This is a genomic window from Pseudomonas sp. GW822-FHT04H02, from assembly GCF_058800645.1.
Genome location: NZ_JBXAMM010000001.1, coordinates 1062528 through 1177870, shown reverse-complemented (window position 1 = coordinate 1177870; position 115343 = coordinate 1062528). Strand labels below are relative to the sequence as shown.

At 62.7% G+C, this 115343-nt stretch carries 81 protein-coding genes, 1 pseudogene and 1 riboswitch (1 of these 83 only partly in view); of the genes and pseudogenes, 34 read left to right on the top strand and 48 right to left on the bottom strand.

The genetic code is table 11. The features are described 5' to 3' along the window. The 6 genes from AC1RMG_RS05335 to AC1RMG_RS05310 all read right to left on the bottom strand — a co-directional run. A protein-coding gene (locus tag AC1RMG_RS05335) for an OLD family protein (protein WP_493168611.1) crosses the window boundary here: on the bottom strand, positions 1–890 show its 5' portion. 736 nt of this gene lie to the left of the window's left edge; the window shows 890 of its 1626 coding nt (coding positions 1–890); it begins with the start codon at positions 888–890; the stop codon falls past the left edge of the window. 228 nt (positions 891–1118) lie between these two features. Further along, on the bottom strand, positions 1119–1598 hold the full coding sequence (locus AC1RMG_RS05330) for a copper chaperone PCu(A)C (protein WP_015635622.1): 480 nt from the start codon (positions 1596–1598) through the stop codon (positions 1119–1121). Next, entirely contained in the window at positions 1598–2203 is a 606-nt protein-coding gene (locus AC1RMG_RS05325; protein WP_011061312.1) for an SCO family protein, read from the bottom strand. The genes AC1RMG_RS05330 and AC1RMG_RS05325 overlap by 1 nt, the downstream gene beginning before the upstream one ends. A 135-nt stretch (positions 2204–2338) precedes the next feature. Continuing rightward, entirely contained in the window at positions 2339–2755 is a 417-nt protein-coding gene (locus AC1RMG_RS05320) for an NUDIX hydrolase (RefSeq protein ID WP_015635620.1), read from the bottom strand. Positions 2756–2913: 158 nt separating this feature from the next. Beyond that, entirely contained in the window at positions 2914–3549 is a 636-nt protein-coding gene (locus AC1RMG_RS05315; RefSeq protein ID WP_493168768.1) for a LysE family translocator, read from the bottom strand. Positions 3550–3633: 84 nt separating this feature from the next. Next, positions 3634–4440, bottom strand: coding sequence for an AraC family transcriptional regulator (locus AC1RMG_RS05310; protein ID WP_123397364.1), 807 nt, complete (start codon positions 4438–4440; stop codon positions 3634–3636). A gap of 329 nt (positions 4441–4769) precedes the next feature. On the opposite strand from AC1RMG_RS05310, the gene praB reads away from it, so the two are divergent. Then, a complete protein-coding gene (gene praB, locus AC1RMG_RS05305; protein ID WP_015635617.1) occupies positions 4770–5267 on the top strand; it encodes an alkane oxidation protein activator PraB in 498 nt (165 codons plus the stop codon). An 80-nt stretch (positions 5268–5347) separates the two neighbouring features. Here praB and AC1RMG_RS05300 read toward each other — a convergent pair whose 3' ends face one another. Continuing rightward, entirely contained in the window at positions 5348–6430 is a 1083-nt protein-coding gene (locus AC1RMG_RS05300; RefSeq protein ID WP_373940460.1) for a linear amide C-N hydrolase, read from the bottom strand. Between the two features lie 178 nt (positions 6431–6608). Here AC1RMG_RS05300 and AC1RMG_RS05295 point away from each other — a divergent pair, with 178 nt between their 5' ends. Then, a complete protein-coding gene (locus tag AC1RMG_RS05295) occupies positions 6609–7442 on the top strand; it encodes an enoyl-CoA hydratase/isomerase family protein (RefSeq protein WP_493168607.1) in 834 nt (277 codons plus the stop codon). A 48-nt stretch (positions 7443–7490) separates the two neighbouring features. Here AC1RMG_RS05295 and AC1RMG_RS05290 read toward each other — a convergent pair whose 3' ends face one another. Beyond that, the gene (locus AC1RMG_RS05290) at positions 7491–8090 is read right to left on the bottom strand and encodes an MliC family protein (protein WP_493168605.1); all 600 of its coding nucleotides are present in this window, start codon (positions 8088–8090) and stop codon (positions 7491–7493) included. 181 nt (positions 8091–8271) lie between these two features. Between AC1RMG_RS05290 and AC1RMG_RS05285 the strand changes: the two genes are divergently transcribed. Further along, entirely contained in the window at positions 8272–8847 is a 576-nt protein-coding gene (locus AC1RMG_RS05285; protein WP_194237757.1) for a hypothetical protein, read from the top strand. Between the two features lie 656 nt (positions 8848–9503). On the opposite strand, the gene AC1RMG_RS05280 is transcribed toward AC1RMG_RS05285, so the two are convergent. The 4 genes from AC1RMG_RS05280 to AC1RMG_RS05265 all read right to left on the bottom strand — a co-directional run bounded on the left by AC1RMG_RS05280 (position 9504) and on the right by AC1RMG_RS05265 (position 12647). Further along, complete coding sequence (locus tag AC1RMG_RS05280; RefSeq protein WP_228102342.1) at positions 9504–10016, bottom strand: Imm15 family immunity protein; 513 nt, start codon at positions 10014–10016, stop codon at positions 9504–9506. Between the two features lie 104 nt (positions 10017–10120). After that, the gene (locus tag AC1RMG_RS05275; protein WP_174394713.1) at positions 10121–10519 is read right to left on the bottom strand and encodes a hypothetical protein; all 399 of its coding nucleotides are present in this window, start codon (positions 10517–10519) and stop codon (positions 10121–10123) included. A gap of 107 nt (positions 10520–10626) precedes the next feature. Then, positions 10627–11772, bottom strand: coding sequence for an AAA family ATPase (locus tag AC1RMG_RS05270; RefSeq protein ID WP_125063237.1), 1146 nt, complete (start codon positions 11770–11772; stop codon positions 10627–10629). A 14-nt stretch (positions 11773–11786) separates the two neighbouring features. After that, on the bottom strand, positions 11787–12647 hold the full coding sequence (locus tag AC1RMG_RS05265) for an RNA ligase family protein (RefSeq protein ID WP_493168601.1): 861 nt from the start codon (positions 12645–12647) through the stop codon (positions 11787–11789). 338 nt (positions 12648–12985) lie between these two features. On the opposite strand from AC1RMG_RS05265, the gene AC1RMG_RS05260 reads away from it, so the two are divergent. Continuing rightward, positions 12986–13645, top strand: a complete 660-nt coding sequence (locus AC1RMG_RS05260; protein WP_011061294.1) for a hypothetical protein — start codon at positions 12986–12988, stop codon at positions 13643–13645. Between the two features lie 72 nt (positions 13646–13717). Here the strand turns inward: AC1RMG_RS05260 and AC1RMG_RS05255 are convergent, their stop codons facing one another. After that, positions 13718–15409, bottom strand: coding sequence for a SulP family inorganic anion transporter (locus AC1RMG_RS05255; protein ID WP_011061293.1), 1692 nt, complete (start codon positions 15407–15409; stop codon positions 13718–13720). Between the two features lie 609 nt (positions 15410–16018). Between AC1RMG_RS05255 and AC1RMG_RS05250 the strand changes: the two genes are divergently transcribed. The 9 genes from AC1RMG_RS05250 (at position 16019) to AC1RMG_RS05210 (ending at position 26204) form a co-directional block, all read left to right on the top strand. After that, positions 16019–18268, top strand: a complete 2250-nt coding sequence (locus AC1RMG_RS05250) for a type VI secretion system Vgr family protein (RefSeq protein ID WP_015635608.1) — start codon at positions 16019–16021, stop codon at positions 18266–18268. 11 nt (positions 18269–18279) lie between these two features. Beyond that, entirely contained in the window at positions 18280–18726 is a 447-nt protein-coding gene (locus tag AC1RMG_RS05245) for a DUF6484 domain-containing protein (protein WP_401332711.1), read from the top strand. A 14-nt stretch (positions 18727–18740) separates the two neighbouring features. After that, entirely contained in the window at positions 18741–19853 is a 1113-nt protein-coding gene (locus tag AC1RMG_RS05240; RefSeq protein WP_103290206.1) for a DUF2169 family type VI secretion system accessory protein, read from the top strand. Next, on the top strand, positions 19850–20890 hold the full coding sequence (locus AC1RMG_RS05235) for a 3-oxoacyl-ACP synthase (RefSeq protein WP_092137439.1): 1041 nt from the start codon (positions 19850–19852) through the stop codon (positions 20888–20890). The genes AC1RMG_RS05240 and AC1RMG_RS05235 overlap by 4 nt, the downstream gene beginning before the upstream one ends. Next, complete coding sequence (locus AC1RMG_RS05230) at positions 20890–22002, top strand: PAAR-like domain-containing protein (protein ID WP_493168598.1); 1113 nt, start codon at positions 20890–20892, stop codon at positions 22000–22002. Before AC1RMG_RS05235 ends, AC1RMG_RS05230 begins: the two co-directional genes overlap by 1 nt. A 27-nt stretch (positions 22003–22029) precedes the next feature. After that, a complete protein-coding gene (locus AC1RMG_RS05225) occupies positions 22030–22911 on the top strand; it encodes a hypothetical protein (protein ID WP_093403208.1) in 882 nt (293 codons plus the stop codon). A gap of 24 nt (positions 22912–22935) precedes the next feature. Beyond that, positions 22936–24186: a TIGR02270 family protein gene (locus AC1RMG_RS05220; RefSeq protein WP_492576000.1), complete on the top strand. Its 1251-nt coding sequence runs from the start codon at positions 22936–22938 to the stop codon at positions 24184–24186. 99 nt (positions 24187–24285) lie between these two features. Next, positions 24286–25266, top strand: a complete 981-nt coding sequence (locus tag AC1RMG_RS05215) for a response regulator (protein WP_493168595.1) — start codon at positions 24286–24288, stop codon at positions 25264–25266. 20 nt (positions 25267–25286) lie between these two features. Then, on the top strand, positions 25287–26204 hold the full coding sequence (locus AC1RMG_RS05210; protein ID WP_015635601.1) for a LysR family transcriptional regulator: 918 nt from the start codon (positions 25287–25289) through the stop codon (positions 26202–26204). Here AC1RMG_RS05210 and AC1RMG_RS05205 read toward each other — a convergent pair. From AC1RMG_RS05205 to AC1RMG_RS05180, 6 genes and pseudogenes are all read right to left on the bottom strand, one after another. Next, a pseudogene (locus AC1RMG_RS05205) lies at positions 26201–29380 on the bottom strand (ATP-binding protein). The gene AC1RMG_RS05210 and the pseudogene AC1RMG_RS05205 sit on opposite strands and share 4 nt — an antisense overlap. A 128-nt stretch (positions 29381–29508) precedes the next feature. After that, on the bottom strand, positions 29509–30978 hold the full coding sequence (locus AC1RMG_RS05200; protein ID WP_493168593.1) for a TolC family outer membrane protein: 1470 nt from the start codon (positions 30976–30978) through the stop codon (positions 29509–29511). Positions 30979–31056: 78 nt separating this feature from the next. Beyond that, entirely contained in the window at positions 31057–40068 is a 9012-nt protein-coding gene (locus AC1RMG_RS05195; protein WP_493168591.1) for a TcdA/TcdB pore-forming domain-containing protein, read from the bottom strand. Between the two features lie 121 nt (positions 40069–40189). Next, positions 40190–42349: a type I secretion system permease/ATPase gene (locus tag AC1RMG_RS05190; RefSeq protein ID WP_493168589.1), complete on the bottom strand. Its 2160-nt coding sequence runs from the start codon at positions 42347–42349 to the stop codon at positions 40190–40192. Positions 42350–42351: 2 nt separating this feature from the next. Then, the gene (locus AC1RMG_RS05185) at positions 42352–43740 is read right to left on the bottom strand and encodes an HlyD family type I secretion periplasmic adaptor subunit (RefSeq protein WP_053151654.1); all 1389 of its coding nucleotides are present in this window, start codon (positions 43738–43740) and stop codon (positions 42352–42354) included. Continuing rightward, positions 43737–45878, bottom strand: coding sequence for a type I secretion system permease/ATPase (locus AC1RMG_RS05180; RefSeq protein WP_401400057.1), 2142 nt, complete (start codon positions 45876–45878; stop codon positions 43737–43739). Before AC1RMG_RS05180 ends, AC1RMG_RS05185 begins: the two co-directional genes overlap by 4 nt. A 458-nt stretch (positions 45879–46336) precedes the next feature. On the opposite strand from AC1RMG_RS05180, the gene AC1RMG_RS05175 reads away from it, so the two are divergent. Then, positions 46337–47104 carry a substrate-binding periplasmic protein gene (locus AC1RMG_RS05175; protein WP_125063096.1) on the top strand — a complete coding sequence of 256 codons (768 nt, stop codon included), beginning with the start codon at positions 46337–46339 and terminating at the stop codon, positions 47102–47104. Positions 47105–47217: 113 nt separating this feature from the next. Here the strand turns inward: AC1RMG_RS05175 and pelG are convergent, their stop codons facing one another. The 8 genes from pelG to AC1RMG_RS05135 form a co-directional block, all read right to left on the bottom strand. Beyond that, positions 47218–48588 (bottom strand): exopolysaccharide Pel transporter PelG, encoded by a 1371-nt coding sequence (pelG, locus tag AC1RMG_RS05170; protein WP_011061266.1) that lies wholly within the window; start codon positions 48586–48588, stop codon positions 47218–47220. Next, entirely contained in the window at positions 48589–50121 is a 1533-nt protein-coding gene (gene pelF, locus AC1RMG_RS05165) for a GT4 family glycosyltransferase PelF (RefSeq protein WP_161466819.1), read from the bottom strand. After that, positions 50118–51107, bottom strand: coding sequence for a HEAT repeat domain-containing protein (locus AC1RMG_RS05160; RefSeq protein ID WP_041752244.1), 990 nt, complete (start codon positions 51105–51107; stop codon positions 50118–50120). Before AC1RMG_RS05160 ends, pelF begins: the two co-directional genes overlap by 4 nt. Further along, positions 51085–52455 (bottom strand): PelD GGDEF domain-containing protein, encoded by a 1371-nt coding sequence (locus tag AC1RMG_RS05155; protein WP_015635591.1) that lies wholly within the window; start codon positions 52453–52455, stop codon positions 51085–51087. Before AC1RMG_RS05155 ends, AC1RMG_RS05160 begins: the two co-directional genes overlap by 23 nt. A 5-nt stretch (positions 52456–52460) precedes the next feature. After that, the gene (locus AC1RMG_RS05150) at positions 52461–52982 is read right to left on the bottom strand and encodes a transporter (protein ID WP_053151645.1); all 522 of its coding nucleotides are present in this window, start codon (positions 52980–52982) and stop codon (positions 52461–52463) included. Between the two features lie 28 nt (positions 52983–53010). Then, positions 53011–56607, bottom strand: a complete 3597-nt coding sequence (locus AC1RMG_RS05145; RefSeq protein WP_493168578.1) for a tetratricopeptide repeat protein — start codon at positions 56605–56607, stop codon at positions 53011–53013. Beyond that, entirely contained in the window at positions 56585–59395 is a 2811-nt protein-coding gene (locus AC1RMG_RS05140) for a bifunctional glycoside hydrolase/polysaccharide deacetylase family protein (RefSeq protein WP_015635589.1), read from the bottom strand. Before AC1RMG_RS05140 ends, AC1RMG_RS05145 begins: the two co-directional genes overlap by 23 nt. Positions 59396–59473: 78 nt before the next feature. After that, positions 59474–60406 (bottom strand): NAD-dependent epimerase/dehydratase family protein, encoded by a 933-nt coding sequence (locus AC1RMG_RS05135; RefSeq protein WP_011061259.1) that lies wholly within the window; start codon positions 60404–60406, stop codon positions 59474–59476. 361 nt (positions 60407–60767) lie between these two features. Beyond that, positions 60768–60972, top strand: a riboswitch (cobalamin riboswitch). Between the two features lie 110 nt (positions 60973–61082). Between AC1RMG_RS05135 and AC1RMG_RS05130 the strand changes: the two genes are divergently transcribed. After that, on the top strand, positions 61083–63233 hold the full coding sequence (locus AC1RMG_RS05130; protein ID WP_125063100.1) for a TonB-dependent siderophore receptor: 2151 nt from the start codon (positions 61083–61085) through the stop codon (positions 63231–63233). 170 nt (positions 63234–63403) lie between these two features. Further along, a complete protein-coding gene (locus tag AC1RMG_RS05125; protein WP_015635587.1) occupies positions 63404–63703 on the top strand; it encodes a DUF7693 family protein in 300 nt (99 codons plus the stop codon). 9 nt (positions 63704–63712) lie between these two features. Here the strand turns inward: AC1RMG_RS05125 and AC1RMG_RS05120 are convergent, their stop codons facing one another. Beyond that, a complete protein-coding gene (locus AC1RMG_RS05120) occupies positions 63713–64054 on the bottom strand; it encodes a lipoprotein (protein WP_015635586.1) in 342 nt (113 codons plus the stop codon). A 217-nt stretch (positions 64055–64271) separates the two neighbouring features. Here AC1RMG_RS05120 and AC1RMG_RS05115 point away from each other — a divergent pair, with 217 nt between their 5' ends. From AC1RMG_RS05115 to AC1RMG_RS05100, 4 genes are all read left to right on the top strand, one after another. Beyond that, entirely contained in the window at positions 64272–64517 is a 246-nt protein-coding gene (locus tag AC1RMG_RS05115; RefSeq protein WP_015635585.1) for a hypothetical protein, read from the top strand. 105 nt (positions 64518–64622) lie between these two features. Next, positions 64623–65261 (top strand): GIY-YIG nuclease family protein, encoded by a 639-nt coding sequence (locus AC1RMG_RS05110; RefSeq protein ID WP_493168575.1) that lies wholly within the window; start codon positions 64623–64625, stop codon positions 65259–65261. Between the two features lie 82 nt (positions 65262–65343). Continuing rightward, positions 65344–65724, top strand: coding sequence for a RidA family protein (locus AC1RMG_RS05105; protein WP_015635583.1), 381 nt, complete (start codon positions 65344–65346; stop codon positions 65722–65724). A 123-nt stretch (positions 65725–65847) separates the two neighbouring features. Further along, complete coding sequence (locus tag AC1RMG_RS05100) at positions 65848–67848, top strand: peptidase U32 family protein (RefSeq protein WP_011061249.1); 2001 nt, start codon at positions 65848–65850, stop codon at positions 67846–67848. A 115-nt stretch (positions 67849–67963) separates the two neighbouring features. On the opposite strand, the gene AC1RMG_RS05095 is transcribed toward AC1RMG_RS05100, so the two are convergent. After that, positions 67964–68500 carry a hypothetical protein gene (locus AC1RMG_RS05095; protein WP_011061248.1) on the bottom strand — a complete coding sequence of 179 codons (537 nt, stop codon included), beginning with the start codon at positions 68498–68500 and terminating at the stop codon, positions 67964–67966. A gap of 37 nt (positions 68501–68537) precedes the next feature. Continuing rightward, complete coding sequence (locus AC1RMG_RS05090) at positions 68538–68756, bottom strand: PLDc N-terminal domain-containing protein (protein WP_015635581.1); 219 nt, start codon at positions 68754–68756, stop codon at positions 68538–68540. 246 nt (positions 68757–69002) lie between these two features. Here AC1RMG_RS05090 and AC1RMG_RS05085 point away from each other — a divergent pair, with 246 nt between their 5' ends. From AC1RMG_RS05085 to AC1RMG_RS05065, 5 genes are all read left to right on the top strand, one after another. Then, the gene (locus AC1RMG_RS05085) at positions 69003–69698 is read left to right on the top strand and encodes a peptidoglycan DD-metalloendopeptidase family protein (protein ID WP_026020258.1); all 696 of its coding nucleotides are present in this window, start codon (positions 69003–69005) and stop codon (positions 69696–69698) included. A 324-nt stretch (positions 69699–70022) separates the two neighbouring features. Further along, entirely contained in the window at positions 70023–71249 is a 1227-nt protein-coding gene (locus AC1RMG_RS05080) for an MFS transporter (protein ID WP_493168573.1), read from the top strand. Positions 71250–71310: 61 nt separating this feature from the next. After that, a complete protein-coding gene (locus AC1RMG_RS05075) occupies positions 71311–72432 on the top strand; it encodes an efflux RND transporter periplasmic adaptor subunit (RefSeq protein ID WP_493168571.1) in 1122 nt (373 codons plus the stop codon). An 18-nt stretch (positions 72433–72450) separates the two neighbouring features. Next, positions 72451–75552 (top strand): MexW/MexI family multidrug efflux RND transporter permease subunit, encoded by a 3102-nt coding sequence (locus AC1RMG_RS05070; RefSeq protein WP_072450366.1) that lies wholly within the window; start codon positions 72451–72453, stop codon positions 75550–75552. A 10-nt stretch (positions 75553–75562) separates the two neighbouring features. After that, on the top strand, positions 75563–77014 hold the full coding sequence (locus AC1RMG_RS05065; protein WP_493168569.1) for an efflux transporter outer membrane subunit: 1452 nt from the start codon (positions 75563–75565) through the stop codon (positions 77012–77014). On the opposite strand, the gene AC1RMG_RS05060 is transcribed toward AC1RMG_RS05065, so the two are convergent. Further along, positions 77011–78105, bottom strand: a complete 1095-nt coding sequence (locus AC1RMG_RS05060; protein WP_065364036.1) for a polyamine ABC transporter substrate-binding protein — start codon at positions 78103–78105, stop codon at positions 77011–77013. The two genes, AC1RMG_RS05065 and AC1RMG_RS05060, sit on opposite strands and share 4 nt — an antisense overlap. A gap of 99 nt (positions 78106–78204) precedes the next feature. After that, positions 78205–79020 (bottom strand): carbon-nitrogen hydrolase family protein, encoded by an 816-nt coding sequence (locus AC1RMG_RS05055; protein WP_065364035.1) that lies wholly within the window; start codon positions 79018–79020, stop codon positions 78205–78207. Positions 79021–79136: 116 nt separating this feature from the next. On the opposite strand from AC1RMG_RS05055, the gene AC1RMG_RS05050 reads away from it, so the two are divergent. Then, a complete protein-coding gene (locus tag AC1RMG_RS05050; protein ID WP_065364034.1) occupies positions 79137–79934 on the top strand; it encodes a LuxR C-terminal-related transcriptional regulator in 798 nt (265 codons plus the stop codon). Between the two features lie 61 nt (positions 79935–79995). Here the strand turns inward: AC1RMG_RS05050 and AC1RMG_RS05045 are convergent, their stop codons facing one another. The 4 genes from AC1RMG_RS05045 to AC1RMG_RS05030 all read right to left on the bottom strand — a co-directional run bounded on the left by AC1RMG_RS05045 (position 79996) and on the right by AC1RMG_RS05030 (position 88267). Further along, the gene (locus AC1RMG_RS05045) at positions 79996–81792 is read right to left on the bottom strand and encodes a two-partner secretion domain-containing protein (protein WP_368994489.1); all 1797 of its coding nucleotides are present in this window, start codon (positions 81790–81792) and stop codon (positions 79996–79998) included. Positions 81793–81922: 130 nt separating this feature from the next. Next, complete coding sequence (locus AC1RMG_RS05040; RefSeq protein WP_493168566.1) at positions 81923–83608, bottom strand: ShlB/FhaC/HecB family hemolysin secretion/activation protein; 1686 nt, start codon at positions 83606–83608, stop codon at positions 81923–81925. 202 nt (positions 83609–83810) lie between these two features. Beyond that, positions 83811–84917, bottom strand: a complete 1107-nt coding sequence (locus AC1RMG_RS05035; protein ID WP_072450373.1) for a DmpA family aminopeptidase — start codon at positions 84915–84917, stop codon at positions 83811–83813. A 101-nt stretch (positions 84918–85018) separates the two neighbouring features. Beyond that, entirely contained in the window at positions 85019–88267 is a 3249-nt protein-coding gene (locus AC1RMG_RS05030) for an ATP-binding protein (RefSeq protein WP_368994491.1), read from the bottom strand. Positions 88268–88479: 212 nt separating this feature from the next. Here AC1RMG_RS05030 and AC1RMG_RS05025 point away from each other — a divergent pair, with 212 nt between their 5' ends. Both AC1RMG_RS05025 and AC1RMG_RS05020 read left to right on the top strand, forming a co-directional pair. Next, positions 88480–89391 carry an EAL domain-containing protein gene (locus AC1RMG_RS05025; protein ID WP_368994492.1) on the top strand — a complete coding sequence of 304 codons (912 nt, stop codon included), beginning with the start codon at positions 88480–88482 and terminating at the stop codon, positions 89389–89391. A 94-nt stretch (positions 89392–89485) separates the two neighbouring features. Then, the gene (locus tag AC1RMG_RS05020) at positions 89486–93127 is read left to right on the top strand and encodes a transporter substrate-binding domain-containing protein (RefSeq protein WP_493168563.1); all 3642 of its coding nucleotides are present in this window, start codon (positions 89486–89488) and stop codon (positions 93125–93127) included. A gap of 54 nt (positions 93128–93181) precedes the next feature. On the opposite strand, the gene AC1RMG_RS05015 is transcribed toward AC1RMG_RS05020, so the two are convergent. From AC1RMG_RS05015 to AC1RMG_RS04990, 6 genes are all read right to left on the bottom strand, one after another. Next, positions 93182–93811, bottom strand: a complete 630-nt coding sequence (locus tag AC1RMG_RS05015) for a response regulator transcription factor (protein WP_065364027.1) — start codon at positions 93809–93811, stop codon at positions 93182–93184. Between the two features lie 99 nt (positions 93812–93910). Further along, complete coding sequence (locus tag AC1RMG_RS05010; protein ID WP_370059112.1) at positions 93911–94777, bottom strand: fimbrial protein; 867 nt, start codon at positions 94775–94777, stop codon at positions 93911–93913. Positions 94778–94939: 162 nt separating this feature from the next. Further along, on the bottom strand, positions 94940–97411 hold the full coding sequence (locus tag AC1RMG_RS05005) for a fimbria/pilus outer membrane usher protein (RefSeq protein ID WP_493168561.1): 2472 nt from the start codon (positions 97409–97411) through the stop codon (positions 94940–94942). A 144-nt stretch (positions 97412–97555) separates the two neighbouring features. Next, complete coding sequence (locus AC1RMG_RS05000; protein ID WP_493168559.1) at positions 97556–98305, bottom strand: fimbrial biogenesis chaperone; 750 nt, start codon at positions 98303–98305, stop codon at positions 97556–97558. A 23-nt stretch (positions 98306–98328) separates the two neighbouring features. Beyond that, positions 98329–98916 carry a fimbrial protein gene (locus tag AC1RMG_RS04995; RefSeq protein ID WP_125063112.1) on the bottom strand — a complete coding sequence of 196 codons (588 nt, stop codon included), beginning with the start codon at positions 98914–98916 and terminating at the stop codon, positions 98329–98331. 225 nt (positions 98917–99141) lie between these two features. Further along, positions 99142–100614 (bottom strand): aldehyde dehydrogenase family protein, encoded by a 1473-nt coding sequence (locus tag AC1RMG_RS04990; protein ID WP_065364025.1) that lies wholly within the window; start codon positions 100612–100614, stop codon positions 99142–99144. A 130-nt stretch (positions 100615–100744) separates the two neighbouring features. Here AC1RMG_RS04990 and AC1RMG_RS04985 point away from each other — a divergent pair, with 130 nt between their 5' ends. Next, entirely contained in the window at positions 100745–101662 is a 918-nt protein-coding gene (locus AC1RMG_RS04985; RefSeq protein WP_065364024.1) for an AraC family transcriptional regulator, read from the top strand. Positions 101663–101665: 3 nt separating this feature from the next. On the opposite strand, the gene AC1RMG_RS04980 is transcribed toward AC1RMG_RS04985, so the two are convergent. The 3 genes from AC1RMG_RS04980 to AC1RMG_RS04970 all read right to left on the bottom strand — a co-directional run bounded on the left by AC1RMG_RS04980 (position 101666) and on the right by AC1RMG_RS04970 (position 103962). Then, complete coding sequence (locus AC1RMG_RS04980) at positions 101666–102415, bottom strand: SDR family NAD(P)-dependent oxidoreductase (protein WP_123473363.1); 750 nt, start codon at positions 102413–102415, stop codon at positions 101666–101668. A gap of 164 nt (positions 102416–102579) precedes the next feature. Beyond that, on the bottom strand, positions 102580–103314 hold the full coding sequence (locus AC1RMG_RS04975) for a response regulator transcription factor (RefSeq protein WP_077934099.1): 735 nt from the start codon (positions 103312–103314) through the stop codon (positions 102580–102582). A gap of 222 nt (positions 103315–103536) precedes the next feature. After that, a complete protein-coding gene (locus AC1RMG_RS04970; protein WP_370059109.1) occupies positions 103537–103962 on the bottom strand; it encodes a response regulator transcription factor in 426 nt (141 codons plus the stop codon). 434 nt (positions 103963–104396) lie between these two features. On the opposite strand from AC1RMG_RS04970, the gene AC1RMG_RS04965 reads away from it, so the two are divergent. Beyond that, positions 104397–105023: a response regulator transcription factor gene (locus AC1RMG_RS04965; RefSeq protein ID WP_125063114.1), complete on the top strand. Its 627-nt coding sequence runs from the start codon at positions 104397–104399 to the stop codon at positions 105021–105023. Between the two features lie 10 nt (positions 105024–105033). Further along, positions 105034–108240: an ATP-binding protein gene (locus AC1RMG_RS04960; protein WP_370059108.1), complete on the top strand. Its 3207-nt coding sequence runs from the start codon at positions 105034–105036 to the stop codon at positions 108238–108240. Between the two features lie 30 nt (positions 108241–108270). On the opposite strand, the gene AC1RMG_RS04955 is transcribed toward AC1RMG_RS04960, so the two are convergent. Beyond that, a complete protein-coding gene (locus tag AC1RMG_RS04955) occupies positions 108271–109185 on the bottom strand; it encodes a helix-turn-helix domain-containing protein (RefSeq protein ID WP_011061242.1) in 915 nt (304 codons plus the stop codon). 163 nt (positions 109186–109348) lie between these two features. On the opposite strand from AC1RMG_RS04955, the gene AC1RMG_RS04950 reads away from it, so the two are divergent. The 3 genes from AC1RMG_RS04950 to AC1RMG_RS04940 are packed head-to-tail and all read left to right on the top strand — an operon-like array spanning position 109349 to position 113153. Further along, positions 109349–110707: a glutamine synthetase family protein gene (locus tag AC1RMG_RS04950; RefSeq protein WP_493168554.1), complete on the top strand. Its 1359-nt coding sequence runs from the start codon at positions 109349–109351 to the stop codon at positions 110705–110707. A 47-nt stretch (positions 110708–110754) separates the two neighbouring features. Then, positions 110755–111843, top strand: a complete 1089-nt coding sequence (locus tag AC1RMG_RS04945) for a polyamine ABC transporter substrate-binding protein (RefSeq protein ID WP_350404886.1) — start codon at positions 110755–110757, stop codon at positions 111841–111843. Beyond that, a complete protein-coding gene (locus AC1RMG_RS04940; RefSeq protein ID WP_011061239.1) occupies positions 111840–113153 on the top strand; it encodes an NAD(P)/FAD-dependent oxidoreductase in 1314 nt (437 codons plus the stop codon). The genes AC1RMG_RS04945 and AC1RMG_RS04940 overlap by 4 nt, the downstream gene beginning before the upstream one ends. A 118-nt stretch (positions 113154–113271) precedes the next feature. Here AC1RMG_RS04940 and AC1RMG_RS04935 read toward each other — a convergent pair whose 3' ends face one another. After that, complete coding sequence (locus AC1RMG_RS04935) at positions 113272–114219, bottom strand: alpha/beta fold hydrolase (protein WP_065364020.1); 948 nt, start codon at positions 114217–114219, stop codon at positions 113272–113274. A gap of 122 nt (positions 114220–114341) precedes the next feature. Then, a complete protein-coding gene (locus AC1RMG_RS04930; protein WP_011061237.1) occupies positions 114342–115085 on the bottom strand; it encodes a TetR/AcrR family transcriptional regulator in 744 nt (247 codons plus the stop codon). Positions 115086–115343 lie beyond the last annotated feature (258 nt).

Here is a 115343-nt window from a genome sequence, read left to right as displayed (position 1 = left end):
TTCGAAAGCAGGTTGAGCTGCTCAAGGTTGGATGCAAGGTGATCATCCAACCAAGGCTGGTTTTCTCGGATCATCTTTATCAACGCATCTATCAACTCATGACGTTGATGCTCATAAAACCTGTCGGCCGCACTCAACAGGGTAAAGGACAAGATGAACCTGGTTGCGACCGAAGCGCTTCGATCCAACTCCTGCATATAGTATTTGAGCTCTGGCTGCAGAGCGCTGTACGTCCGAGTACCGCGCCTGCCGTAGGTCCTGAGCGCTTCTACCAGAGAGATCGGCTTGACCGCTATGTTGACCTGGGTCTTGGAAACGAAATCGGCTCGCCCCTTGAGGTAGGGGTAGGCGCTGAATGCTGCGATCGGATCCGATAGTCGGGCCTGCCCCGTTTGTGCGCCGAGGTCCTTGACTCCCCGGGCCTTCAAACGATTCAGTCTGACTCTTTCAAAAGGAGAGGTCGTATAGAAGGCAGTGAAAAAATCAGGCATCGCGGATCTGTCGAGCTCATTCACCCCATCACGAGCTTGCAGTTCGACGCCTTGAAGCGAGATGCCTTTTGCCAGGTGCAGGCCAGTCCGGTCCTCCCACAGCACACTGATGTTCGAGTCTCTACTCCAGTGGGCCAGCCCCTCGCACAACTCAAGTAGCATCGCGGTCTTGCCACTGCCATTTTCGCCGTAAAGCGTGGTGAATGACGCAACGCTCAATTCGCCAGGGGTTGCCGGCGTTGACCGCCGTGCAATCTGCAGGCAGTAAGAAGGCTGATCGGTTATCGGTGATGTGTTCTCAAAAGCCACCTCATAGTCATCGGTGAGCGGTAATACCAACGGTTGCCCTGGCTTATCGGCGAAAAAAAGCACATGAATCACTGTGCGGTCTGGCGACATATCGAATCCTTGATGGTAGTTGCCCAGGTCATGGCGTTCTCGATGATCGATCGGATCAACGCGGGGGAATGGCTTTTAGCCATGTTTTTGGCCAGTGGCGCGTAGAGTGGCATACGGATCGGCGTGGGGAAATAGCTCTGCGTGGTTGAAATCCAGGCAAAAAAAAGCCGCGCTTGCTGAGTCCGGCGCGGCTTGTTCCTGGCTATAGGGCCTGTGTTTCAGCTCACTTTAGTGCTTCATCATGCTGTGGTCCGGCGCATTCAGCGCTCGGGCTTGGGCTTCGACCTTGATGGTTTCCTTCTCGCCCTTGGCGTTTTCCACGGTCAGGGTCAGGGGCACTATGTCGCCGGCCTTGATCTGACCGGTGAGCTCCATGAGCATCACGTGGTAGCCGTGGGTGTCCAGGCTGACTTTCTGTCCGGCCGGCAGGGCCACGGCGTCCACTTGCTGCATGCTCATCACGTCGTTGTGCATGCTCGACTGGTGGATCTGCACGTTCTTGGCCACTGGCGATTGCACCTCAACCAGCTTGCTGTCGCTGCTGGCGGTGAGGTCCATGAAGGCGCCGCTGGCGTGCTGGCCGGCTACGGTGGCGCGGACCCAGGCGTTGTCCACTTGGGTCGCGGCGCTGGCGGTGCCGCCCAGGCCCAGCAGGGAAACCAGCAGCAGGGCAGCTTTGAGACGGGATGGGCGCTGTAGGGAATGCATTAACAAACCTCCATGACGGTGAGCAGGTCTTCCGCGCACTCTTGGGCGGTAAGGGACTGGGAAAGCCCCAGGCGCAAGGTGCCCCGGGAGTCGAAGACGAAACTGGTGGCGGTGTGGGACAGGGTGTAGGTCGAGCCGCTGGGGATCTTTTCGTAGAACACGCCGAATTCCTTGGCGGTGGCTGCGGTCTGCTCCAGGGTGCCGTACAGCGCCTCGAAGCTGGGGTCGAAGGACTTGACGTAGGCGTCCAGCACTTCGGGGGTGTCGCGCTCCGGGTCCAGGGTGATGAACACCACTTGCAGGCGGTCGCCATCACGGCCCATCAGCTTCTTGGCCTGGGCCGCGCGGGCCAGGGTGGTGGGGCACACGGCCGGGCACTGGGTGAAGCCGAAGAAAATCATCGGCATCAGGCCGCGGTAGCTGGACAGCGACTTGGTTTCGCCCTGGGAATCGGTGAGTTTGAAGGTGCGGCCAAGAATCTGATTGCTCAGGTCCTTGCCGTATTTGAAGGACAGTCGGGGACTGTTGTCGCAACCGGCGAGCAGGCCCAGGCCGAGCACTCCGGCGCTGGTGAGCAGGGTGCGGCGAGTCAGCAGAACACTCATGAAATAACGCCCTTTGAACAGCCAGACAGGCAAAAACCCGCGCATGGTAACAAACAGACGAAAGCGGCGGCGGGCTAATTAGACCAATGCCTGCGGCCATCGGTCGCAGGTCGGGAAGGGCCGGGGCGTGGCTGCTCAGCTTTCCAGGGCGGCCATCTGCACCAGGGCGCGCACGGCGCTGCGGGTGGCCTGGGTCAGGGGTTGGGGCAGGCGGTCGAGCTCGAACCAGGCCACATCGCTGTGCTTGTGCGGCTCGCAATTGCGCGCCGGCATGGCCGGGGCCGAGGCCAGGTACACCGGTGATACCCAGTGCTCCTGGCGCAGCGGGTCGATCTGGTCGACCACGCACAACAGGCTCACGCCTTGCAGGGTCAGCCCCAGTTCTTCGTGGATTTCCCGGCGCATGGCCTGTTCCACCGGCTCCAGCCAGTCGACCTTGCCTCCGGGGAGGCCCCAGCAACCGGCTTCCGGGTCGCGCAGGCGCTTGACCAGCAGCAGCTGGCCGTCCCGGACAATCGCGACACCGCACCCCAGGCGTGGCTGTTGTTGCATGGCAGGTCCTCCTTGCACTGTTTCGGCGGGGCAGATACCGGGCAATGCCCGGCAGGCCCGTTCACCGTTGCGACAATATCGGCAGCGGCGCTTTCGGCAGATTATTGCTTTGTTGTTTATTTGTAATGACAGTTGGAAGTCACTGCCCGGGGCGTGGATCAGTGACGCCACACAGTGGCGCCGATCACTAGCAGCGCCAGCAGGATCAGCACCACCCCGGTGCCCCGTTCCAGCCAGGGCAGGGCCCGGGCAAAGCGCTCGCGCACCCGGCGGTTGCCAATGGCCAGGGCCACCAGCACGTCCCACAACAGCACGGCGCTGAACATCCACAAGCCATAGACCAGCTTCCAGCCGGCACTGGTCTGGGGCCCCACCAGGGACGCCAGGCTGACATAGAACAGGGCGTTCTTGGGGTTGAGGATGCCAGAGAGAAAGCCCATGCCCAGGCCACGCCACCAGGTGGCCCGGCCCAGCGGCCGGGCTTCGTCGTTGCCGTCCACCGCGGCCAGTGAACTGGCGCCGGCATGGCGGATAAACAGCCAGCCCATATAAAGCAGGTAGCCGCACCCGGCCAACTGGATCGCCAGGAACAGCGGGCTGCCTGCCCGAAACACCGAGACCCCGGCAAACGCCAGGACGATAAAGGCACCATTGGCCAGGGCGATGCCCAGGCAGGCGCCGGTGGCCGATCGCCACCCCGCGGCCATGGACATGCGTGCTACCAGGAAGAAATCCGGGCCGGGGGAGAGCAGGGCGAGAAAGTGCGCGGCGGCGACCAGCAGGAACTGTTGAATCATGGGTAGAGCCTTCCAGTGACGTGAAAGCCTGGAAGTCTGCGGCGCCGAGAGAGCCGGGGTATTGAAGAAAATTGCGCGGCCTCAGGCCTTGTACAGGCCCGGGGTTACGCCGACATGAGCCTTGAACACTCGCTGAAAATGCGCCTGATCAGCAAAGCCCAGGCGCTGGGCCAGGGCTGCCGACGCTTCCCCGGCCTGCAGCGAAGCGCGGGCCTGGATGATCCGCTGGTTCAACTGGTAGGCATGGGGCGTCATCCCGGTGGCCGCGCGAAAGGCGCGGATCAACTGGTAGCGGCTGATTCCCGCCAGTTCCGCCAAGTGCTCCAGAGGCCCGGCCTGCTGCGGATCACACTGGAGGAAATCCACGACCCGGCGCACACCTGCGCTGGCCCGGGCCGGATCGGCCGCCAGGGCAATCACCGGTTGCTCCCGGGTGGCCAAGCCACCGATGAACTCGATCAGCGCGGCCTCCTTGTGCTGCCAGCTGGCGCTGGAAAACAACAACTGGTTGAGCCGGCAAAAAGCCTGGTAGAGGCCACTGTCGTGGCTCAGCACGACCTGGGAAAGCGCCGACCCATGCTGCTGCGCTTCTTCGCGCACAGCGTCCACCCAGCGCGGGTCCAGGTGCAGCATCTGGTAACTCCAGGCGCTGTCGGGCAGGGGATTGCAGGCATGGGCGCAATCGGCCGGGACAAATACCACGCTGCCAGCCCGGATCCGGGTCGGGCCCTGGGCGCCGCCGCTGAACACACTGACACCCCGGTCCACGGCACCGATGGACACCGTCGGATGGCTGTGGGCCTTGTAGTTGGCGCGGCTGTCACAGGCCCGGCGGCTTTCGACGTAAGGCAGGTTCGGGTCGCGCCAGAATTGGGCGGTGGAGGACATGGTGCGGTTCCGCGAAGGGCTGTAGAGACCGCGGCGACGCGGTGGGCGGGTTAGCCTAACAGGCCCCCCGGCAGGCTTGCCACAGGGTTGAAGGCCGATGGGGAGCCTTGACCGATCGGAGATTGCCAGCTATTTGATTCAAAAAAATATTTCAATGCTGTTTTTGAATTTTGCCCAGGGTGGAGGACTTTCCTTGGCGCCTTGGCCGCTCCCGTGAAATGCAACCGACCTGAAGCTTGGCTGGAAAGGGACGTCCTGCCGTTTTCATGACCTCTCGATCATGGCCATTACCCCGGCGATACACTTCGCCCTATGCGTGAGGAACAACAATGAAAAGCTTGAATAGCCTGATGATCGCAAGTGCGCTTGTCATAGGGTTGTGCTCCACGACCCTGGTGGCCGCTGCACCACACTTTTCACCCCAGGGCCCGTTCTACGGCAACAATGGCACCCTCTCGATAAAACTGCCGTCGTCGTTTCAGGCACAGGTCACCTGTGGCATCAGCCTGAGCGGTTCGATCAACACTCAGGATGAAGCCAAGATCCACAGTGTGTTCATCAGCGGTAGCGGAATCTGCAAGTCCTTGCAGGCAAAGAATCTGCCCTGGATCTTGAAACCGGAAAACGTATTTTCCTTGAAGCTGGAGGGCGTCAGCTTTGTCGTCTCCAATTTCGTACCTGCCAGCAATTGCGGGGCCAATGACATATTCGTGACCTGGAACGGTCCCCTTCAAAAGTTGAGTGCCTTCAACCAGGCCCTCACTGGCAATTGCACACTGGCCACGCTGGATATCACCCTGCAGCCGCCACTGACCCTGGTCCCGTAGCCCCCTCGCGATACCCCGAGCTCCCAGGCCTTGTGGCCTCGGGCGCTCGGGGCACATTGCCTCGGCAGCGTAGAAACCGCTCAGGCACCTTGAAACTTGAAGGCGGGGGTGACCTTGAAGTCGCCGGAGACTTCGCCGGAATAGGTGGTGGATTGGTCCTTGCCCAAGTCGAGCTTCTTCACCTGGCCCGTAGTGCTTGCGAAGTCGATCTTCTTCAGGTCGACCCAAAAGGTATTGGGGGTCAGTGCCGACTCGAAAAAGTACAGCTTGCGTTGATGGTCCACTACAGTGCGCCAGCGAGTGGAGGAGATATTCGGTTCACCCGGGGTGGAGATGCCGTAAGGCACAGAGACGTTTCTGATCACGCTGAACACGCTGGCCAGGGAGACCTGCGGGCTCTCGTCCTTGGGAATAGCGTTGACATAGAAGGAGGCCCGGGCGAAGCGATCCGCGGCGCGGTTGGTGCCCGGCAACATGACGGTGCCGCCAATGGATTTCCAGTAGGCATTGAGGGCCAGCTGTTCATCAAAGGTCGGGGAATTGGTCATGACCTGGAATTCCCGGCCATGGTGAATCACCGGCTTGCCCTTGATGTACTCGATGATCGCGCTGTCCCCCGTGGCGTCGGAAATCGACAGGTGCAGGGTCGCCAGGCGCGTGTCCCCGGGGACATTGGCCGTCACCAGGGTAAAGGGTTCTTTCTTCAGCGCATCCACGGCCTCCGCCACGGTGGCGTAGTTGTCCAGCACATACTGGGCCCAGGCGGCGATGCTGAGGCCCGGCTTGCCGTTGTCGGGCAACGGGTACTGGGACTCCACCAGCCACAGCAGGTTGGTCACCAGGCCTGCCTGGTTGACGCCGTCGGTAGTCGCGATGTCATAGCCCGAGGCAATCACACTGCCGTAGCGCGAGGTCCACTTGATCGAGTTGGCTCCCACCTCACCATTGCGCTGCATGCCCTGCGGGAAGATCCACAGATGGGTCGCCACATCGGTTTTCCAGTCCATGGAACGGGCGGTGATCACGCTCTGGTTGCTTCCCAGGTAGGTCAGCCGGGTGCAGGCCTGGGCGAGGGGCAGGGACAGGATGATACTGCTGAGGGCCAGGACTAAGGCCCTAGGCACGGCTTTCCTGGGCAGTGGCAATACCTTCATTACCTTCATGGTGCTGATTCCTGTTTTATTCGGCCGAGAAGGCGCGGGTCTCTGAATTCATACCAGTCTTTTTCCTTGTCAAGAAAGCCCGGAGTGACCTGAAAATCGCCATAACCTCACTTTTAGCACTGCCTATACTGGATTGCGCAGCCGTTTCACCGCAGGACACACATAAACAGGAGCGTTTATGACTTTCAGCGAAATAGCCTATGAGCAGTCCGGGCCCGTGGTGATCATCCGCTTCAACCGTCCCGAGCAGCGCAACTGCATCGGCCCGGTCACCCACCGCGAGCTGATCGAGGCCTGGACACGCTTTCGCGAGGATGACAACGCCTTGGTGGCAATCATCACCGGCACCGGCGACCGAGCCTTCTGCGCCGGCGGCGATCTCAAGGCGGCCGTGCAACTGGTGCCCAGCAGCGCCGAGGAAATGGCAGCCCACGACCGTGGTGAACGCCCGGGCATCATCGGCCCCAGCCGCTGGACCGAGATCTACAAGCCGATCATTGCCGCGGTCAACGGCGTGGCCTATGCCGGTGGCCTGGAGTGGGCCTGTTTTGCCGACATCCGCATCGCTGAAGAACACGCCTCGTTCGGCGTTACCTGCCGGCGCTGGAACATCGGCCTGGCGGATGGCGGCACCCAGCGCCTGCCACGGATCATCGGCATGGGCCGGGCCATGGAGCTGATTCTCACGGGCAAGGTGATCGACGCCCAGGAGGCGTACCGCATCGGCCTGGTCAACGAAATAGTGCCCAGTGGGCGCTCCCTGAAACGGGCACTGGAGCTGGCCCATGTCCTGGCCGGCCTGCCGCAACCGGCGATGCGTTCGGACAAGGAAGCGGCCGTGCGCGGCTATGGCTTGCCATTGGCGGAGGGCTTGAAGATCGAAGCGCAGTGCTTCAACCGCTCGATCCATCAACCGGAAACCCAGGAAGGGTTGCGGCGGTTCATCGAGCGCGATCATCCGGATCGGGCCAGCCAGCAGTCGCCCGGGACGCCGGGTATTGTCAGGAACTAACCCCCAGGGCTTGGCGGCCTGCACCCGATGCGGTGCAGACGGCAGGGCTCAGCCTGCTTTCTTGCAGATCATCTCTTCAGCCCCATGGCCCCAAGTGACAGCGGCCTCGCCCTGATGCTCCCGGAAGCTCTCGTTCTGCCCTAGGTAACGTGAGCCGCTGGCAGAGCTGGCCTCCAGCATCAGCGATTGCCGGCCTTTATATAAGGCGGTGAGGGAGGGCGGTTCGGTCTGGAAGAAGGTGACACTGATACGGCCATTGCTCGCGCAATCGAACATGACTGGAGCGGAGGAGGTGACCAGCCCATAACCCGTCTGCAGTTCGACGATGCGCCGACGATAGCTACCAGCCACGCAGGCTTGCTGATCATCGGTCTTCCAGCACTCGTCGCGGCCCTTGATCCAGCCACGCTGTTCGGCCTTGAGCACATTGCCACGCTTGCCGGCATTCTTCAGGGCGTCGCGATAAATAGTGGCCAACTTGCGGTCCAGTGCCGCGAGACCAGGGGTCTGGCAGATCAGTGCGGTTATCGACCCGGTCATCTTCTCACTGCAGTTGAATGAAGGACCTTGTTCGGCCGTTGCCAGAGAAGTGGCCAGCAGGGCCGATAAAGCGACACTGCCCACCATTGTTCGAAGGGGAAAGGTCATGGGTAACTCCTGATATCCAATATAACTAAACTAAATATTCATTTAGTTTAGTTATTTATAAGCGTCATATTGTAAGGGCAGGGTAGCTCATCCCGCGAGCCATTCGAAGCTATCCTCACCAGGGGCAGCAATATCGATTATTTAAAATACATATTGAACAACTGGGCAGGAGCCAAGAAACATGACAGGGGAAGATCTGGTCAAGGCAATAGAAAACAATGCAACGCTCATGGGGCTGAAGGATTGTCCTTCCGTGCCCATTCAAATGAGCTGCGCTGTCTACGGGAAGGTGCAAAATGATGTTGGAAACGATGTCATTACAAATAACGGAAGCATGAAATACCAAATCGATCAGGCTCTTTTATTTCGCGGCCTGCACTCGGAGACAGCTGTTTGGCACTTTAGTACGGGACCAGTGGTTCATCATTTTGTCGTGATCCCTTGGTACAGGCAGTCAGCCCCTCAAGGGACCGTGTATACGGTGTTTATGGCCTACGAAGGAAAGTACCTGCTGGTTAATTATGTAAAACATAACAGCCCGGCCCCTGGTGAGATTAAAGGCTACAAGACAGCCTGGACGGAAAACGACTTGAGAACCATGCTCTCTGACTTGCTCACCAAGAGTAGTGCCTGGGAAGAATACTTCGGCAATGTCGGACCGGCCCAGGCGAATATAATCCACTACTACAAATACAAAACAACAACACTAGACTCTGCAGTTTCCAACGTGAATCGATACAGAGAGCTCTGTCGGTAGATTCCTTGGTCGTCCCGGCAATTAGCCAAAGCCCACCTTCAATAGTTCGATATGCAGGTGGGCCACAGTCAGCAACCACCTGAGTTTGAAAGACACACACCACATGTTCACGCGCGGTCGGAATCCGTGGGAGTCACGCAACTGGAAGTTTTTCGGCCCAGGGCCGGTGAAGTCCTGGGTTGGCTACAAGGAGAAAAGGAATCAGGATTCGTTTGTCCAGGATGTCATTGCGAAGGCCCAGACGCGAGCGACAGCAGAGTGATCGAAGCCTGGCTTCAGAAGCTGTTCCTGAGGGTAGGAAGCGTTGCAGCTGAGCCTGGGTAATTCTTGGGTATCGTGACCCACATGAACATGTCATATCTACGCATAATGTATATTATGTTAAATATCATAACTCCAAGGCTCACAGGAGCTGTGATCAGCTATCAGGCTTGGATCACGCATCCGGGCGCTTTCGACGCTTTGAATTGGCGTACCCGAGCTGGTCATTTCCAGTTTTCGAAACCACTCACTGCTCAGATCCACCGATGGCTCGATCTGCACCTATAGGCTTCGACCAAGCCCATGAACGTGACGCAGCGAGCAATCGCATAGCTCCCACCCCATCATTGGAGTGCTTCACCATCGAATCGGATTGGCTGACGAACCCTGTACTCTCATGAAGTCCTGGGTACAGCAAAGACCCTTACAATTTCTTCAGCGCAAGCTGCGTCATAAGATCTGCTTTCATAAAAATCAAAAGCAGTTTCTGCCCCACAGCTGGAAAAATGTTTTTTCACTTCCTTCATCTCCTTCGACGCAAGCCCTCTATCATGTTCTCGTACTTTTTCCAAAAAACTGACTGAAGCTGGCTTTGCGCAAATAAAAATATTGGGTATGAGAACACCTTGCTGCGCCAGCCCTTCAAAGTCTGTAAAAGTCACGGCAAAAAAAACATCTTTACCTGTTGAAACCTTCAAGACTCTTAAAGTATTTAAAACAAACAAAGCGAGCCCTGTCAGGAAATCAGACACCCCGTCGCTGCTCATTTCATCCATCAGGTGCTTTAAGCGACCATACCTTGATACAAGCGGAATCTCTTCAAAGCTTTCATAGCTCTCGAAGAACACGTCCATATCATTGTACGGCTCTTTACTGATTACCTTGTTATAGAGATCTGTAAGCTTCATTACCAGGGGATACTCCATCCGTCGCAGGATGTTCGGGGGGGGAACGTCAGGAAGTTCAATCAACGAGGGTGCGTGCTGGCTGGAACCACTTTCACTGGTATTACCTAGCCCTCAAGCTCATAAACCTCAATATCACGACCAATAACATATAGATCCCCTTCTTCGCGCACTTGATCAATGGATGCTGGATCAGCATCCAAAGCGTAATTTCCATCAATGTCGACACACCAATACTCGTCAAACTTCAACAGCCGAACCCCCGAGCAAATTGAATTGAATTGATGACCGCTAACTTTCGCGCTCAGCTCTTCGACGCCACGGACAACCACTTTGACTTTCTTCCAAACATCCCCATCAATACGATGATCTCTGGCATGAAATACAACCTGTGCTGCGAGTCGTTCGCCTGGCGCAAAATTAAACTCGAACGACAATAGCAAGCCATCTTCAAAACGGTGAAAAGCTTGTAATACCTCACTTATTTTTTCTGCAGTTTCTGACATTTTCATTTACCTGGTGATTTCTGGCCGTGACTTTCAAGTTGGTTTTTTTCAAGAGGATAGAGTTTGAAACGCCTCATGCCTCGCGTCGCCATGTCCCCCTGGACCACTCACCCCGTCACCGCCTGATAAACAACCCGATGCGCCTCGGTGGGCAGTGGCACTTCCCACTTGAACAGCATGCGGCGGATATCATCGTTGCGCAGCGAGGTGTCGCGCTGCTGGTTGCGCCGCATGATCTCGCCCTCGGGGCGCTCCAGGTAGAGAATTTCCACCTGCGCGCCGTAGCCGTAGAGCAAGTCCAGGGTGCGGTTGCGCATCTGCGCCGACAGGTGCGTCGAGTTCCACACAAAGGGTTTGTGCTCTCGCAGCAAGGCCTTGGCCCGGTCGATGGCGTAATGCGCAGCGGCGCCTTCATTCTGTCCATGGCGCAGGCCCAGGGCCTGGCGGGCGTCGTCGAACGACACCACCGGCAGCTCCGGGTGATGCTGTGCGGTCCAGGTGTCCTTGCCGCTGGCCGGCAGGCCCGAGAGCATCACCACCGACGAACCCTGCGGCGCGTGCAACGGGTAGTCGGGATGTACCCGGGCGCCACGCAGGTACTGAATGCGTGTGTAGTCGTCGGCAAAGGCCCGCGGTCCGTGCAGGCAGCCCTCCTCCTGCGCCAGTTCGCGCCACAGTTCGATGGCGTCCAGTACATCGGCCTTGCCGGCGTAGTTGCGGCCCTGCATATCGGCCTCGGCGACGGCGCAGAGCATCCACAGCGGCAGTTCCCAGGACAGTTTGTGCAACAGGAACTCAGGGCTGCGGCCGCTGCGATCACCCTGCAGGGCGAAAAACGGCACTTGGTGCACGGCGATGATGCGGCAGACCTGCTCGCGCAGCTCGAACGGCACACCGGCGCGCCACAACAGTAGCCGCGCATCCACCGCCCCCCGGCGTGAATGACCGGGCTGGCCGATACGCCCGGTATCCTTGTCGATCACCGTGGTGTCGGGCTTGGCGATGTCGTGCAACAGGGCCGCGAAGAACAGCACAAAGCGCTGCTCGGCGCTGGCCTGCTGGTAGGCGGGTTGGGCCAGTAATGCCTCGACCACCAGGCGGGTATGAATCCATACATCGCCCTCGGCGTGGTAGATCGGGTCCTGCGGTGTGTCGGCCAGGCGCGCCAGGGCCGGAATGGCCGACAGGCAGGCGGCGGTGTCCATATCGCGCCCCGGCTCGGGGACCAGTTGGCGCAGTTGTTGAATATCCATTTCGAGATGCTCCTTCAGTAGCCGTGGCGTGGGCCCTGCCAGTCCATGGACAGGCGCGGGGCATAGAGGTCGACGCCGGCGGCCAGTTGATTGGGGATAAAGGGTTGGCTGGCATGGTGCTGGTCGGCATCGAGGATGGCCTGGACGAAGTCCTGGCGTACCCACTTGAGCCGGCCGAGGGTCTGCTGCTCGTCCTCGAGCTTCAGGTACAGGCCCTCCATGCGGCTGGAGCGGTCGCACTGGCGCCAGGCACGGGCCAGGTCGAGGCCTTCGCGGTGCACCACCTGCTCGAACACCTGGCGCCAGTGCGCGGTCTTGGCCAGCGAATCGCCCACCAGCACTAGCAGCTCGGCATGCCGCCGCGGTGCCGGGCCTTCGTACAGCACAGGCACCGACAGCACCGGCCCACCTTCTAGCAGGCGCCGGCGCGCCGTGGTGGAGAGGAACAGCCCTGTGGCGCGGTCCCACACATCGAACTCGCAGAAGTAATGTGGCAAGTGGTCGTAGAACACCGAGTGCTTCTTGTGCAGCCACTCGCCATACAGCACGAAGCGATCTTCCAGGCGTTCCAGCAACCAGTGCTCATGGGCCGAGGCCCACTGCTTGAACAGATTGAACTGGCGCTCGCGCCCACCGCCGGTGAGGTAGTGACCGCGAGATTGCAGGAGCAACTCGCCGCCTGCGCCAAAGCTGATGCCCGCGTTGGCACCATCGAGTTTTTCTTCCACCACCAGCCACTGTCCGGCCAGGGCGCCATAGCGCACCTGGCCAGTGTCAGTGTCGCCATCTTGCAGGCGCGAGCCTTGCAGGTGGGGCGTACGGGGGTATTTGAGCAGTTCCAGGTTGTGCGCGGTGGCACGAATATCCGTGTGCATGGGTTTGTCCTCGAAAACAGAGAAAAACCAACGACAGGATCAGGCAGGCATGGCAATGAAGCGCCGCCGTGCATAGGCACGGGCAGCCATCAGGCAGGATGGACCGTCGTCGGTATCAGGCGTGTTGGCTGGCGTAGGGCACTGGCTTCACCACTTGGAGAAAAGGTTGCAGAGGCTTTAGGGCGCGCATTCAACAGCAGATAGCGGCATCAGGTCAAGCCCCGAGAGGACAAAACCCCAGCGCCCCTGCTTGCGCGAAACACCCGAGCTTTTGTCATGAAAAAAACCGCCTGGGGCTCATAGGGTGCAGCCAGTCATAACCCGATAAGGAATCGATCATGAAACGTTCAAGCGTGCTGATGGCTGCAGTCATTGGCCTGGCACTTGCACCTTTGGCCCAGGCCTCGTCCATGGCTGACAGCGAAGAGAAAGCCCAGTTGCGCAAACTCTTCTGCGAGTCGAAGGGCGGCGCCGATATCACTGCGCTGGGTGAGTTGAAGAAGTCCGACGACGTCGGCGCCGTGGTGGTGTGCAAGCTCCCGCCCTCGCCCACCACCGTGGTGGAAAACCAGGCGGCATCGAGCCTTGCCGCGCTGCCATTGACGCCTGTCACGGCAACGCTTGCGCCACCGTCGGGGGTCTACAAGCTCGCCCCGGGAGCCAGCAGCGTCAACACTTCATGCTCGGCCAACCTGGCCATCGCCAAATGGGCGGGCTTTCCCAATACCAGCAACGGCAACGCCACCTTGAACTGTCGTGGATACAATGCCGGCGCAGCAGGCGGTACGCTGGGTTGCAAGATCGAATGGACCGGGCCGACCCAGGTCGCCATCGGGGTCACCCCTTACGGCGGCCAGGTCGCGGTGAACTTCAATTGCCAGGCCCTGTACTTCGGTTCCGTCGGCACGGTGATGGATTTCAGCTACGCCGACCCGACGTATCCGCGCATCCGCTATGGCTCGGTCCAGGCCACCAGCAGCATGACCATCACCCAGTGATGCCGGGCCAGCCTGGCTGAGCTTCGATCAAGCGCCGGCAGGGCTGCTCCCTGCCGGTCACCCTCCTCTGCTTCATTGCTTGCCGCGCATGCTGTTGCGCCATATGCGGTAGGTCCTGATTCCCGAACGCACCGAACCGAACAGCAACTGGCTGTCCATTTCCCGGGTCATCCCCGAACGTTCCAGCATCGCCAGGAAAGTACCGCGGGCACGGGCGATAGCGAAGTAGATGCCCTGGGCGGCCAGGGTCTCGCGGATTTCCCGCAGCACCGCGATGCCGCTGACATCGATATCGGTCACCGCCTCGGCATCGAACAGCACCACCTCGGGTTGGCTCTCGCGCTGCACAGTGTCCAGCAGGCGCATCTTGAAATAGTCGGCGTTGAAGAACAGGATCGCGTCGTCGAAGCGATACACCACCAGGCCGGGCACAGTGCGGGCTTGCGGGTACTGGCGGATGTCCACCTGGCCTTCGATGCCGGGCATCCAGCCCAGCACCGCGTCGGTGGGTTGGTAGATGCTGTACAGCAGGCGCAGGATGGCCAGGGTCACGGCGAACATGATGCCCGGCAGCACGCCCAGCCCCAGCACACTGACGGTGGTCAGCAGGCACAGCCAGAACTCGAAGCGGCTGAGTCGGTAGATTTGCTTCAGGGACTTGACGTCGAGCAAGCCCCAGCCCGCCATCAACAGCACCGCGCCCAGGGCCGGCTGCGGAATCCACGCCATGGGCGCGGTGAAAAACAACAGAATCAGCGCAATCGCCAGGGCGGCGATGATGCCCACCAGTTGGCTCTTGCCTCCGGCCATGTCATTGACCGCGGTACGCGAATCCGCACCGCTGATGGCAAAGCCCTGGGAGGCACCGGCGGCCAGGTTGCTCAGGCCCAGGGCGATGAATTCATGGTTGGCGTTGATCGCGTAGCCATGGCGCGCGGCGAAGCTGCGGGCAGTGAGCATGGCGCTGCAGAAACTCACGGTAGCGATGCCCAGCGCGTCGCGCAGCAGGCTCTTGCTTTCCTCCAGGGTGGTCTTGGGCCAGGACAACTCCGGCATCCCGGCCGGCACATGACCGAGGATCGCCACTCCGAGGCGGTCGAAGCCCAATAGCCCGGCCAGCAAGGTGAACAGCGCCACCGTCAGCAGCGCCGCAGGTACGCGCGGATAGCGTCGCGGCAGCCAGATCAAAAGGCCCAGGCTGGCCAGGCCGACGGCCAGGGTCAGGCCATGGATCTCCCCCAGGCGCTGGAGAAAGTCCGCCAGCCCCAGGATGAAGCCGTCGCCTTCGATCTTGAAGCCCACCACCTTGCCCATTTGCCCGGCGATCAGGCTCAGACCGATGCCGTTGAGGTAGCCGATGAGGATCGGCCGCGAGAAGAAGCTGGCGATAAAACCCGCCCGGGCGATCCCGGCGGCAATCAGCATCAGGCCCACCAGCACGGTGACGATCATCGACAATTCGACGGTACGCTGCAGGTCGCCCATGGCCAAAGGCGCCACGGCCCCGCCGAGCATGGCGCAAGTGGCGGCATCGGGGCCGACCATCAGTTGCCGCGAGCTGCCGATCAAGGCATAGACGATCATCGGCAGCACACAGGCGTAAAGCCCGTACTGCGGTGGCAGGCCGACAATCTGCGCATAGGCGATGGCGATCGGGATCTGGATAGCCGCCACGGACAACCCGGCCCGCAGGTCGGCGCGCAACCATTCGCGGCGGTAGTGCAACAAGTTGGACAGGCCAGATAGACAGCGGGATAACGACATGCCGGGTCCTTTCGAAATATTCCGTTTTATTCTTTGGCTGCGCGCTTGTCTGGCAAGGCGACGCGGGGCGTTATTCAAGCGAATCGGGCAACTTAGCGCCATGAGCTGGAGCAGCTTTTGCTTCGATTCACCCAGGTGATTGGCCATGGGCAACCCGCTGAGGCGCAGGTGGTGGTGAGCTTGGGCCGCTATAGATGAACAACCTCTCCCATTCATGGGACGCCAAGCCAGCTATAACGGCGAGTTGCCTTGATGACGCGCCACCTCCCGGTGCATGTCGTCGCGCTCGTAGCCGGGCAGCAAATGACCGTCGGTCACCTACCTTGAAACGGCTCGGTGTTCGCTCCATTGGTCGGAGAGTTTCTTGACTAGGATTAAACCGCGCTAAGACTTTAACCGGAATTGTTAGAGGTGATGCCCAAGTGGCTCTGGACAGAAGGTTAATCCGCAGGAGCCGGATTGACTCGTACGTTCGCTTTGACTGAGTGCCTATGAGGCCGATATGGAGATCATCTCTGTGGTGGATGTACCGCGATGGATGGACACGATTTCCCCTGACCCCGCGAGACGGACGACTGACGCCCGAACACGAGCCAGAGGAAGTCGTTTATGGCAATAACGCAAAACAACCGTTTGGTGCAGGTCGACAGTCCCCTCGGCGGCGATGTCCTGTTGCTGCAGAGCATGGAAGGCAACGAAGAGCTGGGGCGGTTGTTCCACTACGAATTGGACCTCACCTCCGAAAACCGAGCGATCACATTCGACCAGTTGCTGGGCAAGCCCATGGGCCTGACCCTGGAGCTGCACGACGGCAGCAAACGCTATTTCCACGGCGTTGTCTGCAGCTGCCGGCAAGTGAACGGCCACGGTCAGTTCGCCGGCTACCGCGTCAGCCTGCGGCCCTGGTTATGGCTGCTCACGCGCACTTCGGACTGCCGGATTTTCCAGAACAAAACGGTGCCGGAGATCATCAAGCAGGTGTTCCGCGACCTCGGTTTCTCCGATTTCGAAGACAGCCTGAGCGGCAACTACCGCGAGTGGGAATATTGCGTGCAGTACCGTGAAACCAGCTTTGACTTCGTCAGCCGGTTGATGGAGCACGAAGGCATCTATTACTACTTTCGCCATGAGCAGGCGCGTCATGTACTGGTGTTTGCCGACGCCTATGGCGCCCACTCCACGGTGGCCGACTATGACTCGGTGCCCTTCTACCCGCCCGATCGGCAAATGCGCGAGCGCGACCATTTCTACGATTGGCAACTGGAGCGGGAAGTCCAACCCGGTTCTCTGGAGCTAAACGACTACGACTTCAAGCGCCCCCGCGCCAGACTGGAGGTGCGCTCCAGTGTGTCGCGCAGTCACAGCAACGGCGACCACCCGCTCTACGACTACCCCGGTGAATACGTTCAGAGCAACGACGGCGAGCACTACGCGCGTACCCGCATCGAAGCCATTCACAGCCAGTTCGAGCGCGTGCAGCTGCGCGGCCGCGCCCGCGGGCTGGGCTGCGGCCATTTGTTCAAGCTGACCGGCTACGAGCGCGAGGACCAGAACCGCGAATACCTGGTGGTGTTCGCACGCTATCAGATCCGCCAGGAACTCTATGAAAATGCGCAGCTGGACCTGTCCGAGCAGTTCACCAGCGAGCTGGACTGCATGGATGCCAGCCAGGCCTTCCGCCCTCTTCCCCTGACCCCCATGCCCATTGTTCGCGGGCCGCAGACCGCCGTGGTGGTCGGCCCCGATGGCGAGGAGATCTGGACCGACCAGTATGGCCGGGTCAAAGTGCATTTCTACTGGGACCGCCACGACCAGTCCAATGCCAATAGCTCCTGCTGGATGCGCGTGTCCCAGGCCTGGGCCGGCAAGAACTGGGGGGCGGTGCAGATCCCGCGGATCGGTCAGGAAGTGATCGTCAGTTTCATCGAAGGCAACCCGGATCGGCCGATCATCACTGGCCGCGTCTACAACGCCGAACAGACCGTGCCCTACACGCTACCGGCCAATGCCACTCAGAGCGGGGTGAAAAGCCGTTCGAGCAAGGACGGCTCACCGGCCAACTTCAATGAAATCCGCATGGAGGACAAGAAAGGTGCGGAGCAACTGTTTATCCATGCCGAGAAGAACCAGGACATCGAGGTCGAGAACGACGAGACCCACTGGGTCGGCCACGACCGCAGCAAGACCATCGATAACGACGAGACTGTGCATGTCAAACACGACCGCACCGAAACCGTCGATCACAACGAGACCATCACCATCGGCGTCAACCGCACCGAAAGCGTGGGCAACAACGAGGACATCAGCATTGGCGTCAACCGTACCGAAAGCGTCGGCAGTAACGAGACGATCAGCATAGGCCTCAACCGCACCATCAGCGTGGGCGCCAGCGAAACCGCGACCGTGGCCCTGCAACGCACCCATGCGGTAGGTATCAACGAGACGATCGCCATCGGCGCCGCGCAGGAAGTTGTCATCGGTGCCTTTCAAACGGTGAATGTCGGGGCCTACCAAAACGTCAACGTGGGCCTCTACCAGTCGACCAATGTGGGTACCAACCGCTCGGTGGACGTCGGAGCCAATCTTTCAACGACGGTAAAAGACAACGAATCGCGCCAGGTCGGCGCAGGACGCACGACCGATATCGGCAAGGACGATGAGCTGACGGTGGGCAAGAACCTTGTCATCGATGCCGGTGACTCGGTGACCATCATGACCGGCAAAGCCAGCATCGTCATGAAGAAGGACGGCACCATCAGCATCAGCGGCAAGGACATCACCATAGACGGCTCTGGCGTGATCAACATCAAGGCCAACAAGAACGTGGTGATCAAGGGACGCAAGATCCTGCAAAACTAGGAGTAACGCGTATGACGGTTCAATACTCACTGCCCACGCAGGCCCGCATCGATGGCGTAGTCGTCGGTGTACTGCTCGACCTGCCACAGGCCAGTGCGCCCTGGGTGACCTACCCCGGCTGCCCCGAGCAACAGAGGATCGCCGCCCGCAGCACCACCCTGCTCTCCCCTGAAGACATCGGCAGCCAAGTGGCGCTGATGTTCGAAGATGGCGACCCTTCCCGCCCGCTAGTGATCGGCCGCCTGCTGAGCCAGGCCATGGCACCCGAACCGGTTGCCAGCGTGCAACTGGACGACCAGCGCCTGGAACTGCGCGCCGAACGCGAGATCGTGCTGCGTTGCGGCAAGGCCAGCATCACCCTGACCCGCGCAGGCAAAGTGATCATCCAGGGCGCCTACCTGTCCAGTCGCTCCAGCGGGGTCAACCGCATCAAGGGTGGTTCGGTGCAGATCAACTAGATAGGTAGTCGCCTATGGAATTGCTCAACGCCAGCAAACTGCTTGCTGCCTATACCCAGGGCATGGAGCCCGATGGCCGCGAATCCCTGGTGGTAGTGGTCAAAGGCACGTTTAATCTGCCGCTGGACGGCCGCGCGGCGACCCTGGCCGAGACCCAGCAACCGCTGCTGATGGCCGATACCTTCCTCGGCGAACCCGGTCTCAGCGCCCCCCTGCAGGAAATGGACTTCGCACCGGTCAAGCCGTTCTGCGACGTGCTGGTGCGCGGCAAGGCCTATGCCCCAGGCGGGCGACCCGTGAGCCAGATGGCAGCGGGCATTCGCGTCGGTCAGATGAGCAAGGCCTTTTCCGTGCTCGGCCCCCGACAATGGCAATTGGGGCTACTGGGCGTTTCTCCCGGCTTGCCGCAGCCCTTCATCGAGCAGGACATCTCTTATGCCCAGGCCTTTGGCGGCAGCCATCCGATGGCGGAAGACTCCGAATTGCGTTACAGCTACCTGGACAATCCGACCGGTTGTGGCTGGTTTCCAAGCCGCATGGGTAGTGCTGCCATCGTCGGCATGCCGATGCCGAGCACCGAGGAATTGGGCAAGGCGATCGACAGTCCCTCTGGCGACTTCCGTCCTATGGCCCTTGGCCCCATCGGCCGCAGCTGGCCGCAACGTGCTCGCTTCGCTGGCACTTACGACGATGCCTGGTTGGCCGACCGCTTTCCGTTTCTGCCGGGAGATTTCGACCGTCGCTACTTTCAGGCGGCCCCTGACGATCAGCAGATTCCTTACCTGCGTGGCGGCGAGGATGTGTTGCTGCTCAACCTCACACGCCAGGAGCGCGCGGGCTTTCGCATCCCCGAAATGGACGTGCCGGTGACCTTCTTTCTGAAAAAAGGCGGTCACGAGACTGTGCAGGCGGTGATCGATACCCTGCTGATCGACACAGACGCGCTCCAGGTGCAACTGACCTGGCGTGTCTCTCGTGTACTACGACACAACATGTTCGAGATCGCTCAGGTGCTGGTCGGCACTATGTCCACAGGCTGGTGGCGCGCCCGCGAACTGGGCAAGGATTACTACCCGTCGCTCTCCTCCCTGGTAAAAGCCAGGCACGCCCCTGAGGAGACAGACTGATGACTGCACTTTGCATCATCGGTTCCGGCATGGTCAGCGCCGTTGGCCTCAGCGCACCCGCGAGCTGCGCGGCGATTCGCTGCGCTATCGATAACTTCCAGGAAACCCGCTTCATCGACTGCGGCGGCGAATGGCTGATCGCTGCCAGCGTGCCTCTGGAGCAGCCCTGGCGTGGGCGCAGCAAACTGATCAAGATGGCCGCCTGCGCCATCGCCGAGGCGCTGCAAAGCACCCCTAACGTCGACCCGGAAAAGACCCCGCTGCTGCTGGGGGTGGCGGAAGTCGAGCGCCCCGGCCGCCTCGACGGCCTCGATAAGGGGCTGCTGCACGCCATCGAAGCCGAACTGGGCCTGCGCTTTCATCCCAGTTCCAACGTCATCGCCTATGGACGGGTCAGCGCTGCCGTGGCCCTGCTTGATGCGCGTACGCTGATCTACCAGGGCGGCCATCGCCACGTGCTGATTGCCGGCGTCGACTCCTTCTTGAATGGACCGACGCTGGCCGCTTTCGAAGCACGCGATCGCCTGCTCACTAGCCAGAACTCCAACGGATTTATCCCCGGCGAAGGCGCCGCCGCCGTGGTGCTGGCCGCCCCCGTTGCCAGCGAAGAACCGCAATTGGCCTGCCTCGGCCTGGGATTCGGCGTGGAGAAGGCCACCGTGGAGGCCGAAGGTACTCCCCTGCGTGCTGAAGGTCTGACTCAAGCCGTACGCGCTGCCCTGAGCGAGGTTGGCTGTGGGTTGGAGCAAATGGATTATCGGCTCACCGACATCTCCGGCGAGCAGTACTACTTCAAGGAAGCCTCCCTGGCCCTGAGCCGTACCCTGCGGGTGCGCAAGGAGTTCTTCCACCTCTGGCACCCGGCCGACTGCATTGGCGAAGTCGGCGCCGCCATCGGCCCGACGATGCTGGCCGTGGCCCTGGCCGCCAGCCGCAAGGGCTACGGTGACGGCCCGAATATCCTCTGCCACCTCGGCAACGACGCCGGCCAACGCGCCGCCGCCCTGCTCAGCTACCAGACCGTGAGGGCTGCCTGATGGCCAACGAGGTGTATGCCAACAATATGGAGATTTCCTGCAAGGCGGCCGATGGCAAGTCCGTCGCCTGCTTTCCGGATGTCTGCTTCACCCCGCCCGTGGCTCCGCCGACACCGATAGGGGTACCCATTCCCTACCCCAATACGGGTATGTCCAAGGACACCACCCGGGGCACACGAACGGTCAAGATCACCCGCAAAGAGGTGATGCTCAAGGACAAGAGTTACTTCAAGACAAGTTATGGGGATGAGGCTGGGAATGCGCCCAAGAAGGGGGTCATCACTAGCAAGATCAAGGGGAAGGTGTACTTCACTTCCTGGTCGATGAATGTGAAGTTCGAAGGTCAAAACGTAGTACGGCACCTTGACATGACGACGCATAACCATGCTTCACAGCCAGGTAATACCCCTCCCTGGCCTCACCTTTCCAAGATGTCGCCGAGCACCCAGGGAAAATGCAAAAGGGAGAAAAAAAGAGAAAGAAAATCCTGCCAGGAATACAAACCGTACGGTGAAAAGAATGTTTGTAAAGAGGCCGAGCTGAGCGGTGAAATGGTCAATGAAAGCGCTTGGGCCAGCAAAACAGCGACAAGAGCCAAAGCAAACAAATGCTTGTCGGCTCGCCGCTGTCAGTTAGTGCCGTACCGCCCTAAGGACGAAGCAGGTATAGCCGGATGCTGTCCAGCACAAACACCTGACCATGTCATACCCAAAAGCTCATTTTCTGTAGGAGCGTTCAGTAACAACAAGCGCCAGCCCGGCTGGGAAGAGTATTCGAAAGATACGGCGCCTTGTATGTGCGTTGAGGGCTGGGGGAACACTCATGGGAGTCATGGTGTCCGACACAGCGAGCATAAAGCTCTGGGGGTTATCGCTGGGGTCAAGAAAGGCGATATGCGCGAATTCAGTAAAGAGGCCTCCATGGCGGCCCAAAGTACTCGTGGCGCGTTTCCCGAGTCAAACTGTAGCGAACGCTGCCTCACGGCACAGTTGGCCGACGGGCATAAAAAAATGCTACCGCCAAATACGCAGCCCCCTAAAGTAAAACATTCACCAAGCGGAAGAAGTAAGCCAGCGGTATTGAACCGTACTGCGAGAAGACCCTCCCCTTGAGCCACCACCCAATAAACGGATATTCATATGGCTGACGAATGGCTGGAAGATTATTACTACGCTTATGTTGCCGCCGTAGACGCACAAAAATCTTTTTTCGCTTTTCGGGAAATCGGACTAGAAGCCCAAGACGTTTCGCACACTATTTTCCTGGAGTACAACTCTGGAAAGTGGCGAGAAGTTGGCGAGGCGACTTGGGATACCGTTGCAATGACCACCGACCGGTCACAACAGATGCTGGCAATATCCGAAGAGGGTGAAATCGGGGAAGGCTATCTCGGCTCGACCCTCAGCTTGTCGCAAATGGATCCGCCACCGCTAATGCTCAGAGGGATAAGCTCGATAGGCGAATATACCTACTTGTGCGGAGTGTCCCGAGAAGTGTATGTACGCCATGGATCTTCTGCCTGGCAGCCTATCCATGCCCCAAAGCCTACGAGTAAAGACAGTGTTTTTGGCTTCGAAGCACTGGGCGGTTTCTCCAATGATGAAATCTATGCCGCCGGCTGGAAGGGAGAAATATGGCTGCGAGAGCAAGGCAACTGGCGGCAAGTCGACAGTCCAACCAACTTTAAAATAACTGCATTGATATGCGCCTCTGATGGTTATTGTTATTTATGTGGCCGCCAAGGCACTTTGTTGCGTGGCAGAGCAGACACATGGGAAATTATCGATCTCGAAGAGTTCACCGATGATTTCTGGAGCATTGCTGAACACCAAGGAAAAATCTATTTAGCCACCTTGTTCGAAGTATACGTTCTCGATGAAAGTTCTTTGCGGCCAGTCAACTGGAATATGCCAAAGCCCAATACTTGCTACTGTCTTTCCGCTAAAAACGGGGCGCTTTGGTCTGTTGGCCAAAAGGATATCTTGGTACATGACGGGCAGAGCTGGAGGAAACTTGCTTAACTCACTATTTCTCAAGACTTTGAAATGTACTCGAACTTGATTCCGCTGATTCTGGATCAACATGTCGAAGAAGCCAGCTTCCTCGCCGTCCTGCGTGACTATGCCCTGGGCGCACCGCACTACGACTTCGACCACCTCAGCCAACTCGACGAGCGCATCGACGCCCACCTTGACGGCCTTCGCGTCGCCGGCACCTGCGGCCTGGAAACCCTGTTGGCTCAACTTGGGCCACACGCCATTGGCGAGCTGTTCGCCAGTGTGGTGCTGGCCTTCGAGGCGGGTAACGCACAGGTGTTGTCACGGCTCAGCGAGCATTTGCGAAGTGCCGTAGAAACGGAGAGCGGCTACCTGATGGCCTTGGGTTGGCTCGACTGGAAGTGGGTATCGCCCTGGATCGATCGCCTGCTCGCCTCCCCCGACCCCCTGTTTCTGCGCCTCGGCCTGGCCGCCTGTGGCATGCACCGCCACGACCCCGGCGCTGCCCTGCTTACCGGACTGTCCCACGCCGACCCAAGCGTCCTGGCACGTGCCGCCCGCACTGCCGGCGAGCTGCGCCGTCGTGACCTGATGCCGACAATTCGCACCCATCGGCAACACGAGGACACCGCCACGCGCTTTTGGGCCAATTGGGCCACCGCGCAGATGGGCGACGAGGAGGCGCTGGAGCCGCTGCGGCAGTTCGCCGAGCAACCGGGCCAGTTCCAGTACCGCGCGCTCTGTGTACTGCTGGCCTGGCAAAGGCGTGAGCACAGCATCGCCTGGATACGCCAGTTGATACAGAACCCCGAGCAACAGCGCGTCGGCATCCAGGCCGTTGGGCTGCTGGGCGACCCGGTCAGCGTGCCCTGGCTGATCCAGCAGATGAGCGACCTGCCTCATGCCCGCGTCGCCGGCGAGGCCTTCAGCCAGATTACTGGGGCAGACCTGGCGTTACTCGATCTGGAATTGCAGGACCTGCCGGATTTCGATGCAGGCCCGAACGACGACCCTGAGGATGCCAATGTCGCCATGGACCCCGATGAGAATCTACCCTGGCCCGACCCGCAGTTGATCGCAGCCTGGTGGCAGGCCCATGGAGGTGATTTCCAGGCGGGCGTGGGCTATGTGCTGGGGCTGGCGCAGCGCGAAAGCAGTTTTCAGCAAGCGCTTGTCCGGGGCCAGCAACGCCAGCGTATTGCCGCCGCCTACGGCATCGCCCGCTTCCGGCCGACCGAAGTGCTTTTTCCCACCAGCGCACCGGCCTGGCGGCAAAAGCGGTTGTTGTCCGGAGGATGAGCAGGCGATTCATTCTCTTCGACTGCGGCAGCTGGACGCTAGGTGCCCATAAACCAAATACGCTAGACTGCCGGCCTATTTTGTTCAGGCCCCCTCGTCATGCCCGCAGAGCATGTTCCCAAGCCCTATACGCTCCTGGCCATCGACGATGATCCGCAATCGTTGATCGTGCTGTCGAAAACCCTGACCGCCGAATATGAAGTGCTGCTGGCAAAGAACAGCGAACGTGGCCTGGCCCTGGCTCGCAGTGCCAGCCCCGATCTGATCATTCTCGACATCCTGATGCCGGAGATGGATGGCTTCCAGGTGCTCAGCGAGCTCAAGAGTCATCCGGCGACTGCAGCCATTCCGGTGATTTTCCTGACCTCGCGCAGCAGCGTCGAAGACGAACGCCTGGGGCTGCTGCTGGGCGCCGCCGATTACATCGCCAAGCCGATTTCGCCCCCTGTGGTACTGGCCCGGGTGGCAACGCAACTGGGCTACCGCAACAAACCCCTGCATGACCTGCAAGCAGTGGCCGGACCTTGCGCCGGCAGCGACATGCGCGACGGTTTTGTCAGTGCATTGACCCTGCAACTGGCCGGCAATCCGCAGATTCGCCTCCAGGCCCTGCTCGATACCCTGTCGATTCTGCTGCGCAGCAGCCCGAGCCGGCGCGACCCCGCGGCCTTGCGCAGCGCTGCCTGCCTGGCGCTGATGGGCCTCAATCAGCCGGGCAGCCGTATCGATCAGGCCCTGGGTCACAGCAGGCTGCTGATTGAAGAGATTCTCGCCCACGCCGAGCCGGAAGACCCGATCCTCAACCTTGCCTGGAAAATCACCCACGCCGATGCCTTGCTCAAGGGCCCTGGCGACCTGCACACCTGCGAGCAGTTGTCCCTGTCGGCACGTCTGTTCGCCCTGGCGCTGAACTACCACCTGAGCCTGCTCCAGACCAGCACCGAGGACCTCCACAGCCGGCATGCGCAAGCCATGGGCCAGATGTACCGCCAGCCCGGGTTCGAGCAGTGCATCGCCGGCGACCCGGAGCCGCTGTCGGCGGCCTTGCTGAGTTCGTCACAGAGCTTTTTCGGCCGGTGAATGGATGGTGAGCCTGGCCAATGCCTAACTTCGCAGATCTGGAGCTGTTCATTCTGATCGCCGAGCTGCAGGGCCTGTCCCCCGCCGCTCGCGTCATGTCGATCACCCCGGCTGCCGCCAGCCTGGGGCTCAAGCGCCTGGAAAACCGCCTCGGCGTGCGGCTGTTCACCCGCTCCACCCGCACCATGAAGCTCACCCCCGAAGGCGCACGCTACCTGGAAAGTGCCCAGCACGCCTTGAAGATCCTGGCCAACGGCAAGCGCTCGTTGCGCCACGATGACGGCATGCTGGAACTCACGGTGTCTTCCGACCTGGGCCGCAACCTGCTGCTGGACATGCTCGCCCGGCTCAAGCAGGAACGGCCGCGCATGTACATCAAGCTGGCGCTGAGCGACAAGGAAGAGGACCTGCTCAAGGGCCGCTTCGATGCCGCGTTGCGCTACGGCAAGAACCTGGCCCTGGATCTGGTCGAGCTACCGGTGCTCAAGCAGCATTACTTCATCGCCTGCGCCGCGCCAGATTACCTGGCCGAGCATGGCCAGCCCGAGTCGCCGGAACAGCTGAGCGAGCACGAATGCATCATCTGCCACAGCATTGGCCGCCCGGAGAGCCGCTGGCGTTTCCATGGGGCCGGCAAGGTCGAGGACGTGCCGGTGCAAGGGCATTTTTGCTGTGATGATGGCGATGCCGCACGGCGCTGGGCCGTGGCTGGCCATGGCGTGGTCAACCTGCCGCTGCTCAATGTCGTGGAGGACCTGCTCGCCGGTCGCCTGCTACCCTTGCTGCCCGGTTGGCAGTCCGACGCGGCGCCGCTGAATCTGGTGGTCTCGCACCGCTCGCAGATCACTTCGTCGTTGCGCGCCTTGCATCAATGCCTGGTCGAGCACTGCACCGACCGCATGGCCCGCTATCAGGCCCTGACCCAGGACACCCGCTAGCCCTGGAAGTCGACAAGCAGGTCATGGGCCTGCTGGAACTCCAGCCGGTAGATCCGCTCTTGAATGGCCCGCAGAGGGTCACAGGGGTATTGCTCGCACAGTTCATCGATCAGCGCCAGGGCCTGGGCATTATGGCTGCGCAGCAGCTTGGCCAAGCGCTCCAGTGCCAGCACCTGCTCAGGGTCCAGCCCCAGCTGCTGCGGTGCCAGATCCCCGTCGGCTGCCCCTGGCAGGGACGCCAGGCCGGCCAGCACCGGTTCCAGGCACCGCGCCAGCTGCTCGATCAGCGGCCCCAGCGCTGCCGGCCCGCCCGCCTGTTCCTCCAGTTTTCCAGCGGCCTCTTTGACCGCCGTGGCACCGATGTTCCCAGCGTTGCCCTGCAGGCTGTGGGCCAGAGAGCCGAGGGCGGCCAGGTCCCCTGCGGCATGGGCTTGCCACAAGCGTTCGATGACCTGCTGCTGGCTGTCACGAAAGTCGGCCAGGAGTTTGCGGTGCAGGGCCAGGTCCTGGTTCACCACCGCCAGCCCGCGCGCGGTGTCGATGCCTGCATAAGTCGAGTTCAAGACCCTTGTACCCGGAGGCGCCGGAACTTGCGCTACCGGCATGTCCGTCGCTTTGATCCAGCGCACCAGGGTCCGATAGAACGCCGCGACCTCCAGGGGCTTGCTCAGCAGATCGCTCATGCCGGCCGCCACCGCCCTGCCCTGCACATCGGCCTGGCTACTGGCGGTCACGGCGATGATCGGCAGCCACCGCAGGTGCGGATACCCGCGAATCTTGCGGGTCGTGGCGAAGCCGTCCATGACCGGCATCTGACAATCCATCAGCACAGCGTCAAAGCGCCCCTCCTCAAGCAACAGACGCAGGGCCTGCGCACCGTTCGCCGCCAGCGCCACCTGGACCCCCACGCGCTGCAGCAGGCCCTGCAACACTTCCTGGTTGAGCCCGTTGTCCTCGACCACCAGCACCCGCGTCCCCGCCAGCCAGCGTACCGGGTCATTGATCGCACCCTGCCCCGCTGCGGCACCAGTCGCCGGCGCGGCAGGCGTGGCGCAGTTTTCCTCAAGTGGTAACGGCGACAGGTTCAACTGCACGCTGAACTTGAATGTTGCGCCCTGCCCTGGCTGGCTTTTCACCCAGATATCACCTTGCATCAGTTGCACGATTTTCTTCGAGATGGTCAGCCCCAGGCCGCTGCCGCCATAACGCCGGCTGATGGACCGGTCGGCCTGGACAAAGACATTGAACAAGCGGGCCTGCTGCTCGTCGCTGATGCCCACCCCGGTGTCGGTGACGCTGAAGCACAGCAGCGCCTGATGATCCCACTGGCGCACCAGGCACACACCGATACAGACATGGCCGGCCTCGGTGAACTTGATCGCGTTGTCCACCAGGTTGGTCAGCACCTGGGCCAGACGCAGCGGATCACCCACATAACGGCGCGGCAGTGAAGCCGGAATATCCAGTTGCAGCCGCAGCGCCTTTTCTTCCGCGCGCTGGCGGACCAGCAGCAACACATCGTCCACCAGTTCCCGCAGGTCGAAGCCCACCTGCTCCATGCTCAGCTTGCCGGCTTCGATCTTCGACAGGTCGAGCACGCCGTTGATGGTGCCCACCAGGTGTTTGGCCGCACGGTCGATCTTTTCGATGTAGTCGCGCTACACCGGCTCCAGCGGCAGGTCCAGTGCCAGGTGGGCCATGCCGATGATCGCGTTCAGCGGCGTGCGGATCTCATGGGACATGCAGTCGAGAAACTCCGACTTGGCCTGGGTCGCCCGCTCGGCATCCTGTCGTGACTGTTGGATTTGCGCTTCCACCGCCTTGCGCTCGCTGATGTCTTGCAGCACCCCGGTGACCCGCGTCGGTGCTCCACTGGCGTCGCGCTGCATGATCTTGCCGATGTCCAGCACCCACAGCCATTGCCCCTCTTTGTTGCGCATGCGGTACTCAGCGCGGTATTCGCCGACTTCATCGTTCAGGTGCGCCTTGAGCCGGGCCATGACCGGCTCGTAGTCGTCCGGGTGCACCAGAGCGGTCCAGCGCTCCAGGCCATGGCCGAAAGCCTGTTCCATCTGCTGTTTGCTGTAGCCAAGAATCTGCAGCCAGACATCGTTGTTGATGACCGTCCCCAGGCTGAGGTTCCAGTCCCACAGGCCCAGGGCCCCGCTTTGCAGGGCCATGTCCAGGCGCTGTTCGCTCTGCTCGATCTGCGCCACGTCGCGCTTGTGCCGCCGGGCATCGGCCAGACGCCGCAGGCCGCCCCACAGCAACAGCAAGAACACCAGGGCACTCAGCCCCTCGATCAGCAGCACCTGTTCCCCCGGCAACAGCGTATCCAGGTCGCCCAGGGTGATCAGGGTCCAGGGACCGCTCGGGTCATTCCAGTCGAAATCCACCCGGGACAGGCTATAGCGCCGGCCGTCCAGCTGGACCACCGACTGATGGGCATCGAAGGGCAAGCGTTCGGGCACCCCGTTGGCAAACCGATAGTCGCTGAACTGGCGGCGGATCTCCCCCGTGAACCGATTCCAGGGCCAGGCGCGGTCGGACTTGAGGATAAAGGCCGGGGAACTGGCGGCCAGCACCACGCCGCTGGGGGACAGGATCATCTTCAGATCGTCGCTGTACGGCTTGCTCAGGCTGGCATCGAGCCTATCGGCATCAAAACGCGCCACCAGCACCCCGATCACCTTGTCCTGGCGCGTACGCGACTCGAAGATCGGTACCGCCATGTAGAACATGCGAGTGCCGGTGGTGGCGCTGATGGCGCCGTAGACACTGCTGCCGCCATCGAGAGCCACCTTGAAGTAGGGGCGGAAGGCCACGTTCAGCCCCAGGGGCGTCTGCCCGTGCTGGTCATGGGCCGCTACCACCACCCCTTCCCGGTTGAGAACAAACGCATGGTTGGCTTCCACCACCAGGGACAGGGTCTTGAGGGGAATGGTGGCCCGCTCCATCAGGTCCGCAGAGGGTTCGGGCTCCAGGACAATGCGCTTGAGCGAGGGGTTGTGACGCCCGAGGATCGACAGTGCGCCAATGGCAAAACCGTTGGATTTCCATTGTTCCAGGTCCTGGGCCTGCTCCCGGGTCTGCATCTGGATGCTGGCCCGGTAGACGTCTTCGACTTGCACACGGTAGTAGTTGCCCAGCGCCCCTGCGGCGCCGCCCGCGATCATCACGCCCAGGGCATAACAGCAGCGCCTGTGACTGTCGAAGAAGTCCAATAACCCGTACAACCCTGTCCCCCTTTACCTGAAAGAAATCGGTGCCCGCCAACCCTTGTCCGAGGCATTGCCTGGCCCTGTCAGCGTTTTGCCAGCCGGCGTGGAAACTCCGGAGGCAGAAAATCGCGGTCCGGATCGTAGTCGGCCTTGAGGTAATCACAAAGCGCCTTGAGGTCCTGGGGCGACAATGTCCCCACCGCCTGCTTGAGCCGCAGGGTGTCGAGAATGTAGTCATAGCGGCTGTTGTTGTACTGGTGCACGGCGTTATAGAGCTGACGCTGCGCCTCCAGCACATCGACGATATTGCGGGTTCCGACCTGAAAGCCCATCTGCGAGGCCAGCACGGCGCCCTGGTTGGAGATGATCGACTGGCGCCGCGCCTGCACCTGATCGACACCACTGTTGAGACCGCGATGCAGGTTGCGGGTCTGCTCCACTACTTGACGCCGCAAGCCGTCGTTGAGGTACTCGCGCTGGTTCATCCGCTGGTGGGCTTCGCGCACCTGGGAGCGGGTCTGGCCGCCACTGAACAGCGGAATGTTCAACTGCAGACCGACGGTGCGCTGCTCGACATTGCCACCGTAGCCATTGCCACGGATATCGCTGTTGCCGTAGCCCAGGGCGTCGTTGTCCCCGGTCTGGTAGCGCAGCACCGCGTCCAGGGTCGGCGCGTGCCCGGCCTTGCGCGCGCTCAGGGTCTGCTGCGTCGCCTCCAGGGCGAACTGGCTGGCCTGCAGGGTCAGGTTCTGGTGCACCGCCGTGTCCACCCAGCGCCGGGCGTCGTTGGGTTCGGGCAACAGCACCGGCATGTCGTGGCGCAGCCCCTGGACTGCCTGGTACTGCTGATGCGTCAGGGTGTCCAGGGCTTCGAAGGCATCGTCGGTCTGCTTCTGCGCCACGATGCGGTTGGCCCGCGCCGTGTCATGCCCGGCCTGGGCCTGCAGCACATCGGTGCGGTCCGACAGGCCCAGCTGCAAGCCGCGCTCGGCCAGTTGCTGCTGGCGCTTGAGCGCCGCTTCTTCGGCCTTGGCCGCCGCCAGGGCGTCCTGGGCCTTGAGCAGGCCGAAGTAGGCCTGGGCGCTGTCGAACATGAGTTTCTGCTCGGCGGCGGCCAACTCCAGCTGGGCCTGCTGGTCTTCAGCTTGCGCGGCCTTGAGGGTGAACCAGCGATCGGCGCGGAATATCGGCTGGTTCAGCACCGCCTGATAACTGGTGCCACTGCGCCGGGTGTCCTGCCGCGGCTGCTGCAGGGAGGTGCTGGTGGCATTGAGATCGGCACTGGCGGACAGCGTGGGCAGCAGACCGGCCCGGGCCTGGGGCACTGCCTCGGCGCGGGCCGCCTGATCGGCCTGGGCCGCCGCCAGCTCGCTGTTGTTCTGCCGGGCATCCAGGTACACCCGCCACAGGTCGCTGGGCAGTGCCTCGGGTCGGGGTTGTGACAGGTGTTGCAGGTGCTGTGAGGCCGCCTGCGCCAGGGGCGCCGCCAGCAGCGGGACGGCAAGCAGCCAGCCGGCAAGGGCTCGCTGCCGCGAATTCATGGGTTTGCTCATGGTTGGATCTAACACCGGGAAAAGAGGGCGCCGCAGACAGGAGAGGCTTTGCGCCCCTCCTGTGTTTCTCCTGCGAGGTCAGGTCAGTGAAGGCACCAGCACCGCCTGCGCGGCCTGATGGTTTTTCGGCAGTTGTTCGCGAGCACCGCCGGTGTCAGCGAAGGCCGCCATGGCCCCGCTGAGTTTTGCCAGGCTGGGGCCCCGGCCATCCGCCGCCGAGTCCGGCACATCCGCCGCCGAGCTCAGAGCGTTCGCCGCCGGCAGCGTCTCGCGCTGGCTCCAGGCCAGTTCGAACACGCTGTCCCCGGCCGATCCGCTCGGACCAAAGCCCTTGAGCAGTTGCTCGACGCTGAGCATCGACGAGTCGCCTTTGAGCTCGATCAGCAAATGCCCATGGGCGGCCGCCTGGCTGCCCAGCACCTGGCGCAGCACCAGGGCGGTGCCATTGCCCGTGTCGGTCAGCTGCACGTCCTCGCCCCGACGGCTGACGAGGATATTCTTGCCATCGGCAACCGGCAGGATCACCCGATCCAGGGCCAGGCCCGGATCATCGTTGTCGATGACCACGGAGCGGTAATGCGCCCACATCGCCGGGCTGAAACGATAGGTGTCATCCCCGGCGCCGCCGTGCAGCACCACGCTGTCGACCCCGGCAATCAACGGCGGCGCCAAGTCATCCTGAGGAGCATTGCCGCTGGCTCCCTGAAGCAGCAGCGAGGGGCCGATGCGCTCGACATTTGCGTAATGGCCCAGCTGCAGCGCCTTGGCGTCCTTGACCTGATACAGCGCCTGCGCCGTCGGGCTGTAGACATAGGCCGAGTTCGGCGTCCCGGCAGCGACGCCGATAAAGCGCAGGTCGCTGCCACCCGGGATGCCGTTGCTGGCGAACATCTGCCCACTGGCAATATCGAACCAGCCGCGGGTGTCGCCGTCCTGCAAGCTCAACACGCCTTTGGCGCCCCACTGGCCAGCCACCGTTGCCAGGGCCTGGGGCAGATTGCCCAGCCGCGCCTGTTGCCAACCCTTGTCCACGGCCACCAGTTGCACATCGCCGTTGTTGCTGCGCAGCAGCACTTCGCCTTGCACCGTGGTCAGGCGCAACCCGGCATCGACCTGGACCGCCGAACGCAGTTGCAGCTTGGGCATCCAGTCAATGGCGGCCGGCAATTGCGCCGAGGCCTCAAGCACCTCGTCGTTGCCAAACGCGGTGGCCAGTGCTTGCGCTGTCAGCGGCGGCTGCAGATAGAGCTTGCCGCTCTCGGGCTCGAACAGCCGGGCACTGGCGCTGGCACTGTCGAAGCCGAGAAACTGCAGCGGCTTGCCTTGCAGCGCGGACGATGCCACCACCACCTGACCGTTGTGGTACCACACCGGCAGCGCACTCTTGCCGTCGGCGGCCTTGACCCCGAATACCGCCAGGGTGGCATTGCTGCCGGCGACCTCGGCGAGGTTTTTCCACCAGTTACTGTGGGCCTTGAGCCAATGCTCGTTGACCGCCTCATAGCTCAGCCGTCCCGTCGCCTCGATCCGGGCCATGCGCCCGTCGTTGGTCACGGCCAGCAGATGGCCATTGAGATTGAGCACATTGGCCAGGGGCGGCGTGCTCAGCCGCAAGGCGCTTGGCTGGCCGGCATCGAGCACCTTCTGCCCCGGCCCTTCCTGGCGGAACAGCACCTGCTGCGCCTTGCTGTAGAAATAAAACACTTCCTGGCCACCGGGCTGCGCCTGGCTGCCCGCCAACACCAGGTCGGCCGGAATCTGCCAGGCGCTTTGCGCCTGCCCCGGGGCATCGGCACTCGGCGCCTGTCCGGCCGGTGGTGCCAGGTTCGGCTTGATCACGATGCCGTCGCGGCTGCGCACCCAGTAGCGGTGCGCGACTTTGGCGTTGTCCAGGCCAAACACCGTGATCAGCTCTGCCGCAGTCGGCTCCAGCACGGGCGCGCCCAGGCTGTACACCGGGGTGTCGCGCAGGGTCGCCTGAGTCTCGTAGCCCTTGAGCAGGGTATTGAGCAGGGTCTTGGCGTCCTTGCCATGCTGGCTGTTGCTTGCCGACAGTTGCAGCAACGACTCATCGCCGACCACCCCCACCAGCTCCATGCGGTCACCGAGGATACGGAAGCTCAGTTCGGCTTCCCGCTCCTTGAGCTGATAACGACGGGCCAGATACACCGCATCGCCCTCTTGCCAGAACCGGCTGATCTGGCCGGCGCTCTGGTTGAACGCAGGGGCGAACTGCGCATCGACCTTGCCGCTGGCAATATCGACCCGCCACGCGGCGGCGTTCTCGGCATCGACGAAGTAGGCGTGCTCGCCGATGACCGCCCCCAACTGGGCGTTGCGCGCCTGTTGCACATCGGTGTCGGTGAATAGCATGCGGTCCTTGGCAACGTCGTAGTACGCCCGACCGACATTGCGCTCACCGTGCTTGTAGTTCTCCACCACCACGTATTGGCCGTGCAACTGATGGGCCTGGGCCAGCTCCTTGAGGTGCTGTTCGATGCGCTGCCCGGACACCTGCCATTGGCTGGCGTCTTCCTTCACCACGTAGGTGGTCTGGCCGGCAAAATCGGCTGCCCGTACTTCGCCCTTGGCGTTGACCAGCAGCACCTGCCCGCTCTGGGCCGGATCGAGCCTGACCTTGACCCCGCCCACCAGCAGGTGGTCCTTCGCCACGGTGATGCTGTCGCTCTCCAGCTGGCTGCTGTCGATGATCCAGCGTGACGGCTGACGACCGGCCTCGTTACTGAGCCTGACCTCGGTGCCTTCGTTGAGGCCGATCAGGTATTCGCCGCCTGCGCCCTGGATGTCGTAGCGCAGGTAGCCGTACAGCTCCTTGGGCAGCTGCGGCACCACCAATTGCCGGTTGTGCCCATCGAGCAGCACTTCTACCGGCGTCTCGACGTACTCCTGGTGAATCCGCCGGATCGTCTCCTCGCTCGGGAAGATGTAGAAGTCGTAGTCGAAGCGCCGGTCCTGCTCGAGCTTGCGAATCACATCGAAGCCCGTGTCATGCCGGGTGGTGGCTCCTGGCAGGATCATGTACTCGTAGCTGATGTAGGACTTGGGCGTGCCCGGCAGGATCACCGTCCTGCTGTCGCCGTGGTCGAGTCTGGGCGGCTTGGCGCCGTGGCCAATGCCGCTGCGCACCTCGATCGCCTGGGCGCGGTCGTGGATCATCCGCGGAAAGTCCCCGACCCAGAAGAAGTAGTTGATCGCCCCGGAACCGGTGGAGCCGTGGTGAGTGCGGTAAATGTACTGGCTGTCGAAACCTACCTCGTTCGAGCGCAGGTCGAGGCGCTTGACCACCGCCCCGGCCAGGGGCACCAGCACCTGCTGTTTCTCGTCATAACGGTAGCCGTTGCCTTGGTAGGCCTTGTCCAGGGTGTCGAAGTAACGTCCCACCGCCTTGGCATCTTCGGCCACCGCGCCAAAGGCCTGGGCCAGTGCCGTGAAGCCTACCGCCAGGCCACCGAGGATCACCCCCGCGCCGCCCAGCACCGCCGCCGTTGTCGAAGCGCCGATCAGCCCGGCACCGATACCCGCCGCACCACTGACAAAACTCGCCGAATCGAACGCCAGCTGGGTGCCGAATACGGCTTTCTGCACATCGTTCTCGGCATGGGCCAGCTCATAGGCATCCAGGCCGACCATGGCCCCGCCAAACAGCACGCCTGCGCCCTCGTTGACCGTGTGCCCCAGGGTCGAGGCAAAGTCCTTGAGCGAGGACTCGGCGGCCAGGGCTTCGCCGCGCAACGCGGTTTGCACCAGCTTGGTGATGTTGGCCACATCTTGCACCGTGCCATGGCCGATCTGCGCCAGGCCCAGGTAGCTATGGATCTTCAGGGCAGTGGCCAGGTCCGGTGAAACCACGCCCTGGGCCGCATCCTTGCGGTTCTTGTCGGCAAACCACTGGATCAGCGTCTGGACCGCAAAGCCCGCGTTCAGGCCGTCCACATGCGCCGCTTCACTGACCCCGCCCCGTGGCCGGATCTGCCCGTGTTCCAGGGTGAAGTGCTCGTTGAGCACGCTCATGTGCTCATCGACGAAACGACGGAATTCGACAAAGGTGCCATCGTCGGTGCTCAGCCAGCGGGTCTGATCGGGCTGGTCACGGTTGATGAACTGCACCCGATAGCCGCCCTCCGGCTGTGGCTCGGTGTTGGCGATGATCGGTATCCACTGGCTGCTCAGTTGGTGCTCCCGGGCCAGCCGGGTGCTGGCGGCGTCGAAGCGCGCGCCCCATTGCTCGGCGTCGAACGTGGTCAGCGCCGCGCCCAGGCGCAGGTCCTGGCTGACGCGCTGCTGGGCACCCACCGCCTGCTCCACCTGGCGGCGTTGGCCGATGACACCGGCCAACTCCTCGGGACGGGACAGATCGGCAACGTTCAGCCCGCTGCCCACCGGCACCTCGGCCATCTTGTGGGTGTCGATCTCGACCAGGTTGAAGGCCGGCTGCGACTGGCTGCCGAACGAGCCGTAGTGCGCCGCCAGTTTGCGGCGCACCAGGTGTTGCTCCATGGCCTTGGCCAGGCCCTTGCTGGAGTCGAAAGCGAAGATCCCCACATTCGGGTCATAGAAGTAGTAGCGACGGCCTTCGGGGCCCTGGGTACTGCCCACCATCATCGAGTGATTCTGGGTGTTGAGGGCAAACATCGAGTCGCTGCTGCCGTTGGCCAGCCGGGCCACCACGTCGGACAACTGGAACTGCCCCAGCGCCTTGGAGGCCTGGACCGCGTCGACATTGGAATGCAGCCGGATCAGGCTGTTCTTGAGCAAGGTCGAGCTGCCCGCCTGGGGATCGGCCGAGGCCAGGAACAGCTTCTGCACCAGGCTGTTGACCCCCGCCTCGCCGCCCCTGGCCAGGGCGACGGCCATGGCCCTGACCAGCGGGTAGCAGCGGCCTCCGGAGCGGTCCCCCACCAGCGACAGGTAGAAGTCCTGGGGCGCCAACTGGCCGAAGACACTGCCGGCGCCCCGGAAGTCTTCACTGAGGGTCGCGGTCTGGCGCAGCACTTTGTCGATGTATTCGGCCTGGCTGGTCTCACTGATGCGGGCACTCAGGGCGCCACGCTGCCCAGGCGTGAGCTGGCCGTCGAGAAACAGGCGCTTCATCTCCAGGGCCGACTTCTTGTCGTCCAGCCCGGGGATCTTGATCTCGCGAAAATCCCGCACGCCGTCACTGAATGCCGTGCCCCGGGCCCCGCGCTGATAGGCCTCGGCAATGGCGTAGCGCTCGCCCACGCTGGTGCTGCGCTCATCGCCCCCGCCCTGGATCGCCGTGTCGTCGGTGCGCACCACCGCAGCAGTGCCCTGCTTGGCCTGGATCTGCTGCCAGAGCCAGGTCTTTTCCACCGAAGCGGCCTCACGCAACACCGGTTCGTACTGCGCCCGGTAGAAATCCTGGGTGAGGTTGAGCTGCTTGATCTGTTGGTCGATCAGGCTCTTGTCGCTGGCCCCGCGCCGCTGCTCCTGGAGTTGATAACGCTGGTTGCCGAGCTGTTCGATGTCGGCGCTGACCTTGGCCTGGACCGCATCGCGCAGCCGATTCCAGGCGGCAATGGCCGGGTGCTCGGGAGAAAAGTCGCCGCCGCTGTAGACGCCATCGGCCACCCCTTCAGTGGACACGCCGAACTGGTTCGCCACCTTCTTCAGGTTCTGGTGCACCTGTTCGCGGTACTCGGCGAACTGGGTCCGGTTGCGTTCCTGCACCTGGCTGTCGGCGGTCTGGATGGCAAGCGGCTCTGCACCCTCGCGCAACTTCGGCCAGACCATCTGCCCTTCGCGCTGGTACTCCTGGCGCTGGAACACCAACTGCCACTGGCCGTCGACGACCTGCATGTACGCCGCAGCCAGGCCCTCGGCGGTGCCGGCCACCTGGTAGTCCTTGTAGTCGACCGCCATCACCACGTTGTCGTACAGCAGCGAACTGTTGACCCGACCGTCGTGATAGACCCGATAGGTAGTGGCGTCCAGGCTGGTCACCACCAGCGAGCAGCCCGACAAGGTGCCGGTAAAAAGGAAGCTGCCCGCGCGCGCCTGCCGGGGAATGTCCACATAGGCCGGCGCGGCGTTCGCCTGGTTCGGCCCGTTGTAGCCGAGGAAATACGCCGGCACGCTGTCCGGGCTCCCGCTCACGGAGTTGGCGCTGTGCTCGGTGTATTCGAGCTCATACAGCCTGGGCGCGACTTCCACCAACTGCACGTTGCCCTGGGCCGGCAAGCGCCCCGCCTTGACCAGGGCCTCGGCACTGAGGGTGTGGGTCTGGGCGAACTGCACCGGGTCGGCGGCAAACTGGTGAATGTCGGCGCTGCCCTGGCGCGGTTCGAAGCCGGCTCCGAGCGATGCCAGCCCGGTCTTGAGTTGCCGGTCCTTGGCGGCCTGCCCCAACAGCGCGGGCAGCGGCCCCAGGTCGGTGAAGCGCGGTGGATGGAACTCCTCGCTCGGCGCCAGGCCTTGATTGACGATGGGCAGGACCCGGGCCATCACGGCGTCGTACAGCTCTCCATGCAAAGCCTCCCGGCGCCCTTCGGCACGGTAGCGGTCGAAGGTCTGCAGCAGGTCCTTGCCGATGCTGTCCGGCCCCTGGGGTTCATAACGGGCGGCGACATACAGGGTTTCGAAGAACGAGTGGTAGCCGTTGCGGATCATGAAGGCCGCGTTGGCCATCTGGAACTGCCAGTACTGCTTGATGCTCGGCGCGCTACCGAACAACTCCGGCAAGGCATTGCTGACGGTCTGGGTAGTCCCGGAAATGCCCCCCACGAACGGGGTGTCCAGGTCGTTCATGTAGCGTGTGGCTTCATTGTTCGGATCGGGGCGGAACTGGCTGTAGCTGCGGTACTTGTCGTCCTGGATCAGCAGCGCGGCATCGGTCCGGGCCTGCTCCGGGTGGGTATTGAGGATCAGGTAGGGGTCGGGCTGGTTCAGCCGGTTGTTGATCATGACCTTGTCGGCGCCGGTTTTTGGCGTTAGCGCGGCATGGGCATTGACCGGCACCGCGGCCTTGGAAAAACTGTCGGCCACGGGGCGCAGGGCATGGAACAACGCCTGCTTGCGCAGGCTGCGGCCCTGGTCGCCGGACAACAGCGCCTCGACCGTCGGCCGCAACGCGACGTCGGCCGGCGCCAGGCCCTGGGGGCCGCTCAACAACAGGTTCAGCAACTTGCTGTCCAGGCCGCGCTCCACCGCCACCTGATCGAAGACATGCACCTTCGGGTTGCCTGGATGCTGCCCGGCGTTGGCGCTGGCCACTCGCTGTGTTTCCATCTCGATCGCCTGGGCGCGCCACTGTTCATACAGCGGTGCCAGCAGCAATTTGGCCTGGGCAATGTCGCTCTGCAGATAACCGCCTTGCAGGACTTTGCTCAGCGCCTGGCTCTTCACCAGGTTCTGCCCCAGGCCGAACAGCAGCCCATCGTTGTCGTGGCTTTGCCAGACCGACGCGGCGAAGGCCTGTTCCCACAGCACCTTGTTCAAGTTGTTGCCCTTGATATCCCGCAGGCTCGGGCGGCTGTGTTGCGCCAGCAGCACCCCGGCCGGGGTGATGTGGTTGCGTTCGAGCAGGCGCGTCAGCTGTTGCACGAAGGTGGCGCGCTCGCTGCTGCCTGCGAACAGCCGGCTGGCCTTGAAGCCCTCGCCGCGCAATTGTTCCAGGCGCTCGAAAAACGCTGCGTTGTATTGATACAGGGTCTCGGTCTGCGCCTTGCTCAGGTGGCTGCTGCTGACCTTGTCGCCCTCGACGGTCATCACGGCAAAAGGCGTCGCCGAACGGTAAGCGTCACCCTGGGGCATTTCCAGCAGGTACTGATGCTCGGCAAAGCCGACCGAGCGTTCCAGCTCATGAATATTGACGAACAGGCCGTCGCGGTCCGGGTGGTAGCTGTTCTGCCGATAGTCTTCGACGCCCAGGGTCTGGAAGCTGGTGATGTCCGCGTTCTGGTTGATCAGTTCGCTCAAGGCGCCAGCCAGGGGCACTTCACGGGTCACGCTGGTGCCGGGCGACTGGCCCGAGACCTGGATGCCGACCTGGTTGGGCACTTTGCGATCGACGCCGGTCAACAGCAGCTTGCGGCCGTTGCTCAACACCTGGGCCTTGAAGCCTTCGCGCAGGGAGCTTTCCGACACCAGGTGGTTGGCGAAGTACTGCTCGACGAACCCGGTCTTGACCAGCACCGAGCGAATCGGTGCATAGGTCGGCGAGCGCATGGACGGTGGCTCGCTCTTGAGCCGGTACTGTTGCTGCCAGGCCAGGGAACGGGCGGCGGTGCCAAAGGAGAAATTCAGCACGCCGTCGGTGGGCACCACCAGCCGGCCGTGCTCCAGGTAGAAGTCCTTGAAGCGGCCATCGGTGCTGGCATTGACCAGCGCCACGTTCATGCGGATGTAGCCCGGGCGCTCCTCCATCATCAGCAGTGAAAGGTTCACCGGCAGCTCGTCGGAGGCCCGGGGTGCCTTAGCCAGTGCGTCCAGGCTCGCGGCCTGCTGCTGCGGGGCGGCCTTGAGCCAGGCGTTGTAGCGGGTACTCACCTCCTTGTAGGCCTGCAGCTCGGAGAACAGGGTCACGTAGGTCTGGCTGAAGGTGGAGTCGGCCACCTGCATGCTCAGGTGCTTCTCCAGGCGGTTGATCCGGCCCTTGAGCTCTTTCTGCTTGGCCGGCGCATCGGCTTGCAGGACCTCGGCCTTGGCGCCACCGGGACTGAGCAGCCGCAGGGCCTTGTTCCAGGTGCTGTCATAGTGGCTGATCGCCGTGTCCTGACGGCTGTACAACAGGATGTCACGGTCCAGTTGCTGCTTGTAGGCAATGGTGGCCGGCGTGTCGGCGATGGCCTTCATTTCTTTGCGGCGTTGTTGCAGCACCTGCAACTGATCGCCCACCGAGACCGGGTTGTCCTGCATCTGGTAGTGCTGGGCGGCCAGCACGCTCAGGGTGCTCTGCTGCATTTCCAGCAGGCGCTCGCCGACCTGGCCGATGTACGCGGCACGCTCGTCGGCGCTCATGTTGAACCATTCGGTTTGCCGCCCTGCCGTCTTGATCTGTTGGTCGATCAGGGTATTGAGCAGGCGCGTGAAGTCCTTGGACATAAAAGCCATTGCAATGATCCTTTGTCTGTTTTGAGCCAAGCCCTGCGTCTCGCGAAGGGCTGCCTATGGGTATGGAACTGCGGGGTGGGGAGACATGACGGGTGGGCGAGTCCTCCTGCCGTCGGTGGGGTCAATCCTTCATCTGCAGCGCCCACTGCCGGGCATACAACCCGTCCAGGGCGAGCAGCTGTTGGTGTGTGCCTTGTTCGAGCACCCGGCCCTGATCGATGACCAGAATCCGGTCCGCATGGCGCAGGGTATTGAGGCGATGGGCGACGCTGATCACCGTGCGGCCGTGGACGATGCCCTGCAGGTTGGCCATCACCGCCGCTTCCGACTCGTAGTCCAGGGCACTGGTGGCTTCGTCCAGCAACAGGATGCCGGGGTTGGTCAACAGGGCCCGGGCCAGGGCAATGCGTTGACGCTGGCCGCCGGAGAGCTGGCCGCCACGCTCGCCCACCTCGGTCTCGTAGCCCTGGGCCAGGGCCTCGATAAAGGGCGCCGCCCCGGCCAGACCGGCGGCGTGCCGCACCTCGGCGTCGCTGGCTTGAGGCCGGCACAGGCGGATGTTCTCGGCAACGCTGCCGGCGAACAACACGCTTTCCTGGAGCACCACGCTCATGTTGCGGCGCAGGGCCACCGGGTCGGCGATGGCCAGGTCGATGCCGTCCACCAGCACTCGGCCGTGCTGGGGCACATAGAGGCGCTGCAGCAGGCGGGTCAGGGTCGATTTGCCGGAACCGGAAGGCCCGGTGATGCCGACGAACTCGCCCGGCTGGATCTCCAGATCCAGCTGGCGCAGCACCTCCTGGCCGTCTTCCTCGTAGCGAAAACGCACCCCCTGGAAGCTCACCCCGCCCTGCAACGCTGGCACCGAGGCCAGGCCGCCGCTGCCGCTTTCACAGTCGCTGTCGAGAATGTCCCCCAGGCGGCGCAGGGAAATCAGCGTATGCTGAAAGTCCTGCCAGACCTGGGCCAGACGCAGGATCGGCTCCACCACATGCCCGGCCAGCATGTTGAAGGCCACCAGTTGGCCGGGGCTCAACTGGCCATCCAGCACCAGCATCACGCCCCACCACAGCAACAGCGCTGCGGTCAGCTTCTGGATCAGGCCGATGCCCTGCCCGGCCCAGATCCCGACGATGCGGGTGTGGAACGCCGCACGCACATAAGCCGCCAACTGGCGCTGCCACTGCTGCTGGAAGGCGCTTTCGATGGCCCCGGTCTTGATAGTCTCGATGCCGGTCACAGTCTCGGTGAGAAACGCCGTGTTGGCCGCATTCAACTCGTATTCGCGCAAGGCACGGCTGCGCAGCAAGGGGCCCACACACAGCCAGAAGAGGAAATACAGGGCCAGGGAGCCCACCACCACCCAGGTCAGCAGCGGTGCGTAGCTGTACATCACGGCGATGAACAACCCGCAGAACGCCAGGTCCAGCACCAGGGTCAAGGCCGAGCCGGTAAGAAACTGGCGGATCTGTTGCATCTCACCGACCCGGGCGATGATCTCGCCGCTCTGGCGCCGCTGGAAATAACCCAGCGGCAACTGGATCAGGTGCTGGTACAGGCGCGCGGACAGCTCGGCGTTGATCTTGCTCGCCACATTGCTGAACAGCCAGGACCGCAACAGGCCGAACAAGGGCTCGAACAGCGCCAGGGCCAGCATGGCGATCCCCAGCACTTGCAGGCTCGACAGGCCGCGACTGACCAGGACCCGGTCGATGATGTTCTCGAACAGCAGCGGCGTGACCAGCGCTACGCCTTGCAGCATCAGCGACACCAGCAGCACGCTGCGAAACTGGCGCCCATGCTTGAGGATCGACGGCAGGAACCAGGAGACGCCGAAACCACCCGTCTTCAGTTGCACATGCCGCTCGGCCAGCAACAACACCTCTCCCTGTCCCTGATCATGGCCTTGCCAGAGCGTCGCCAGCTCCTGGCGCGACAGGGTCTGGCATTGCCCCTGCAGCGGCCAGAATACCCGGACCCGGTCGCCCTCCACCGCGTCCAGCACCGCCCAGCCCCGAGTGGTGTCCAGCAGCGCCGGCAGCGGCAGGTGATGCAAGCGCTGCACCCGGCTCTGCACTGCCCGTGCGCGCAGGCCGATCCAGCCGGCACAGCGCCGCAGGTCAAGGCTGTCGGCCGGACCTTCAACCCGTCCCAGGCGGTGAGTCAGTTGCGCCACGCTGATGCTCAGGTCGAAGCGCCGGGCGGCCCAGGCCAGGGCGTGCAGGCCGGTGTCGAGCATTGTCGGTGAGGGTTCAGAAGCGGCATCGAAAGCGCGGGTCATGCTCAACGCTCCCGCAACGCTTCGGACTGATACTCGCGAATCGGGCTCAGCAGGTAATTGATCACCCGCCGCTCGCCGGTGCGAATCTCGCCGGTCACGCTCATCCCTGCCTGCAGGGGCATCCAGCCCTGCCCTGCGGCGATTGCCGCACGCTCCAGGCGAATCCGCGTGGGGAACACCAGCCCCAGCTGTTCGTCCTTGATGGCGTCACCGGAGACATGGGCCACGGTGCCGCGCAAAGTGCCGTAGCGGGTATAGGGAAACGCATCCACCTTGATCTCCACGGGCTGGCCGGCCCTGACGAAACCGACGTCCTTGTTCAGCACCATGACCTCGGCATCCAGCTCGGCCCCCTCGGGCACGATCACCAGTAACTGCTGCGCCGCTTGCACGGCGCCGCCCAGGGTATGTACCGCCAGTTGCTGGACCACACCGTCCACCGGCGCCAGCAGGGTTTGCAGGCGCTGCCGGTCGCGGCCACGGATCAGTTGCTGCTCAAGCACGGCGATCTCCTGTTGGCTGCGGTTGAGCAATTCATGCTGTTCGCGCTGGGTCCTGGCCAGGAAGCTGTCGCGCTGCTCCCGGCGGTTCTGCGCCTGGGCCTTGAGCACCTGCAGCTCGGCCTGTTGCTGGGCCAGCGAACGCTCGACGTCCAGTTGCTCCTTTTCCTGCTCAAGCAATTCCACCAGGGGCATCAGCTGTTCGGCGGCCATCGCCCGGCGTGCATGGAGCCGTTTGCGCACATTGCTGGCCAGCTTGCCCAGGGCGCTGATCTCGCTGCCCCGAGCCCTTTGATTGGCCTGGTTGATGGCGATTTCGGCGTTGAGGCTGTCCAGGTTGGCGCTGATTTCCTTCCAGGTACTGAGCAGTTGCTCCCGGGCTGCCGCGACCTGCTGTGCATCCAGGCCAGCAGGCGTCTGGTAGCTGTGCAAGGGGTCCGGGGTCAGCAGTGCACGGGCCCGGGCCAGTTCCAGACGCTTGAAGTCCAGTTGCGTGCGCAACTCGCTCAACTCGGCGTCGATGCCGATCGGGTTCAGCGCCACCAGCACCTCGCCGGCCTTGACCCGCTGCCCGTCACGCACATGGATGGCCCGAACTTCACCCGCCTCGTGCGCCTGGATCACCTTGGTGTAGCTGGAGACCATGAGGCGCCCGGCGGCACTGGCATGAATGTCGAGAAAGCCGAGGATCGCCCAGCCCAGGGCCAGCAGGATTGCCAGGATCAGCAGCAGTGCCGTGCCACGTGCCCAGGGCGCGGGTGGCCGCTCGACAATTTCCAGGTAGCCGGGTTGGAACTCGTATTCGTCGCGGCTGCGCTTGAGCAGCGTCCGCGCGTCACCCAGGCGCTGCCAGGCGCGGCGCCAGCGAGACAACAGTGCACCGGACCTCATGACGCCTCCTTGCACAGCGCCTGTTGCAGCGCCCACAGGCGCGAGTAGCAACCGCCGTTGGCCAAGAGTTGCTGGTGGCTGCCCGATTCACTGATGCGCCCCTGTTCCAGGGCGATGATGCGTTGGCAATGCCGTACCGCAGACAGGCGATGGGCAATGATGATCACCGTGCGTCCCTGGGCGATGCTCGCCATGTTGTCCTGGATCAGCGCCTGGGATTCGTCATCCAGGGCGCTGGTGGCTTCGTCGAAAATCAGGATGCGCGGGTCGCCCATCAGTGCCCGGGCTATGGCGATGCGTTGCCGCTGGCCGCCGGACAAGGAGCTGCCGGCTTCGGCCAGCACCGTGTCGTAGCCCAGGGGCAGGCGCAGGATGAAATCATGGGCACCGGCCAGGCGCGCCGCGGCGATCACGCTTTCCAGGGAGGCGGTGGGATGGCGCAGGGCGATGTTGTGGCGCACGCTGCGGTTGAACAGGTAGTTTTCCTGGAGCACCACGCCAATCTGGCTGCGCAACCAGGCCGGCTGCAACTGATCCAGGGGCAAGCCGTCGATCAGGATGCGCCCGCCATCGGGGGTGTAGAGTTTCTGCAGCAAGCGGGTCAGCGTGCTCTTGCCGGACCCGGACGGCCCGACGATGCCCAGGGTCTGCCCCGCGGCGATCTGCAAGTCCAGGCCGCGCAGCACCCACTCAAGTTCCGGGCGGTAGCGGAACACCAACTGTTCGATACGCACTTCGCCACGCAACGCCTGTGCCGGGCGCAGATCCCCCTCGGCCTGCTCCACCGGCAGGTTGAGCATGTCGCCCAGCTTGTCCACCGACACCCGCACCCGGACGAACTGCTGCCAGACCTCGATCAGCTTGGCTACGGGCTGGCTGACGTGGGACAGCATCATGTTGAAGGCAATCAACTGGCCGATGCTCATTTGCAGGTCGATGACCCGGCTAGCGCCCCAGCAGATCACCGCCACCGCGGTGACTTTCTGCAACAGCATCACGGTCTGGCTGATGGCGCTGCCCAGGGTCTGGCTGGCAAACCCGGCCTCGACCATCTGCGCCGTCTGCGACTCCCAGCGACGCTGCATGCGCGGCTCCACCGCCAGGCTCTTGATGGTTTCGCTGCTGCTGACGCTTTCATTGAGAAAGGCGGTGTTGCGCGCCGCACTGTAGAACTGGCGCTCGATGCGTTTCTCCAGCGGGCCGGTGCTGAACCAGGCCAGCAGCGCATACAGGGGCAGGGTCAGCAGCACCAGCAGGGTCAACGGCCAGGAAATCCAGGCCATGACCGCAAAAAACACCAGGGTGAAGGCCACGTCGACACACAGGGTCAGCAGCGAGCCGGTGAGGAACTCGCGGATGCTGTCCAGCTCCTGGACCCGGGTGATGATCGCCCCCACCTGGCGTTGCTTGAAGTACAGCAGCGGCAGGCCCAGCAGATGGCGCAAGAGCTTGACCCCAAGGCCGATGTCGATGCGGTTGGCGGTGTGCGCCGCCAGGTATTCGCGCAAGCCCTTGAGCAGCACCTCGAACAGGCCCACCACCACCAGGGTCATCACCAGCACGTCGAGGGTCGACAGCGCCCGGTGCACCATGACCTTGTCCATCACCGCCTGGAAGAACAACGGCGTCGCCAGGGCCAGCACCTGCAGCAACAGCGAGCACAGCAGCACTTCGCCCAGTATCCGCCGATGGCGCAGCAGCTCCGGTACGAACCAGGACAGATCGAAGCGCAAACCGCTCTGGCGCAGGCGAATCACCTCCCCGCTCCACTGCTCGGCCAACTGCTGGCGATCGAGCATGTCCGGGGTCGGCATTGAAGGTCGCTGCACCAGCGCCTGGGTGTCCGAGAGCCGCGCCAGCAGCATGAATTCGCCGCTCTGGTTGCGCCAGGCAAGGGGCAGCATCTTCGGGGTCAGTCGGGTCAGCGCCAGGCGTTCCAGGCGCAGATCGACACCGGCGTTGCGTGCATAGTCCCTGACTGCCTGGCGCAGGTCCCGCGCAGGGTCAGGGTCCAGGGGTTGCGGGGCCGCGGCTTGCGGTACGCGTTCCTGGGTCAGTTGCAGCAGCAGATGGCAGCAGGCCAAGGCTGAGTGAACGGCCGTATCGGCCGCGGATGATGGGGCAGACAGCGCCGTCATAGCGGAACATCCGCTGAGGACAGGCTGCGGGTTGTTGCAGTATTGACTGGCATAGACCGCTCGTTGCTTGCTCCAGGGAGCATGGAGGCACGAACGCAGTCTGAGTCAGCCAATTACGAATGATAATCAGCAGTTTGATTGAAGCGTTTTAACTAAAACTTAAGGCTGTCCCGCAAAAGCCCCGCATGTTCATACGGCGCATGCAGAGAGCGCTGCCCAAGGCTGTTCAACGTGAGTATCAGCGCGTACCAGTCGCTGCCCCCACCGGTTGCCCCAGCCGTGAACCGCGAGAGCAATCTCAGCGGTCAAAAAAAACCGTCAAACCCAACCGTCTCTGCGCATAACCCTCTAATCTTGGCGGCATGTTTTGCAGGTCGTTGCGGGGCGGTCTCTGCACGTGTCGAATACGCAGGGTTAATCCGAGAGCATGAAATGCCACTGTTTGTTGAGTTACTGCCATGACTCATATGATCCAATCGTTGCGCCAGCGGGGGGCGCTGATCCTGACGACGCTGCTCGTTCTGACGGCCTGGGTGCCCTCAGTGTCTGGCGCCGAGTCCCGTAGCTTCGACCTGTACATCGCCGAAGCGCCGCCTTTATCGATGCTGGACCCGTCCGGCCTGCATGGCATCCTCGGCGACGCGACGCTGGAAGCGGCGACCCGGGCCGGTTATACGCTGCACTTTATAGAAGTGCCTTGGGCACGAGCCCAGCAAAGCGTACGCAAAGGCGTCGACAAGCTGATCATTCCCCTGTCGCGCACGCCAGAAAGAGAGGCTGATTACACCTGGATCGCGCCCATCATGACCATGGACAGAGCCTTCTTCAGCCTGCACACGCGCGTCGAAACCCTGCAGCAGGCACGGGAAACCTTCGCTCGGATCGCCGTTGGCCGAGGCAGTGCCCAAGAGCAGAAGCTTCGGGCTGAAGGCTTTGGCGACAACCAGATCTATCCGTTTGAAATTGGCGAGAACCCGGCTCAACTGCTGCTGATGGGACGGGTCGACGCCTGGTTCAACGGCATTCCCGAAACCCAGAGCATCTGGCGCAAGGTGTCGACTCAGCCGTTGCAGGTCAGTCCGGTCTTTATGAGCACCGATCTGTACCTGGCCTGCTCCAGAAACTGCAATGCGACACTGGTGCACAAGCTGCGCGCGGCGGTCGAGGGGCTGCGCAAGGACGGCACGCTGGAGAGAATGCGAAAATCCTACCTCGACGCTCCCTGACCGGCCCCTGTGCTGCGCAGAACCCGGGCCGCGTTGGCATAGCCGGCGTCCCGATCCTGCAAGCCTCTGCAAAGCACCGCCGCGGGTCCGCAGCACGCGCTTGCCGATGCTCCTCAACGCGACAGCATGAACGTCTCGTACTCCAGGTCATCCAGCGCCGTCGACAGCCGCGTCAGCCCCAGCAGCACGCAGATCAGCAGCGACAGGGTAAAGCCATAGCCGAAGAAGCTCGGCCCCAGGTGCAGGCTGAGCAGGGTCAGGGCGGCATTGAGGGCCACGAACAGCAGGCACAGTTCCAGCACGATGGCGCGTTTGTCGAGGTAGAAGAACACGTTGAGAATCGCCATGAACACCACCTGGATGCTCACCCCGATCAGGTCGATGTAGAACAGCGGCAGGTAGTAGCTGGACATCCCCAGCCACTCCAGCAGGCGCGGGCCGAAGAGGAACAGCAGGACCACCGTCAGCCCCTGGACCTTGCAGATTTCCAGCAGGCCCTGGCGGATCGAGAAGGTCATCTCGGCCTTCAGCGAACCGATGTGCTGCAAGGTCTCGCCATCGCGCACGGCACGGAACAGGCGGTCGTACCACTCGGCGAAATCGGTTTCGATGCGCACCAGGAACACCGCCATCCCGGGAATGATCGCCAGGTAAGCGAGGAAGATCGGCAGGTCGTAGAGAATTGACGCGCGCATCGGCCCGATCACCTGGCTCGAAGTTTCCGGGTTGAACCAGAAGATGAACTTGTCGATCCAGATCCCCAGGTTGTAGCAAAGCCCGGTCAGCAGCAGGCTGACAAACACCTGGCGGCGGTCGAGAAAGTCGAAGGCCACCAGCTTCTCGGCCCGGTACTCGCGCAGGATGTCGTAGAGAAACAGGAACAGCAGCGTGCTGTGCCCCAGCAGCAGCGCCAGCAACAGCCCTTCCATGCCCATGTAGCGCAGGTAGAAGGCGCTGCCGACCATCAAGCCATACCCCACCAGCATCACCAGGAGGATGCGGTTATAGGCCTTCATCCCCGAGAGGAAGATGATCACCAGCCACAGGTTGCACAGCACCACGAAGTTGGCCAGGGTCAGCAGGCGGTAGATCAGCGCCTGGTCGAACAGGGTCACCAGCAGCAGGATGCCCAGCGCCCCGGAGCCCAGGGTCACCAGCAAGAGTACGCCCACCAGGTTCGGCAGGATCTGCTCGTACTTGCGCTCGAACAGGCGGTCGGACACGAAACGGGTGAAAAACAGCTGCAGGCCGCCGGTCAGGATCAGCGACGTGGCCATCAGGTAGGTGACGGTGATCAGGAACTGGCGGATCAGGACCTCCGGCACCACCAGCCCGAGGCTGATCACCCCCACCAGCATCACGCTGAGGATCGACAGCACCCAGGGCCCGGAACTGATCAGGCCGGCATAGACATAGGCGTGCAGGGTCGCCGTGTAGGAGTCGCGGGACAGAATCTTGCGCAGTTCGAAACCGATGCCGGCCATTTACACAGCCTCCTTGTGTGGGGTGCCGATGGCCGTTTGATAGAGCGTGCGATAGCGGTCGAGCATCAAGCGCTCGCTGTAGTAGCGATGTACCCGCAACAGGCCCGCCGCCTGGGCCGATTGCCAGCGTGCGGGGCTGCGCAGCAGGTCGATGATCGCCTGGGAGGTGGCCTGCGGATCGGCGATCGCCACCACTTCCCCGGCCCGCCCCAGGTCCCGGTCGGCCGCCTCGCCGCCCTCGATCAGCTCGCGGCAGGAGCCCACGTCACTGCTGACCACCGGCGTGCCGGCAGCCCAGGCTTCGAGAATCACCAGGGGCTGGGCCTCGCTGATGGAGGTCAGCACCATCAGGCCCAGTTGCGGCAGGATGTCCTGGATTTTCTGGAAGCCCAGGAACAGTACCTTCTGCTCCAGCCCCAGGCTCGCCACCAGGCTGCGGCACTCGGCGACGTACTCCGGGTCTTCCTCTTCCGGCCCGACGATCCAGCCTTCGACCTCGGGCATCACGCTGACCACCCCGCGCATGGCCCGCAGGAAGGTCTTGACGTCCTTGATCGGCACCACCCGGCCGATCAGCCCGACCACCGGCGCAATGCCTTCGGCCCGGGCCTCCAGGGCCTGGGTCCAGAGCTGCAGGTCGATGCCGTTGGGGATCACCTGGGTGCGCTCGGGGGGCGCGCCGTCCTTGATCTGGCGTTGGCGGTTGCCGTCGTACAGGGCAATGATCTGGTCGGCGCTTTCATAGACCAGATGCCCGATGCGTTCGAAGAAACGCACCCAGAGCATGCGGATATAGCCGGAGCCGGAATCCATGCTGTCGTTCAGCGCCTGGTTGCTGCTTTCGGCGATCCAGCTGGCCTGGGCCAGGTCGATCTTGCGCTCCTTGGTGTAGATCCCGTGCTCGCTGAGCAGGAACTGGCAGCCCCACAACTGCTTGAGAATGCAGCCCACCAGCCCGGCGTAGCCGGTGGAAATCGAGTGCAGCACCCGGGCCCGCGGCATGTGCCGGGCGGCATTGGCCAGCATCAGCAAGGGCGACTGCATGGTGCGCAGGGTCCAGAAGTAGTTGACGAAGGACGGATCGGCGCAGTGCTGCTCGTAGCCTTCGGTCAGCGCTTCCCAGCTGGGCCGGCTGTAGAGCACGTCGTCCAGGGTGATGCGCCCCTGGGCCAGGGATGCCAGCACTTCGATGCCCAGCTCGGCGGCGGGCTTCTGCGGGTTGTGCAGGTAGCGGTACAGGTTGCTCAGTTCCTCCAGGGACGCGCTGTGGGCCTCGCGCTTGTGCCTGGGGTTGCGCCAGGCCTCTTCCAGGTACACCTCTTCGATATGCACGACGTTGGCCGGAATCTCATAGCGGCGCTGACCATAGGCCTCGCGCTGGCCGCCAATGAACAGCACCGAAAACTGCAGCTGCGGCAGGCCGAGGATCATCTGGTGGATCCAGCTGGACACGCCACCACGCACATAGGGCCAGGTGCCCTCGAGCAGCAGGCAGACATCGGCGATGGGGGTTGAGTCGGGGGTTTTCTTCATGTCCAGGTCCTTACCAGCCCGGCAAAGGGCGGACGTTGCTGCATTTGCGCCGGCAGGCTTCGCAGCAGCCCGGGAATCTCGGCATAGCGGCCGGTTTCAAAGGCGATTTCGGCGCGGAACGGCAGGACCTTGGCCGAGTCCATGCCCGCCTCCTCGGCCTGGTGCATGTGCAGGCGCGCCTTGCCGACGTCACCGCGTTCAAGGGCGATGCGCCCGGCCAGCAACAGCAGCTCGCCGCCCTCCCCCAGCTTCAGCGCCTGTTCGGCATGTTCGCCGGCCTGGCCCAGCACGTGCTGCTGCACACTGCCCTGGGCCAGGCCCAGGTAAGCCAATTCCCAGTACCAGCGGGCCAGCGTCGCGTGCAAGGCTCCGGCCTTCTGCGGCGCCGCGCCGGGCAGTTGTTCCAGGGAGGACTGGATCCGCTGGTTGATGTCGGTTTCCTGCTTGTCGAGCATCGAATACGCCAACAGCCGCACATCGTCGCTCGGGTCACCCAGGGCCAGCTTGAGGATCGGCACCGCTTCCTTGCCCGGCATCCGCCGGGTGGCGAGCAAGGCCGCCAGGCGCTGGTCGGGGTCCGGCGCATGACGCAAGACATCCTGCAGCCCGCTGTCACCGAAGGTGGGCGAATGCAGTTGAGTCTGAGCGCGAAACGGCAGGTCTGGAATGCCCACCGCCTGCCACGTCTGCGCCTCGCGCTTGCGCGGCAGGTACAGCGCCGGAAAGATCGCGGCAATCACCCCGACGGCCCCGATCAGCGGCACAAAGAACGCCAGGCTGAAGATGAACAGCGGGCTCCATGGCAACGGCCGGCGATAACGCGCCGGCAGCAGCAGCCAGACCGCCGCGGTCAGCAGGCCACAGGCGATGCCATGGGTCATTGCATACAGCAGCGCGGTCTGCAGGTCGGGCAACTGCGCCGTCAGGCTGGCCCAGCTGCCGATCTCGAAAAACAGCGCTCCGCTAAACAGCCACTTGCTGATCATTCAGGCCACACTCGTTGTACAGGAAGTTACGCAGCCCATCGCGTTGCCGGGCCGACTCCAGGTCGTAGGGAAGTACCTTGACCCCCAGGCCGGCCAGCTCCACGCTCATGCCGAAGTGTTCGTGGACCAGCTTGCCCAGGCGTGCCAGGTAGCCCTGGGCGCCCTCGGCGCTGGTCAGCGGCAACAGCACCAGCAACAGTTCGTGCCCGCGTGCATTGGCCAGGCTCAGGTGCAGGTCCAGGCCTCGCTGGCTGCGCTCGAACAGCCGCGCCAGTTCATCATTGGGCTGGGTCAGCTCGAAGGCATAGAGGCAACCGGACAGGCCGTGGCGCTCGACATCCACCAGTGAACGCTTGAGTTGGCGGGTGAAGTGCTGGGCATCGGCGCTCTGCAGTTGCAAAACCTGCGGGTCCGGATGCAACAGATCGGCGATATGTCCGGCCAGCAGGGCCAGCAGGCTGAGAGTGCGTTCCTGGAAGGCAAAGAACGGCATCTGCCGCACCGCCAGAATCGCCAGCACCTGGCCCTGGGTGTCCACCAGCGGAACACAGGCCTGCAAGGACGACACCGAGGCCTGGGCGCCGCTATCCAGCAGCTCCTCACGCACACTCACCAGCTCCTCGCGCTCCAGGCACATACGCACCAGCAGGTCCTGGCTGTCCAGGGGCCCCATGGTGCCGATCGAGGCCAAGAGGCTCAGCTGTGGCGCCGCACTGGCGCCCTGCTCCACCCGGTACAGCCCGGCCACCCGCAGCGAGCCGTACTGGCCGAGCAGGGTCAGCACCGGCTCGGCCAGCAGGCTCAGCGGGTCGCCGCCATTGGGCGCCGCGCGCAGCCGATCACGCAGGCCCAGCAGGGAACTGCGCAAGCTCTGGTCGCTGCCCGCCAGGCGCTGCTCCAGGCGGTCATGGGAGACCCGCAGAATCTGGTGCGCCCGGGTGAAATCATCGAGCCGGTACTGGCGGTACTCGTTGGCCATCTGCAAGCGCAGCAAACGCCGCTCCCAGAGGTCGCGCACCTCGCCCACCAGCATGCCGCAGACCAGTACGCCGACAATGTAGGACGGCGCGACCTGGGCGTAGCTCGCCAGCCCCGAATGACGCAGGGCAAAGAACGCCGCTACCAGCAGGCTGGCACTGATCAGGCCGCGGACAAACCCGTAGCGCACCCCCAGCAGCAGCGGCGCCAGCACCGACCAGGGAAACTCGCCCTGCACCTGCAAGGGGTCCTCGGGGGCCAGCCACAGGCCGACGCCGATGACCAGGGCGGTCACCAGAAAGGTTTCCAGCCAGGACGCCGGACCGCTGGCGCGGGGCGCCAGCGCATAGTCCATGTGTGGAGAGTTCATGGCAGTCACTCGATCCGAAGGTCACCGACAAGTTTGTCGAGCACCTTCTGGGCGGCCCCGGCCAGGCTTTCCCGGGACCAGCCGGCGCGGGCCCCGCTATTGCTCCACAGCACCTTGCCGGTACCGGCCTCGACCACCCGCAGGCTGATGCCCACCGCCGGTTCGCCATCCAGGCCGTTCTTGTACTGCCACTCCTCGACGCTGCCGGACACCACATAGTCGAGCTTCTGCTCCCGGGCCCAGTCCATGGCCCCGGCCAGACGCTCGTTGTCGTCGAGCAGGGCCTGTTCGCCCTGCCCCGCCGTACCGGTGTAGACCTGGGGTTGCAGGCCGCGGCTGCTCAGCACGCTGAGCAGAATCTGCTCACTGCGCTCGCCGGCCTGGGGTGTCTGGGAATAGTTGACCAGCGGCAGCACGCCCCAGCGCGCACTCTTGGACAACTCGGGGCTGCTTTGCCCGGTGAAGCTGCTGCACCCGGCCATCAGCAAGGCGACCATTGCCAGACTCACGCAACGAATGGATTGCATAAGGTTTACTCCTCTTTGAATTCCATGATCAGCGTCCGAAACGCACGCTGTAGCTGACACCTGCAGTGCCCCCGGACTTGCCTGCCCCGCCTTGCGGCGCGGACTGGTAGCCAAGGGTCACTGCCAATTCGTCATCCCCTATCACCTCGGTGCCGACACCGGTACTGATGGCGTAGTTGATAGTGTTGTCGGTCCACTGCCAGCCGGTGCTGACATCCACCAGCCAGGTGTATTGCCCCCGTGTGCGGTTCAGCGCCCCCGGGAAACCGCGCCGCCAGGAACTGCCGAAGAACAGCTGGCCGTAGCGCTTCTGCAGCAGGGTCTGGCTGGTGATCTGCTCCGGATTGTCGAGATCGGCCCCGGCCAGATCGATGCCTCCGCCCAGGGTATTGGCCAGGTCGGGCAGCGAACGGTTGTTCAGGCTGTTCTGCTGGTAGTCGATACCGCTGCGCAATTCCCAGTTCGGCCCTTCGAACTGCAAGGTGTGGTCGAACTCGATCTTCAACGCCTGGCCGCTGCCCAGGTCATCGCCGCCGCGGGTCGAGAACCAGCGCTGGGCCAGGTTCCAGGACAACTGGTCACGGGCCGAATAGCGATGCCGGCCGCCCACCCAGACATCATCCTGCTGGCCGAAGGTGCGCATGTATCCGCTGTCCTCGTTCTTGCGGTGCCAGTCGGCACCGACGTCCAGCTCGTTGCCGCTGTCCAGTTGCCAGGTGCGGCTGGCACCCAGGCCGTTGCGGTCATCGTCCTTGCGCAGGCTGCTGTCGAAGATCAGCTTGTAGTTGCCGTTCTCCAGCTGGCGCTGCAAGGTCAGTTCGGTATTGGTCTCATTGCCCAGGCGCGACTCATCCAGTACATCGCCGCTGTAGCGGCCCTGCTCCAGGACCAGCTTGGCGTACCAGTTGTCGTTCAGATAGCGCGCGGCGGTCAGGCGCGGGCCGTTGAACACCAGGCCGCCGTAGTCCTGGCGCTCCCAGGCGATTTGCATACCCTGGGGCGTGCGCTCCGTCATCTCGATGGCCTGGCGGCGCAGTTGCTCGCGCAGCGCCGCCGGTTGCTCGTCACCCAGTGCCGAAAGGCCCACCGCCAGCGCTTCGCCGCTGCGACCCAGGCTGTTCAAGGCCTCGACCTGCTGCGCCGGGTCCAGGTCGCCGCTGGCCACCAGGCGCTCCAGGGCCTGGCGATTGCTGCCGCGCAGGGCTTCCTGGATCTGCTCGTAGCGGCTGACCTTCAGACCGCGGCTGCGGGCCCAGGCCAGCCACTCATCCTTTTGCGCCGACTGATTGAGGTCATCCAGGCGCGCGAGGAACTGATCGAACCACAGCTGCAGCATCGGCTTGGAACCGTCCTGCCATTGCATGGCCTTGTTCTGCGCCTTGCGTGACGAATAGCTGCTGGCCAGCAGGCGCAGCCAGGTGGCATAGCCCTGGGGCGTGGCGCGGATCTGCTCCGGGCTGACCTGGCGATCGAGCCGCAGGCGCAAGCGCTGGGCCGAGTCGGCATAACCGGCGCCCTCCAGGGCATCGGCATAGGCGGCCTGGACCATCCAGTCCCGGGGGTTGGCCTGCAAGTACAGGCGATACCAGGCCAGGGCCTCGGTATTGCGCCCGAGCAACTGGCTGGCGGCGGCGAACGGCAGCCACAGGCTGCTGTCACTGCGGGCCAGGGAGCGCCATTGCTGCAACAGCGGCTTGATCTCGCCCGTGCGGCCCAGATCGACATACAGCCACAGCAGCCGCTCACGGAAGGTGTTGTCGTCCGGGAAGCGGCTCAAGCCCTGTTGATACAGGCGCAGGGCCAGATCGGTCTGGCCCTGCTGCACCGCCAGCGCGGCGCGGGCGGCCAGCACCTGGGACTGGTCGCTGGCCCCCGGGTACTGCTCGGCCTCCTTGAGCAAATCGACCACCAGAGGCCAGTCCTGGAGTTCCTGGGCCAGTTGCAGGGCGGCCACCAGGCGCTGCGGGCTGTGGCCCTGGCGCCAGCTGTCGACGGTCAATTGCAGGGCCTTGCGCGGATCGCGGGTGCGATACAGGGCAATCAGCTCGCTTTCGTCGCCTGTATTGAGTGAGCCCTTGATCGCCAGCATCTTCTCCAGCGCCAGCTGCAGCTCGTCGTCCAGTTCCAGGTCCCAGGCCAGGGCGGCGCGGGACTGCCAGTAGTTGAAGTCCTTGATCTTGTTGCCATCCACCGCGGTGATGACTTTCCAGGCCCCCTGGCTATCGAACAGCTTGAGGTGGTTGTTGGCCCAGTCCACACGTTCGGTGCTGGTCAGCGGATAGCGCTTGGCGAACTGGTTCCAGACCACCAGGCGCTGCGGGTACTGCTCGGTGTTTTCCAGGTTCTGCAACAGACGCACCCAGGCCAGACGCTGTTTCGGGTATTTGGCGACATAGCGGCGCAGCCACTTTTCTGCCTCCTCGGGTGTCCCCCTGGACTCTTGCGCGTAGACCAGGGCATCGAGCTCGACGTTGGTCAGGGCGCGGCTGTCCATGATCCCCGCCAGCAGTGGGATGCCCCGGTCGAAGTCGTAGGTCTGCATCGCCAGGCGCCAGGTGTGCTCGAACTGCGCCGGGTCCTTGCTTAGCGTGCTCAGGCTGATCCAGTAGCCCAGGGCGGCGGCCGAGTCGCCCTGCCATTCGGCGAGATGGGCCATCTGCTCCAGCAACTGCGGGTCATCCGGCCGCTGTTCGAGCAGTTGCAGGCCCACCGCATGGGCGCCGGCCAGGTCACCGAAGGCCAGGCGCTGCTTGAATTCCTTGGCGAGGATTTCCGGGCTGTCGGGCTGTACCTTGCGCCAGGCACTGAAGAACTGTTCCGCCAGGTCCACGCGGTTGTGCGCCACGGCCACATCCACGCCGCGGTCCAGCAGCGCCGGTTCGAATGCCACGTCCGGCTGTGCGGCCAGCTCTCGGGCCAGCAGCTCCACTGCCTGATCGCCGCGATCGGCCGCCACCAGGGTGGTGAAGGCCTGTTGCAGAAACTGCCGACGCGCCTCGGGGGTCTGGCTGGCATCGAGCAACTGCACATAGAGATCGGCCGCGCGCCCCGGCTGTTCGCTGGCCTGGTACCACTTGGCGGCTTCAGGCAGCCACTGCTCGCGCCGTGTCGGGTCGCGCCGCGCCAGCTCGGCATAGGCATCCGCCGCCAGCCCCGGGGCCTGGGCGCTCAGGGCCAAAGTGGCCAGGCGCTCGAGTTGCGGCGATGGCAGCGGCTTGTAGTCAAAGGCCTTGAAACGTTCGGCCAGGGCCTGCAGGGCCGCGCTGTCGGTGCTGTTGTTCAGCGCCAGGGCATCGAGCTGCAAGCGGTAGTAGGCCTTGAGCGCCGGATCGGGCCGCTGCCACTGGGCCAGGTGTTTTTCCGCCTTGGGGTAGTCCCCCAGCTGAATCAGCAGGTCGAGCAGCTGGGTGCGCAGCTCATTGTTTTCCGGGTGTGCGGCCAGCAGCACCTCGGCGTAGCTGGCCGACACTTCGTCCGGCTGCCCGCCCTTGGGGCGGAACGCCTCTTCATTGCGAAAGGTTGCCCACAGCAGCACGCCGACGGCGATCGCCACCAGCAGCAAGGCCCAGGGGTTGAGCAGCCGCGCGCTGGGCGCCTTGGCCTTAGTTGCAGAGGAGTTGGGCATCACTCACCTGCTTCATGGGAAGTTGGAAATGCCACAGGCCCTGTTCGGACTTGCCGGCGTAGCGTTGGCCCTGGACCTCGACCCGACAGGCGCTGGCCGAACGCACCGAGAATTCCAGGTTGAACTGGCCGGCAAAGGAGAAGCTCACCTGCCGGTCATTGACATAGCGCCAGTCGCGCAGGGGAATATTGGCCAGCTCCAGTGCCGGGCGCGGATCGCGCTCGGGGCGCAGGGCCAACAGCGCATGATCGCTGCTCAAGGCTACATAGCGCCCCTGGGGCAAGTCGCGCACCCCGGCCACCCCCACCGAGCGGCCGAGGTCCGGCCAACCCAGCGCCGGGTCCAGGCGCAAGGTGCGCAGGCCGTCCATGCCGCGTACCTGCCAGTCGCCATTGGCGGTCCGCGCCAGGCTTGCCTGGTACAGGCCGTGGACCCGGTCCAGGTAGTCACTCATCCACAATGACAGCGGCTGCTGGCCACGCATGAACTGGTAGATGTCGGTCATGGCCTTGATCGACGCCTGCTTGGTGCCCGAATAGAAGTGGTAGTACAGGTGGATGCCGCGCAGGCGCCGTGGGCTATCGGTCAGCTCGAAGGTGTCGATCACATCGCGAAAGCCGTAGTACGGGCCTTTCCAGAGGTTGGTGTACATGTTCTCGTTGATCACCGGAGCGTAGTACTGCAAGCCGCCCGAGGTCGGCCGCAACAGCGGGTACAGGCCGGTGAGCGATGAGTTGGCCTTGGTCAGAATGGTCTGCCCGCCGTTGACGTTTTTCAGCCCGGCGTCGTAGGCCAGCTTGATGGTCTCGGCGCTGGGCAGCGCATCCCCCGGCCAGAAGACCAGCTTCACCGGTTTCTGCGCGGTGGTCAGGCGGCTGTTGATGTAGTCCCGCGAGCCGAGGATCTCGCGCTTGTAATCCAGGGTCTTGTACCCCGGGATATTCAGGCGCAGGCCGTATTCGGCGTGGAAATCCTCGTCCTTCTTGGCCTTCTCCGGCTGCATGTAGAACGGGTGGCTGTAGGTGTGGGTGGCCACTTCGACCTTGGGGTCGGCGAAGATCTCCTGGGCGATGGGCTCAAGCTCCCGCGCCAGGAACGGCGACATGCCCTTGGGCCCGACTTCGCCTTCGATGATCGAGACCGAGGTCAGGAACGGGTTGGGACGAATGTAGTCGTCCAGCACCTGGCGCCCGGAATACGGGGTGCCACGCACTTCGGCATGGGACGGGAAACCGTCACCGTCGATATGCACCGTGGCGATCCGCCGACCGTTCTCGGTGGTGGTGTCCGGGCGTGGCTGGGACGGCAGGCGCAGGGCCTTCTGGATAAAGGCGAACGGGTCGAGGATCCAGCGGCTGCGCTCCACATTGGCCTCCACCACATAGGGGGCCAGGGCCATGCCGCCCCAGGCGGCGGTGGCCACCGGGACGTACTTGCCGCCCTTGTCATCGCCCAGCACCAGGGCTGGTTTCGGCCCGTCGGGCAGCAGGCTCACGCGGGTCAGTTCGCGGCTGCGCGCCACCACCGGAGCCTCGAAGGCGCCGATCAGGCTCTTGTCCTGGCTCAGCACATGCAGGGCATCGCGAGCCCCCGGCGCCGCCAGGTTCAGCCCCAGGCGCTTGAGCAGCGCCCGGTCCTCGATCGGCAGGCCGGCCATGATCGCCAGGGGCACCTGCTCATCCAGGCGCTGGCCGACCCAGCTATAGAAGGCACGGCTGTCCTCGGGCGGGCCGCTGGTCATCCACAGCACCACCCCGGCGTAAAGGCCGGCGAAGCTGTAGGCAGGCAGGCTGTCGTCCACCGGGAAGTAGTCCACCCGGTAACCCAGGTATTCCAGCAGGCCACCGAGCATGCGGTGCCCGGCGTGATCGTAGAGTTCCCCTTCGCGCGGGTCATAGAGCATGGCGATGCGCCGCGGCTGGACTTCCACCGTGCTCATGCTCAGGGCGTTGAGGTCCGGGGTGGTGACCACCGGTATAAAGCCTTCCTGGCTCAATTGCCGGACCAGCTTGCGTGCCTCTTCCCGACGGTTGGCCGGCAGGTAATCGATGGCCACCAGCGGGATGTTGCGTGCGCGCAGCGGCTTGAGTTCGCCTTCAAGCCAGGTGCGGTCGGCTTCGGAAACCGGGCGGTAACGCTTGGCCGAGGCATCCCAGCCGGCGTGGATGGATTCCACCGCCACGGCCGAGGCGACGCCATCGAGCTCGCCCAGTACCTCGAAGCCCCGGTTGAAGAACAGCTTGAGGTTGGGCAGCCGGCTGTGCAGTTCCCGCAGGAACGAGGCCAGGGCCTTGCGTTGCGGTTCGCGATCGGCCTCGGGGAGCAACTGGAAACTGTCCAGGGTGTCCAGGAACAGGCCGGCGTAGCCCTGGTCCTGCAACGCCTTGGCACGCTTGAACAGGTGTTCGCGCCAGGCCGGGGTGGCGATGTCCATCACCTGGCTGTCCCAGGCCTTGTTGCGCACGGGGCTCGCGCCCTGGGCCAGGGCCTGCTTGGCCAGGGCAGCGCGGTTGCCGTCGAACTCCCCTACCGACAGGTAGGCGAACGGCTGGCTGCCGAGCTTGCGCAAGGTGGCGACATCGGCGCTGGCCATATGGCCGGGCTCGACCACTGCCCATTCGAACTGCGCCAGCTCCTGCAAGGGTGGCTGCTCGGCGTACCAGAACCCGACACTGGCGGGCGCCGCGGGCGCGGCCTGCACCAGGGTGTTGGTGGCACACAAGGCCAATGCGGTAAACAGGCGTCGAACCACTTTGCAGACATGCCCCCTGCGAAACTCGATATCCATAACTCACTCTTCAGTAGATCAATCTGCACAACATCAGGCTCTAGGGCAGCCGCCATGGCGCGCCCCTAAGGCAACGAACTAAAGGCTGCGGTAAAGCCGTTCCAGGCCCTCGGCCAGGCTGCTGGGCGTGCCCAGGTCGAAGCGCTCGCGCAAGCGGCGGTTGTCGGCCTTGGAATGGCGGATATCCCCGGAGCGGGTCGCGCCGTGGCTCACCTGCAGCGGCTTGCCGCTGATCTGCTGCAGGGCGCCAATCAGATCGTTGAGGGTGGTCACCCCGCCGAGCCCGACATTGGTGGCATCGGCTGCCGGCGCGGGGCATTCCAGGCCCTGCACCAGGATCTTCACCAGATCCGCGACATAGACGAAGTCGCGGGTCTGCCCGCCATCGCCGAACAGGGTGATGGGCCGCCCGGCCTTGGCCCGCTCGCTGAAAATGCTGATCACCCCGGAGTACGGCGATGAAGGGTCCTGGCGCGGGCCGAAGATATTGAAAAAGCGCAGGATCACCGGTTCCAGCCCATGCTGGCGGCGGTAGAAGTCCAGGTAGTACTCGCTGGCGAGCTTGTCCGCCGCGTAGGGCGTGAGGGGAGATTTGGGGGTGTCTTCGGCAATCGGCGTGCCCTCGCCGTTATTGCCATAGACCGCCGCACTGGAGGCGAACACCACGCGGCGGATACCGGCCGCGGTCATCGCCTCGCACAGGCGCAGGGTGGCGATGAAATTGCTCTGGTGGGTGGCCACCGGGTCTTCGACCGAAGCCTGGACCGACGCCACAGCAGCCAGATGCACCACGGCATCGCAGCCCTGAACGGCATCCGCCAGGAGTGCCGCATCGGCGGCATCCCCCACCAGCAGTTCCAGGCCAGCATCGCCCATGGGCAGATTGCCGACCTTGCCCGTGGAAAGGTCGTCCAGAACCCGCACCGCATAACCCTTGGCCAGCAGTGCATCCACGAGGTGAGAACCGATAAAACCAGCGCCCCCAGTAACCAGTATCCGTTCGGCAGACATAGATCATTCCAAAGAGAAATATCGCGGCTACGCCGTCTGAAGCTAGCACAGCCAACGGATCAGCCCTGGCTACTTGCCATCCTGGCCGTCATTTTTTAGTGGCTGCTCTGCGCCATAGGCTGTTTCGCCTATTTTCGGAGCAGAGTTCAGCGCTTTGGCGTCAAAAAAAACTCAAGATAATCAATCGCTCAGCGCCGACATACTGGGTCAGAAAAGCAAAATCGTCAATAATGCGTCGATATTTGTTGATTATTTAAGCGCCAGGAAAAATAGGTCAATATATTGACTTGCCTGGCATAAAGCGCTGAAACCGCCGCCGTAGCTGGCCACATGCCATTGACGCAAGGGCTCGGCAGTGCTCATATGCGCGCCAGTTTCAGGTGTCCCATGCCGCCGTGCATGGGGTTAAACGGGAAGCCGGTGCGTCATTTCGATGATCAGTCCGGCGCTGCCCCCGCAACGGTAAGCGAGCGAAGCATTCGACAGACCACTGTGCCAAGGCATGGGAAGGTGAATGCCTCATGACCCTCGCAAGCCCGGAGACCGGCCTGCAACTTCGTTTGACAACCCCGCGGTGGGCGGGCGCAGTCCGGTTTTCGTGGGCGCGGCTGCCCGCGATTCCCTATGCGTTGTTCCCTCCGGGATTCATTCATTCCTTACAAGTAGTAGGAATCGCATGTCCCGCACCTCCTTGCTGCAACACCTGGCGAGCCCCTCGCTGTGTTTCACCCTCCTGCCTTGCATGGCCTACCCGGCCCTGGCACTGGCTGACCAGAAAACCTCCCTGGTCTTGCCCGAGACCCAAGTGAGCGGAGTCTCCAGCGCCCCGCAAACCTCTCTGGACACGCCCCTGCCCGCCGGCTCGCGGCTGAACCTCACGGCCCTGGAGACTCCGGCCAGCACCAGCAGCCTGGGCAACGACGCCATCAGCAACCGCAACAACCTCACGGTGCAGGATGCCGTCACCCGCTCCCCCGGCATCACCAGCATCGCCACCCCGGGCAACGGCAATACCGCACTGTCGGCCCGCGGCTTTACCGGGCACTCCTCGGTGATGACCCTGTTCGACGGCGCGCGCCTGTACACCGGCGCCGGCAGCCAGACCTTCCCGGTGGACCCGTGGATGGTCGAGCGCATCGACGTGATCCGCGGCCCGGCCTCGGTGCTGTACGGGGAAGGCGCCACCGGCGCGGTGATCAACGTGATTGCCAAGAAGCCCTTCGACGGTGAGATCCACAACCGCCTGCGCCTGGGCTATGGCTCCCATGATCGCCAGCAACTGGGCCTGGACAGCGGCGGCTCGCTGACCGACACCCTGAGCTACCGCCTGACCCTGAACCAGCAGCAGAGCAATGGCTGGGTCGACCAGGGCCAGTCACGCAGCCTGGCACTCAGCGCGGCGCTACGCTGGCAAGCCACCGACGACCTCGGTTTCACCCTGGCCCATGAACGCGGTGAAAGCGAACCCGCCAGCTATTTCGGCACGCCGCTGATTGCCGGCCAATACCGCGACAGCCTGCGGGCCAAGAACTACAACCTGCGCAACGCCGTGCAGCGCTACAACGACGAATGGACCCGGCTCAACACCGACTGGACCCTGAGCGACAACCTCAGCGCCAGCAACCAGCTCTACTACATCAAGAGCCGCCGCCACTGGCGCAACGCCGAAGCCTACAACTGGGTCAGCTCCCGGGAGCAGTTGCTGCGCGGCGACTACCTGGAGATCAAGCACGATCAGGAGCAGATCGGCGATCGCCAGAGCTTCACCTTCAACCACTCGCTGTTCGGCCTGGACAGCAGGACCGTGGTCGGCCTGGAGTACAACAGGATTCGCTTCGGCGTGGCCAACAACTCGCCCTACAAGGATATCGGTAGCGACTATATCGACCCGTGGAACCCGGCACCGGGCTACTTCCAGAGCCGCTCGCCCTTCTCGCCCCAGACCGACAGCAGCACCCGCACTTTCGCCCTGTTTGCGGAAAACCGCCTGCAACTGTCGGAGCGCTGGTCGCTGGTGACCGGCATCCGCCGCGACCAGAACCATATCGATCGCAGTGATCTGCGCGCCGGCACCCGCACCGATCGCAGCCTCACCGGCGGCAACTGGCGCGCCGGCCTGGTGTTCGCGGTCACCGATCAACTGTCGCTGTACGGCCAGTACTCCACCAGTGAAGACGGGGTCAGCAACCTGATCAGCCTCAACCCGAGCCAGTTGCAGATGGACCTGACCGAAGCCAAGCAGACCGAGTTCGGGCTCAAGCAGCAGTTCTGGAACGGCCGTGGCGAATGGACCCTGGCGGCCTACCACATCGTCAAGAAAAAGCTCTTGACCACCGATCCGGTGACCCGCCTGGCGCAGCAGGTCGGCCAGCAATCCGCCGACGGCCTGGAAACCTCGCTGGAGCTGGCCCTGGATCACGGCTGGCAAGTCTCGGCCAACGCCTCGGTGGTGCGTGCCGAGTACGACGACTTCGATGAGGTGGTCTCTGGCAAAGCGGTGTCCCGGGCCGGCAATCGCCCCACCAACGTGCCGCGACGCACCGCCAACCTGTGGCTGAACAAGGCCCTGGCTCCGAGCCTGGAAGCCGGCATGGGCCTGCGCTACGTCGATGCGCGTTATGCCAACACCGCCAATAGCGTCGATGTACCCGGCTACACGGTGCTGGATGCCAACCTCGGCTGGCAGGCCCTGCCCGACGTGCGCCTGGGCCTGCAGGTGAACAACCTGCTGGACCGGCGTTATGCCGCGGCGCAACAGAACAGCGGCCAGCAATGGCTGATGGGTGAACCGCGCTCGTTGTTCGTCACCGCCGACTACAGCTTCTGATCGAGGGGTTGCCGCAAGGCCCAGGGCTTTGCGGCGCCATTTCAGGCGTGCAGTGAGTTCGCCAGCCACTGGCCCGGGCCAGCGTCGGACAGCGACCAATCAGCACTTGCACCCACGCAGTCGATGGATATGCTGAGCGCCTTTGTCCCTGCACTGCCCGCGAGAGCCCCATGCCCTGCCTGAATGCCCGAGATGTCTGCCAGCGCCTGCGCGATGCCGCCCTTGGCGTTTACCCCCTACGGCCCGGCGCCAGCCATTCGGGCGCTGGCCAGGTGCAGGTGGATATCGAGGGTTGGCAGTTGCTGCTGGATTTCGATGGCCGGCATCTGCATCACTGCCAGAGCTGCCGCAGCGCCGAAGGCGATGTCTGGCAGCTCGATACGCGGCAACGCTTCGGCACCGACCCGGTGAGCCTGCTCAGTACCTGGGAGCTGGCGCAGATCGAGAAGTTACTGAAAGAGGCGGTTTAACACGGCTGGCTACAGGCACTCCTGGGCCGCGCGTTCGAAGCTCGACGGGGCGAAGCTGGAGGCCAGCAAGTGCCGCTCGTAGAGGAACACCTTGCCGCCATTGGGCGCCTTGTAGGCTTCCAGTACGTTGTCTGCCGCCACCTTGCTGGCAACGACAATGCGAAAACCACGCTGGGTCTGGGAAACCGTCGGGCTCTGGGCGTTGCCTTGCAGCTTGGGCACCACGCACTCGGCATATTCAGCCGGGGTTTTCCGGGTCTGCATGACCAGGGTCGGGTCGTTGGGCGCGGTGGCGCAACCGGCCAGCAGCAAGGTGGCCAGGGTCATGGCGGGAGCAAATAGAGGGCGCATCGGTAAGTCCTGAAATGTACAGCCTGGTTCGGTGCGCAACGGTTCAGCGTCACGGGCGCTGCCGTTGCGGTCATGGTTTTGGGTCGGGGGCGATTGTCCATGGTTGGCGCCCAAAGCAGAACTTGCGTTGCTTGATTGTCACTATTACTTGAACCGATAGTTGCCCCCCGGGCAGACTGCCTGGCAGCCCGACTACAACTAAAAAAAGGAATTCCCCATGCGCACCTTTGACTTGATTCGCGACGCCGTCCTCCCGGAATTCCGTGAGCGGGTGGCGGACTACCTGGTGGAGTACGAACAGGTGCTGGGTGACAGCAGCGCCGACCCGCAAAGCCTGCGGATCGCCGCCTATCAATTGCGTGGCTACCTGCGTGGCCTGAACACCACCCGGGTCCTGGGCATGGCCGACTGGGAAGAGCTGGACCGGCGGGTGCTGGAGACATGGCTCAACCACTCGCAGTGACGTAAAGACACTCAAGGATGACATCGGCGAATACAGCCATTACCGAGTCGCTCCAGGCGTTATCGGTCCCCTGCCATTTCTACTTCAATTTGGAGCCTCGTCTTTATGAGTAGTGGATTTGTTTACATCATGATCAACCCGGCCATGCCTGGATTAGTCAAAATCGGATTAACCGAGAGAACGTCTGATGACCGGGCCAAAGATCTACGAAGTACGGGGTTGCCGACTGATTTCATTACCGTTTACGACGAGCTTGTGACTGACTGCAAAACTGTTGAAAAACGGATGCACGCGCGTTTTGACTCTTTTCGCTATCAACCGAATCGCGAGTTTTTTGAAATTCCAGTCAGGCAAGCGATACGTGGATTAATGGAGGAATCCGTCGGATATCTCGTGCCTCGGATCGGGACAAATTGTGGTGTGGAAATACTCCCTGACTTAAAGAAGAAGTACCCGGACTACCTGAAGCCGGACTTCCACTCGATTAAACTTACTCATAGCGACGGTGTTGTATATCTGGAGTCGGTGCGTTATCGCTATTCAGGTTTGAAGGACGAAATCATTGAGCGAACAGACCTGAGCTTCATCGTCAGCTCGACAAGCGAAATGTTCCCGGCCTCGAGAAGTCCAACGGACAATGCTCGCCTCTTTGTGCATCAACTCGATGAGTACTCAATGATTCATTGCACAGACCTGTTCACTCATGAAGCCTGCATGGACATAGCGCAAAGGCATGAGTCTTAAATTGAACTGTCGCCTGACAGATCTTTCCGACCAACCGTAGCGAGTGCGACCGCTGCGCCCTTACACAAATCAAGAGACCCCCATGGCCAACCAAGACCTGAGCTTCACCCCCGACCCGGACGCCGATTCCATCTCCTCCGACGTGGTCGGTTTCAACGGCATCCTGGTCTCCACCCAGATCCCTACCCGCGCCGACGGCAGCCTGGAACTGGGGGACATCACCCTGCAGAGCGAATGCACGCTGCAGGCGCTGAAAGTCGCCCTGGAGCGCGCCGGCAGTTCCATGGACCGGGTCATGCACCTGACCATCTACCTCACCGACATGGCCGATCGTGCGGCATTCAATGCGGTCTACCAGCGTTTCTTCGCCAAGCCCTGGCCGGTACGTGCCGCGGTTGGCGTGGCCGCCCTGGCGGTGGAAGGCATGCGCGTGGAAGTCACGGCAATGGCCGCAAAGGCCTGAGGCAGCGCTTCAATCGGCGGCTACGCGCAAGGCGTGGCCGCCACCTGGCAGCACACGGGTGCCGGGCAAGCGTTTCGCCGCTACAATGCGCGCCTTGACCCTGATAAGCCTGACTAAAAAAACATGTCCTTGCCCAAACATCACCTGGAACTGCTCAGCCCTGCCCGCGATGTGAGCATCGCCCGCGAAGCCATCCTGCATGGCGCCGATGCGGTGTACATCGGCGGCCCGAGCTTCGGCGCCCGCCACAACGCCAGCAACGAGGTGGGCGAGATCGCCCAGTTGGTGGAGTTCGCCCGCCGCTATCACGCCCGGGTGTTCACCACCCTCAACACCATCCTCCACGACAACGAGCTGGAACCGGCGCGCAAGCTGATCCACCAGCTGTATGACGCGGGGGTCGATGCGCTGATCGTCCAGGACCTGGGGGTGATGGAGCTGGATATTCCGCCCATCGAGCTGCACGCCAGCACCCAGACCGACATCCGCACCCTGGAGCGGGCGAAGTTCCTCGACCAGGCCGGTTTCTCCCAGCTGGTCCTGGCCCGCGAGCTGAACCTCAAGGAAATCAGTGCCATCGCCGCCGAAACCGATGCCGCCATCGAGTTCTTCATTCACGGCGCTTTGTGCGTGGCCTTCTCCGGCCAATGCAACATTTCCCACGCCCAGACCGGCCGCAGCGCCAACCGTGGCGACTGCTCCCAGGCCTGCCGCCTGCCCTACACCCTCAAGGACGAGCACGGCGGCGTGATCGCCTATGAAAAGCACCTGCTGTCGATGAAGGACAACAACCAGAGCGCCAACATCCGCGCCCTGGTGGAAGCCGGCGTGCGCTCGTTCAAGATCGAGGGGCGCTACAAGGACATGGCCTATGTGAAGAACATCACGGCCTACTACCGCCAGCGCCTGGACGCGGTTCTGGAAGATCGCCCCGACCTGGCCCGCGCCTCCAGCGGCCGTACCGCGCATTTCTTCGTGCCCGACCCGGACAAGACGTTCCACCGCGGCAGCACCGACTACTTTGTCAGCGAGCGCAAGATCGACATCGGCGCCTTCGACTCGCCGACTTTCACCGGGCTGCCGGTAGGCACCGTGGAAAAGGTCGGCAAGCGCGACCTGCAGGTGGTGACCTTCGAGCCGTTGTCCAATGGCGATGGCCTGAACCTGCTGGTCAAGCGTGAGGTGGTGGGTTTCCGCGCCAACATCGCCGAGGCCCGTGGCGAGTTCGAAGAAGATGGCGAGAAACGCTACCGCTATCGGGTCGAACCCAACGAGATGCCCGAAGCCCTGAGCCGTCTGCGGCCCAACCACCCGCTGAGCCGCAACCTCGACCACAACTGGCAGCAAGCCTTGACCCGCACTTCCGCCGAGCGGCGCATCGGCCTGTCCTGGCTGGCACGCCTGAGCGAAGCACGGCTGGAACTGACCGCCACCAGCGAGGAAGGCATCAGCGCCAGCGTCGCCCTGGATGGCCCGTTCGGTGTGGCCAACAAGCCGGAACAGGCCCTGGGGCAACTGCAGGATCTGCTGGGCCAGCTGGGCACCACCCATTACCACGCCACCAGCATCAAGCTGGACGCGCCCCAGGCTTACTTCATCCCCAACTCCCAGCTCAAGGCCCTGCGCCGGGAAGTCATCGAAGCCCTGGACGCCGCACGCATCGCTGCCCACCCACGGGGCTCGCGCAAGGCCGAAAGCAGCCCGCCGCCGGTCTACCCGGAATCGCACCTGTCATTCCTGGCCAACGTCTACAACCAGAAGGCCCGGGATTTCTACCACCGTCACGGGGTGCAACTGATCGACGCGGCCTTCGAGGCCCATGAAGAGCACGGCGACGTGCCGGTGATGATCACCAAGCACTGCCTGCGCTTCTCCTTCAACCTGTGCCCCAAGCAGGCCAAGGGCGTGACTGGCGTGCGCACCAAGGTGGCACCGATGCAACTGGTACACGGCGATGAAGTGCTGACCCTGAAATTCGACTGCAAGCCTTGCGAAATGCATGTGGTGGGCAAGATCAAGGGTCATATCCTCGACCTGCCGCTACCGGGCAGCGCCGCCGAGGCCGTGGTCGGCCATATCAGCCCCGAAGACCTGCTCAAGACCATTCCCCGCGCTCCGCACTGAGTGACCGGCGAGCGTGGCACCCAGGTGCCGCGTTCGCGTGCGCGGCACACCGGCCAGCTGGCGCCCATAGGCCGGTAGCGTTGCGTCCCGCAGCGCAGGCAGCGAGCCTGCGCCCTCAGGAGCCCGGATTGGTCACCTGGATATACACCGCCCAAATCCCCAGCAGCAGCCAGAACGCCGCGAACAACCAGGGCGAACGCATGGAAAACAGCAACGACTTGCGATAGCCCTTGTGGCTCGACTCGCTTTCGCAGAACAGCGGCGATTCGTCATAGGCCAGGCCCATCACCGGTTCGCTGTGCAGCAGGTGACTCTGCTTGAAATGCCAGTGATCGATGATCTCGTAGGCGGCCCTGATGCCAGGCCAGGCATTGAGAGAGCTGAGGATCCCCAGCAACGCCAGGAAAGGCGGCACGGACAGGGTAAACAGCTTGCCCCATTCCGGATTGAGGTTGGCCATGCACGAAGCGAAGGCGATTACCAGGAATGCCTGGGCCGTCAGGTAGGCATCGGTGCGGTTGGCCAGGATGCTGGTTTCGTATTGGATCTCCCGGCGATAGAAGTCCAGCCGTTCCTTGGGCGAGCCGAACATCTTGGCGTTGTGCTCGGTGAGCTCGGCTTCGTCCACATGGGATGTAAGAATTCTTGGCATGTCGTGATCAACCCTTCAGCGGGTTTGCCCCCCGTTTTCAGCTTCTGCCGCGCTCGGCCGGCGCGTCCCGGTTCAGGGCCTTGGGGCCGACCATCAGCCAGAGCAACAGCCCCAGCAGCGGCACGAAGATGATCACCACGATCCACAGCCCCTTGTTTTCTGCCCGCGCACCGCTGCGCAGCAGGCTTCTGATGGCCCAGATCTCGGCCAGCAGCACGATCACGGCCAGTACGATCAACAGGTATTGCACTTGCATAAGATTCCTCCCGGTCTGTACTGCGTTAGTGCGGTGCAGGCGACGAGGGTTCACAAAGATTGCCGTGGGCGTTCATGGCGCAGGAAAGATCAGCGTCCTGTGACATCCGGATTGAATTTAACCGCTGTGGCAGCGGTCTATAACGCGCCTCTTCATCGGCAAACAGGTATAGTTGCCGGCTTTATCGGCCTGGCTAACGCCGAAGTTTCGGGCCCCTTGGCCCCGTCAAGACATAGTGGATGTCGCGTGTTCGCAAGATTGCTTTTCATCGCATTGCTCCTGACCCTGTCAGCCTGCAGCTCCAGCCCTTCCAACTCCGGCCCCCTCAAGGCCGGCGAGTACCGGGTCAAGCGCGGCGACACGCTGTATTCCATTGCCAGCCGCAACGGCACCAACTGGAAGGAGGTGGCGCGGCTCAACGGCCTCAAGGCGCCTTATACCGTGGAGGTCGGCCAGGTGCTGCGGGTAGGCGGCGCGGCCAGGACCACCCGGGTGGTCAGCAGCAAGTCGCGAACCACCGCCAGCAAGGGCCGAACAGCGCCCCCGGCCCCTGCCCCCATGCCCAAGGTCACCCTCAAGGGCTGGAGCTGGCCGTTGCGCGGAGTGCTGATCGGGCGCTTCTCCCCCACCGGCAAGCTCAACCAGGGCATCCGCATCGCCACCACCCAGGGCCAGCCGATCCACGCCACCCTGGGCGGCAAGGTGGCGTTCGCCGGCTACATGCGCGGTTACGGCAACCTGATGATTCTCCAGCACGGCCCCTCCTACACCAGCACCTACGCCTACAACAGCCGGCTGCTGGTCAAGGAAGGGCAGATGGTGATCAAGGGCCAGAAGATCGCCGAAGCCGGTTCCCAGGACACCGACCGCGCCCAGCTTTACTTCGAGATCCGCGCCAACGGCGTGCCGGTGGATCCGCTGCGCTTGCTGCCGCCGGGCTGAGCGGGCGGCTCACCGCGCTGCACGTCGGCCCTCCTGCCTGGCCCCTGCGCCGTCCCCCCCCCCCATTGGACGCAGCAAGATGAACTCTGGGGTTTCAAGCATGGTAGTGATCGGCTCAATCGCTATCATTTGCTTCAGGATTTGAGCGACGCCGGTACTGCCGGCGCCACTCGATTCACAAAGCCCGAGAGCCCCTGCAACCCCCTTGAGTGACTGCCTGCGCGACAACGTGCCTGTCACTGCGCTGTAGGGCGCCGGTGCTCTCTTCGCCCCTTCCAACAACCTCAACTGCCATGCCCCCACAGTCATTGGCCTGGATAAGTCATGTCCGCGAATCCGCACGCCTGCAATAAAGCTCCATCGCGGCTGCTCCTGCTGTTTCTGGCGCTGTCATTGATGGTGTCCCTGATCAACAGCAGCGTGCCGACGCCGCTCTACCCCTTCTACAAGCAGCAACTGCAATTGAGCTCGGTGCAGTTGACGCTGATCTTCGGCGTCTATGGCGTCGGCGTACTGCTGTCGCTGCTGACCCTGGGCGGGCTTGCCGGCCGCCTGCAAGATCTTCGCAAGTTGCTGGTGCCCGCGGCAGCCCTGGTGTTCTGCGGTGCCTGGTTGTTTTCCCGGGGCGAGGCGCCCTGGCAACTGGGTGCCGGGCGCCTGATTGCCGGTATCGGCTCGGGAGCCATGACCGCCGGAGTCAACGTCGCCCTGGTGCGCTTCGGCCCCGCCGACCACGGCAAGCTGGCGGCGCTGCTGGCCACCCTGGCGATGGTCATGGGCCTGGCCCTGGGCCCGTTGCTCAGCGGTGCCGCCCTGCAACTGGACCTCTACCCCATGGCACTGCCCTTCTGGCTGATCATGGGCCTGACCCTCGTCGCCACCTGCGGCGTACTGGGCGGCTGGCCCACATCGGTACAGGTCGCCAACGCCACACCGGATGCTATGCAGGCCAAGGCCCCGGGATTGCTGCAAAGCCTCAAGGGCATTGGCATGCCCTTCCATCTTTGCGCCTGGTCGGTGTTCTTCAGTTGGTCGTTTGCCGCCTGCGTGTTCGTCATCGGCCCCGGGGCCGCCGAGCAGCTACTGGGCCTGGGTGATCGCGGGTTATTCGGCTACAGCATTTCGGCTTACCTGCTGATCGCCGGGGCCAGCCAGTTGTTCTGCCAGCGCCTGGACGCCCGGCGTGCCCTTCTGAGCGGCCTGCTGAGCCAATGCCTGGCCTTCGCGGTGTTGCTACTGGCCTTTTTCCAGGCGTCGCTGCTGCTGGCGGTGCCGGCCCTGGTCATCGGCGGCTATGCCTATGGCGCGATATTCGTCGGCAGCGCGCGGCTGATCAATCAGCTGGCCAAGGGCAAGGGCCACGGCAAGCTCATCGCCTACTTCTACATGACGGTCTACCTGTTCAACGCCGTCCCCGTACCCCTGGGGCTGCTGGTGGACGCAACGGGCATGGCCCCGGCCGTGCACGGTGCCCTGATGCTGTTTCTGCTTCTGGGGACCGGTCTGTTGCTGATGGCGTACCGAATCAGTTTTTCCCCAGCAAGGCTTTAACACCGACGCACGAGCCCATCGTCCGTCGCCCCCTGTCATTCACTTATCAGTAGTCAGGATCATGAATAGAAAACTCAAATTCTCCGCTGGCGCTGCCGTAGCGCTGGCAATGCTCGCGGTCGCCTGCAAGGTGCTGTATGCCCCCGCTCCCTCAGGTTCGGACGCCGGCAATAGCTCGCGCCCGGCCACCAAAGTGGCCGTTGCCCAGGTAATGCTCGGCAATGTGCCCAACGTACTGAGCGGTATCGGCGAGCTGGAAGCCACCCGGCAAGTCATGGTCAGCGCCGAGACCAGCGGCCTGATCAGCGCCATCGCCTTCGCCCCCGGAGACCGGGTGCGCGCCGGCCAGGTGCTGGTGCAATTGAACGCCGAGCCGCAACTGGGCGAACTGGCGCGGCTCCAGGCCCAGGCCAGCAATGCCCAGGCACAATTGCAGCGTACCCGCACGCTGCTGCCGCAACAGGCCGCCACCCAGGAGCAGTTGGACCAGGCTCACTGGGCCTATCAGCAGGTGCTGGGGGACATCCGCCGGGTCAAGGCCCTGATCGAGCAAAAGCGCATAAAGGCGCCGTTCGACGGCGTACTCGGCGTGCGCAAGGTCAACCTCGGCCAATACCTGCAAGCCGGTGAACCTGTGGTGTCCCTGACCGACGCACGCACCCTGTACGCCAACATCACCCTGCCCGAGCGCTCCCTGGGCGCACTGGCCACAGGGCAGGACATGGCCGTGGCGGTGGACGCCTATCCCCAGCGCTCGTTCAAGGGCCGGGTCGGCACCCTGGAGCCGCGCATCGATCCTGGCACCCGGACCGTACTGGTGCAGGCCGTAGTGGCCAACCCCGACCACCTGCTGACCCCGGGCATGTATGTCCATGGCCAGGTGGCACTGCCGCCGGGCCCGCCGCGCATGAGTGTCCCGGAAACAGCCGTCAGCTACAGCGCCTACGGCGACTTTGTCTACGTGGTGCAAGGCACTGATGACAGCGCCCTCAGCGTGCGCCAGGCGTACGTCAAGACCGGCGAGCGCCTGGATGGCCGCGTCGTCCTGCAAGAAGGCGTCCAGCCGGGAGACCGGGTAGTGACCTCGGGCCAGTTGCGCCTGCAGAACGGCGCCCCCGTGCAGATAGCCAACCAGGACAGCCTGGCCCTCGATGCCCCGGCTACCGCCGCCCGGGCCCAGTGAAACACCAAGGATCCCATCATGACCTTCACTGATTTATTCGTCCGGCGCCCGGTACTGGCGCTGGTGGTCAGCACCCTGATTCTGCTGATGGGGTGGCTGGCCATCGACAAGCTGCCGATCCGCCAGTACCCGCTGACCGAAAGCTCGACCCTGACCATCACCACCCAGTATCCCGGCGCCTCGCCGCAATTGATGCAGGGCTTTGTCACCCAGGCCATTGCCCAGTCGGTGGCCACGGTGGAGGACGTCGACTACATGACCTCCACCTCGACCCAAGGCCGCAGCGTGATCGCAGTGCGCATGAAGCTCAATGCCGACTCGAACAAGGCCATGACCCAGGTGATGGCCAAGGTCAACGAGGTCAAGTACCGGCTGCCCGCCGAGGCCTACGACCCGGTGATCGTGAAGTCCTCCGGGGAAGCCACGGCCGTGGCCTATGTCGGCTTTTCCAGCCCGACCCTGTCCACCGCGGCGCTGTCCGACTACGTGACCCGGGTGGTGCAGCCACAGCTGTCGTCCATCGAGGGTGTGGGCAGCATCGACTTAAACGGCGGGCAGAAAATGGCCATGCGCATCTGGCTCGACGCCAGCCGCCTGGCCGCCCACGGTGTGTCCGCCGGCGAGGTGGCCCGGGCCCTGCGCGACAACAACGTGCAGGCCGCGCCGGGCCAGGCCAAGGGGCTGTATGTGGTGTCCGACATCCAGGTCGATACCGACCTGGTGAACGTCGCCGAGTTTCGCCAGTTGGTGGTCAAGAGCACCCCTGCCGGCCTGGTGCGCCTGGAAGACGTTGCCACGGTGGAACTGGGCGCGGCCGCGACGGATACCAGTGCCCTCATGGATGGGGTCAATGCGGTGTACTTCGGTTTGAATGCCGCCCCCAATGCCAACCCTTTGGTGATAGTCGACAAGCTCGACGAGCTGCTGCCGGGGATCCGCGCCAATCTGCCACCGGACGTGAAGGTAGCGGTGCCCTTCGAGCTGGCCCGCTTCATCAGCGCCTCCATCGATGAAGTCTCCGGTACCCTGATCGAAGCGATAGTGATCGTGGTGCTGGTCATCTTCCTCAGCCTGGGTTCGGTGCGGGCGGTGCTCATCCCGGTCATCACCATCCCGCTGTCGATGCTCGGCGCCGCGGCCTTCATGGCGCTATTTGGCTTCAGTATCAACTTGCTGACCCTGCTGGCCATGGTTCTGGCCATCGGCCTGGTGGTCGATGACGCGATCATCGTGGTGGAGAACGTCCACCGGCATATCGAAGAAGGCAAGTCCCCGGCCCTCGCCGCCCTGATCGGCGCCCGGGAGGTCGCCGCGCCGGTGATCGCCATGACCCTGACCCTGGCCGCGGTCTATGCCCCCATCGGGCTGATGGGCGGCCTTACCGGGTCGCTGTTCAAGGAGTTCGCCTTCACCCTCGCCGGTTCCGTGGTGGTCTCCGGGATCATCGCCTTGACGCTGTCCCCGGTCATGAGCTCGTTCCTGCTCGATAGCCAGATGAACGAAGGCTGGATGGCGCGCCAGGCCGAACGCGCCTTCGCACGCCTGGGGGCGGCCTATGGCCGGGTGCTGAGCATGTCCCTGGAACATCGCCGGGTGATCTGCGTCATTGCCCTGCTGGTCCTGGTCAGCGTGCCGTTGCTGTACAACCAGGCCCGGCGCGAACTGGCACCGGTGGAAGACCAGTCCACGGTGCTGACGGCCATCAAGTCGCCGCAGAACGCCAACATCGACTATGTAGAGAAATTCGGCGAGAAGTGGAACCAGGTGATGGTGACCCTGCCCGAGCAGAGCAACCTGTGGCTGATCAACGGCATCAACGGTGTCTCCAACAGTATTGGCGGGGTCAACTTCGTCGACTGGGAGCAACGCCAGCGCAACGCCGACCAGATCCAGGTGGACATGCAGAATCGCGCCAATGACATCGAGGGCAGCAATGTCTTCGCCTTCCAGTTGCCCTCGCTGCCCGGCTCCACCGGCGGCCTGCCGGTGCAGATGGTAATCAAGAGTGCCGGCGACTACCGGCTGGTCTACGAGGCCATGCAGGAGCTGAAGGACGCCGCGCGCAAAAGCGGCCTGTTCATGGTGGTGGACAGCGACCTGGACTACAACAACTCGGTGATCAGGATCCGCATCGACCGGGCCAAGGCCAACAGCCTCGGGGTCACCATGAAGGACATCGGCGACACCCTGGCGGTGCTGGTGGGCGAAAACTACGTCAACCGCTTCGGCATGCAGGGCCGCTCCTACGATGTAATCCCCCAGAGCCTGCGCAATGAGCGCCTGTCTCCCGAGGCCCTGGCGCGTTTCTACGTCACCAGCGCCAGCGGCGGCCAGGTTCCGCTGGGCAATCTGGTAACCCTGTCCACCGGGGTGGAACCCAACCAGTTGACTCAGTTCGACCAGCTCAACTCGGCGGTCTTCCAGGCGATTCCCGCCCCGGGAGTGGCCATGGGCGATGCCGTGGGCTTCCTCGAACAGCAGGCACGCAACCTGCCGCCGGGCTTCACCTATGACTGGCTCTCGGACGCCCGCCAGTATCAGCAGGAAGGGGGGGCGCTGATCATGGCCTTCGTGTTCGCGATCATCGTCATCTACCTGGTATTGGCAGCCCAATACGAAAGCCTGCGGGACCCGCTGATCATCCTGATCAGTGTTCCGCTGTCGATCTTCGGCGCCCTGATCCCCCTGGCGCTGGGGCTGTCCACCATCAACATTTACACCCAGATCGGGCTGGTCACCTTGGTGGGCCTGATCAGCAAGCATGGGATCCTCATGGTGGAGTTCGCCAATGAGCTGCAGGTCAAGGAAGGCCTGGACCGCCATGAGGCGATAGTGAAGTCGGCGAAGATGCGCCTGCGGCCGATCCTGATGACCACCGCGGCCATGGTCGCCGGGCTGGTCCCCCTGCTGTTCGCCAGCGGTGCTGGTGCCCACAGCCGCCATGACCTGGGGCTGGTGATTGTGGTGGGCATGCTGGTGGGCACGCTGTTCACCCTGCTGGTGCTGCCCACCATGTACTCGATCATTGCCGTGGACCATCGCAGCGCGGCTAACACTCCCCGGGCGCGCGAACTGGCATCCCTGGATGCCGCAGCCCCCGCCATGGCCCCTCGGGTCTAAGGAGCAACTCATGCGTCACTTTGCAATCAACCCGCGGCAGCCCCTGTACTGGCTGCTGCTGTCACTGGGGCTGGGTGGCTGCACCCTGGGCCCCGATTATCAGCCACAGGTTGCGACGCCGCTGCACCTGTCCCAGCAACCGGACCCGGCGCTGTACTCCAGCGAGCAATTGCAGCGCGACTGGTGGCGGCAATTCCAGGACCCGCAACTGGACCAGTTGATGGACCAGGCCCTGAGTCGCAACCGGGACATTCACCAGGCCCAGGCCCGGTTGCTGGAAGCACGCGCCGAGCTGGACCAGCGCCAGCTCGACCGCTTGCCGACCGTGACCGCCGGCGGTGGTTATTCCCGCAGCCTGGCCCAGGACAATCCAGGGCCCGCCGGCGAACGCAACCTGGCCAAGAGCTACCGGGCGGGGTTTGACGCCCAATGGGAGATAGACCTGTTCGGCCGCTTGCAGCGCCTGTCCCAAGCTGCGGCCGCCCGTGATCAAGCCGCCGTGGCCGATCTGGCCCAGGCGCGGATAGTGGTAGCGGCCGAAGTAGCGCGCAATTACTTCGAGATGCGCGGTGCGCAACGCCAGCTGGAGGTGGCCCGGGCAGCCCTGGATAACCAGACGCACATGGAGCAGGTGGTGGCCGCCATGGTCGCAGCCGGGCGTGGCGCCGAAGACGAGTTGGCCAGTGCACGGGCCGAGCGGGCACGCCAGCAGGCCTCCCTGGCGCCCCTGTACACCCGCAGCCAACTGGCCCGCTATCGCCTGGCGGTGCTGGTGGCCGCCCAGCCCGGCGAGCTGAAAGCCCTGGATCGTCAGGATGCCCTGGTACCGCTTGCGACCCGCCTGCCGATCGGCAACCTCGCCGATCTGCTGCGTCAGCGCCCGGACATCGCCAGTGCCGAGCGCGACTTTGCCGCCTCCAGCGCCGACATCGGTGCGGTGACCGCCGAGTTGTATCCCCGGGTGGACCTGGGGGGCTTCCTCGGCTTCGTGGCCATCCGCGGCGCGGACCTGGGCGCCGGCAGCAGCCGGGCCTTCAGCTTCACCCCCGGCATCAGCTGGCCGGCCCTGCACCTGGCTAGTGTCAAGGCCCGGCAACGCCAGGCCGAGGCGCGCAGCCAAGGTGCCCAGGCTCGTTACGAGCAGGTGGTGCTGCTGGCGGTGGCGGAAGCCGAGAGCGCCCTGACCACCTACAGCCAGTCCCAGCAACGCCTGGGGGATCTGCTGGAAGCCGCCCGGCAAAGTAGCCGGGCCGCCACCCTGGCCCAGGTGCGCTACACAGCAGGTGCGGCGCCCTACCTGCTGGCGCTGCAGGCCCAGGCCAGCCGGCTGCAGGCCGAGGATGCCCTGGCCCAGGCGGATACCGCGTCCTATGTGAATGTGGTGGCGCTGTACAAGGCGCTGGGGGGCGGCTGGCGAGCGCCAGGGACAACCAGCGCCGCCGCTGTTGCCACTCGGGACTAGCTACCGCTCTTGACCTTGCTCCAGACCCGGGTACGCACCCGCTCCAGTTTCAACGGCAGCGGTTCCAGGGGGAACAGAGTGTCGAGCACCGCAGCGCTCGGGTAGACGCTGGGGTTGTCACGGATCTGCTGCTCCACCAGCGCCTTGGCCGCCAGGTTGCCATTGGGGTACTTCAGGTAGCGGGTGGTCGCGGCGATCACCTGGGGGCGCAGCATGTAGTCGATGAACTGCAAGCCCTGCTGCGGGTTGGGTGCGTCGTTGAGCAACACCAGGCTCTCCACCCAGATCGGGGCACCCTCGCGGGGAATCCGGTACTCGATCTGGCGGCCGTTGCCGGCGGCCTCCGATGCGCTCTTGGCGTCAAGCACACCGCCGGCCCAGCCCACTACCACGCAGATATTGCCATTGGCCAGGTCGGTGATGAACTTCGAGGAATCGAAGTAGCGCACATAGGGGCGCAGCTTCAGCAGCAGGGCCTCGGCCTTGCGGTAGTCCTCGGGGTTCTGGCTGTTGTAGGGCAACCCCAGGTAATGCAGGGCAATGGGGACGATCTCGCCTGGGGCATCGAGCATGGCCACACCGCACTGGCTGAGCCGGGCGAGGTTCTGCTCCTTGAAGATCAGGTCCCAGGAATCCACCGGGGCGTCCGGCCCGAGGATCGCCCGGACCTTGTCTGCGTCGTAGCCAATGCCCGTGGTGCCCCACAGGTAGGGTACGGCATAGCGATTGCCCGGGTCGTTGCCCTGCACCTTGGCCAGGATCTGCGGGTCCAGGTTGGACCAGTTGGGCAACTGGCTGCGGTCCAGTTCCTTGAGCACCCCTGCCTTGATCAGGTTCGGCAGCAGGTCGCCGGTGGCCACTACCACGTCGTAGCCGCTGCGGCCGGCCATGAGCTTGCTCTGCATCACGTCACCGTTGTCGAACACGTCGTAGGTCACGGCGACGGAGGTCTGTGCCTGGAAGTCCTTGGTGGTCTCGGGGGCAATGAAGTCGTACCAGTTGTAGATGTGCACCTTGGGTTCGGCGCTGGCGGTAAAGGCCAGGCAGAAATTCAAGGCCAGGGCCAGGGGAACGCAGTGAAGGGTTTTCATCGTCAAGCTCCATAGCGTCGGCCCCTGCTCCATGGGGAAGGTGGCCGCGCCTGCTGTTTTTGGGATTGTTGTGGCAGGAATCAGAGCAATGGGCAGGAATCAGGGAATCAGCAGCTCGCGGCGCCCGTCCGGGTGCTCCACCTGTTCACCGGGTAGGGGCAGACGACGGTCGCTGAGGTAGTGGTAGTCGCGGCGCGAGGCCTTGAGCTGGTGCAGGTCGAGGCTCACGCGCTGCTGGCACGCCTCGCGCCCGGCTTCCCACAGCACCTGCCCGAACGGGTCGATGGCAGCGCTGCCCCCGGCGAAGACCAGGCCGTCATCGCCCTCGCCCACCCGGTTGACCATGACCGCGAACAGCTGATTTTCCTGGGCTCGAGCCATGATCGCAGTGCGGTGCACCGGGCCGTAGGGGTCCATGTTGCCGTTGGTGACGATGATCAGTTCGGCCCCCAGTTGTGCCAGGGCCCGGGCCGTTTCCGGCAACTCGATGTCGTAGCAGATCAGGATGCCGACCCGCAGCCCCTTCCACAGCACCGTGGTGAAGCGGTCGCCGGGGCAGAACGCACCGCGCTCCGAGGGCCATAGGTGGGTCTTGCGGTAATGCAAGGCGATGCCCTCGGGGGTCAGCAGCAGTGAGCTGTTGTAGTAATGCTCCCCGGCCCGCTCGGCCAGGCCGATGACCACCGCGACCTGACGCTCACGGACCTGCTGCAGCACCGCCTGGACACTGGGCCCGTCCAGGGTTTCAGCGCACTCGGCCAACTGTACGGCGCTGAGGAAGCCGGTCAGGCAAGTTTCGGGGAACACCAGCAGATCGGTGTCGCCTGCGCAGGTTGCAATGGCTTCGAGCACCCGGTCCAGGTTATAAGCGGTGTCGCCGTCACGGCCGGCCAGTTGTACCAGTTCAATGTTCATTTCTAATCCTTGCACTCGTTGGCGACGCCCGGGGCTTGCGACCGCAGGTGCCGGGGACGGGCCGAGTATGGAGCGCCGCGACGCGGCAAAAAATCACTTCGATGGGGTACCCCTCAATGGGTAGTGAAACGCGCCTGACCTTGCAGGACGTGGCCTGGCACGACGCCGTGGGCCGCGTTATCGAGACCCTGGACCGGGACAATTTCTGGAGCGCCCTGGTGCGCCTGCTGCAGCACTATGTGCCGGTGGACAATTGGGTGGTGCTGGTCTTCAGCGGCGGCCGGCCCCGGTTACTGGCCGAATCCCCGGCAACGGACGGCGAAGCCGACTCCCTGTTCCAGGACTATCTCAAGGGGCTGTACCTGCTGGATCCGTTCTACATCCACGCCAGGGAACATCCGCGCAGTGGCCTGTTTCGCCTGCAGGACGTGGCCCCGGAATGCTTCGAGCAGACCGATTACTACCAGCGCTATTTCTGCCTGAACGTGCTGACCGACGAGGTGCACATCAACATCCTGCTGGACGGCGAGCGTACCCTCAGCCTGTCGCTGGGCAGCCAATCGCGTTTCAGCCCTGAGCAGACTGCCCTGCTGAGCCTGGTGCAACCCTGGATCGCGGCGCTGATGCGCCAGCGCCTGCATTTCGAGTCCGAGCCCCAAGCCACGACGCCCAGCGCGCCCAACTGGCAGAGCCGCCTGGAACAGGCCACTGCCCAGTTGAGTTCGCCCCTTTCGGCGCGGGAGTTGGATGTGGGCCAGTGGTTGCTCAGTGGCTGCTCGAACAAGGAGATTGCGCGCAAGCTGGGGATTTCCGCCGAGACGGTCAAGGTTCACCGCAAGCACATGTACAGCAAGCTGGGGATCAAGTCCCAGTCCGAGCTGTTTGCCCTGTTCCTCCAGGCCCAGGACGCCTGATGCCAGGCCGTGGGGGCGCAGCGGCCAGCGGCCAGCGCCCCGCCCCCCGCAGTTTCAGGCATTAGAAGCGCAGGTAGTTACCTCGCCCCGGCGCCTGATAGGCCATTTCCGAGAGCCCGGTCCAGACGTAGCTCGGAGCTGTCCACTGGACCTGTGCGTAGCCGTAGGAGCCATGGCCATAGGCCGAAAGCACGGCAGGAGCCGGCTTGAGCGCCACGCTGGAGACCGGAGTCGCCGCTGCGCCGGACTGGCGTGGAGGCTCGGCATGACCGCCCCCCAGTACCCCTTGATTGCGCTGGCTGCCGACCCAGTTGGTGAGCCTGCCGCGACTGGTGATGGTGCCGCTGGCAGTGTTGTCCAGGCGGCTGCCCAGGAGCGTCAGGGAGGCGCCACTGTGAATCACCTTGTCGTTGAACAGCGTGCTGTTGTTGAGGGTCATGGACTGCTCGCTGCGCAGGGTGCCGTGATTCTCCAGGGCGCCGTAGGCAGTCAGCGAAGCGCCGCTGTGGATCAGATTGTCGTTGAATACCTTGCTGGCGTTGAGAGTCATCGCCTGCCCGCTGCGCAGGGTGCCATGGTTTTCCAGGGCGCCTTGCAGCGACAGGCTGCCGTGCGCCACGAGCGACCCCTGTCGACCCTGAAGCGTATCGCCGTTGACCGAGACCCGGGCACCCGAAACCTGGCCCTGGTTGTCCAGGCCGCCGGTGATCGACAGTGCCTGCCCGGCTTCCAGGGCCCCACCAGCGGCCACCTGCACCTTGCCATCAGCGGTGACAGTGAGGTTGCCGGTCAGGGCCTTGACCTGCCCCGCCACATTGACCCCGACACCGGCGGATCGGCCCAGCATGCGGATCGAGTCCGCGTGCATGCTGCCCAGGCGTGCCACATCGATGGCGACCTCGGGAGCAACCGTCTCAGCCACCACCTCTGGCACTGAAACGCCAGCCGCCGGCACTGGCGGGCCGGAAACCACCTGGGTGTTGCCCTTGCCGAACTGGCTGCTGTTGAAGGGTTTGTCGGCAAAGTCGGAACCCGATTGCACCTGGCCATTGATGATGATCTGGTTGCCGGTAAAGCCCTGTTCCTTGCCGTTGATGATCACTCCCACCGCGGACTGTCCAGCGCTGCCGGAGCTGGCCAGGGACAAGGTGTTGCTTGCACTCACATCGCCCTTGAGTGCGGACAGGTTGAGCTTCTGCGCCTGCAGCGCCGCATTCAACTGAATGGTACGGGCTACCAGGTCCACTTCATTGGCCCCGGAACCATCCAGGCCCGCGCCGTCGATACGGATCTGGCCATTCTCGGTATGCAGGCGCGCAACTCCACCCTGCCCGTCCAGCACAGCGTTGCCGGCCACCAGGGTCACTCGATTGGCATTGATGAACCCCGCGCCCTGGGTGGAAATGCCGTTGGGGTTGGCCACGATCACCCGCGCATTGGCACCGGCGACTTCAATCACGCCGTTGAGCTGGGAGGCCATTTTCCCGGTTACCTCGTTGAGAATGACGCTTGCCGACTGGCCATTGAGCAGGCTGTTGCCGGCTATGGCGCCGCCCAGGCTGGTCTGCACACCCGTGGTGCTGTTGTTGAGGATCAGCCCGGCCTGGCCGACGTTGAACTCGGTGAACTTGTTGTGGGACAGGCCCGCACCATTGGCAGCGACGATGTTCACCAGCGGCGTGCCGTTGCTGGTCGAGAGCACCGGTCGCAGCGCCGCGGACGGGTCCACCACCAGCCCGGGCTGGGCCAGGGCGCTCTGCTCCAGGAGCGGCAGTGCCAGCAGGATGGCCAGCGCCAGGCGCTGTGCCCCGAAAGCGGGCTGTGGCAGGTGCGGGGTAGATTTATTCTTGGTTTTCATATTGATCTCGGTGGTGTTGTTGGCATAAGGCGTGCGCTTGAATCGGCGGGCACGCGGGTAACAGGTTCGGCGGTGGTGGCACCTCCTGGTTCAGGGCTGGAAGACAGGCCGCTTGGCGAAACGCTATGGCCTAGAAGCGGCTACGCAACGAGAAATCCAGGGTGGGAGTACGGCTGTTGAGGTCGTCGGGCTTTTTCAACGGCAGGCCCAGGGCAATGTCGTAGCTCAGGGCGCTGAAGCTGCCGCGCAGGCCGACGGCGCTACCGATCAGGGTGCGCTCCCCTGACCGCAGGCTGGCGCTGGGCACTACCTGGCCGGCATCCAGGGCCGTGTAGAACTGGCTGCCCCAGCCTGCCGCCACGGCCAGCTCGTTGCGCCAGGTCCAGCCACCCGGGCTGGCCAGGGTGCTGTTGCCATCGAAGCCGCGCACCGTGTAGCGGCCACCGATCTGCAGGTACTCGGTGGGCGGCACCGGCACCGGCGCGTACTGCACGAACAAACCGCTCTGGTAGCCCAGCACGCTGGCGCCCACGCCAAGGGCACCGGCCACTGCCGCCTTGCCGGTGAAGATCCGGTAACGACCGTTCCAGTACTGCTCCTCGTAGACCGCCCCCGGCGCTGCGCTCATCCCGGGCAGGCTGCCGCGCAGGCCGAGTTCGAAATCCAGGGTGCTGGCGTTCCATTTTTCCCGGTGGGCCATGCTCAGTTCATAGCCGGTGATGTCCCGGTAAAGCTGGCCCAACTCGGTGTTGCCGACCCAGGCCCGGTCCTCGCGACGCACCAACCGCCCCTGCAAGGTGCCCCGGCTGTGGGCCGAGCGGTAAGTCACCAGGCTGAGGCCGGCATCCAGACGTCGGGTCCTGGAGATGAACCCCAGGCGCTGGTCGGCGTCTTTGAACAGTTGCTGGCGGCTGCCCCACTCACTGGCGCCCAAGGACAGCGCGGTGTAGCCCAGAGGCAGGTTCCAGGCCAGGCTCCTCGACCAGGAACCCAGGCTGTGGTCGGCGAATGCGCTGTCCGTACTGGCGGTCAGCAGCAATTGGTCATACAGGGCCAGGGGCGAATCGATCGCCAGGATGGCACCCAACTGATTGCGCCCGGTGGCGTCGATGCCGGCGTTGTCCAGGGTCAGCATGCCCATCACCCGGCGTACCTCCTCGGGTTGCCGGATGACGATATCGGTGCTGCCCAGGGCCGTCCCCGGAATCAGGTCAAAGGCACTCAGGGCCTGCCCCGGCAGGCGCCGCAGGTTTTCCAGGGCCTGGTCCAGGTCGCGCACATTCAACAGTTGGCCCTGGCCGGCGGGAAACAACGGCCGGGCCCAACCGATACCCTGGGGTTGCTGTTCAATAGTGCCGATCCGCCCGGCGATCACTTGGATCAGCAGGCGTCCGCCGGCCAGGTCCTGGGCCGGAATGGCGACTTGAGTCGTAAGGTAGCCACGCAGTATCAGTTGCTCCGCCAGCCAATGGCGCAGCAAGCCCAGGCCGTTGCCGCCGACGCACTGGCCAATGATCGGCGAGGTAGCGGTCATCCAGGCAAAGGCCTCGGCGCCCTGCCACTGCACCGAGCGGATCAGCACACAGGGCGACTCGGCCGGCAGGCGCAGCGAGCTGCCGGCCACCGGGGCCTGTTCGGCAAGCATGTCCACCGGTTTCAAGGCCTGGGCCTGCAAGGCTTCCAGTTGCTGGTCCTGATGCCGCGAGCCATTGCCAAGCGAGCCCAGGGCCGGCGCGCCCAGGCCCTGTTCCAGAGGGGCAAGCAGCACCAGGGCGATCAGGCCGCGCAAGGGCCAGGGGCCTTTCCATCTCGACAACTGAGGTCTCTCCGCAGGATGACAATGCAGCCCCGTCCGATGAGGGTTGGAGGCATGTCAGGGCAATTGCGGCGAAGTCTAAGAGTGGATGTTGCGGCCCCGGAATAAGAGTGGGAGACAGCGACTCAAGGAATAATCGTCAAGACTGTGCAGATAAATCGAGCATCCGGTGCACAGTCTCAACCCCGTGTGCCTGCTCCTGTCACTGGCCCCGTGGTCGCCAGCCGACCTGCTCCAGGGCAGCCAGCAAGCGTTCGGGAGTGAGCGCAAGGGCCTGGCTGCCACAGCCCGACAGATCGCGAGCGGCCAGCATGGCGTTGAGAATGGCCTCTTCCACCGCATCGGCGGCCGCCACGAACAGCGCTGAAATGTAATCGTTGTTGACCATCTGCAAGGCGCTGGTCGGGGCACCGGGGTGGCCGTGATTGGCCACCGGCAGGTTGCGATTGCCCACCGAAAACGCCAGGAAGATGTCTCCGCTGGAATCCTCGGTGCCTCCCCCGACCCGCGCCAGGCCGATGCTGGCCCTCTGCGCCAGGCGCGTGCACTGGTGTGGCAGCAGGGGCGCGTCGGTGGCGATGGTGATCACGATCGAACCCATGCCGGCCTCACCGACCGGAGTCGGGCCCTTGAACGGTGACGCCACGTCCCCCAGTACCGTGCCCACCGGGTAGCCGGCCACCCGCAACGCTTCGCGCACTCCATAGTTGGCCTGTACCAGGACGCCCACGGTCCAGCCACCCTGCTCCTGGCTCAGGACCCGCGAAGATGTGCCGATACCGCCCTTGAATTCGTGGCAGATCATGCCGGTGCCTCCTCCGACGTTGCCCTCCGCCACCGGCCCGGAACTGGCCTGGCTCAGGGCCGCGTGGAGGTGTTCGGCCGTCACGTGCTGGCCCCAGATATCGCTGAGCACGCCGTCGTAGGTTTCCAGCACCACCGGCATGCACCAGTAAGTATGTTGCCTGGCCATTTCTCGCTCGGCCGCCACCAGGGCGTCACGCACCACGCCAACGCTATGGGTGTTGGTGTAGGCAATGGGTGTGGCCAGCAAGCCGGCCTCGCGGATCCACTCCAGGCCCGTGGCATCGCCGTTGCCATTGAGCACATGGACCCCGGCGAAGCACGGCTCCAGGTGGGCCGAACCGGCCCGCGGCTCGATCACTGTGACGCCGGTATGGATCGACGCATCGGCGGTTTCCAGGTTGAGGGTGTGATGGCCGACACGCACCCCCGGCACATCGGTAATAGCGTTGTAGATGCCGGGGGTACCGGTGCCGAGGGTGATGCCAAGGTCGCGTATACGCATGGTTGCGGTCTCCACTGTCGAACAATCAAGGGGTCGAAGTGTAAGAATCCGCACAACCGCTGACGATTACCCCGTTGCATTACCCCCGGCGGGTTAGCCGCTCAGAGCTGGCTGATCAGCCGCTCGACCCGTTCGATGAATCGCTGCAACTGGCCCTCCTCCAGCCTGGCACCATGGCCGCCCACCGAGGCTTCAAGGCTGGCGCAAACCAGGATCAGGCTCTTGGCCTTGCCCACTGCCAGGGCACCGCGAATGCGGTGCAACTGGTCCATCAGCTGCACCTTGTCGCCCCCTGCCAGCGCGGCCTTGAGCGCCTCCAGGTCCTGGCCGATGGTGAGCTGGAACAGCTCCAGCATGCGCTCGGGCACGCGCAACGGATCGTCCTGGGGTAGGCCCGTTGCCTGGACCGCGTCGGCAACCACGTGCTGCAACGGGATCTCGATGGCCGCCTTGAGACACAAGTAAAGCCCCTGGATATCAATCGGCTTGGTCAGCCAGTTGTTCATCCCGACGCGGATGCAGTGCTCCCCCTCCTCGCGCAAGGCGTTGGCAGTGACACCGATGATCGGCGTGTCCAGGTTGCGTTCGCGCACGCTCTGGGCGAAGGCATAGCCGTCCATGAGCGGCATGTTGACGTCGGTGAGGATCAGGTCGTAGGCCTGCTGGTCAAGCAGGTGCAAGCCTTCGATGCCATTGCTGGCCACATCCACCAGGCAGCCGATGGTTTCCAGCTGTTCCTTCATCAGCAACTGGTTCACCGGACTGTCCTCGGCCAGCAGCACGCTCAGGCCCAGCGGTTGTCTGCTCGCTCCACCGGGCGTGGTGTCGGGCTCGCACACCTCCCCCGTCAGCGCCATGTTCAAGGCCTGGAGGATGGCCGGCAGGCTGTGCTGATTGACCAGGATGTCCTTGCCTATGACCTGAGGCTGAAGATTGAAATCGTGCTGGGCAAAGACCTTGGTTCCGGCCCAGTCCAGGCCGGCCAGGGCTTCAGGCATCACCTCCAGCATGACATCGGGCATGTCGCCCAGAGCCTCGGGCTGAGTCGACACCCGCGCCCCGTGCTGCTGCAACCAGGCGCCGAGGCTGGCGCTCAGATCGGCGAACGGGGTACGCAGGTGTATGCGCTTGCCCTGCAGGCGCAGGTCCACCGGGGCGGCCCCCTCGGACTCCGCCAGTTCAAGGTCGAGGGCGAAGCTGAATGTGCTGCCCTGGCCCTCTTCGCTGCTGAAACTCAGGTGCCCCCCCAGCATCTGGCTGAGGCTGGCGCAGATCGGCAGGCCCAGTCCGGTACCGCGTATGTTCGGCTGCCGGTTGTCCCGCTGGTAGAAACGTTCGAACAGGCGCGCCTGCACCTCCTGGGGTATGCCCGGCCCGCTATCGGCCACCTGCCATTGCAAGCGAGCCCGGCCCGTTGCGCACTGCACCTGGCTCAGGCTCACCGCCACCCGCCCGTGAGCGGTGAACTTGATGGCGTTGCTGATCAGGTTACCGACGATCTGCCGGATGCGCAGGCTGTCCCCCAGGACCTCCACCGGCAACGGCTGGTCGATGCAGGCGTACAGCGCCAGGCCCTTGCTCGCGGCCATGGCCGAAAAGCCCCGCAGGGTTTCTTCCAGCAGCTCCCGTGGGTTGAACCTGACCGATTCAGGCACCATTTGCCCGGCCTCGATCTTGGACACATCCAGCACATCGCTGATCAGTTGCAGCAGCACCGTCGATGAACTGTCGATGGTGCGCAGGTAGGCGCGCTGACGCTCGCTCAGGTCAGTCATCGCCAACAGCTCCAGGGTCCCCAGGGCACCATACAAGGGTGTTCGGATCTCATGGCTGACGGTGGCGACGAAGTTGCTCTTCTGCTCGTTGGCGGCATCCGCCGCGTCCCGGGCCATGATCAGCGAGGCCGCGGCTTCGCGGTGCGACGTGATGTCGGTAAAGGTGCACAGCAGCACATCCTCACCCTGGTAGTCGGTGGGCGCAAAACGCACGTACAAGGAACGCGGGCCGACTTCCAGGCAGCCTTCTCCAGAAATCGGCCGGCCCTGGTCGAACATTTCCCAGTGCTGCATCAGCAAACGCAGGTCCGTGGCTTCTCCCAGCCAGGTCCCATACAAACTGTTATGCGTTACCGGCTGCAGCGTCGGCCCCCTGACCACACACAACGCCAGCGGTACGGTCTGCAGGATGGAGTGGTTGAAATCATGGGTAACCAGCAATTGCCGAAAATCGCTGCCGGCCGGTTCCACCACCCGCCGCCGATACCACTCGATCACTCCCCAGCCACCGAAGACGCACGTCAGCAGCAGCCCCAACAGGCTCAGCAGCGGCCAGAATCCGTCCTCCAGCAGGCTCTTGTAGCTGATCCGGTACAGCGCCTGCCAGGTGCCCTGGGTACCGGCGCTGCGCTTGATCAGCAGCCCCGATGCGCTCAGGTGCAAGCCGTTCTGATAGTCCCGGATATCACTGTCGGCAGCGCCCACCAGCAAGCGCCCGTCGGGGGCCAGCAGGTCGATGGACTCGAAGTCCGGCCGCTCATAGAACTGCCTGTCGATCCGCTCGCCGAAATCGTTGAGCTCACTCAGCTCCAGCAGGGTGGCTGCCACCACCTCACGTGGCGCACGCCCCGCCACCCGGTACTCGTCCGCCGTCTGATCGAGGACATAGGCCAGCAGGGCCTGGCGCCCGTTCATCATGAACGGCTCGGCGGGGCTCCAGCGCACGATCAGATCGCTGTTTTTCGGTGGGTCGCGGCGGATCGCCGCCTTGACCCGGCTCAGCACCGGCAACAGGTCGGGCTGCGTAGCGCCAACCTGCTGCGGCTGGGTTTCGATCCAGGGAATGGCGATGTCGAAGTGACGGTCCAGGTCGAACAGGAACATCTGTGGCGCGGTAAAGGACGAACCGATCCAGAAGTCGCTGTAGACATTGGCAAGGCCCCGGGCCAGCCCCAGTTGCCGGTTGATGACCCTGGGGCCCAGGCGGTCGGTGTGTTCGGGCAGGACCACGGACACCTTGGTCAGGTACTGCGACGCCAGGCCCTCGTAGATGCGCACATCACCCTTGGGCATTTCCGTGAAGATATAGCCCCGGTAGTCGGTCTCGGGCCGGTAGGTGCTGGAACCGCTGCTCTTGATGGCACGCAGCAAAAAGGTCTCATGGTCGTTGGCCCGGGCCACCAGGCGCAGGAAGTGGTAATTGACCTTGACCAGTTCACCTCGCATCACCTTGTAGGTCGCCCAGTAACCGGCACTCACGAAAAACACCAGTAGCAGGAAGGAAATCACCAGGCCGAGGTTCAATCGCAGCGACACACGCTCCAGGCGCTTGACCCTGGATTGTCTATAGACCATGGGAAGGTGAACCGGCGAAACCTGCTGTTTGTTGCATCTCATGCTCCCCAAAGGTCCTTCATCAACATCACCCCGCACCCGCGAGGGTCACGCACACTACCTGAACTTGTTGCCATTGTAGGAGCGGTCCTACATTTGTCATCGAAAACGCCGACTGACAGTCTGATCGAGCTACGCCAATGTGGGTAGACCGTATTGGATCGTCGAGCGCCATGAAAAACTCCTTCCTCAACCGTACCGCCTTGCTTGACCGCGCGCCTATGCCTGCGGCGCGGCGAGCGCAACACGGGACGCCCAGATCCGACGCCGGATCTTTCAGCCCTGTACCACTGGCCGCCCCCAGTGCCGATGAAGTGCTCCAGGGCCTCAGGCGCCACGAGTTCGTCGCCTATTACCAACCCAAGCTGTCACTGCTCGATGGCAGGCTGGCCGGGGCCGAAGCCCTGGCGCGCTGGGACCACCCCGAGGCGGGGATACTGGCACCGGAGCATTTTCTGCCCGTGATGTGCCAGGCCGGCCTGGTGCACATGCTGTTTGCCCAGCTCTTCGAGCAGGGGCTGCAATTGCAGCAGATCCTCGCCGAACTGAGTGTGACCATGGAGCTGGCGTTCAACCTGGAGCCCCAGCAATTGAGCAACCCAGGGTTCAGCAAGGGTGTCAGCGATCTGTTGCGCGAGTACCGCTGCCCGGCCGAAGGCATCATGTTCGAACTGACCGAGACCGGCTCCATCCACTTGCCCGCCGTCAGCCTGAAGAACCTGCTGCAACTGCGGGTGCTGGGCTGCGGCTTGTCGATGGACGACTATGGTAGCGGCTTCTCTTCGCTGCAGCGGCTGTGCGACCTGCCGTTCAACCAGATCAAGCTGGACGCCTCGTTCGTGCGCAAGCTGGACTCCCATCCCACCTGCCGCAGCGTGGTGGAAAGCACTGTGCGACTGGCCGCCACCCTGGGCCTGTCACTGGTGGTCGAGGGAGTGGAGACACCAGCGCAGATGAAGCAGCTCAAGGCCCTGGGTTGCCCCGTCGTCCAAGGTTTCGCCATCGGCCGGCCGATGCCGGAGCAGCACCTGATCAACTACTGCCTGCACAACGCCCGCTCGCGACGCTCCATAGCCTCTGCCTGAGTTGCTTGCCCATGCCTTGCGATCCATGGAGCCCGCGCCCCTTCATCTCGCCCCCCTAACCGACCGCTTTATCCCTGGTAGTCGTCCTATGTTCATGACCAAGTCACTGATCACGTCCTGCGTGTTTTGCCTGACCCTGCTGCTCGCCACCCGCAGCCACGCAGCGCCCGTGCCGGACCACCTGCACCTCACCAGCCAACTGGCCAGCGAGCCGCAGAAACTCCAGCTGGACGCCGAGGACTGGGCCTGGTTGCGGGAGAAGCGACGGCTGGTGTTGGGGGTCGCCGGGCCTTCCTCCCTGCCCATGGATATCATCTACAGCAACGGTGACTACGAAGGGGTCAGCGCCGATGTGGTGGCCCTGCTGAAACAGCAGTTGAACATCGAGATCCAGGTACTGGGTTTCGATGACGCCCAAGACGCTCTGAGAGCCCTGCGGGCCGGCAAGGTCGACCTGCTCAGCCGCGCCAGCGACTACCAGCGCCAGACTCCAGCCACCGCCCTAAGCTTGCCCTATGCGCAGAACGCGCCTTCGCTCTATCGACGCCAGGGCGATGAGCGAAACCTGCCCGAGGACCTGCGGGGGATGACCATCGCCGTGGTCCAGGACTACCTGCCCGCAGAGCTGTTTCGCAGCCACTTCCCCGAGGCGCAGATTCTCAGCTACAGCAGCGCCGCCCAGGCCATGGCCGCGGTGGCCTTCCAGGGCGTTGACGGCTACATCGGCGACTCCCTGAGCGCCCACTATCTGATCAACCACAGCTTCTTCAACTACCTGAAATTCAGCCGTTTCATCGACCTGGAATCCGGGGGCTACGGCTTTCTCCTGCGCGCCGACGACCAGCGCCTGATGCACATCCTCAACCGCACCCTGACCTCGCTGGGCGCCTTGCGCATGAGCTTTATCGTCAAGCGCTGGACCGGTGGAGGCATCGTCATGCCAGAAGACCGGGTGGTCCTCGACGATCAGGAGCGGCGCTGGTTGGCTCGGCATCCGGTAGCCCGGCTGATGATCAACGACGACATGGCCCCCTCCGCATTCTTCGATGCCGACGGGCGCTTCAACGGGGTGATCTCCGACCTGTTCGAGATCATCACCCAGCGCACCGGCCTGCGCTTCGAGGTGCAGCGCACCTCCAGCTTCCAGGGCATCCAGAAAGCCTTGCGCAACGGCGAAACCGACCTCGCGGTGCTGACACCGAGCATCGAGCGCGAGGAAGCCTTCCGTTTCACTCACCCCTTTGCCACCAGCTCCTTTGTCCTGGTCACTGCCCAGGGCCGGCAGGACATCGCCAGCCTCGCTGCGCTGTCCGGGAAACGCCTGGCCATCGCCCGGGGACATGTACTGAGCGCCAGCCTGGGCGTCGATTACCCGCAGATTCATCTGCTACGCCCTTCCAACAACCTGGAGGCAATGAGCATGGTGGCCAGCGGGCAGGCAGACGCCGCCGTCATGGCGCTGTCCATGGCGCGCTACTACACCGCGCGCCTGTACGAAAAGAAACTGCGCATCGCCGCCATCCTCGACGGCGATGCCGCCACCGCCAGCTTCGCCATGCGCCGCGGTGACACCCAGCTGCAGTCGATCCTCGACAAGGCGATCCTGAGCATCCCGCCCGATGAATTGAACGCCATCACCATTCGCTGGCGGGCCAATGCCGCGATGAGTGGCCAGAGCTGGCGCGACTACGGGCGGGTAATACTGGAAATTCTCGGCTGCGCTCTACTGGTGATGACAGTGTTCATGATCCGCATCTTCCAGCTGCGCCGGCAGATCCGCCGGCGCCTGCTGGCAGAGAAAGCCCTGAGCGACCAGTTGCAGTTCCAGCGCACCCTGGACGACTCCATGCCCATTCCCATCTACGTGCGCGACCGCAAGGGCCGCCTGCTGTCCTGCAGCCGCAGCTATATGCAGGTGATGAACCTGCGTCAGGACCAGGTACTGGGCAAGACCGCCCTGGAGATGCCCATCGAGCACTTCGAGGTGGCCCTGGCCCTGCACAACAGCTACCTGCAAGCCATGGACAGCGGCATCACCATCGAACGCCAGTATCAGATCGTCATTGCCGGCAACAGCCTGTGCATCGAGCACTGGATCCAGCCATTTCGTGACTCCTCGGGCACTATCAAGGGAGTGATCTGTGGCTGGCAGGACATTTCCGAACACCAGCGCCTGGTCCACGACCTGCAACAGGCCAAGGGCCAGGCCGATGAAGCGAACCAGGCGAAAACCCAGTTCCTGGCCACCATCAGCCATGAAATACGCACCCCCATGAGCGCGGTGATCGGCACACTGGAGCTGGTCCTGAAACGGGCCGATCAAGGGGTGCTCGACCGCTACCACATCGATGTCGCCCACAGCGCGGCGAAGAACCTGCTAGAACTGCTGGGCAATACCCTGGACATCGTGCGTATCGAGTCCGGGCGCCTGAGCTTCTTTCCCCGGCGTACCCGCCTCAAGGAACTGCTGGAGCCCGTGGCCCGGGTCTTCGAAGGCCTGGCGCAACAGAAGAGCCTGGAACTGCTGTTGGAAATGGACGCGGGCAGCAATCTCGATGTGCTGATCGACCCCATGCGTTTCAAGCAGGTGCTGACGAACCTGGTGAGCAATGCGATCAAGTTCACCGATCAGGGCCGGGTGAGCATCCGCCTTGAAAGCGCACTCGACGGCGAGCAGATGCTCGACATCAAGTTGCAAGTACAGGACACCGGCCGAGGCATCTCGGTGGAGGACCGCCAGTTGCTCTTCCGGCCTTTTGCCCAAGTGGCCCAACCCTCCCTCGGTGGCCAGGGCGGCAGCGGCCTGGGCCTGGTGGTATCGCGCTCGCTGTGCGAAATGATGGGCGGCGCCCTGGAGATGCTCAGCACCCCAGGCAAGGGAACCACAGTGACCGTCACCCTGCGCCTGAAAGTGCTGGAGCCGGTGCCCGAGGCCCCCGCGCCGACAATCAACAAGCTGCGGTTCGCAGCACAGCGGGCGACCCGGGTTCTGGTGGCTGACGACAACACCCCCAACCGGCAGATGCTGCGGGCCCAGTTGGAGTTCCTCGGCTGCCAGGCGGTGGAAGCCGAAAACGGCGTGCAGGCCTTGCAGCTATGGCAGCAGAAGGCGTTCGACCTGCTGATCACCGACTATCACATGCCACAGATGAATGGCGTTGAACTGGCCCTGGCCATTCGCCGCGAGGAGCATGAGCAGCAACGCCCGCGCACCCTGATTATCGGGCTGACCGCCGATGCCCAGCAGGAGGAAATAGAGCGCTGCATCAATGCCGGCATGCGCGACTGCCTGATCAAGCCGGTGAGCCTCGCGACCCTGGAGGAGCGCTTGTCGACCTTGCTGCCCCAGGACCAGGCCCAGACACTGGCCTACCAGGAATCCCCGCCGCCCGCCGCCATCCTCCAGGCCCATGGCGATGCCAGCCAATCCCTCAACAAACTGAGCAGCAACCCGACACTTCAGGAACAGTTCCGCCTTGAACTGCTCAAGAGCAATCGCCGGGACCTCGAGGAGCTGCGGTGGTTGTGCGAAGAGATGAATGTCAACGCCCTGGTGCGCCTGTCGCATCGTATCCGCGGCAGTGCAGCCATCATGCGCAATGCCCGGCTGACACAACTGTGCAAGGACCTGGAGCAGGCTTGCACGGAACACAATCCGGACACCTTGCCCGGCAGAACCGCGGAGCTGGAAGCCGAGCTGCTGCGGATCGAAAAGGCTTTCGCCCTGCCGCACTGAAGCCCAGGCAAAAAAAGGCCGGCGCAGGTTCTCCTGCGCCGGCCCTGCCGGGGGTCACACCAGGCCGTTGCGCTTGGCCAGTTCCACCATGGCGATCAGGTTTTCCACGCTGAGTTTCCTCTGCAGGCGCACCTTGTACGTACTGACCGTCTTGTGGCTGATCATCAACTGCTGGGCTATATCCTGGTTACCCATGCCACGGGCCAGCAGCTTGAGCACGGTAATCTCGCGATCGGACAGCTGTGCCAGCTTGAGGCTTTCCTGAGACGCAGCCTGGGAGTTGTCCCGCAGCATGTGAATCGTGTTCGCCGGAAAATAGCTGTATCCGGCCAGTACCGCCTTCACCGCCCCGGCCAGTTCATCGAGGCTGTCGTCCTTGCACACGAAACCTGCGGCTCCCGCCTGCAGCGAGCGCATGGCAAAGTTGCGGGCGTCGCCCGAGGTGAGGATCAGCACCTTGGTGGAGATACCGATGGAGGTCAGGTGCGCAATCACCGAAAGACCGTCCATCTTGGGGATGCTCAGGTCAAGCACGATCAGGTCAGGCAGCAACTTGCGGATGATTTCCAGGGCATCCACGCCGTTGTCGATTTCCGCCATGATGGTATGCCCTTCACTTTCGAGCATGACACGCACGGCCATGCGCATCAGTGGATGATCGTCGACTATGACTATGTTGCCCATGATTTGGTTGTTCCTGATTTCTTGACTCGGTGGATGATGCCGTAGGCGACTTGAGAATAATAGTGAATGCATGGCTTGAAAAAGATTATGCAAAACAGGCTAGTCACTAGTGACGGTAACTGAAACTGCCGCATTGCCTGCTCCTGGGATTACCTTGTCTTCGGTGCGGATATAACGAACGTCAAGCACTTTACTGATGTCTGTGGTGCCGGCCGGCGTATAGCCAATAACATTACTGGACGAGACGCCTAGATTAAGGAGCTTCCCGGCATTCATCAGTTGCAAGGCGACTCCCGAAGGTTGGGTGGCGTGAGTAGTAAATGTCAGGTTCGACGAGTTATTCCAGGGGGTGGCCATATCAATCATATTGACGCTGATTCTATTGCTGCTCATGCTGCTCTCGCAGCCTATATCCAGGCGGACTGTTCCCGCGTCTACCGTTGAGCCTCGAACTGGCAGCGCCGACAAACTGATTTTTTTCAGTTTCACTGGAGCATTATTATAAAGCTGGCAAGTTCTCGCCATGACCAGAAATGAAAAGTCCAGCGCCTTGGTTCCCCAATAACCGAAATTAACCGAAGGATCACCATTGTTGTAACTGAGCAGCCCGCCAAACAGATCTTGCCCGGTGATGCTGTACAAGCCCGGAAACAGCTTCTGCGACGGGGAGTAATACCGCACATAAATGATCATCCCGAAGCCGGCAGTTCCTGTGCTGCTAACAGATACGGGCGTGCGGTTCAGGTCGCCCAAAGGGCGAGCTATATTATCCGGACCAGCAGCCTTGGCGATGAACATCACATCAGCGGAACTAGTCTTGTAAAGCTTGTAGTTGGCGCCCTCGAAATAGAGGGTCTTCCCCGAGTCGCCCGCGGTTGCATAGATGTTGTTAAAGTACTTCCCATATGCCACCAGACCGCTACAGGACACCAAGACCGTTGCTGATGCCCAATAACTGGAGAGCATTCCTGTCGCTCCTTGCGAGACTTCCGGTATCGCCGGTTGGAGCGTCTGGCCGAGCACCTGAGAACATCCGGCAATGGCGTACGGGACACCCCCAAGAACCATGCACAGCCATATTCTTGCAAAAAAAACACAAACCAGCTTCATCCACTTACCTCGAAGCCATCATTGGCTACTTGAACTAATTACTTCAGTGCTCGCCATCAAGGCCTTCGGAGTACTGCAGGAAAACTCAAACTTTTCGTAAATCATTTCTTTGTTCGCCGCGGGCAACTCATAATTCACCTTGCAGTGCTTTGTACCCCAGCGAACATCCAGCTCACCTTTATCCCCGATACCAAACAGCAACAGCCTGGACAAGTTGTCGACGACACCCAGCAAGTTTCCCTGGGAGTCATAGGCCTGAGCGCCAAATGGGATTTGCTGGCCATCTACTGTGCGCAGGTCGAACTGCAGGCGGCGCCCGGACGTGGACTCGAAGCGACTCTTGACTACCGCACCCCGGGTGGGCACCACCATGCGCGAACTTTCTTGTATTTCTACATCACTGCCCAGGGTGTCGCTGTCGAGGCTGATCCAGTTGTAGCGATAGGGTTGTACATAGGGAACGATGGCATAACCCTTGTCATCGGTACGTGTAACAGCGCTGCTATCGACCCCTACCCCCTTGACCCCGGATACCTCGACCAGGGCAAAGGTTTCCCCCACCGAGGGGCCCAAGGTGATGCCATTTGCGTGGGCCACCAGCGAACCCGCAGCGCCGAGGCTCATGTGCTTGCTGGCGGAGCCTTGGCCGTAATTGCCGCTGACCTTCGCTGCGGGCCCATCCCAGCTCAGGTCGAGGTTGGCGGAACGTCCACCCTGCCGGCTCTGGCTGCCCTGGACCGAGTAGTTCCAGGCATTTCGCTGATCCAAATTGCCCGAGACTCCAGTCTGGACCGACGAATCCCCCTGGGACGACGACGTCACACTGCTATAGGCCCGCTGGTGCCGGCCCGAGCTACCGAATGGCACGCTCAGCGATGCACTGAGCTGGTTATCGGCGCCCTGCTCCATGCCCTGGCCTTCTGTACGCGACAGGGCCAGGTTGTAGCTGACGTCCAGATAGTTACCGTTGTAGCCGAACTGCCAGCGCCGGGTACTGCCCTGACGATTCCAGTAGCTGGTTTCCCCCATACTGGCGAACAGCGAACCCGATTGCCCCAGGGGTTGGTTGACGTTCAGGTCAAAGCGGCTTTTCTGCCGTCCGTAATGGCTCCCACCGACGTCGCCGGACTCCTCCACATGCTGGCTGAAGGTCCGGTAGTTCTCGGTGGAGTAGCGATAGCCAATCATGGTGAAGCTGGTATCGGTGGTGCCCAGGGTCTTGGAGTACAGAGCGCGGGCACTCTGCCCCCGGCTCACCTGGCCCCGCAGGCTCTCGGAACTGGATTGGGTCACGTCGAACGACACCCCGCCCCAGGGCGAGTTGATGCCCAGCCCCAGGTTCAGGGCCTTGTACCCCGTGGCCGCCAGCAGGCCGCCGTAACCGGTGAAGTTGTCGCTCATGCCATATACCAGGGTGCCTTGGCCGAATCCTGGCGCAGCCTGGTCATGGTTCTTGTATTGGCCAGCGGCAACACTGTAGCGAGCACTGCCGTTGCGGATCATGACCGGCAGATAGGAATAGGCCTGTGAATACTGCCGTTCGCGACCGTCAGCCTCGATGATCTTCACCACCAGGTCACCGTTGGAGCCACTGGGATAGATGTCCTGGATCTCGAAGGCGCCCGGCGAGACGCTGGTGGAGTAGATGACGTAGTTGTTCTGGATCACCTCCACCGTGGCGTTGGTCTCGGCAATGCCACGCACCACCGGTGCGTAACCGATTTCCTCATCCGACAACATGCTCAGCTCGGAACTGAGCTGCACCCCGCGAAAACGCACGCTGTCGAAGACCTCGCCCTGGGTGTACAGCTCTCCCGCTGCAAACCGGCCGTTCAGAGAGGCAACATCCCGCTCGATGTAGCTGCGGTTGCTGCTGAAGGTGTCGCGCACACCGGTGTAACCCGACACTGAAGACTCGTTGCGCAAGCGCCAGGCACCCAGGTTGAAACCGTTGCGCAACCCCAGGAAGCGGTAGTCGTTGTGGTAGCCCTGGCTGATATTGCGGTTGAAGTTCAACTGATAGTCGGTGAAGAGCGCGGTAACACCATCGTCCCACAGGGAGCGATCCACCGAATGACCGGCACCGCGCTGGATGTAGGCCTGGGGCACGCTGATCTTCAGGGCCAGAGCGCTGACATCAAACTCGATGCTGGCACCACTGACCAGCCTGGCAACGTCGATGATCGATTCATCGCTGCTGTCGGTAGCGATGAGCCGCTCTTGCGCAAGCCGCGAAGTATTGATGCCCATTGCTTTTAGAGTGCCCAGACTGATCTGCGGGCGTACTTCAGGCGAGTTGCCTGTTGCAATGAAGGTGACACTCTGCCGAACTACCATCGCTTGATTGAGATAGATATCGACGTTGTAGTTTCCAGGGGAAATACCACTCCCCGATTCGAAGTACTTCAACTCTACCGGGGCTCCACCCTTGTTCAGGAAAACCTCATTGAACTCTACTGACAACGCGGCCACAGGCGTGGCCATGCTCATGAAAAATAAAAAGGAACAACCTGTATTCTTCAGATTGAGCTTTTTCCTGAAACCGTGCACAGGCGCAATCCCTTATACCAGTGATTGAACATCAGCCTGCTCTCTACAAAGCAAGTATCGAATAAGCCAGCGAGGCAGCCACTTTCAATAACTGACAGTCGCCGTACCCTTGATTGGAGTGCCGTAGTCGTTAATGCTATGAAACTCAACGAGCGCCCGCTGGCCTGGCTGAGCCGTAGGCTCTCCCGTCACACCAAACTTGCTGACACTTCCGGGCGTCACCATATCCAACTCAACGGGGTATTTCTTTTCGCCCACACTTAACACTCCCGAACTAAAGGAGATGTGATAAGGCGAACCATTAGAAACTTGCAAATAGCTCTTCCCATTCTCGCGAAGCATTTTCCACTTCAAGTTGCCGACTGCCTCCTGGGAGTTTTCCGTCAGGCTTTTCGGGCGATAGAACACCTTGATGCGCTGACGCACGGCAATTTGCAGGGTATTTTGTTCCGCTGACTTTTGCGGGATTTCCTGCACGTTCAACCAGAAGATCGACTCTTTATCAGTTGGTAAACCCTTGCCGTAATAAAAGATCCTCAACATCTGTTGGTTATTCCCGGCAAGGCGACTCAAGGAAGGGGTCAGAGCAAAGGGAATATTCTGTTCATTATGCAGTTCATTGGATTCCAGCCAGGATTGAATCATGATGTCCTGCGAACCAGTGTTCCTGACCAGGATGGAAACTTCCTTACTTTTTTCCGGGTATATCACTCGAGTTCCATCGAGGGTAATTCCGGCACAGGCAAGGCTACTGCCGAACAAGGCGAAGCCCAGCAGCAAGTATCTGGAAATTGCGTTCATTGAATAGACACCACCCGTGAGCAAGAGAGGCATGTTCAGCCTCTCTTTTTTTACTATTACTTGTAAGTCAAGCTAAACGGCAGGGTGCCATCAGCCTTGCCTGCGACAAAGTCTTCAGCATTGGCAACATAACCGGCACGCAAGCTGATGCTACTCTTATAAGTGCCAGTACTTGGAGGTGACTGAGTCAATGTTCCACTGATGATTTCGTTCGCGGACATATTTACTATTTGATTATTTTCATTATAGATCGCGATACCTACACCTTTGCCCGCCCCCTGAGTTTTCAAGAGTCTGGGGTCCTTGAGATCAATGCCAGAACCGGCAGCAGGGTCAAACTTCATATCAACTGTGCTAAGACCCGTTCCGGTTGAGCCGCAGTCCAGATTTAGATTGATTCGAACAGTTGAGGCGATAGTACCCTCTGCGGGGGTTTTTATTGAATCAATACTGACTTTCCCCAAAGGCACGGTAATGGTTTGAGCACCACCTGCGACTGTGCCTCCGCCGGCTGTAATGCTGCACGATACGCCGCTGATTTCACCCGTGAAGTTGATTGTCCCGTCAGCCGCCATTGCGGAACTGGCAACAAGGCCAGAGGCAGTAATTGCCAGAATAGCTCTCATGGGATTGAACACTGTCATTTCCTTGGTCTGTGTAAGTTGATGGCTTTAATTGTTCCTTAAAGGAAGCGAGCAAATTCTTACCCAGGACAGAAAGTGCAACAATCGTAGGAATCGCCCTGCATCTAAAGATAAATCATCTAAATATGTAGGACTAATCCTACAAACCTATAGCTTGTTTAATTGATTACAAAAGAAAAACCGCCTGTTCCCGAAGGGAACAGGCGGTTTAATGACACTCGCGATTCAGCGCGGTGCAAACCAGGGCGCCGGCACCTCAGCCTGGACCGTGATGGTCTTGATCTGGGTGTAGGCATTCAGGGTTTCGCGGCTGAACTCGCGGCCAATACCGCTGTTCTTGTAGCCACCGAACGCCGTGCCGTCGCTGATGTTGGAGTAGCGATTGATCCACACTGAACCGGCCTCCAGGCGATTGGCGGTATCCATGGCGTGCTTCAGGTTGCTGGTGTAGATACCGGCGGCCAGACCGTATTCGGAGTCATTGGCCTGGGCGATCATCTGCTCGTAATCGCTCCAGCGGATCAGTGACAGCACGGGGCCGAAGATCTCTTCCCGGCAGATGCGCATGTCATTGCGGACCTCGAAAACCGTGGGCTGGATAAAGTAGCCCGCCGGGCAATCCGGCACCTCGACCCGGGCTCCGCCCACCAGCAGCTCAGCCCCCTCCTGCACTCCGAGGGCAATGTACTCCAGGACTTTTTCACCCTGCCTGGCCGATACCAGGCAACTGACCCGCGCATTTTCATCCAGCGGCGAACCCACGCTGACCCGCTGGAATGACTCGATCAGCTTTTGCTTGAACGTCTCGAAGATAGCGTCATGGACGAACAGCCGAGTGCCGGCCAGGCATGACTGCCCGTTATTGTGGATCGCTGCGAAGGTGGCGTTGTCTACCACGGCATCCAGGTCATCGATATCCGGGAACACGATGTTGGCGCTCTTGCCACCCAATTCCAGGGTCGCCGGCACCAGCCGGTCGGCCGCTACTCGCGCAACAATGCGCCCCACTTCGGTGCTGCCGGTAAAGGACAGCTTGCGCACCTTGGGGTGCTGGCTCAGGGCTGCACCTACGACTTCCCCCAGGCCGGTGACGATATTGACCACCCCAGCCGGGAAAATCCGCGTGATGTGCTTGCCCAGTTCCAGGGTCGACAGCGAAGCATTTTCATCCGGTTTGAGCACCACGGTGTTGCCAGCCGCCAGGGCTGGCGCCAGCTTGAACGATGCCATGATCGCCGGCGCATTCCAGGGGATGATCTGCCCGCACACCCCCAGGGGCTCGCGCTTGCCCAGGGCGTAGCCACCGGGGATCTCTCGGCCATGGTCTTCATGGGCCATGATCACCGAGGCAAAATAGCGGTAGTGACGTACCGCAGTCTGGTAATCCTTGCGTACCTCGCTGATGCAACGCCCCACGTCATGGGCATCGATCCGCGCCAAGCGTTCACTGTCCGCCTCCACCGCGTCGGCCAGGGCATTGAGCAATCGACCCCGTTCCTGCTGACCCAATGCATTCCATCCGGCAAAGGCCGCCTGCGCCGCATTCACCGCTCTATCGACATCTTGAGCGTCACAGTAATGAATAGTCGCCAGGCACTTTCCGGTGGCCGGATCCAGGGCTGGCAATGCCTGTTTGTCACGACTCTCAAATACACCGTTAATCAACGGACCATAGACTTCATCTAATTGGATATTCATGTTTATTCCTTTTCAAGTTACAACTTTCATAACGATTTCGGGCAAGTCGATGCGCGACTTTATATATCCATCAGGATAATCACGGTGTTAACATTCACCTCCCATTTTCAAAATCCCCAAAGGGCAACCAATGGATCCGCTTTCAGGCGTTCTTTCTTTATTGCGAATTCGCAACTATCACTCCGCAACATTAAGAATGGCGGGTGATTGGGCGTTCAGTTTTCCCGAGAATGCCGGAATCAAGTTCACTACCGTAGTTCAAGGTGGCTGCTGGCTATTAGTTGCAGGCGAACAACAACCGCAACGCTTGCAACAAGGTGACTGCTTCCTCATGACCCGGGGCGTGCCCTTTGCCCTTTACAGCGATATGAACCAGGTCCCGATGGATTCCGCCTCCTACTTCCAACGGATCGCTGAAGACGAAATCACCCTTGACTACTGCGGCGCCGATACCCAATTGGTGGGTGGACGCTTCGAGTTCACCGGGGTCCCGGCCCAAGTCCTGCTCAGTACCCTACCGTCCCTGGTGCACCTGACCGGTGTCTCGGCCCAGGCCTCGATTCTGCGCTGGGCCCTGGAGCGCTTTACTTCGGAACTGCACCAGCACAAGCCGGGACGTTCATTGATGACCGAACACCTGGCCCACATCATGCTGGTGGAGGTGCTGCGTGCTCACCTGGGAACCCTGGGCAGCGATGGCACCGGCTGGTTCGCCGGCCTGGCCGACCGACACCTGAGTGCCGCCATCAGTGCACTGCATGGTGAGCCAGCGCGGCGCTGGAGCGTGGAAGAACTGGCACGCCTGGCCAACATGTCGCGCTCGGCCTTTGCCCAGCGGTTCAAGACCGTAGTCGGGGTTGCTCCCATGGAATACCTGACCCGCTGGCGAATGCTGCTGGCCAGCGACCGCTTGCGTAATTCCGACGACAGTATCTCCAGCATCGCCTTCTCCCTGGGTTATGAGTCCGAAAGCGCCTTCAGTACCGCCTTCAAGCGCGTGATGAGCGAAGCCCCGCGCCATTATCAGCGCGGCCAGCAGAGCCTGTAGCGCTCAGCGCAAACCACCGCCGATGACCAGGGTTTCGCCAGTGATCCAACTGGCATCGTCCGAGGCCAGGAAGACCACCGCCGGCGAAATGTCCCGAGGTACGCCAATGCGCCCCAGGGGCGTGAGTGTCTCGATCTTGGTGCGGAACTCATCTGCGAAGAAGCCGCTGGAGAGCACCCCCTCAGTCATCACAAGCCCCGGGTTGACCGAATTGACCCGGATGTTCCTGGGGCCCAGCTCATTGGCCAGGGTGCGAGTTATCGCATCCACCGCGCCCTTGGAAGCGGTGTAGATCGCCGAATTGGCAGGGGTGAAGGAGGTGACGCTGGAACTGACATTGATGATGCTCGCCCCTTGTGGGTTGAAGCAGTCCAACGCCGCCTGGCAACACAGAATCAGACCCAATACGTTCAGGTCGAAATGCCGGTGGAACTCATCTTCAGTGACCTGCGCCAGTGAGCCGGTGGAATAGACCCCGGCGTTATTGACCAGGATATCGAGGCGGCCGTACAGATGCTCTATGGTCTTGAACAGGGTCTTGACCTCAAGGCTCCTGGCCACATCGGCCTGGATCGCATAGGCCCTACCGCCCTGCTCCAAGATCTGCGCCACCACAGCGTCGGCGTCGGCCTTGCTGCGAGCGTAGTTGACGATCACCGTCGCGCCGTTGCGAGCCAACTGCTTGGCGATGTCCGCGCCAATACCCTTGGAAGCCCCTGTCACCAGGGCAACTTTCTTTTCCAATTTTTTCATGCTTGAACTTTCCCTTCGGGGTTCAATGACCCAATTGCCCGGGGGCACTGGACGAGAGGTTCAGCTTAAGCATGGGGTACGAGGCTGTTAATGGCTGAGAAGCCAGGAAACTTGCGTCAGCGTCCAGAGCGTTCATCGGCGATCTGGACGGTGCTCCGGGCCAATTAAGGGGGCAGTTGGGTCGCGTCGTCCTGGGCACGCTCGTCTGCCGGCTCGCGGGAAGCAATATGCAGGTCCAGCTTGCGCTGCACCTTGAACAGCTCGGCGTCGGTACGGATCCCCAGCTTTCTGAACGCGGCCTGCTTCTGCCCGCTGATGGTCTTGATGCTGCGGGAAAACTTGCTGGCGATCTGCGAGATCCGCAGGCCATCCAGAAAGCAGCGCAAGACTTCGTTCTCCTTGGGGGACAGGGTCTCAAGGCTGGTCAATGGCGGGCTGCCCGGCTCGGCGGCGGGGCCGATTGGCGGGTGCTGCACGGCGAAAGCCAGCAACGGCGACAGATAGAGCCGCTTGCTGGCTACCGTGCGGATAGCTGGAATCAGGTCGTCCAGGGATTGTGATTTGCCGAGAAAGCCATTGGCTCCGATATCGATGATCTGCTTGACGAAAAACGGCGTCTCGGTGGCCGAGGACACCAGGATCAGTAAATGCGGGTATTTGTTGCGCAACAGGCGGATCAGGCGCAGGCCATCCAGGTCGCATTCCTGCAGCTGGTAATCGAGCACCAACAGGTCCAGTTCGGTATCACGCAGGGCCGAGATCAGCTCGCCGCTGCTGGCATACAAACCCACCAGCTGGAAATCCGCCACGCTCTGCAGCTGTAGCTGCATTGCCATGCGAATCAATGCGTGATCGTCCAGCACTGCGATGCGCAAGGGCTTGTTAACGACAAGTGACATAGCGCCTCCAGAACGTTCGATGGTGGTCTTCAGAACTGGATATTCCATCCTCTCAAGCCTCTAGTCCGAGTGGTCCTGGCCCACCGACCGTCACGGCCTTGCGACAGTCTTTCAGGTCACCAGTGCCGGGTACTCTAGAGCGCCGGCCGCCTCGCCATAACAAGAAACGTCTTGAAGTTTTCCAAAGAAAATCTTGAATCGAGGGCTACGCGGCCTGTTCGGCTAGGCGTCGTAGAGTGGCTTTTCCATGCTTGCCCGGCCATCGCTGAGCATGGCATAGCGTTCGCCGCGAGCCAGGCTTCGCAGCGCATCAGCGTAGTCCGGCAAAGACTGCGTCTTGGACATCACCCCATGCGCGCCCACGGCCTGTAGCTGCGAGGCAATTACAGGGTCGGGACGGTTCAGCAGCACGAGTATTTTCAGATCGGGGTAACGGGTACTCAAGTTCCGCACCAGATGAATCGGGTCGCGATCCATCAGGTGGCCGATCATCAGCACGTCCAGCTGGTTTTGTTCAAGGGCCTCCAACATGTCGGAGAAATTGAAGAACTCGCTCAGGCACAGAACCGACTGCCTGGACAGATGCTTGTACAGACCGTGGCGGACAATATTATGTTGCTCCAGTACCCCTACCCTTAACTTCAACATCGCTTGGTTCGACCTCTGAAAAATAGTGGGCCGTCACACTGCTGGCACAGTGCACTAGAATGCTGCCCGCCACTCAGGCTCGCCCTGTGCCTGGCTGAATGACAGGGCAAGATAAGCTCTGCGCTGTGGGTGGGATGTAGGAATAGTCTTGAATTGCATTCATCTAGTCGAGATCGCTGCCAAGAGCCCGTCAACCCGAAGGAATGGATTCGAAAACAGGAATTTTCTTGGCAGTACTCAGGTTGCTTCCTGCTAGCCTGCCAGTGACATTCTGATGACCCTGAGGGGCTTATTCGGCATCATTTTCTTATTTGAGCTTTCCGCAAATCCGCCCTAGGTCAGAGAAAAATCTCAACCAGCCTCAGATTTCATCAAGGCGCTGACCGTTGTTGGCTCACTTATTACCTAGATATTTTGATTCTGGATAACCTGGCATGAGTAAAAGTGTACTGATCGTCGATGATCACCCGGTAGTCTGTGAGGCGATTCGCAAAACCCTGGAGACTCAGGGCTACTCCATTGTTGGCGAAACTGCCGACGGTATCAGCGCCCTGAACATGATCCTGTCGCTGAAGCCGGACATCGTGATCCTGGATGTCAGCCTGGAAAAAATGGACGGTCTCACCGTGCTCAAGCGCATCGCCCAGGCGAACCTGGATGTGCGGGTGCTGGTGTTCACCGCCCAGTCCGTCGACACCTATGCCATGCGCTGCCTGCAGGCCGGAGCCAGTGGTTTCGTGAGCAAGAACGAACCCCTGACCAGACTGCTCAAGGCGGTGGACACCATCGTCGAGGGCTATGTGTTCTTCCCAAAGAAGTCGATGCCGTTCAGCGATGGCGGCCGCGGCAAACACAGCAGCGACGTCCTGGCGGCGCTGACCAATCGTGAACTGGAAGTCCTCAAGCTGCTCGCTGAAGGTCTGACCAATCTTGAGATCGCCGAGAAACTGCACCTGAGCAACAAGACCGTCAGCGGCCACAAGATCAATATCTTGAGCAAGCTTGGGGTCACTTCGGTGGTGGATCTGGTGAACATCGCCAGGCAGAACGAACTGGTCTGAGTAACCTGATGTGAGGTTACTGCCGCGCCCGCTGTTTTTCGTACTGATATTGTGGTTGGCCCTGCCGGTATTCGCGCAGGACAGGGTGAAGATCCGTGCCCGCCAGCCGCTGGACTTCCTCGATATTCGCCCCAGCATCGATGAACAGACCTGGCTGCGTAACAAAGAGGCCCTGTTGGTCGGCATCGTCAGTGGCGACCTGCCCCCCTACCGGGAAATCAACCAGCGCCATGAACTCGAAGGCATAGGGGCCGACTACCTGGGGGCCTTGCAGCGCGAGCTGGCGATCCCCGTGGAAGTCCGCACCTACCCCAATACGGATGCCGCCTATCACGCCTTGCGCAGTGGTGAGGTCGACCTGGTAGACAGCGCTACCCAGGTGGAAGCCGAGGATTACCAGGTCCGGCTGAGCCCGAGCTACGCGGTCACCGAACTGGCCCTGTATGCCGAGAGCGGTGACCTGCGGGACTACCGCGCGAACATCTCCAGGACACGGATCGCCGCCACCCGCGGCATGGCCCTGGAGCTCTATCTGCGCACCGGCGGACGGGGCCTGATCCAGCTGTACGATTCCCCCCGCGCCGCCATGGGCTCGGTACTCGATGGCGACGCAGATATCTACCTGGGGGACTCGCTGTCTACCGGCTATCTATCCAGCCAATTGTTCAGCGACCAGTTGGTGATCAGCCACAGTGCACGGTTGCCGGAAATCCGGGTCGGGTTTGCCGTGGCCCGTGACAATACCCACCTGCAACAGTTGCTCGAGCGAGCCCTGGGCGGCATCAAGCGCTGCCAGGTGATATCGGCGCTGCAGATGTGGGGCGGTACGGGTAACTGCGACTCCAACAGTTTTCGCGAACGCCTGGACGCCGATCAGCGTCTCTGGCTGGAGCATGCACCGCCGGTGCGGCTGGTGATCAGCGACGACCTGGCGCCCTATGCGTTTTTCAACAGCCGCGGGCTGTTCAACGGCATCGCTTCGGACCTTCTGGACCTCATCCGACGCAAGAGCGGGCTGCGCTTCGAGGTCTCCCGGGTCGGCTCGCTCAAGCAGGTCGACACCCGCCTGCGCGAAGGCCGTGCAGACCTCAGCATACTGGCCCGCGCCAACCCCAGGCGTGCGTCCTACCTGTACACCCGGCCCATCGTCACTACGCCCTATGTGATTGTGCGCAAGACCGACGCACCGCCCCTGGCACCGCTGAACCGCGACTCCATCGGCTCCGTGGCGCTCGCCTCCGGCTACCTGCAGAGCGAGGACCTGCGCGAGCGCTATCCACGGCTATGGGTCCAGCAGACATCCACCGTTGCCGAGGCCCTCAACCGGGTGCGCCAAGGCAAGGCGGACTTCACCCTGGCACCAGCCAACCTGGCCAACTACTACCTGTCCTTCAGGCTCCAGAACAGCCTGAAGATTCACGGCATGATGCAAGGCCAGGAAGCCCGGATCGCCTTCGCCGCACCGCAAAGCCAGCAGCAACTGATCGCCATCATCGACCAGGCCATGGCCGAGATCAGCCCTCAGGAATACCTGCAGGTCCTGGGTCGCTGGCGCGCCAGCGGCAGCACCGACGATAGCTACTGGAAAGGTGTGACGGCCTTCACCTGGAAAATCCTGGGCAGCCTGGGCCTGATGCTGGTGCTGGCGGCCTGGTGGATTCTGAGCCAGCGACGACGGATCATTCGCAAGCGCCTGGACCTGCTGCAGCGCCAGTTGATCCTCGACCAGTTGCGCGATGCCAAAGAAGCCGCCGAGCATGCCAGCCGCAGCAAGACCGTGTTCCTGACCACCATGAGCCATGAGATCCGTACCCCCCTGAGCGCCATCGTCGGCATGCTGGAGCTGGTGCTGACCCGTGACAACGACCGCGAACTCAATACCCGCTCCGTGCATATCGCCTACGAGTCGGCGCAGAACCTGCTGGCGCTGATCGGCCATATCCTGGATATCTCGCGGATCGAATCCGGGCGCCTGACCCTGCGCCCGGAAGCCGCCAGCCTCAAGGACCTGATCGAATCGGTGGCCAATGTCTTCGATGGCCTGGCCCGCCAGAAGCACCTGGACATCCACCTGCAGTTCGATGCCTGGGCCACCGCGCAAGTGTGGATCGATGGCCTGAAGTTCAAGCAGATCATCTCCAACCTGCTGAGTAACGCGATCAAGTTCACCGAACAGGGCGAGATCCATATCCGTTGCCTGGGCCAGGTGAAAGATCAACACTTTCTCGACTTCCATGTCGAAGTGATCGACACCGGCCCGGGCATTCCGGCTTCGCAGATCCAGAAGATCTTCACCCCGTTCTTCGAGGTCGACAGCGTGGTCAGCAACCCTAACGCCGGGTCGGGGCTGGGCCTGTCCATCAGTCATTCGCTGACCCAGTTGATGAACGGCAGCCTGCAGGTCCAGAGCGAACTTGGCGTAGGTACCCGCATGACCTTCAAGGCCTGTTTTCAGCGCGTTGCCGACGAGCGCAGCAGCGCCACCGACAGCGCGGAACAAGCGGTGCTCAACAGCACCGACCAGCCCCTGTGCGTGTTGATCGTCGAAGACCACCTGCCCAGCCAGTACCTGCTCAACCAGCAGATCAACTACCTGGGACACGAGGCCCTGATCGCCTACAACGGCCTGGAAGGCCTGGCCATGTGGCAGGAGCATGACGTGGATATCATCATCACCGACTGCAACATGCCGCAGATGAGCGGCCATGAGATGAGCCAGGCGATCCGGCGCATGGAGGGCCAGATGGGGGTGCGCCCCTGCACCATCATCGGCCTGACCGCCAGCGCCCAGCTTGAGGAACTGGAACGCTGCCTGGCTTCGGGCATGGACAGTGCCCTGACCAAGCCGATCAGCCTTGCCGGGCTGAACCGCCTGATCCCCAAGCTGAGCCTGACGCCCCCCCAGGCGCAGAGCGCGGTGCCGTCGTTGAACGGCGACATCCACGCCGCTCTGGCCGAGCACGTGATCAACAGCAACAACGAGGAACTGCAGGCCTTGAGCAAGGCCCTGGCCAGTGGCAATCGCCAGGCCCTGAAAGCCATCGCCCACAAGCTCAAGGGCACGGCCTACCTGCTCAATACCCAAGGTTTGCTGGAGCTGTGCGTCAGCCTGGAAGAGCTGGTGGCCGAGGCGGCCCAGGAGCAGCAATTGTCCACCGCCGTGGCCCGGCTGGATCAGGCCCTGCGCGACCTCAACCAGTCATTGCAAGTGTACTGAGGGCTTGCCCGCAAGGCCCGGGCGCACGCCCTAGCGACGCGCCACGGCACTGCGTTTCAAGGTCTGGCTCGGCAGCTCCTTGAACAGCGCCCGGTAACTGCTGGAAAACCGCCCCAGGTGCCAGAACGACCAGTGCATCGCCACCTCGGCCACCGTGGTCTCAGTCGGCCCTCGGCTGAGCAGTTCACGGTGCGCGCTGTTGAGCCGGCGCAGGCGCAGCCATTGGCTGGGGGCCATCCCGGTAAAGGCCTTGAACGCACTCTGCAACTGGCGCAGGGACACTCCGGCTACCTGGGACAGCTCCAGCAGGTTGAGGGTTTCCTCGGGCACGTCGGCGGCCCACTGCGCTACCCGTTGCATGATCCCCCGCTCCTCGCTGCGCCGTTGCAGGCCGCCGCGGTCCAGGCGCACGCAGGCGTTGTCGAGGATGTACAGGCAGTCTTCCAGGAGTTGCTGGGTCAGGGCTTCGCGGCTGGGCGGGTCGAGGGTCTGGGACAGGCGGGTCAGGGTCGAACTCAGCCAGCGGCAGAACAAGGCGTTCTGCTGGCTGTTGAGGGGCGCCATGAACAGCCCGTCGAGGCGCTCCACACCCAGGCCGTGGCCGCGGACGAACTCGGGGCCGAACACCACCGCCACTTCCTGGTAGTTCTCCGGGGTGATCCAGATATTGCGGCTCTCGCCGTTGAGCACGTACAGCGCGTTGTCGCTGCGGTCGAAACAGAACGCCAGGGCGCCTTGGGGGGCACTGAAATTCTGCTCGACCCGGGTATTCATGCATTCCTCGTAGATCTCCACGCCCTGCAGGTCCAGGTAGCGCACCAGGCCGTTGAAATGGCCAGGGGACATCTGCTGGTAATGCTGGACCCAACCCGGGGTGGCACGGATCTGATCGGCGACATCGAAGGTGTTGAAGGCTTGGACCTGAAGCGGATTGGACGCTGTCATCGGGGGACCTTACGCACTCGTTTGGTGCGTTTTGGTTCTGCTTAAAGTGGATAGATGGAACAACAAGGCTCGCCCAAGATAGTCGCCAATGCGCCGCAGGGGAAGCCTTGCCGGGATACTCCCGCTCACCTCGGAGCAGATAAAACCAATAATCGAGGTCTTTATGAACGCCCCTTTCGATCAGCTTTCCTCCTGGCTGAAAGATCACAAGATTACCGAAGTAGAGTGCGTGGTCAGCGACCTGACCGGCATTGCCCGCGGCAAGATCGCACCCACCAACAAGTTCCTGCATGAGCGAGGCATGCGCCTGCCGGAAAGTGTCCTGCTGCAAACGGTAACCGGGGATTTTGTCGACGACGACCTGTACTACGAACTGCTGGACCCGGCCGATATCGACATGGTCTGCCGCCCCGACTCGTCATCGATCTACCTGGTGCCCTGGGCCATCGAACCCACCGCCATCGTCATCCACGACACTTTCGACAAATTCGGCAACCCCATCGAACTGTCGCCGCGCAACGTGTTGAAGAAAGTGCTGCAGCTGTACACCGACAAGGGCTGGAAGCCGATCGTCGCCCCGGAAATGGAGTTCTACCTGACCCAGCGCTGCGAAGACCCGGACCTGCCGCTCAAGGCTCCCCTGGGCCGCTCCGGCCGCGCGGAAAGCGGTCGCCAGTCGTTCTCCATCGATGCCGCCAACGAATTCGACCCGCTGTTCGAAGATGTCTACGACTGGTGCGAAGCCCAGGGCCTGGACCTGGACACGCTGATCCACGAAGACGGCCCGGCGCAGATGGAAATCAACTTCCGCCACGGCGACGCCTTGGACCTGGCGGACCAGATCACCGTGTTCAAGCGCACCCTGCGCGAGGCGGCGCTCAAGCACAACGTCACCGCCACCTTCATGGCCAAGCCGGTGGCCGACGAGCCCGGCAGCGCCATGCACCTGCACCAGAGCGTGGTGGACATCGACACCGGCAAGCCGATCTTCGTCGATGCCAACGGTGAGAAAAGCAAGCTGTTCCTGCACCACATCGGCGGCCTGCAGAAGTACATCCCCAAATTGCTGCCGATGTTCGCCCCCAACGTCAACTCGTTCCGCCGCTTCCTGCCGGACACCTCGGCCCCGGTGAACGTCGAATGGGGTGAGGAAAACCGCACCGTGGGCCTGCGGGTTCCGACCGCAAGCCCCGACGCCATACGCGTGGAAAACCGCCTGCCCGGCGCCGACGCCAACCCCTACCTGGCCATTGCCGCCAGCCTGCTGTGCGGCTACCTGGGCATGGTCGAGGGCATCGAGCCCAGCGCCGCGGTGGAAGGCCGGGCCTACGAGCGGCGCAACCTGCGCCTGCCGATCACCATCGAGGACGCCCTGGCACACATGGAGGACTGCCCGACCATCGAGCAGTACCTGGGGCGCAAGTTCGTGCGCGGCTACGTGGCGGTCAAGCGTGCCGAACACGAGAACTTCAAGCGCGTGATCAGCTCCTGGGAACGCGAGTTCCTGCTGCTCAGCGTCTGACAACCCGCATTCTGCAATCAACAAAAACAACCCGAAGAGGTGTCGATATGCGTCTTTTGAAAGCAGTGATCCCGGCAGCATTGGCGGTCTTGTGCAGCACCGCCGTCCAGGCACAACCCAGTGTCAGCGTGTACAACTGGACCGACTACATCGGCCAGACCACCCTCGCCGACTTCCAGGGCAAGACCGGGGTCAAGGTGATCTACGACGTCTTCGACTCCAACGAAACCCTGGAGGGCAAACTGCTGGCCGGGCGCACCGGCTACGACGTGGTAGTGCCCTCCAACCACTTCCTGGCGCGCCAGGTGAAGGCCGGCGCGTTCCTCAAGCTCGACCGCTCGCAGTTGCCCAACTGGAAGAACCTGGACCCCAAGCTGCTGGCCCTGCTGGAGCAGAACGACCCCGGCAACCAGTACTCGGTGCCCTACCTCTGGGGCACCAACGGCATCGGCTACAACGTCGACAAGGTCAAGCAGGTACTGGGCATCGACCACATCGACTCCTGGGCGGTGCTGCTGGAGCCTGAGAACCTCAAGAAGCTGCAGCAGTGCGGGGTGTCGATGATGGACTCACCGGATGAAGTGTTCCCGGCGGTACTCAACTACCTGGGCCTGGACCCGCGCAGCGAGAACCCCGAGGACTACAAGAAGGCCGAGGCCAAGCTGCTGACCCTGCGTCCCTATATCACCTACTTCCACTCCTCCAAGTACGTTTCGGACCTGGCCAACGGTGATATCTGCATCGCCTTCGGTTACTCCGGCGACGTATTCCAGGCCGCCAACCGGGCCAAGGAAGCCAAGAACGGGGTGAACATCGCCTATTCGATTCCCAAGGAAGGCAGCAACCTGTGGTTCGACCTGCTGGCGATTCCCGCCGATGCCGGCAACGTCAAGGAAGCCCACGCCTTCATCAACTACCTGCTGGACCCGCAAGTGATCGCCAAGGTCAGCGCCTATGTCGGCTACGCCAACCCCAACCCGGCTTCCCAGCAGTACATGGAGGCCGATCTGGTGAACAACCCCGAGGTCTATCCACCTCAGGCCGTGCTCGACAAGCTGTACATCTCCACCACCCAGTCGCCGGCCATCATGCGCTTGATGACCCGCTCCTGGAGCAAAGTGAAGTCCAACAAATGATTCAGCCAAACCTTTCGGGCAGCGCCAACGGGCATGCCCGCTCCTACTACGCCGCCTCGGCCGGCAGCCTGCCCGGCTACCCATCGCTGGAGGGCCAACCGAGCGCCGACGTCTGCGTGATCGGCGGCGGTTTCACCGGGGTCAACACCGCCATCGAGCTGGCCCGGCGCGGGCTCTCGGTGATCCTCCTGGAAGCCCGGCGCATCGGCTGGGGCGCCAGCGGGCGCAACGGCGGCCAACTGATCCGCGGCATTGGCCACGAGGTCACAGGCTTTGCCCGCTACGTCGGCCAGGAAGGGGTGAAATACCTCGAGCAGGCCGGCATCGACTCGGTGGAGGTGGTACGCCAGCGCATCAGCGAACATGCCATCGACTGCGACCTGCGCTGGGGCTTCTGTGAGTTGGCCAACACCCCGGCCCAGTTCGCCGCCTTCCAGGCCGAGCAGGACAGCCTGGTCAGGCTGGGCTACCGCCACCCCACTCGGCTGGTGGCGCCCCAGGACATGCAGCAGGTGGTGGCCTCCTCGGTGTATGCCGGGGGGCTGGTGGACATGGGCTCTGGGCACTTGCACCCGCTCAAGCTGGTGCTGGGCGAAGCGCGGCTGGCAGCGTCCCTGGGGGTAAGGATCTTCGAGCAGAGCCCGGTGCTGGAACTGACCCACGGCGACAGTGTGAAAGTGCGCTGCGCAACCGGCACCGTCACTGCCGGGCACCTGGTGCTGGCCTGCAATGCCCACCTGGAAGACCTCGAGCCGCGGCTCAGTGGCAAGGTGCTGCCGGCGGGCAGCTACATCATCACCACCGAGCCGCTGGCCGAGGCCCGGGCCAGGCAACTGATCCCGGACAACCTGGCGCTGTGCGACCAGAAAGTCGGCCTGGACTACTACCGCCTGACCGCGGACCGGCGCTTGCTGTTCGGCGGTGCCTGCCACTATTCGGGGCGTGATCCGGCGGATATTGCCGGCTACATGCGACCCAAGATGCTCAAGGTCTTCCCGCAGTTGCAGGATGTGGCGATCGACTTCCAGTGGGGCGGCAAGATCGGCATCACCGCCAATCGCTTCCCCCAGGTCGGGCGCCTGTCGCAGTACCCCAATGTGTACTACGCCCAGGGCTATTCCGGGCATGGCCTGAACGTCACCCACTGGACTGCCCGGCTACTGGCCGAGGCCATCCATGCCGGCCACAGTCGCGGCCTGGACGTGTTCAGCGGCGTGCCGCACATGACCTTCCCCGGCGGCCCGGCCCTGCGGGCACCACTGCTGGCCCTGGGCATGCTCTGGCACCGGATGCGGGAAATGCTCGGTTGATCGGCCCCCTTCGCTGGCACCACCCGACCTCGTAGCAGCCGGCTTGCCGGCGAACACCTTGCGCCGCACCTGCTGGCGCGTTCGCTGGCACGCCAGCTCCTGCGGGGCGGCGGGCTCTCTAGGTGAACCGGCGCTGCAGGAAATCCAGCAACAGGGCATTGACCTGCTGTGGCCGTTCGTTCTGGATCCAGTGCCCGCAGTCCGCCAGCAGGTGCTGCTCAAGGTCCGCCACCTTGCCCGGCATGCGCTTGAGGGTATGGGCTTCCAGTACACCAACCGGGTCCTGGTCGCCCAGCAGGAACAAGGTCGGTTGCTGGACCTGGGCATCGGCCAGGAACTCGGTGCGCTTCCAGGTCCGCTCGAAATTGCGGTACCAGTTCAGGGCACCGCGAAAGCCGCGCCCGGCGAAGGTCTGGCGATAGGCCTGGAAATCCTCCTCGCTGCACCACTGCGGCAACCCTGCGGGCACCGTCACCCCGTCGAACAACCGGGCATCGGCCGGCTTGGGTTGCAGCAATGCACCGACATTGCCCATGAACAGGCGCAGGCTGGCGTCTATATCGGCGTCCAGTTCCACCTCGGCCACTCCCGGCTGCTGGAAGTAGAGGATGTAGTTGAAATGCTCGCCGTGCACCTGGCGCATGATCTCGCTGGCCGGGCGTTTCGGCCGCCCGGCAAAGGGCACCGACAGGGTCACCAGCGCCGCCACCCGCTGCGGCTCCAGCAGCGCCAGGTGCCAGGCCACGGGGGCGCCCCAGTCGTGGCCGACGATGCACACCCGCTGCTGGCCGAAGGCGTGCATGGCCTGCTGGATATCGGCGCACAGGGTCAGCAGGTCGTAGGCCTGCACCGCCTCGGGAGCCGAGCTGCGGCCATAGCCACGCATTTCCGGGACGAACACCCGGAATCCCGCTGCCACCAGGGCCGGCACTTGATGGCGCCAGGAATGCCAGCACTCGGGAAAACCGTGCAGCAGCCATACCGGCTGCCCGTGTTCCGGGCCGCTGACCCGCACACTGAGCTCGATGCCGTTGACGGCCAGAACATGCTGTTGGGAGGAACTCATGGCGAATGCTCCAAGGCAGATGCAAGGAGCAGAACCTAGCAGATGTGGGCACCTGCCCCGAGAATCATTGACGCTCCGAATGATCCTGCTGCGCTGTCGGGGCCGGGCGGCTCAGCCGGGAATCAGCCGGCCAGGGAATGGGATTGCTGACGGATCAGGCGCTGGGTATCGAGGACTTTCTCCAGGGCCTGCTCGGAATCGGGGTCCTGCATGGGGGCGCGAATCGCCGCCGACACCAGGCTGATGAGCTTGGCCATGACTTCAGCATCGGTGGCCGGGCGTCCAAGGCTCATGGCCTGCATCAGCAGGCGCAGCTCGGTGCCGGCCATGACGCCGGAAATAGCCTTGAGGGCAAATTGCAGGCGCACCCCCAGCTCGTTGCGCGGCAGGTCCGGCAAAGCCAGGGCAAAGGCCTTGAAGAAGCGCTCGAACACCGGCTGGTAATGCTCCTTGAGGTATTCCTGGATAAAGGGCGAAGTATCGCTGTAGACCCGGCCAAGGAAGCGGATGAACGAGCGCCCTTCCACGCCGCCACTCTCGTCGCTGCGCTCAAGGCCCATGGCCGGGGCGAACAGCACCCCCAGCAGGGTTTCGCAGTCCAGCGGGCCCTCGGCCTGTTCCTCGCACTTGGCCAGCAGTTCCAGGCGCTGATCATTGAGTGGCCCCAGGCGCTGCATCAACAGGGCCTTCATCAGCGAATCCTTGTCGCCGAAGTGGTAGTTCACCGCCGCCAGGTTGACCTTGGCCCGCTCGGTGATCTGGCGCAGCAGCACCGCGTCGTAGCCGTACTTGATAAATAATGCCTCGGTCGCTTCCAGCAGTCGGGTCTTGGTGACATTGGGGGCACTGAGTTTCTTGGCGACCATGGAGGACTAACCTTTGCTGGGATGAAAAACTGACCGTTCGAACAGTGTTTTAAAAAAAAATTTGATTTTTTATACCTGCGAGAAGCCCTAAAAGCAAGCGCCCGAGGGACCGTCACGGTGGCCACCGGCCTTTTTGTGACCCACGGGTTTCTCCGCAAAAAAACCTGGAAAAAGCCCTCAATTACCCGGTTCAGACGGCTGGCGTGGCAGGATGAACGCAGTTACTATTCAAACAATGTTTTTAAAATAATAAATAAA

Coding starts and splice junctions, on each gene's coding strand:
- AC1RMG_RS05330 (WP_015635622.1), bottom strand. CDS start 1,598: ATGCATTCCCTACAGCGCCCATCCCGTCTCAAAGCTGCCCTGCTGCTG.
- AC1RMG_RS05105 (WP_015635583.1), top strand. CDS start 65,344: ATGGCCAACCAAGACCTGAGCTTCACCCCCGACCCGGACGCCGATTCC.
- AC1RMG_RS05215 (WP_493168595.1), top strand. CDS start 24,286: ATGCCCGCAGAGCATGTTCCCAAGCCCTATACGCTCCTGGCCATCGAC.
- AC1RMG_RS05130 (WP_125063100.1), top strand. CDS start 61,083: ATGTCCCGCACCTCCTTGCTGCAACACCTGGCGAGCCCCTCGCTGTGT.
- AC1RMG_RS05175 (WP_125063096.1), top strand. CDS start 46,337: ATGACTCATATGATCCAATCGTTGCGCCAGCGGGGGGCGCTGATCCTG.
- AC1RMG_RS05030 (WP_368994491.1), bottom strand. CDS start 88,267: ATGGTCTATAGACAATCCAGGGTCAAGCGCCTGGAGCGTGTGTCGCTG.
- AC1RMG_RS05150 (WP_053151645.1), bottom strand. CDS start 52,982: ATGCAATCCATTCGTTGCGTGAGTCTGGCAATGGTCGCCTTGCTGATG.
- AC1RMG_RS04990 (WP_065364025.1), bottom strand. CDS start 100,614: ATGAATATCCAATTAGATGAAGTCTATGGTCCGTTGATTAACGGTGTA.
- AC1RMG_RS05050 (WP_065364034.1), top strand. CDS start 79,137: ATGGGTAGTGAAACGCGCCTGACCTTGCAGGACGTGGCCTGGCACGAC.
- AC1RMG_RS05300 (WP_373940460.1), bottom strand. CDS start 6,430: ATGAAGGTAATGAAGGTATTGCCACTGCCCAGGAAAGCCGTGCCTAGG.
- AC1RMG_RS04950 (WP_493168554.1), top strand. CDS start 109,349: ATGAACGCCCCTTTCGATCAGCTTTCCTCCTGGCTGAAAGATCACAAG.
- AC1RMG_RS05015 (WP_065364027.1), bottom strand. CDS start 93,811: ATGGGCAACATAGTCATAGTCGACGATCATCCACTGATGCGCATGGCC.
- AC1RMG_RS05080 (WP_493168573.1), top strand. CDS start 70,023: ATGTCCGCGAATCCGCACGCCTGCAATAAAGCTCCATCGCGGCTGCTC.
- AC1RMG_RS05120 (WP_015635586.1), bottom strand. CDS start 64,054: ATGCGCCCTCTATTTGCTCCCGCCATGACCCTGGCCACCTTGCTGCTG.
- AC1RMG_RS05095 (WP_011061248.1), bottom strand. CDS start 68,500: ATGCCAAGAATTCTTACATCCCATGTGGACGAAGCCGAGCTCACCGAG.
- AC1RMG_RS05295 (WP_493168607.1), top strand. CDS start 6,609: ATGACTTTCAGCGAAATAGCCTATGAGCAGTCCGGGCCCGTGGTGATC.
- AC1RMG_RS05005 (WP_493168561.1), bottom strand. CDS start 97,411: ATGAGCATGGCCACGCCTGTGGCCGCGTTGTCAGTAGAGTTCAATGAG.
- AC1RMG_RS05275 (WP_174394713.1), bottom strand. CDS start 10,519: ATGTCAGAAACTGCAGAAAAAATAAGTGAGGTATTACAAGCTTTTCAC.
- AC1RMG_RS05060 (WP_065364036.1), bottom strand. CDS start 78,105: ATGAAAACCCTTCACTGCGTTCCCCTGGCCCTGGCCTTGAATTTCTGC.
- pelG (WP_011061266.1), bottom strand. CDS start 48,588: ATGGCCGGCATCGGTTTCGAACTGCGCAAGATTCTGTCCCGCGACTCC.
- AC1RMG_RS05195 (WP_493168591.1), bottom strand. CDS start 40,068: ATGGCTTTTATGTCCAAGGACTTCACGCGCCTGCTCAATACCCTGATC.
- AC1RMG_RS05000 (WP_493168559.1), bottom strand. CDS start 98,305: ATGCCTCTCTTGCTCACGGGTGGTGTCTATTCAATGAACGCAATTTCC.
- AC1RMG_RS05075 (WP_493168571.1), top strand. CDS start 71,311: ATGAATAGAAAACTCAAATTCTCCGCTGGCGCTGCCGTAGCGCTGGCA.
- AC1RMG_RS05045 (WP_368994489.1), bottom strand. CDS start 81,792: ATGAAAACCAAGAATAAATCTACCCCGCACCTGCCACAGCCCGCTTTC.
- AC1RMG_RS05145 (WP_493168578.1), bottom strand. CDS start 56,607: ATGCCCAACTCCTCTGCAACTAAGGCCAAGGCGCCCAGCGCGCGGCTG.
- AC1RMG_RS05070 (WP_072450366.1), top strand. CDS start 72,451: ATGACCTTCACTGATTTATTCGTCCGGCGCCCGGTACTGGCGCTGGTG.
- AC1RMG_RS05140 (WP_015635589.1), bottom strand. CDS start 59,395: ATGGATATCGAGTTTCGCAGGGGGCATGTCTGCAAAGTGGTTCGACGC.
- AC1RMG_RS05260 (WP_011061294.1), top strand. CDS start 12,986: ATGAAACGTTCAAGCGTGCTGATGGCTGCAGTCATTGGCCTGGCACTT.
- praB (WP_015635617.1), top strand. CDS start 4,770: ATGAAAAGCTTGAATAGCCTGATGATCGCAAGTGCGCTTGTCATAGGG.
- AC1RMG_RS05035 (WP_072450373.1), bottom strand. CDS start 84,917: ATGCGTATACGCGACCTTGGCATCACCCTCGGCACCGGTACCCCCGGC.
- AC1RMG_RS05100 (WP_011061249.1), top strand. CDS start 65,848: ATGTCCTTGCCCAAACATCACCTGGAACTGCTCAGCCCTGCCCGCGAT.
- AC1RMG_RS05055 (WP_065364035.1), bottom strand. CDS start 79,020: ATGAACATTGAACTGGTACAACTGGCCGGCCGTGACGGCGACACCGCT.
- AC1RMG_RS05185 (WP_053151654.1), bottom strand. CDS start 43,740: ATGAGGTCCGGTGCACTGTTGTCTCGCTGGCGCCGCGCCTGGCAGCGC.
- AC1RMG_RS05290 (WP_493168605.1), bottom strand. CDS start 8,090: ATGACCTTTCCCCTTCGAACAATGGTGGGCAGTGTCGCTTTATCGGCC.
- AC1RMG_RS04940 (WP_011061239.1), top strand. CDS start 111,840: ATGATTCAGCCAAACCTTTCGGGCAGCGCCAACGGGCATGCCCGCTCC.
- AC1RMG_RS05125 (WP_015635587.1), top strand. CDS start 63,404: ATGCCCTGCCTGAATGCCCGAGATGTCTGCCAGCGCCTGCGCGATGCC.
- AC1RMG_RS05065 (WP_493168569.1), top strand. CDS start 75,563: ATGCGTCACTTTGCAATCAACCCGCGGCAGCCCCTGTACTGGCTGCTG.
- AC1RMG_RS05010 (WP_370059112.1), bottom strand. CDS start 94,777: ATGCTCTCCAGTTATTGGGCATCAGCAACGGTCTTGGTGTCCTGTAGC.
- AC1RMG_RS05115 (WP_015635585.1), top strand. CDS start 64,272: ATGCGCACCTTTGACTTGATTCGCGACGCCGTCCTCCCGGAATTCCGT.
- AC1RMG_RS05255 (WP_011061293.1), bottom strand. CDS start 15,409: ATGTCGTTATCCCGCTGTCTATCTGGCCTGTCCAACTTGTTGCACTAC.
- AC1RMG_RS04965 (WP_125063114.1), top strand. CDS start 104,397: ATGAGTAAAAGTGTACTGATCGTCGATGATCACCCGGTAGTCTGTGAG.
- AC1RMG_RS05240 (WP_103290206.1), top strand. CDS start 18,741: ATGGAATTGCTCAACGCCAGCAAACTGCTTGCTGCCTATACCCAGGGC.
- AC1RMG_RS05220 (WP_492576000.1), top strand. CDS start 22,936: ATGTACTCGAACTTGATTCCGCTGATTCTGGATCAACATGTCGAAGAA.
- AC1RMG_RS05280 (WP_228102342.1), bottom strand. CDS start 10,016: ATGAAGCTTACAGATCTCTATAACAAGGTAATCAGTAAAGAGCCGTAC.
- AC1RMG_RS04995 (WP_125063112.1), bottom strand. CDS start 98,916: ATGACAGTGTTCAATCCCATGAGAGCTATTCTGGCAATTACTGCCTCT.
- AC1RMG_RS05265 (WP_493168601.1), bottom strand. CDS start 12,647: ATGCACACGGATATTCGTGCCACCGCGCACAACCTGGAACTGCTCAAA.
- AC1RMG_RS05245 (WP_401332711.1), top strand. CDS start 18,280: ATGACGGTTCAATACTCACTGCCCACGCAGGCCCGCATCGATGGCGTA.
- pelF (WP_161466819.1), bottom strand. CDS start 50,121: ATGAAGAAAACCCCCGACTCAACCCCCATCGCCGATGTCTGCCTGCTG.
- AC1RMG_RS05025 (WP_368994492.1), top strand. CDS start 88,480: ATGAAAAACTCCTTCCTCAACCGTACCGCCTTGCTTGACCGCGCGCCT.
- AC1RMG_RS05160 (WP_041752244.1), bottom strand. CDS start 51,107: ATGATCAGCAAGTGGCTGTTTAGCGGAGCGCTGTTTTTCGAGATCGGC.
- AC1RMG_RS05200 (WP_493168593.1), bottom strand. CDS start 30,978: ATGAGCAAACCCATGAATTCGCGGCAGCGAGCCCTTGCCGGCTGGCTG.
- AC1RMG_RS05090 (WP_015635581.1), bottom strand. CDS start 68,756: ATGCAAGTGCAATACCTGTTGATCGTACTGGCCGTGATCGTGCTGCTG.
- AC1RMG_RS04970 (WP_370059109.1), bottom strand. CDS start 103,962: ATGTTGAAGTTAAGGGTAGGGGTACTGGAGCAACATAATATTGTCCGC.
- AC1RMG_RS05250 (WP_015635608.1), top strand. CDS start 16,019: ATGGCAATAACGCAAAACAACCGTTTGGTGCAGGTCGACAGTCCCCTC.
- AC1RMG_RS05020 (WP_493168563.1), top strand. CDS start 89,486: ATGACCAAGTCACTGATCACGTCCTGCGTGTTTTGCCTGACCCTGCTG.
- AC1RMG_RS05180 (WP_401400057.1), bottom strand. CDS start 45,878: ATGACGGCGCTGTCTGCCCCATCATCCGCGGCCGATACGGCCGTTCAC.
- AC1RMG_RS04945 (WP_350404886.1), top strand. CDS start 110,755: ATGCGTCTTTTGAAAGCAGTGATCCCGGCAGCATTGGCGGTCTTGTGC.
- AC1RMG_RS05225 (WP_093403208.1), top strand. CDS start 22,030: ATGGCTGACGAATGGCTGGAAGATTATTACTACGCTTATGTTGCCGCC.
- AC1RMG_RS05270 (WP_125063237.1), bottom strand. CDS start 11,772: ATGGATATTCAACAACTGCGCCAACTGGTCCCCGAGCCGGGGCGCGAT.
- AC1RMG_RS05320 (WP_015635620.1), bottom strand. CDS start 2,755: ATGCAACAACAGCCACGCCTGGGGTGCGGTGTCGCGATTGTCCGGGAC.
- AC1RMG_RS05190 (WP_493168589.1), bottom strand. CDS start 42,349: ATGACCCGCGCTTTCGATGCCGCTTCTGAACCCTCACCGACAATGCTC.
- AC1RMG_RS05110 (WP_493168575.1), top strand. CDS start 64,623: ATGAGTAGTGGATTTGTTTACATCATGATCAACCCGGCCATGCCTGGA.
- AC1RMG_RS05285 (WP_194237757.1), top strand. CDS start 8,272: ATGACAGGGGAAGATCTGGTCAAGGCAATAGAAAACAATGCAACGCTC.
- AC1RMG_RS04955 (WP_011061242.1), bottom strand. CDS start 109,185: ATGACAGCGTCCAATCCGCTTCAGGTCCAAGCCTTCAACACCTTCGAT.
- AC1RMG_RS05155 (WP_015635591.1), bottom strand. CDS start 52,455: ATGAACTCTCCACACATGGACTATGCGCTGGCGCCCCGCGCCAGCGGT.
- AC1RMG_RS04930 (WP_011061237.1), bottom strand. CDS start 115,085: ATGGTCGCCAAGAAACTCAGTGCCCCCAATGTCACCAAGACCCGACTG.
- AC1RMG_RS05325 (WP_011061312.1), bottom strand. CDS start 2,203: ATGAGTGTTCTGCTGACTCGCCGCACCCTGCTCACCAGCGCCGGAGTG.
- AC1RMG_RS04980 (WP_123473363.1), bottom strand. CDS start 102,415: ATGAAAAAATTGGAAAAGAAAGTTGCCCTGGTGACAGGGGCTTCCAAG.
- AC1RMG_RS04975 (WP_077934099.1), bottom strand. CDS start 103,314: ATGTCACTTGTCGTTAACAAGCCCTTGCGCATCGCAGTGCTGGACGAT.
- AC1RMG_RS05230 (WP_493168598.1), top strand. CDS start 20,890: ATGGCCAACGAGGTGTATGCCAACAATATGGAGATTTCCTGCAAGGCG.
- AC1RMG_RS04985 (WP_065364024.1), top strand. CDS start 100,745: ATGGATCCGCTTTCAGGCGTTCTTTCTTTATTGCGAATTCGCAACTAT.
- AC1RMG_RS05135 (WP_011061259.1), bottom strand. CDS start 60,406: ATGTCTGCCGAACGGATACTGGTTACTGGGGGCGCTGGTTTTATCGGT.
- AC1RMG_RS05210 (WP_015635601.1), top strand. CDS start 25,287: ATGCCTAACTTCGCAGATCTGGAGCTGTTCATTCTGATCGCCGAGCTG.
- AC1RMG_RS05310 (WP_123397364.1), bottom strand. CDS start 4,440: ATGTCCTCCACCGCCCAATTCTGGCGCGACCCGAACCTGCCTTACGTC.
- AC1RMG_RS04935 (WP_065364020.1), bottom strand. CDS start 114,219: ATGAGTTCCTCCCAACAGCATGTTCTGGCCGTCAACGGCATCGAGCTC.